The sequence below is a fragment of the Arthrobacter cupressi genome, from assembly GCF_900099975.1.
GTDB lineage: Bacteria > Actinomycetota > Actinomycetes > Actinomycetales > Micrococcaceae > Arthrobacter > Arthrobacter cupressi.
Genome location: NZ_FNEI01000010.1, coordinates 1 through 114,790, shown reverse-complemented (window position 1 = coordinate 114,790; position 114,790 = coordinate 1). Strand labels below are relative to the sequence as shown.

Annotated in this window: 105 protein-coding genes, 1 tRNA gene and 1 pseudogene (1 of these 107 cut by a window edge); 64 read left to right on the top strand and 43 right to left on the bottom strand. The window is 67.5% G+C overall.

The annotated features are described in order from the left end of the window. From BLP88_RS12705 to BLP88_RS18980, 4 genes are all read right to left on the bottom strand, one after another. Positions 1-165, bottom strand: partial view of a DNA topoisomerase IB gene (locus BLP88_RS12705; protein WP_074589693.1) — the 5' end (the start) only. The gene continues 792 nt to the left of window position 1, outside the view; only the first 165 of its 957 coding nucleotides appear in the window; the start codon lies at positions 163-165; the stop codon falls past the left edge of the window. An 8-nt stretch (positions 166-173) separates the two neighbouring features. Beyond that, complete coding sequence (locus BLP88_RS12700; RefSeq protein WP_074589691.1) at positions 174-1,001, bottom strand: DUF1206 domain-containing protein; 828 nt, start codon at positions 999-1,001, stop codon at positions 174-176. Positions 1,002-1,084: 83 nt separating this feature from the next. Further along, positions 1,085-1,342, bottom strand: coding sequence for a DUF6458 family protein (locus BLP88_RS12695; RefSeq protein ID WP_074589689.1), 258 nt, complete (start codon positions 1,340-1,342; stop codon positions 1,085-1,087). 82 nt (positions 1,343-1,424) lie between these two features. Beyond that, a complete protein-coding gene (locus tag BLP88_RS18980) occupies positions 1,425-1,595 on the bottom strand; it encodes a hypothetical protein (protein ID WP_175453549.1) in 171 nt (56 codons plus the stop codon). 275 nt (positions 1,596-1,870) lie between these two features. Between BLP88_RS18980 and hrpB the strand changes: the two genes are divergently transcribed. Continuing rightward, positions 1,871-4,513 carry an ATP-dependent helicase HrpB gene (gene hrpB / locus BLP88_RS12690; RefSeq protein WP_074589687.1) on the top strand — a complete coding sequence of 881 codons (2,643 nt, stop codon included), beginning with the start codon at positions 1,871-1,873 and terminating at the stop codon, positions 4,511-4,513. A gap of 15 nt (positions 4,514-4,528) precedes the next feature. On the opposite strand, the gene BLP88_RS12685 is transcribed toward hrpB, so the two are convergent. From BLP88_RS12685 to BLP88_RS12655, 7 genes are read right to left on the bottom strand one after another with little or no spacing between them, the layout of a single operon-like run. Next, positions 4,529-5,194: an alpha/beta hydrolase family protein gene (locus tag BLP88_RS12685; protein ID WP_074589685.1), complete on the bottom strand. Its 666-nt coding sequence runs from the start codon at positions 5,192-5,194 to the stop codon at positions 4,529-4,531. Beyond that, on the bottom strand, positions 5,191-5,811 hold the full coding sequence (locus BLP88_RS12680) for an L-threonylcarbamoyladenylate synthase (protein WP_074589683.1): 621 nt from the start codon (positions 5,809-5,811) through the stop codon (positions 5,191-5,193). The genes BLP88_RS12685 and BLP88_RS12680 overlap by 4 nt, the downstream gene beginning before the upstream one ends. A gap of 26 nt (positions 5,812-5,837) precedes the next feature. After that, positions 5,838-6,638, bottom strand: a complete 801-nt coding sequence (locus BLP88_RS12675; protein ID WP_074589681.1) for an ABC transporter permease — start codon at positions 6,636-6,638, stop codon at positions 5,838-5,840. 40 nt (positions 6,639-6,678) lie between these two features. Beyond that, a complete protein-coding gene (locus tag BLP88_RS12670; RefSeq protein ID WP_074589680.1) occupies positions 6,679-7,656 on the bottom strand; it encodes an ABC transporter ATP-binding protein in 978 nt (325 codons plus the stop codon). Continuing rightward, the gene (locus BLP88_RS12665; protein WP_175453548.1) at positions 7,653-8,813 is read right to left on the bottom strand and encodes a LolA family protein; all 1,161 of its coding nucleotides are present in this window, start codon (positions 8,811-8,813) and stop codon (positions 7,653-7,655) included. The genes BLP88_RS12670 and BLP88_RS12665 overlap by 4 nt, the downstream gene beginning before the upstream one ends. A 48-nt stretch (positions 8,814-8,861) precedes the next feature. Next, entirely contained in the window at positions 8,862-9,743 is an 882-nt protein-coding gene (locus BLP88_RS12660; RefSeq protein WP_074589678.1) for a PaaX family transcriptional regulator, read from the bottom strand. After that, complete coding sequence (locus tag BLP88_RS12655) at positions 9,740-10,993, bottom strand: kynureninase (protein ID WP_074589785.1); 1,254 nt, start codon at positions 10,991-10,993, stop codon at positions 9,740-9,742. Before BLP88_RS12655 ends, BLP88_RS12660 begins: the two co-directional genes overlap by 4 nt. Before the next feature lie 253 nt (positions 10,994-11,246). On the opposite strand from BLP88_RS12655, the gene BLP88_RS12650 reads away from it, so the two are divergent. From BLP88_RS12650 to BLP88_RS12625, 6 genes are all read left to right on the top strand, one after another. Further along, positions 11,247-11,741 carry an HAD domain-containing protein gene (locus BLP88_RS12650; RefSeq protein WP_074589676.1) on the top strand — a complete coding sequence of 165 codons (495 nt, stop codon included), beginning with the start codon at positions 11,247-11,249 and terminating at the stop codon, positions 11,739-11,741. A gap of 182 nt (positions 11,742-11,923) precedes the next feature. Further along, on the top strand, positions 11,924-13,138 hold the full coding sequence (locus BLP88_RS12645) for an inorganic phosphate transporter (RefSeq protein WP_074589784.1): 1,215 nt from the start codon (positions 11,924-11,926) through the stop codon (positions 13,136-13,138). After that, positions 13,135-13,356, top strand: coding sequence for a hypothetical protein (locus BLP88_RS12640; protein ID WP_074589675.1), 222 nt, complete (start codon positions 13,135-13,137; stop codon positions 13,354-13,356). The genes BLP88_RS12645 and BLP88_RS12640 overlap by 4 nt, the downstream gene beginning before the upstream one ends. 125 nt (positions 13,357-13,481) lie before the next feature. Then, positions 13,482-14,510, top strand: a complete 1,029-nt coding sequence (locus BLP88_RS12635) for a hypothetical protein (RefSeq protein WP_139163383.1) — start codon at positions 13,482-13,484, stop codon at positions 14,508-14,510. Beyond that, positions 14,507-15,418, top strand: coding sequence for a hypothetical protein (locus BLP88_RS12630; RefSeq protein ID WP_245679857.1), 912 nt, complete (start codon positions 14,507-14,509; stop codon positions 15,416-15,418). The genes BLP88_RS12635 and BLP88_RS12630 overlap by 4 nt, the downstream gene beginning before the upstream one ends. A gap of 13 nt (positions 15,419-15,431) precedes the next feature. Then, complete coding sequence (locus BLP88_RS12625) at positions 15,432-15,986, top strand: dihydrofolate reductase family protein (RefSeq protein WP_074589672.1); 555 nt, start codon at positions 15,432-15,434, stop codon at positions 15,984-15,986. Between the two features lie 32 nt (positions 15,987-16,018). On the opposite strand, the gene BLP88_RS12620 is transcribed toward BLP88_RS12625, so the two are convergent. Next, a complete protein-coding gene (locus tag BLP88_RS12620; RefSeq protein WP_074589670.1) occupies positions 16,019-16,486 on the bottom strand; it encodes a hotdog fold thioesterase in 468 nt (155 codons plus the stop codon). Between the two features lie 202 nt (positions 16,487-16,688). Here BLP88_RS12620 and polA point away from each other — a divergent pair, with 202 nt between their 5' ends. The 3 genes from polA (at position 16,689) to rpsA (ending at position 22,388) form a co-directional block, all read left to right on the top strand. Then, the gene (polA, locus tag BLP88_RS12615) at positions 16,689-19,331 is read left to right on the top strand and encodes a DNA polymerase I (RefSeq protein ID WP_245679863.1); all 2,643 of its coding nucleotides are present in this window, start codon (positions 16,689-16,691) and stop codon (positions 19,329-19,331) included. An 82-nt stretch (positions 19,332-19,413) separates the two neighbouring features. Beyond that, complete coding sequence (locus tag BLP88_RS12610) at positions 19,414-20,712, top strand: GNAT family N-acetyltransferase (protein ID WP_074589667.1); 1,299 nt, start codon at positions 19,414-19,416, stop codon at positions 20,710-20,712. A gap of 200 nt (positions 20,713-20,912) precedes the next feature. Continuing rightward, entirely contained in the window at positions 20,913-22,388 is a 1,476-nt protein-coding gene (rpsA, locus tag BLP88_RS12605) for a 30S ribosomal protein S1 (RefSeq protein ID WP_074589665.1), read from the top strand. A gap of 88 nt (positions 22,389-22,476) precedes the next feature. Here the strand turns inward: rpsA and BLP88_RS12600 are convergent, their stop codons facing one another. Further along, entirely contained in the window at positions 22,477-23,163 is a 687-nt protein-coding gene (locus BLP88_RS12600; protein WP_074589664.1) for an IMPACT family protein, read from the bottom strand. Positions 23,164-23,185: 22 nt separating this feature from the next. Here BLP88_RS12600 and coaE point away from each other — a divergent pair, with 22 nt between their 5' ends. Beyond that, positions 23,186-24,394 (top strand): dephospho-CoA kinase, encoded by a 1,209-nt coding sequence (coaE, locus tag BLP88_RS12595; protein ID WP_074589662.1) that lies wholly within the window; start codon positions 23,186-23,188, stop codon positions 24,392-24,394. Positions 24,395-24,413: 19 nt separating this feature from the next. Here coaE and BLP88_RS12590 read toward each other — a convergent pair whose 3' ends face one another. After that, on the bottom strand, positions 24,414-24,812 hold the full coding sequence (locus BLP88_RS12590; protein ID WP_074589660.1) for a RidA family protein: 399 nt from the start codon (positions 24,810-24,812) through the stop codon (positions 24,414-24,416). Positions 24,813-24,895: 83 nt separating this feature from the next. On the opposite strand from BLP88_RS12590, the gene uvrB reads away from it, so the two are divergent. The 3 genes from uvrB to BLP88_RS12575 all read left to right on the top strand — a co-directional run bounded on the left by uvrB (position 24,896) and on the right by BLP88_RS12575 (position 29,650). Then, positions 24,896-27,019, top strand: coding sequence for an excinuclease ABC subunit UvrB (gene uvrB / locus BLP88_RS12585; RefSeq protein WP_074589659.1), 2,124 nt, complete (start codon positions 24,896-24,898; stop codon positions 27,017-27,019). A 166-nt stretch (positions 27,020-27,185) separates the two neighbouring features. Beyond that, entirely contained in the window at positions 27,186-28,214 is a 1,029-nt protein-coding gene (locus BLP88_RS12580; protein ID WP_074589657.1) for a TerC family protein, read from the top strand. Between the two features lie 116 nt (positions 28,215-28,330). Beyond that, entirely contained in the window at positions 28,331-29,650 is a 1,320-nt protein-coding gene (locus BLP88_RS12575) for an MFS transporter (RefSeq protein ID WP_074589655.1), read from the top strand. A 30-nt stretch (positions 29,651-29,680) separates the two neighbouring features. Here BLP88_RS12575 and BLP88_RS12570 read toward each other — a convergent pair whose 3' ends face one another. From BLP88_RS12570 to BLP88_RS12560, 3 genes are all read right to left on the bottom strand, one after another. After that, positions 29,681-31,030, bottom strand: a complete 1,350-nt coding sequence (locus BLP88_RS12570; protein ID WP_074589654.1) for an alpha/beta fold hydrolase — start codon at positions 31,028-31,030, stop codon at positions 29,681-29,683. Further along, positions 31,023-31,517 (bottom strand): GNAT family N-acetyltransferase, encoded by a 495-nt coding sequence (locus BLP88_RS12565; RefSeq protein WP_074589653.1) that lies wholly within the window; start codon positions 31,515-31,517, stop codon positions 31,023-31,025. Before BLP88_RS12565 ends, BLP88_RS12570 begins: the two co-directional genes overlap by 8 nt. 93 nt (positions 31,518-31,610) lie before the next feature. Beyond that, a complete protein-coding gene (locus BLP88_RS12560) occupies positions 31,611-34,157 on the bottom strand; it encodes a DEAD/DEAH box helicase (RefSeq protein WP_074589652.1) in 2,547 nt (848 codons plus the stop codon). Positions 34,158-34,215: 58 nt separating this feature from the next. On the opposite strand from BLP88_RS12560, the gene BLP88_RS12555 reads away from it, so the two are divergent. The 17 genes from BLP88_RS12555 (at position 34,216) to BLP88_RS12475 (ending at position 53,775) form a co-directional block, all read left to right on the top strand. Continuing rightward, positions 34,216-35,001, top strand: a complete 786-nt coding sequence (locus BLP88_RS12555) for a trans-aconitate 2-methyltransferase (protein WP_074589780.1) — start codon at positions 34,216-34,218, stop codon at positions 34,999-35,001. A gap of 138 nt (positions 35,002-35,139) precedes the next feature. Then, positions 35,140-36,921 carry an ABC transporter ATP-binding protein gene (locus tag BLP88_RS12550; protein ID WP_074589650.1) on the top strand — a complete coding sequence of 594 codons (1,782 nt, stop codon included), beginning with the start codon at positions 35,140-35,142 and terminating at the stop codon, positions 36,919-36,921. Further along, on the top strand, positions 36,918-38,765 hold the full coding sequence (locus tag BLP88_RS12545; protein WP_084111157.1) for an ABC transporter ATP-binding protein: 1,848 nt from the start codon (positions 36,918-36,920) through the stop codon (positions 38,763-38,765). The genes BLP88_RS12550 and BLP88_RS12545 overlap by 4 nt, the downstream gene beginning before the upstream one ends. Beyond that, positions 38,762-39,142 (top strand): GntR family transcriptional regulator, encoded by a 381-nt coding sequence (locus BLP88_RS12540; RefSeq protein WP_074589649.1) that lies wholly within the window; start codon positions 38,762-38,764, stop codon positions 39,140-39,142. Before BLP88_RS12545 ends, BLP88_RS12540 begins: the two co-directional genes overlap by 4 nt. Positions 39,143-39,252: 110 nt before the next feature. Beyond that, entirely contained in the window at positions 39,253-42,180 is a 2,928-nt protein-coding gene (gene uvrA, locus BLP88_RS12535) for an excinuclease ABC subunit UvrA (RefSeq protein WP_074589648.1), read from the top strand. A 108-nt stretch (positions 42,181-42,288) separates the two neighbouring features. Continuing rightward, entirely contained in the window at positions 42,289-43,023 is a 735-nt protein-coding gene (locus tag BLP88_RS12530; RefSeq protein ID WP_074589646.1) for an HAD hydrolase-like protein, read from the top strand. Continuing rightward, positions 43,010-43,678: a lysophospholipid acyltransferase family protein gene (locus tag BLP88_RS12525; RefSeq protein WP_074589645.1), complete on the top strand. Its 669-nt coding sequence runs from the start codon at positions 43,010-43,012 to the stop codon at positions 43,676-43,678. Before BLP88_RS12530 ends, BLP88_RS12525 begins: the two co-directional genes overlap by 14 nt. Positions 43,679-43,719: 41 nt before the next feature. Next, positions 43,720-45,732 (top strand): excinuclease ABC subunit UvrC, encoded by a 2,013-nt coding sequence (uvrC, locus tag BLP88_RS12520; protein WP_074589644.1) that lies wholly within the window; start codon positions 43,720-43,722, stop codon positions 45,730-45,732. An 88-nt stretch (positions 45,733-45,820) separates the two neighbouring features. Beyond that, complete coding sequence (gene rapZ, locus BLP88_RS12515; RefSeq protein ID WP_074589643.1) at positions 45,821-46,744, top strand: RNase adapter RapZ; 924 nt, start codon at positions 45,821-45,823, stop codon at positions 46,742-46,744. After that, positions 46,744-47,760: a gluconeogenesis factor YvcK family protein gene (locus BLP88_RS12510; RefSeq protein WP_074589641.1), complete on the top strand. Its 1,017-nt coding sequence runs from the start codon at positions 46,744-46,746 to the stop codon at positions 47,758-47,760. Before rapZ ends, BLP88_RS12510 begins: the two co-directional genes overlap by 1 nt. A 10-nt stretch (positions 47,761-47,770) precedes the next feature. After that, on the top strand, positions 47,771-48,751 hold the full coding sequence (gene whiA, locus BLP88_RS12505) for a DNA-binding protein WhiA (RefSeq protein WP_074589640.1): 981 nt from the start codon (positions 47,771-47,773) through the stop codon (positions 48,749-48,751). Positions 48,752-48,924: 173 nt separating this feature from the next. After that, the gene (locus tag BLP88_RS12500) at positions 48,925-49,548 is read left to right on the top strand and encodes a superoxide dismutase (RefSeq protein ID WP_074589639.1); all 624 of its coding nucleotides are present in this window, start codon (positions 48,925-48,927) and stop codon (positions 49,546-49,548) included. A gap of 281 nt (positions 49,549-49,829) precedes the next feature. Continuing rightward, positions 49,830-50,837: a type I glyceraldehyde-3-phosphate dehydrogenase gene (gap, locus tag BLP88_RS12495; RefSeq protein ID WP_074589637.1), complete on the top strand. Its 1,008-nt coding sequence runs from the start codon at positions 49,830-49,832 to the stop codon at positions 50,835-50,837. A gap of 9 nt (positions 50,838-50,846) precedes the next feature. After that, on the top strand, positions 50,847-52,073 hold the full coding sequence (locus tag BLP88_RS12490; RefSeq protein WP_074589636.1) for a phosphoglycerate kinase: 1,227 nt from the start codon (positions 50,847-50,849) through the stop codon (positions 52,071-52,073). 100 nt (positions 52,074-52,173) lie between these two features. Beyond that, the gene (gene tpiA, locus BLP88_RS12485) at positions 52,174-52,989 is read left to right on the top strand and encodes a triose-phosphate isomerase (RefSeq protein ID WP_074589635.1); all 816 of its coding nucleotides are present in this window, start codon (positions 52,174-52,176) and stop codon (positions 52,987-52,989) included. Positions 52,990-53,031: 42 nt separating this feature from the next. Next, on the top strand, positions 53,032-53,289 hold the full coding sequence (gene secG, locus BLP88_RS12480; RefSeq protein ID WP_074589634.1) for a preprotein translocase subunit SecG: 258 nt from the start codon (positions 53,032-53,034) through the stop codon (positions 53,287-53,289). A 108-nt stretch (positions 53,290-53,397) separates the two neighbouring features. Continuing rightward, positions 53,398-53,775: an RNA polymerase-binding protein RbpA gene (locus BLP88_RS12475; protein WP_074589632.1), complete on the top strand. Its 378-nt coding sequence runs from the start codon at positions 53,398-53,400 to the stop codon at positions 53,773-53,775. Here the strand turns inward: BLP88_RS12475 and pgl are convergent. Genes pgl through tkt form a run of 6 tightly spaced genes read right to left on the bottom strand, consistent with a single transcriptional unit; the run spans position 53,746 to position 61,952 of the window. Then, positions 53,746-54,564, bottom strand: coding sequence for a 6-phosphogluconolactonase (gene pgl / locus BLP88_RS12470; RefSeq protein ID WP_074589631.1), 819 nt, complete (start codon positions 54,562-54,564; stop codon positions 53,746-53,748). The genes BLP88_RS12475 and pgl overlap by 30 nt on opposite strands. 7 nt (positions 54,565-54,571) lie before the next feature. After that, positions 54,572-55,495, bottom strand: coding sequence for a glucose-6-phosphate dehydrogenase assembly protein OpcA (locus tag BLP88_RS12465; RefSeq protein WP_074589630.1), 924 nt, complete (start codon positions 55,493-55,495; stop codon positions 54,572-54,574). Beyond that, on the bottom strand, positions 55,492-57,045 hold the full coding sequence (zwf, locus tag BLP88_RS12460; RefSeq protein ID WP_074589628.1) for a glucose-6-phosphate dehydrogenase: 1,554 nt from the start codon (positions 57,043-57,045) through the stop codon (positions 55,492-55,494). Before zwf ends, BLP88_RS12465 begins: the two co-directional genes overlap by 4 nt. Before the next feature lie 15 nt (positions 57,046-57,060). Further along, the gene (locus BLP88_RS12455; RefSeq protein ID WP_074589627.1) at positions 57,061-58,692 is read right to left on the bottom strand and encodes a glucose-6-phosphate isomerase; all 1,632 of its coding nucleotides are present in this window, start codon (positions 58,690-58,692) and stop codon (positions 57,061-57,063) included. Between the two features lie 6 nt (positions 58,693-58,698). Beyond that, positions 58,699-59,814: a transaldolase gene (gene tal / locus BLP88_RS12450; RefSeq protein WP_074589626.1), complete on the bottom strand. Its 1,116-nt coding sequence runs from the start codon at positions 59,812-59,814 to the stop codon at positions 58,699-58,701. A gap of 20 nt (positions 59,815-59,834) precedes the next feature. Continuing rightward, positions 59,835-61,952 (bottom strand): transketolase, encoded by a 2,118-nt coding sequence (tkt, locus tag BLP88_RS12445; RefSeq protein ID WP_074589624.1) that lies wholly within the window; start codon positions 61,950-61,952, stop codon positions 59,835-59,837. Positions 61,953-62,398: 446 nt separating this feature from the next. Here tkt and BLP88_RS12440 point away from each other — a divergent pair, with 446 nt between their 5' ends. After that, complete coding sequence (locus BLP88_RS12440) at positions 62,399-63,361, top strand: heme o synthase (protein ID WP_074589622.1); 963 nt, start codon at positions 62,399-62,401, stop codon at positions 63,359-63,361. A 118-nt stretch (positions 63,362-63,479) separates the two neighbouring features. Here BLP88_RS12440 and BLP88_RS12435 read toward each other — a convergent pair whose 3' ends face one another. The 3 genes from BLP88_RS12435 to BLP88_RS12425 are packed head-to-tail and all read right to left on the bottom strand — an operon-like array spanning position 63,480 to position 66,191. Continuing rightward, positions 63,480-64,424, bottom strand: coding sequence for a COX15/CtaA family protein (locus tag BLP88_RS12435; RefSeq protein ID WP_074589621.1), 945 nt, complete (start codon positions 64,422-64,424; stop codon positions 63,480-63,482). A gap of 7 nt (positions 64,425-64,431) precedes the next feature. After that, the gene (locus tag BLP88_RS12430; RefSeq protein ID WP_074589620.1) at positions 64,432-65,220 is read right to left on the bottom strand and encodes an ABC transporter permease; all 789 of its coding nucleotides are present in this window, start codon (positions 65,218-65,220) and stop codon (positions 64,432-64,434) included. After that, positions 65,217-66,191: an ABC transporter ATP-binding protein gene (locus BLP88_RS12425; protein ID WP_074589618.1), complete on the bottom strand. Its 975-nt coding sequence runs from the start codon at positions 66,189-66,191 to the stop codon at positions 65,217-65,219. Before BLP88_RS12425 ends, BLP88_RS12430 begins: the two co-directional genes overlap by 4 nt. Positions 66,192-66,313: 122 nt before the next feature. Here BLP88_RS12425 and BLP88_RS12420 point away from each other — a divergent pair, with 122 nt between their 5' ends. Genes BLP88_RS12420 through BLP88_RS12395 form a run of 6 tightly spaced genes read left to right on the top strand, consistent with a single transcriptional unit; the run spans position 66,314 to position 71,471 of the window. Beyond that, positions 66,314-67,147, top strand: a complete 834-nt coding sequence (locus tag BLP88_RS12420) for a helix-turn-helix transcriptional regulator (protein ID WP_373366900.1) — start codon at positions 66,314-66,316, stop codon at positions 67,145-67,147. Further along, complete coding sequence (gene sufB, locus BLP88_RS12415; RefSeq protein ID WP_074589616.1) at positions 67,147-68,610, top strand: Fe-S cluster assembly protein SufB; 1,464 nt, start codon at positions 67,147-67,149, stop codon at positions 68,608-68,610. The genes BLP88_RS12420 and sufB overlap by 1 nt, the downstream gene beginning before the upstream one ends. Before the next feature lie 2 nt (positions 68,611-68,612). After that, positions 68,613-69,914, top strand: coding sequence for a Fe-S cluster assembly protein SufD (sufD, locus tag BLP88_RS12410; RefSeq protein ID WP_074589614.1), 1,302 nt, complete (start codon positions 68,613-68,615; stop codon positions 69,912-69,914). 25 nt (positions 69,915-69,939) lie between these two features. Further along, a complete protein-coding gene (locus BLP88_RS12405) occupies positions 69,940-70,296 on the top strand; it encodes a non-heme iron oxygenase ferredoxin subunit (RefSeq protein WP_074589612.1) in 357 nt (118 codons plus the stop codon). A 43-nt stretch (positions 70,297-70,339) separates the two neighbouring features. After that, positions 70,340-71,125 (top strand): Fe-S cluster assembly ATPase SufC, encoded by a 786-nt coding sequence (gene sufC / locus BLP88_RS12400; RefSeq protein WP_074589610.1) that lies wholly within the window; start codon positions 70,340-70,342, stop codon positions 71,123-71,125. 13 nt (positions 71,126-71,138) lie between these two features. Further along, complete coding sequence (locus BLP88_RS12395) at positions 71,139-71,471, top strand: metal-sulfur cluster assembly factor (protein WP_013600914.1); 333 nt, start codon at positions 71,139-71,141, stop codon at positions 71,469-71,471. A 98-nt stretch (positions 71,472-71,569) separates the two neighbouring features. On the opposite strand, the gene ypfJ is transcribed toward BLP88_RS12395, so the two are convergent. Further along, on the bottom strand, positions 71,570-72,475 hold the full coding sequence (gene ypfJ, locus BLP88_RS12390) for a KPN_02809 family neutral zinc metallopeptidase (RefSeq protein WP_074589608.1): 906 nt from the start codon (positions 72,473-72,475) through the stop codon (positions 71,570-71,572). A gap of 61 nt (positions 72,476-72,536) precedes the next feature. On the opposite strand from ypfJ, the gene BLP88_RS12385 reads away from it, so the two are divergent. Together BLP88_RS12385 and BLP88_RS12380 are read left to right on the top strand one after the other, a co-directional pair. Further along, positions 72,537-73,964, top strand: coding sequence for a class I adenylate-forming enzyme family protein (locus tag BLP88_RS12385; protein ID WP_074589607.1), 1,428 nt, complete (start codon positions 72,537-72,539; stop codon positions 73,962-73,964). Beyond that, a complete protein-coding gene (locus BLP88_RS12380) occupies positions 73,936-75,171 on the top strand; it encodes a thiolase family protein (RefSeq protein WP_084111154.1) in 1,236 nt (411 codons plus the stop codon). Before BLP88_RS12385 ends, BLP88_RS12380 begins: the two co-directional genes overlap by 29 nt. 10 nt (positions 75,172-75,181) lie before the next feature. On the opposite strand, the gene BLP88_RS12375 is transcribed toward BLP88_RS12380, so the two are convergent. From BLP88_RS12375 to BLP88_RS12365, 3 genes are read right to left on the bottom strand one after another with little or no spacing between them, the layout of a single operon-like run. Further along, on the bottom strand, positions 75,182-75,805 hold the full coding sequence (locus tag BLP88_RS12375) for an energy-coupling factor transporter transmembrane component T family protein (protein WP_074589605.1): 624 nt from the start codon (positions 75,803-75,805) through the stop codon (positions 75,182-75,184). Then, on the bottom strand, positions 75,802-76,515 hold the full coding sequence (locus tag BLP88_RS12370) for an energy-coupling factor ABC transporter ATP-binding protein (RefSeq protein WP_074589603.1): 714 nt from the start codon (positions 76,513-76,515) through the stop codon (positions 75,802-75,804). Before BLP88_RS12370 ends, BLP88_RS12375 begins: the two co-directional genes overlap by 4 nt. Positions 76,516-76,534: 19 nt before the next feature. Continuing rightward, positions 76,535-77,143 (bottom strand): biotin transporter BioY, encoded by a 609-nt coding sequence (locus tag BLP88_RS12365; RefSeq protein WP_074589602.1) that lies wholly within the window; start codon positions 77,141-77,143, stop codon positions 76,535-76,537. A 270-nt stretch (positions 77,144-77,413) separates the two neighbouring features. Between BLP88_RS12365 and BLP88_RS12360 the strand changes: the two genes are divergently transcribed. Then, entirely contained in the window at positions 77,414-79,012 is a 1,599-nt protein-coding gene (locus BLP88_RS12360; RefSeq protein ID WP_074589600.1) for an ABC-F family ATP-binding cassette domain-containing protein, read from the top strand. A gap of 70 nt (positions 79,013-79,082) precedes the next feature. Here BLP88_RS12360 and BLP88_RS12355 read toward each other — a convergent pair whose 3' ends face one another. From BLP88_RS12355 to BLP88_RS12340, 4 genes are read right to left on the bottom strand one after another with little or no spacing between them, the layout of a single operon-like run. Beyond that, the gene (locus BLP88_RS12355) at positions 79,083-79,571 is read right to left on the bottom strand and encodes a YbaK/EbsC family protein (RefSeq protein ID WP_074589598.1); all 489 of its coding nucleotides are present in this window, start codon (positions 79,569-79,571) and stop codon (positions 79,083-79,085) included. Then, a complete protein-coding gene (locus tag BLP88_RS12350; protein WP_074589597.1) occupies positions 79,555-80,409 on the bottom strand; it encodes an SURF1 family cytochrome oxidase biogenesis protein in 855 nt (284 codons plus the stop codon). Before BLP88_RS12350 ends, BLP88_RS12355 begins: the two co-directional genes overlap by 17 nt. Continuing rightward, a complete protein-coding gene (locus BLP88_RS12345; RefSeq protein ID WP_074589595.1) occupies positions 80,410-80,667 on the bottom strand; it encodes a hypothetical protein in 258 nt (85 codons plus the stop codon). Continuing rightward, positions 80,664-81,131, bottom strand: coding sequence for a DUF3099 domain-containing protein (locus BLP88_RS12340; protein WP_373366901.1), 468 nt, complete (start codon positions 81,129-81,131; stop codon positions 80,664-80,666). The genes BLP88_RS12345 and BLP88_RS12340 overlap by 4 nt, the downstream gene beginning before the upstream one ends. A 212-nt stretch (positions 81,132-81,343) precedes the next feature. Between BLP88_RS12340 and BLP88_RS12335 the strand changes: the two genes are divergently transcribed. The 4 genes from BLP88_RS12335 (at position 81,344) to BLP88_RS12320 (ending at position 84,187) form a co-directional block, all read left to right on the top strand. Beyond that, on the top strand, positions 81,344-82,066 hold the full coding sequence (locus BLP88_RS12335) for a beta-ketoacyl-ACP reductase (RefSeq protein WP_074589591.1): 723 nt from the start codon (positions 81,344-81,346) through the stop codon (positions 82,064-82,066). Positions 82,067-82,208: 142 nt separating this feature from the next. After that, positions 82,209-82,958, top strand: coding sequence for an SDR family oxidoreductase (locus BLP88_RS12330; protein WP_074589589.1), 750 nt, complete (start codon positions 82,209-82,211; stop codon positions 82,956-82,958). 122 nt (positions 82,959-83,080) lie between these two features. Beyond that, a complete protein-coding gene (locus BLP88_RS12325; protein WP_074589588.1) occupies positions 83,081-83,464 on the top strand; it encodes a DUF6153 family protein in 384 nt (127 codons plus the stop codon). 75 nt (positions 83,465-83,539) lie between these two features. Beyond that, complete coding sequence (locus BLP88_RS12320) at positions 83,540-84,187, top strand: DUF305 domain-containing protein (protein WP_074589586.1); 648 nt, start codon at positions 83,540-83,542, stop codon at positions 84,185-84,187. Positions 84,188-84,267: 80 nt separating this feature from the next. Here the strand turns inward: BLP88_RS12320 and serB are convergent, their stop codons facing one another. Further along, positions 84,268-85,161, bottom strand: coding sequence for a phosphoserine phosphatase SerB (serB, locus tag BLP88_RS12315; RefSeq protein ID WP_074589585.1), 894 nt, complete (start codon positions 85,159-85,161; stop codon positions 84,268-84,270). Positions 85,162-85,273: 112 nt separating this feature from the next. Here serB and BLP88_RS12310 point away from each other — a divergent pair, with 112 nt between their 5' ends. Genes BLP88_RS12310 through BLP88_RS12300 form a run of 3 tightly spaced genes read left to right on the top strand, consistent with a single transcriptional unit; the run spans position 85,274 to position 87,807 of the window. Further along, complete coding sequence (locus tag BLP88_RS12310; RefSeq protein ID WP_074589583.1) at positions 85,274-86,059, top strand: ABC transporter ATP-binding protein; 786 nt, start codon at positions 85,274-85,276, stop codon at positions 86,057-86,059. 50 nt (positions 86,060-86,109) lie between these two features. Then, the gene (locus BLP88_RS12305) at positions 86,110-86,895 is read left to right on the top strand and encodes a sulfite exporter TauE/SafE family protein (protein WP_074589582.1); all 786 of its coding nucleotides are present in this window, start codon (positions 86,110-86,112) and stop codon (positions 86,893-86,895) included. A gap of 24 nt (positions 86,896-86,919) precedes the next feature. Then, positions 86,920-87,807, top strand: coding sequence for a TrmH family RNA methyltransferase (locus BLP88_RS12300; protein ID WP_074589580.1), 888 nt, complete (start codon positions 86,920-86,922; stop codon positions 87,805-87,807). A 187-nt stretch (positions 87,808-87,994) separates the two neighbouring features. On the opposite strand, the gene BLP88_RS12295 is transcribed toward BLP88_RS12300, so the two are convergent. Next, positions 87,995-89,380 (bottom strand): NAD(P)-binding protein, encoded by a 1,386-nt coding sequence (locus tag BLP88_RS12295; RefSeq protein ID WP_175453547.1) that lies wholly within the window; start codon positions 89,378-89,380, stop codon positions 87,995-87,997. A gap of 56 nt (positions 89,381-89,436) precedes the next feature. Here BLP88_RS12295 and BLP88_RS19170 point away from each other — a divergent pair. Next, positions 89,437-89,544 (top strand): annotated as a pseudogene (locus tag BLP88_RS19170) (TrmH family RNA methyltransferase); the annotation flags it as partial. A 24-nt stretch (positions 89,545-89,568) separates the two neighbouring features. On the opposite strand, the gene BLP88_RS12285 reads toward BLP88_RS19170, so the two are convergent. Continuing rightward, positions 89,569-90,234 carry an ArsR/SmtB family transcription factor gene (locus tag BLP88_RS12285; protein ID WP_074589576.1) on the bottom strand — a complete coding sequence of 222 codons (666 nt, stop codon included), beginning with the start codon at positions 90,232-90,234 and terminating at the stop codon, positions 89,569-89,571. 162 nt (positions 90,235-90,396) lie between these two features. Here BLP88_RS12285 and BLP88_RS12280 point away from each other — a divergent pair, with 162 nt between their 5' ends. From BLP88_RS12280 to lplAB, 4 genes are all read left to right on the top strand, one after another. After that, positions 90,397-90,825, top strand: a complete 429-nt coding sequence (locus BLP88_RS12280) for a hypothetical protein (RefSeq protein WP_245679856.1) — start codon at positions 90,397-90,399, stop codon at positions 90,823-90,825. A gap of 58 nt (positions 90,826-90,883) precedes the next feature. Beyond that, on the top strand, positions 90,884-92,158 hold the full coding sequence (locus BLP88_RS12275; protein WP_074589573.1) for an MFS transporter: 1,275 nt from the start codon (positions 90,884-90,886) through the stop codon (positions 92,156-92,158). A gap of 175 nt (positions 92,159-92,333) precedes the next feature. Continuing rightward, positions 92,334-92,591, top strand: a complete 258-nt coding sequence (locus tag BLP88_RS12270) for a type B 50S ribosomal protein L31 (protein WP_074589571.1) — start codon at positions 92,334-92,336, stop codon at positions 92,589-92,591. Positions 92,592-92,689: 98 nt separating this feature from the next. After that, entirely contained in the window at positions 92,690-93,781 is a 1,092-nt protein-coding gene (gene lplAB, locus BLP88_RS12265) for a lipoate-protein ligase LplAB (protein WP_074589773.1), read from the top strand. A 14-nt stretch (positions 93,782-93,795) separates the two neighbouring features. Here lplAB and BLP88_RS12260 read toward each other — a convergent pair whose 3' ends face one another. Together BLP88_RS12260 and pepN are read right to left on the bottom strand one after the other, a co-directional pair. Continuing rightward, positions 93,796-94,086, bottom strand: a complete 291-nt coding sequence (locus BLP88_RS12260; protein WP_074589569.1) for a hypothetical protein — start codon at positions 94,084-94,086, stop codon at positions 93,796-93,798. 131 nt (positions 94,087-94,217) lie between these two features. After that, on the bottom strand, positions 94,218-96,839 hold the full coding sequence (gene pepN, locus BLP88_RS12255; protein ID WP_074589567.1) for an aminopeptidase N: 2,622 nt from the start codon (positions 96,837-96,839) through the stop codon (positions 94,218-94,220). A 213-nt stretch (positions 96,840-97,052) separates the two neighbouring features. Between pepN and BLP88_RS12250 the strand changes: the two genes are divergently transcribed. The 3 genes from BLP88_RS12250 to BLP88_RS12240 are packed head-to-tail and all read left to right on the top strand — an operon-like array spanning position 97,053 to position 100,445. Beyond that, a complete protein-coding gene (locus BLP88_RS12250) occupies positions 97,053-98,612 on the top strand; it encodes a circularly permuted type 2 ATP-grasp protein (protein ID WP_074589566.1) in 1,560 nt (519 codons plus the stop codon). Positions 98,613-98,670: 58 nt separating this feature from the next. Continuing rightward, positions 98,671-99,597 (top strand): alpha-E domain-containing protein, encoded by a 927-nt coding sequence (locus tag BLP88_RS12245; protein WP_074589564.1) that lies wholly within the window; start codon positions 98,671-98,673, stop codon positions 99,595-99,597. Further along, on the top strand, positions 99,594-100,445 hold the full coding sequence (locus BLP88_RS12240; protein ID WP_074589562.1) for a transglutaminase family protein: 852 nt from the start codon (positions 99,594-99,596) through the stop codon (positions 100,443-100,445). Before BLP88_RS12245 ends, BLP88_RS12240 begins: the two co-directional genes overlap by 4 nt. An 87-nt stretch (positions 100,446-100,532) precedes the next feature. Here BLP88_RS12240 and BLP88_RS12235 read toward each other — a convergent pair whose 3' ends face one another. After that, complete coding sequence (locus tag BLP88_RS12235) at positions 100,533-101,981, bottom strand: SDR family NAD(P)-dependent oxidoreductase (RefSeq protein WP_074589560.1); 1,449 nt, start codon at positions 101,979-101,981, stop codon at positions 100,533-100,535. Between the two features lie 89 nt (positions 101,982-102,070). Continuing rightward, positions 102,071-103,453 (bottom strand): glucose-1-phosphate adenylyltransferase, encoded by a 1,383-nt coding sequence (gene glgC, locus BLP88_RS12230; protein ID WP_074589558.1) that lies wholly within the window; start codon positions 103,451-103,453, stop codon positions 102,071-102,073. A gap of 101 nt (positions 103,454-103,554) precedes the next feature. Here glgC and glgA point away from each other — a divergent pair, with 101 nt between their 5' ends. Continuing rightward, positions 103,555-104,751, top strand: coding sequence for a glycogen synthase (gene glgA, locus BLP88_RS12225; protein WP_074589557.1), 1,197 nt, complete (start codon positions 103,555-103,557; stop codon positions 104,749-104,751). Between the two features lie 118 nt (positions 104,752-104,869). Here glgA and BLP88_RS12220 read toward each other — a convergent pair whose 3' ends face one another. Beyond that, a complete protein-coding gene (locus BLP88_RS12220) occupies positions 104,870-106,948 on the bottom strand; it encodes an acyl-CoA dehydrogenase family protein (protein ID WP_074589555.1) in 2,079 nt (692 codons plus the stop codon). A 30-nt stretch (positions 106,949-106,978) separates the two neighbouring features. Next, positions 106,979-107,635, bottom strand: coding sequence for a TetR/AcrR family transcriptional regulator (locus BLP88_RS12215; protein WP_074589771.1), 657 nt, complete (start codon positions 107,633-107,635; stop codon positions 106,979-106,981). Positions 107,636-107,785: 150 nt separating this feature from the next. On the opposite strand from BLP88_RS12215, the gene BLP88_RS12210 reads away from it, so the two are divergent. From BLP88_RS12210 to BLP88_RS12180, 7 genes are all read left to right on the top strand, one after another. Continuing rightward, the gene (locus BLP88_RS12210) at positions 107,786-109,129 is read left to right on the top strand and encodes an acetyl-CoA C-acetyltransferase (protein WP_074589553.1); all 1,344 of its coding nucleotides are present in this window, start codon (positions 107,786-107,788) and stop codon (positions 109,127-109,129) included. Further along, positions 109,126-110,481 (top strand): 3-oxoacyl-ACP reductase, encoded by a 1,356-nt coding sequence (locus BLP88_RS12205; protein WP_074589551.1) that lies wholly within the window; start codon positions 109,126-109,128, stop codon positions 110,479-110,481. Before BLP88_RS12210 ends, BLP88_RS12205 begins: the two co-directional genes overlap by 4 nt. Positions 110,482-110,483: 2 nt before the next feature. After that, positions 110,484-111,407, top strand: coding sequence for a MaoC family dehydratase (locus BLP88_RS12200; RefSeq protein WP_074589550.1), 924 nt, complete (start codon positions 110,484-110,486; stop codon positions 111,405-111,407). Positions 111,408-111,568: 161 nt separating this feature from the next. After that, positions 111,569-111,651 (top strand) — tRNA-Leu (locus BLP88_RS12195). A gap of 303 nt (positions 111,652-111,954) precedes the next feature. Further along, entirely contained in the window at positions 111,955-113,259 is a 1,305-nt protein-coding gene (locus BLP88_RS12190; protein WP_074589549.1) for a M20/M25/M40 family metallo-hydrolase, read from the top strand. Between the two features lie 9 nt (positions 113,260-113,268). After that, a complete protein-coding gene (locus BLP88_RS12185; RefSeq protein ID WP_074589547.1) occupies positions 113,269-114,429 on the top strand; it encodes an acyl-CoA dehydrogenase family protein in 1,161 nt (386 codons plus the stop codon). A 150-nt stretch (positions 114,430-114,579) separates the two neighbouring features. Further along, the coding region (locus tag BLP88_RS12180) for a helix-turn-helix domain-containing protein (protein ID WP_139163381.1) at positions 114,580-114,790 on the top strand (211 nt) is incomplete at its 3' end.

Here is a 114,790-nt window from a genome sequence, read left to right as displayed (position 1 = left end):
GATCCACACTTGGCGCCAGGCCGGCGGTATGACAAGGGCCCGGATCCGCTCAAGGTCGGCGTCGGACACCGGTGAGCCCCCTGCGTCCCTGTAGCTGAATCCGCGGCCGGCCCGCCGCCGTCGGATGCCCGGGAGCGAGGGGTCGCTGCGCCTAAGCCGCGACATGGCTGCAGCTACATCCGGGCATACTTGGCCTTCAGTATGAGGAAGCAGCCATAACAGACCAGGCCCAGCGCCAGCACCGCCAGGAGATACGGCCCGAAAGGCTGCTCCCGCAGCCCCTTGAGGCTGCCGTCGAGGCCGGTGGATTGCTCGGGTTGCTGCCTCAGCGTGGCGAGGATGACCAGCAGTCCCACCAGGAGCAGGGCGAAGCCCTTGGAGAGGTAGCCGAGGACTCCCGCCGTCAGCAGGGTCCGCCGAGGTGCCGGTGCGCCGGGAAGGAACAGGTCTTTGCGGAAGGAGGCGCGCGCACCGCGCACGGCGAAGAAGATGCCCGCCCCGATGATTCCCGCACCCGCGAGCAGCAGGATCACGGGGCCGAAGGGTGCCCGCATGAGTGTGACGGTGAGGTCACTGGTGGATTCCCTGCTGTTTTTCCCGGCGCCGAGGGCGAAGGACAGTACGGTGGCGGCCAGGAGCGCGAAGGCCACCGCCTGCCCGGCGGCGCCGAAACGGGCGGTGAGGCGCCTTCCGTGATTGCCGGAGGTGCCGAACACCGCGTTTCCGGCCTGCCACAAGGCCAGGGCGGCGCAGGCCCCGAAGCACGCCCACAGCAGGAAGGGGCCGCCGGGCCGTGCTGCCAACTGTGCGACCGCGCCGCCGAGGTCGGCCTCTCCGTTCAGCCCCCGCGCCAATTGCAGGGCGATGGCCCCGACGAGGACGTGTAGAACGCCGCTCGCGCCGAAGCCTGCCCGGGCAGCGGTTTCAAGCCCTTTGGAGTTGCTTGCCGCCTCCGCGGACTTGGCAGCCGCCCGTGCCGTCTTGTTTGCGCTCTTGTTCACAGTGCGCTCCTGTTCATGGCGCGGCCCCCGCCAGTTGTTTGGCGGGAGCCGCGGTATTGCCTTGCCCGATTCAGGGGCCGGTATCAGACGCCGGTGTCACGGGTCTCCCGGCGGGTGACCGCTTCCCCCGTTCCCGGGTCCACGGTCTGCCGGCTCTCAGTAGACCGGTACCGGCGGCGTGGAGCCGCCCAGACCAGCGAAGCGATCAGTCCGATGACGCCGACGGCCATCAGGATGTAGCCGGTCATTTGCTGGTCGAGGAAGGGGATGAGCCCCGGGGTGAGCGCGAAGGCGAGAATGGCGCCAAGCGCGATGAGGAAGATCGATGAACCTATGTACATGTTCGTTCCTTTCCTGTGTCGGCTCCTTCATGCGATTGCCCCTCGGGGCGTATTGTCCGGGTGATTCCCCGGACGTGGTGCGTCATACTCCGTGCGAGCGGTGTCCGTTGGTGTAGCTGAGGAGCCAGCCGATGGCTGCGATGGCCAGGAGGATGATTCCGACCCACAGCAGGAAGTTCAGTGCCGGTGTGAAGCCGCCGACGAGCAGAAGAACAATAGCGATGACGCCTGCAACGATGAGAAGGGTATTCATGGTTGACGTTTCCTTTCGTGGCGTGGAAACCGAATTGCTAGTGCCTCCACGCGCAATATTCAGCAGTTGCGCATTGCTGCGCTGCGATCCTCGCAGAGCGCCCCCGGCTCCGTTCCAAGGATGGTCAGTGACGCCTGTGCCGCTTTCCTCGTTCCGTTCGTGATCCGCTTGTTCCGTTCATGCGGCAAAAGCTGTGTCACAATTCACATCATGTCATTGCTAAGCATGCTTATCAAGTTTGCCCGGGTCCGGGCCGGTCCATTCACAATGGATGGGTGACTTCTCCGTTCCCCCGCACCCAGGCCGCCGCGTGCCCCGTTTTCGACCTCCGAAGCATCAGCGCAGGCCTCGTGTTTGGCCATTCCCTGCCGGAGCTTGCCGAGGTGCTCCGGGACCCCGGATCCGCCGCCGTGGTCCAGGCGCCGCCGGGAACAGGCAAGACCACCCTGGTTCCGCCGCTGGTGGCCGGCCTGTGCGCCGCCGGGAGTAAAGCGCCCAGGGTGGTCGTTACCCAGCCCCGCCGCGTCGCGGCACGTGCGGCTGCCAGGCGGCTGAGCGCGCTCCACGGAAGCAGGCTGGGGGAGGCCGTGGGCTACACCGTCCGCGGTGAACGGCAGGCGGGTCCGCGGACCGCCGTCGAATTCGTCACCCCCGGAATCCTGCTGCGCCGTCTGTTGGCCGATCCCGGGCTGGAGGGCATCGGCGCGGTGGTCCTGGATGAAGTCCACGAGCGGGGCCTGGAGAGCGATCTGCTGCTCGGCATGCTCGCCGAAGTGCGCGAACTCCGCGGCGATCTTCGCCTGGTGGCGATGTCCGCCACGGTAGACGCCCCGCGCTTTGCAGCCCTGCTTGCAGGACCCGACGGCGGCGGGCCGCTTCCCGTGGTCGACTGTCCCTCCGCGTTGTACCCCCTGGAAACCGTGTGGGCGCCCGCGCCCGGTCCCCGCCTCGACGGACGCGGCGTTACGCCGGCCTTCCTGGACCATGTGGCCGACACCGCCATGGCCGCGCACTCCGTCTCGTTGGCCACGGAGCCGGGAACGGACGCCCTCGTGTTCCTTCCCGGAACCCGCGAGGTGGCACACGTGGCGAACCGCCTCCGGCAACGCGCCTCGGGCACGGAAATCCTCGAACTCCACGGACAGATCGGCCCGGCGGCGCAGGACAGGGCTGTCTCCGGCCGCGAGCCGGGCGGACCCGCCCGGATCATCGTGTCCACGGCGCTCGCCGAATCCTCCCTGACCGTCCCCGGTGTGCGCCTCGTGGTCGACGCCGGCCTGTCCCGCGAGCCGCGCCGGGACTCCGGCCGCGGCATGTCCGGCCTGGTCACGGTCTCCTGCTCCCGGGCCTCCGCGGAACAGCGCGCAGGCCGCGCCGCGCGCCAGGGTCCGGGAACGGTGGTTCGCTGCTATGAACAGAAGGCCTTCGCGGCGGCACCAGCCCACCGGACCCCGGAAATCGCCGTCGCGGAGCTGAGCGGGGCGGCCCTGACACTGGCGTGCTGGGGTGCGCCCGGGGGAGCGGGCCTCGCCCTCCCGGACGCCCCGCCGCGCGCCGCGATGGACGAGGCCATGGAGGTGCTGCGGGAAATCGGCGCCGTGGACGCCGCCGGGCACGCCACGCCGCTGGGCCGGGTCCTGGCCGCCGTGCCCGCCGAACCCCGGCTCGCGCGGGCCCTGCTGGACGGGGCCGCCGTCGTCGGAGCACGCCTGGCCTCCGAAACCGTGGCACTGGTCTCCGGGGATCAGCGTGCCCCGGGCGCCGATCTGTCCGCGCTCCTGGCGGTGCTGCGGCAAGGCAAGGACCCGGCGTCGAAGCGCTGGGCCGACGACGCCCGGCGGCTTGAGGCCATCGTGCGGGAGGAGGCGGCCGCCGTCGCCGCTTCATCCTTGCGGGGTGCGCTGGAAGCGGCGCCGGACGGCAAGGAAGCGGTGGCGTTGGTCGTCGCCCTCGCGTTTCCGGACCGGGTGGCCCGGCGCGTCCCGGGCGACGGACCACCGCAGTACCTCCTCGCCTCCGGAACCCGCGCCGGCCTGCCCGCCGGCAGCCCGCTGTCCGGGCATGACTGGCTCGCTGTTGCGGAGGTTTCCCGCGCGGCAGGGCGGGACGCGGCCGGCACCGGCGCGGTGATCCGCTCCGCCGCGCCCCTTCCCGCCGATGCTGCAGAAGCCGCCGCCGCCCACCTGTTGGCGGACATGGTTGATGCGCGCTTCGTCAAGGGCAAAGTGTCCGCCCGCCGGGAGCGCCGGCTTGGCGCAATCGTGCTGTCCTCCACGCCCGTCCGGCCCGGCCGGGCGGAAGGACGCGCCGCCGTAGCTGCGGATCTGGCGAACAACGGCCTGGCGTCCATCGGCTGGTCACCTGCTGCGGATGCTTTGCGGCGCAGGATGGCGCTGCTGCACCGTGAGCTCGGTGCGCCGTGGCCGGATGTTTCCGAACGGGCTCTTTTGGCCCGGCTGGAAGACTGGCTGGCCCCGGAATTGGGGGCATTGGCCGATGGCGCCCCGGCGGCCGGGATCGACCTCACGGAACCGCTGCGCCGGCTCCTGCCCTGGCCCGAGGCCGCCCGCTTCGCCGACCTCGCGCCGGAACGGCTGGAGGTGCCGAGCGGCTCTCGAATCGCGATCGATTACCCGGACGCGGAGGCCGACGGCGGCCGGCCGGTGGTGGCGGTGAAACTTCAGGAATGCTTCGGCTGGGCAGGGACGCCGCGGATTGCCGGCGGCCGGGTCCCGGTGCTCTTCCACCTGCTATCTCCCGCACGACGGCCCCTGGCGGTGACCGATGACCTCGAATCCTTCTGGGCCGGTCCCTATGCCCAGGTCAGGGCCGAGATGCGCGGGCGCTACCCGAAGCATCCCTGGCCTGAGGACCCGTGGACGGCCCCGGCCACGGCCCGGGCGAAGCCGCGGACCTAGCAGCCAGGAAGCGGTCTAGCTGTTCGAACGGATGAATGCGCTGACCGAGGGCGCCAGCGAGGCACCCAGCTCGGCGGGGCTGCGCTTCATCCCGGCCACCTCGAAGGTGTGTCCGCCGCCTTCCCGCCACTCCAGGGCGGCGTTCGGGCCGATCCTGGAGACCACGCCTTCCAGCACGTCCGGTGTCATGAAGGGGTCCTTGGTGCCCTGCAGGAACAGCATGGGCACGGTGACCCCGTACAGGTGCTCGTCGCGGAGCTTGTCGGGCTTGCCCGGCGGGTGCAGCGGGTAGCCGAGATAGATGAGGCCCGCCGCGGGCATGCCCTCGGCCACGGCCATTGACGCCATGCGCCCCCCGAAGGACTTCCCGGCGGCCCACAGCGGTTCACCGGCCGAGCGTGCCTGCGCTTCGGCCAGGGCGGCCCGCCAGGTGGCGATGGCCAGGGGCGGGCGGTCCGGGAACTTCCTGCCGGCTTCCCGGTAGGGGAAGTTGAAGCGCAAGGTGGCGGCGCCGTCGTCGTTCAGGGCCCGCACGAAGCCGCCCATGAACGGGTGTTCCATGCCCGCACCGGCGCCGTGGGCGACGAGCACCGTGGCGAAGGGGTTTTCCGGCCGGGCGTACAGGCCGGAAACGGCCGTGCCGTCAACATCAATGGTGACGGCCTCTTCGGGGGTGCTCATTCGAACCTCGAGGGGTCGCCGGTGCCGCGGCGCACCACGTCGGCGCCGCCGCCGGAGAAATCGACCACCGTGGTCGGCTCGGCGCCGACCTCTCCGGCCTCGACGACGGCGTCCACCACGTGGTCCAGGCGTTCCTTGATCTCCCAGCCCTGCGTCAGCGGTTCGTCCTCGCCGGGCAGCAGCAGGGTGCTCGAGAGCAGGGGCTCGCCCAGGTCGGCGAGGAGGGCGTGGACGAAGTTGTGCCGGGGGATGCGCACGCCCACGGTCTTCTTCTTCGGGTGCAGCAGCCGGCGGGGCACTTCCTTGGTGGCCGGGAGGATGAACGTGTAGCTTCCGGGGGTGACGGCTTTGATGCTGCGGAAGACGTCGTTGTCGATCATCACGAACTGGCCCAGTTGCGCGAAGTCCTTGCAGACCAGCGTGAAGTGGTGTTTGTCGTCGAGCTGGCGGATGCTGCGGATACGGTCCAGGGCTTCCTTGTTGCCCAGCTGGGCGCCGAGGGCGTAGCAGGAGTCCGTGGGGTAGGCGATCAAACCGCCCGAACGCACGATCTCTGCGATCTGGGAAACCAAACGCGGCTGGGGGTCCTGGGGGTGGACGTCGAAGAATCTGGCCATTCCCCGAGCTTACGTCAGGCGGCCTGTCAGGACAGGACATCCTTGCTGGTGAACCGGCCGTACGCGATTGCGCCGGCAGCCAGGATGTAGCCCGCCTGAAGCAGCGCATTGTCACCGAACGTCGTCCAGGAGATGGGTTGGCGGAGCAGATCGGCGAAGCCCAGCCAGTACTGGCTGAACAGCCAAGGGTGCAGCCATTCCAGTTGCGGGAGGTTGTCCGCCACCTGGGACATGACTGAAAGCACGACTGTTGCCGCCATGGCACCGACCGGGATGTCCGTGAACGTCGAGATTGCCAGCCCGATCGCAGCGAGCCCAAGGAGTGACACGGAAATGTATGCGGCGATCAGCAGGGACCGCAGCAGGGACTCACCGACGCCGATGGTGTCCCCGGAAAGGAGTGTCACCGGTCCCACCGGGAAGAGCGCGACGCCGGCCAGCACGCCGACGGCGGCGACGGTCACCGTCGCGGCCAGGCAGAAAACCGCCGCGGCGGAGTACTTGATGAGCAGGAGCCGGACGCGGCCGGCAGGTGCCACCAGCAGGTACCTGAGGGTGCCGAGGTTCGCTTCTCCGGCGATGGTGTCGCCGGCAACGACTCCTACCGTGATCGGCAGGAACAGCGGCACGGACACCAGGAGTGCGGTCATACCCACGAAGAGCCCGTTCTGCGAGACCCGGTCCAGGAAGGCCGGGCCACGGCCCGGCGGCACAGGATGCGAGCTGAGCCGGACCGCCGTGGCAATGAGGATGGGAATCGCCGCCAGGGCGAGCAGCATGGCCCAAGTACGGAGCCGCCGGAAAAGTACGGTGAGCTCGGAGGCCATGAGCGCCCACGAACCAGGGCGGGCGCCCGTCGCCGGGGCTTCATCCTGCAACGTCGAACCCCTCTCCGGTCAGGGAAACGAAGCGCTCTTCGAGGCTGGCGTCTTCCACGCTGAAGCCTTGGACCCGCACTCCGGCCGCCACGAGGGCGGCCACGATGTCTTCGGGTGCCACCGTGTGGCCCGGGGGACTGGTGCTGAGCAGCCCGCCATGGTCCGCGCCCGGCAGGACACCCGCCGGCTCGGGGTGCAGGCCAAGGCCCGAAAGGACACGGGCCGCTGCGGCAACATCCGGGGTACGGAGCATGATCCTGGCCGTCCCTGCTGCGCGCAGTTCGCGGAGCGTGCCCTGGGCCACGAGCTTGCCTACGCTCATGACGCCCACATGGGTGCACATTTGTTCGACTTCCGCGAGCAGGTGGCTGGAGACGAACACCGTGGTGCCGCCGGCCGCCAGCGACCGCACCAGGCTGCGGACCTCCCGTGTGCCTTGGGGATCCAGGCCGTTGGTGGGCTCGTCCAGGACCAGCAGTTCGCGGGGCCGCAGCAAGGCATTGGCGATTCCGAGGCGCTGTTTCATCCCCAGCGAATACGCGCGCACTTTCTTGCCGGCGGCGTGGGACAGCCCCACCAATTCCAGGGCCTCGTCGATACGTGCGGCCCGTGTGCTGCGCGGGGCGTGCCGGTCCGCGGCGTCCAGCCTGCGCAGGTTCGCCGCTCCCGAGAGGAAAGGGTAGAAGGCCGGCCCCTCCACCAGGGCGCCGACCTCCGGCAGGACGGCGGACAGGCCGGCCGGGATGGGCCTGCCCAGGACCCGGATCCCGCCGCTCGTAGGAGCGGCGAGGCCGAGCAGCAAACGGATGGTGGTGGTCTTTCCGGAGCCGTTGGGGCCAAGGAAGCCGTAAACGGAACCCCGTGGAACGGCGAGGTTGACGGAGTCGACGGCGGAGCGGTGGCCGAAGCGCTTGCTCAAACCCTCGCTCTCAATTGCCAGCCCCGCCGGCCCGGAAGCGTCGTTCATTGCGGCGAGGCCGCAGCCTGCAGCCGCTCAAGCGGCACCATTCCCGCGAACACCCGTCCGTCGTCGAGCATCAGGACGGTCACCAGGCTGGTCGTGATGGCCCTTCCGCCGGGCACCGCCTGGGCGAGCTGGGCGAAGGCGGGATCGGAGCGGACGTCCGCAGGAAGCACCCCTGCGGGGAAGCCCACCACCGCGTCCCAGCCCTTGCCGGTCACGGTCGGTCGGTCGGCAGCGGGGTGGGTCCCGGGAACGGCGTGCTTGGTGCCCGGCATTGGCGCCGCGGACGGAACGGTCATCTCCTTAACGGAGGCTCCGTGCGGCGGCGTGAAAGTGAACACGGACGATTCGGGGGCCGAGAGGCTGATGTCGCTGAACGCGAGAGAAAACGCGGGGGCGGCCTGTCCGCGCGACCGCAGCTGAATTCCTAGCGGGAGGCCGGAGGCGGCGTCGACGGCGAGAGTCACCGAATCGACAAGCGTCACCGTACTGCGGGGCCTCAGGACCAATTGGTAGGCCGTACGGCCGGCCACGATGGTTGCGTCCCCGACGGTTACTTCGGTGCTGGGGTCTGCGGCGGCGAGGAATCGCTGGGCGATGGCCTCAGGCGTCGCAATGCCCGGTGTCGCCGGTGTCTTTGGCCCGTTGTTCGCCGGGCCCCGGTCCGCCGGGCTCCGGTCCGCCGGGCCGTGGCCGGGAGGCCTGCGGGTTGCCGTGGCGTCCGGCAAGGTTGCATGGGCCGCGCTGTTGTCGGCCGAGTTGTAGAGCCAGAGGTCCCTGCCGTTGCGGACCACGTCACGCTCGGCGAGGGTGTCCATGATTTGGAGCCGGGCTTTGGACGGTCCATCCAGGTAGATCCGGGCGGTATGCGCGGTGCCCGTTAGTTCGATTACGGCGGCAAGGCCTTGGCCGGCACCCTGCCGGACGGAGGGTATGGGTCCTGCCGCGGGGAGTTGCGGGATCCCCAGCTCGGAGGTCTGGCGGAGTGTTCCGGACAGGGCGCGGACCTCCGAATGGCCGATCATGGCAATGATCTCCGCGGACGACTTCTCCGGGAGATTGACTGCCGCCCCGGCCTGGTAGGAACCGGTCAAAGCCGCAGCCGCCACGACTGCAGGTACCACTGCGGCCGGCAACCAGCGCAACCATTTACGGGCCATGGCAACCTCCCGGACCACCCGCGACCTGACCGCGCGACATCGGCGGGGTCATGCTTCCAGAGTACTCCCGGCGCCCTGCGCGGCGACTGTCCTCACGAACTCCGCGCTCGGACCGGAATGGATGCCCCTGATGTGCTCAAACACGGCAAACCCCTCCTTCCCCGGCCAGTCCCTTGGTAGGAATTCCGGTGGCAGTCCGGGATCCAGGTACGGAATGACCCGCCAACTGTCGATGCACCGGACGTACGCGGCAAAGGCCCCGGCAGACGGCGGCGAAACGTCTCCGGCAGAAGCTTCCCTGAAGGGATCCCATTCCCGGATGAAATCGTGGTGCAGGGCCGCGACCGAATCCAGGTCCCACCACCGCGCGGCGGCGTCCCGAAGTCCGCCGCCGTCCGGGTATCCGCCGGGCATCGGGGTGTCCGTGATGAACAGGGTGGCCTGCTCCCGCAGCCCCAGGCCTTCCAGCACCTCCTCGATCTCGGCCCGGCGGAAGGCCGGGGCAATCCACAGGCCTGCCGCGACTGTCCCGCAGCCGGTCCAGTGCAGCCGGCGCCGGAGCTGGTGCCTCTTCTCCCGTTCCGCCTCGGGGATCGAGAAGGACACCAGGCACCAGGGATCGCCGTCGGCCATGGCCTGCGGCGCGAAAATCCGGCTGTCCCCGCGGAACAGCATGGTCCCGGCGCCGGGGGTCAGTGCATAGCCCGCGACGCCGTCGCGCGGCAGGGCGTCCAGTACCGCCTTCTTCTTCAGCCGGCTGAGCGCGGTCCGCGTCACGGCGGCGGGCACGTCGAGCGCCTCCATGAGCCGAAGGAACGCCGACGCCGGCAGCCAGCCGCCTGCGTCGCGCAGGTAAAGCCCGATCACCGTCCGCAGCAGCGAGGTGGTGCTCCCCGGGCGGGAGTCCACATCGTCGAGGAAGGTGCTCATGAAAGCTCCAGCAGCACATCCCGGATGGCACGCATGCCGTGTTCGAGTTCGGCGAAGCCTGTGCTGAGCGGAGAGAGGCCGATCCTCAGGCCGTGCGGCGGCCGGAAATCCGGGATGACACCGCGTTCCCACAGCAACTGCGTGGCCTCGGCGAAGCGGGGGTGGTCCACGGTGATGTGCGAACCGCGCTCGGCGGCGTCGCGCGGACTCACCACCTCGGCGCCGAGCGGTACCAGCCATGCGTCGGCCAGGTTCAGTGCGTGTTCGGTCAGCTTGATGGATTTCTCCCGGACGGCGTCCATACCCACCGACGCGATGAGTTCCACCATGTCCTTCAGCGGCTGCATCGCGAGGATAGGCGGGGTGCCGGTGATGAAGCGGCGGAGGCTGTCCGCAGGCCGGTAGCTGTCGGTCATGCCGAAGGGGTCGTGCGCCCCCATCCAGCCCCAGATGGGCTGCTGGAGCTGGCCTTGGAGTGCTGCGTTCACATACGCGAAGGCGGGGGAGCCCGGCCCGCCGTTGAGGTATTTGTAGGTGCACCCGACGGCGAGGTCCACGCCCCAGGCGTCCAGTTCCAGCGGCACCGATCCGACCGAGTGGCACAGGTCCCACAGCATCAGGGCACCGGCGTGGTGCACCTGGGCGGTGATGGCGGGAGCGTCGGCCAGGTAGCCGGAACGGTAGGCGACGTGGCTGAGGACGACGACGGCGGTCCGCTCGGTGAGCAGTTCCGCCAGGTCCGCCGGGCGGACGCCGCCGGCCGGGCGGGACTCCACCCAGCGGATCGTGGCGTTCCGCTCGGCCGCGATTCCCTCGATGATGAAGCGGTCGGTGGGGAAGTTGTCCCGGTCCACGATGATCTCGTCCCGCCCCGGACGGGCGTCGACGGCCGCGCGGATCAATTTGTACAGCAGCACGGAGGTGGAGTCCCCGATGAAGGCCTGGCCGGGCGCGGCACCCAGAGCAACCTCGCCCAGGCGGTCGCCGACGGCCAGGGGCTCGTCCATCCACTGCTCGTCCCAGCCCCGGATGAGCCGGCTGCCCCAGGCTTCCTCCACGAAGCGGGGCAGGTTCGCCGCCGTGGCCTTCAGCGGCCGGCCCAGCGAATTGCCGTCGAGGTAGGCGGACAGCTGGGCGGTGCCGGGGTCGTGGAACAGCTCCCGGTGCCCGGCCAGCGGGTCGGCGGCGTCCAGCGTGGCGGAGACTGCGGCGAAATCCCGGGCAGCTGCGCCGACGGGTCCTGCGTCCAAGGTGGTGCTCAGCTTTGTTTCCTTATTCACGGGATGATCCTCACGGGGGTTCTGGGCGGGTCCAGCCGGCCGCGGACCGGCCGCCTGCCCCAGAAGGATAACACTTATGTGACGGTCGTTAGAAGAATGAAATATTCTCCGGTTGTCCGGGATCCCGGAAAGTGTCCCCAGGCCTGTTCCCGGTTGAATAGCGGAGTTAGTGTGGAACGGCCGGCGGGTGCGGCGGGCGCGGCCCCCGGCTGCAGGAGCGGTTATGTCCCGGGTGTCGTTGTATCTGGACGTCGATGGCGTCGTGAGTCCCTTCGCCGTGCAGGGCCGGACCGGATGGGGGAGTGAATGGGCGCTGGCCGACGCCGGTGTCCTGGAAGTTGCCTTCGCGCCCGAATTGGTGGCCAAGCTGAATGCCCTGTCCCGGCGGCCCGGGGCCCGGTTTGTGTGGTTGACCACATGGGAACGGCTTGCCCCGGAGTTTCTGTGCCCGGCGATCAAGCTTGACGGGCGGGACTGGCCGGTGCTGAGCAGCGCCGGGCACGAGCTGTCGCCGGACTGGTGGAAGCTGGATGCCATTCGGAGGGATGTGGCCCGCCATCCCGCGGATCGGCTGGTATGGATGGACGACCAGTTGGACCATGAGCCGCGGGCATTGGCCTGGGCCGAGGCCTGGGGCGGACGGATGCTCCATATTTCGCCCGATCCGCGCAAGGGCCTGACGCCGGACCACCTGGACGCCGTCGAGGCTTTCCTTTGATGCCGGATCGGCCCCCGGACTGTTTTGCACTGCCCCCGATGCAACGTAGGATTCTTAAGGTTTCATGCTGGCCACGGATGGCCTCCGCAAGGGCAAGCAGGTGAATGTCTGCTGAACATGTGGTGTGGCAGGCGCGGGGAAGTGGAACTGCTGAACGTCGACTCTGCAGATTGGGCAACCAGGTGGAAATCACCTTCATGGTCGCGCTTGTCATAGCGCTGGCCTTATTTTTTGACTTCACCAACGGCTTCCACGACACCGCCAATGCGATGGCCACGCCCATCGCCACCGGCGCCATCAAGCCCAAGACCGCTGTGGCCCTGGCCGCCGTGCTGAACCTCGTGGGCGCCTTCCTGTCCACCGAGGTCGCGAAGACCATTTCGGGCGGCCTCATCCGGGAAGGCACGGACGGCATCCACATCACTCCGGAGATTATCTTCGCGGGCCTCATGGGCGCCATCCTCTGGAACATGTTCACCTGGCTCAAGGGCCTGCCCTCCAGCTCCTCGCATGCGCTGTTCGGCGGACTCATTGGTGCTGCGCTCGTCGGTATCGGCTTCCATTCGGTGAACTTTGAAACCGTGCTGCAGAAGGTGATCCTGCCGGCCGTCTTCGCACCGGTGATCGCCGGCGCGGTGGCCTACGTCTGTACCCGCCTGGCCTACGCTTTGACTTCCCGGCACGACCCGGAGACCGGCGACAAGCTCACCCAGAAACGCGGCGGTTTCCGCACCGGACAGATCTTCACCTCCAGCCTCGTCGCCCTGGCCCACGGCACCAACGACGCGCAGAAGACCATGGGCATCATCACCCTGGTGCTCATCGCCGGCGGCACCCAGGCGACCGGCAGCGGCCCGCAGTTCTGGGTGATCGCGGCCTGTGCCTTCGCCATCGCCATCGGCACCTACGCAGGCGGCTGGCGGATCATCCGCACTATGGGGTCCGGCCTCACCGAGGTCAAGCCCGCACAGGGCTTCTCCGCCGAGTCCAGTACCGCGTCCGCCATCCTGGCCTCCTCCCACCTGGGCTTCGCCCTCTCCACCACGCAGGTAGCTTCCGGCTCGGTCATCGGCTCCGGCCTCGGACGCCGGGGCACCACCGTCCGCTGGGGCATGGTGGGCCGCATCGCCATCGGCTGGCTGCTGACCCTGCCGGCCGCCGCCGTCGTGGGTGCCTTGACCGCTCTGTTGGTGGGTACCGGCACCGTGGGCGTGGTGATCGCCGCCGTCGTGGGCACCGCCGTCGTGATCTTCATGTTCCTCTACTCCAGGAAGTCGCACGTGGGCCACCACAATGCCGTGGAGGTCGAAGAGGCCGGAACGGCCGTCAGGTTCCAGAAGAAGAAGTCCGCCCGCAAGAAGGCGGCCGAAAACAAGAGCAAGGACGCCAAGCGATGAAGTGGTTGGAACTGCTCCAGGTAGCCGGAGCCACCTTGGTTTCCGCAGTCGTCCTGGTGGTCCTGTATTCCCTCGGCGTGCGCCTGACCGCCGTGGCCGCCGACGCCGGAAACCGGGCGCCCGTGGTGCTGCGCTCCCTGGCCTACCTGTGCTTCGCGGCGTGCGGCGCTGCCGTGCTCTTCGGGATCTACCTGATCGTCCCGTACTTCAGCAAGTAGCCTCCGGTTCCGCCCTGACTCTGGCTGTTCAGTCCATTCGGGAGAATAATCTGCTGTGTAGCTGCGCAAGCTGACCGGCCCCCTGTCCGGGGGCCATTGCGCCGCCCTGGGGCAGGTGTGGGGCCATGTTCGGACGGCCGAGGCGGACCGGCGCTGCCGGAACCTTCCTACCGGTGATCGTGGCTGCCGTGGCAGCCCTCGCCTTGGTGTCGTGCGGTCCGCCTGCTGCAAGCGAAAGCGCCGGAACGCAGCAGACTCCCGGCCTCACCACGTCCGGGACGGGCGGCAGCGAACCGTCCCCGCTGGAGCCCACCGTCCGGCCCGTGCCGGGACCACCCGCCCCTGACGTTCCGCCTCCTTCCGCGGCGCCGGTGCTCCGATGGATCCCGATCGGTCCGATCGGCCCCAACGATCCCCAGGAAGGGCGGATGTACCTGTTCGCGCAGGGCCGTGATTGCGACCAGCTCCGCGACGGCGTCGACGGCACCACCTTCAAGGACGTCTGGCGGGCCGCCGGCGCCGTCTGCTACGCCCTGCGGGACGGGACCGCGGCGCACTGGCAGGACGCGTCGTCCGCGTTGGCCGCTGTCCAGCCGCTCCCGGAAGGCCGTTGCCTGGAACTGGCCGTCCTCGCCGTCGCCCGGAGCGCCGTCGAGTACCACAACAGCAACCCGGCCGCTCCGGTGGCGCTGGAACCGGGCAGCGGGGAAGCCTGCCCGCGGCGGCTCAGCGGCCTGACAGTGGTTGACGAAAACTTCGTCCCGGTGCCAGGCCTGGACCGGCCTTCCGGTCCGCGGGCCGGAGGCACGTGGGTTCGGCTCGACGGCTACTACGTGCGTGTCTCCGGGGTCCGGATCGACGGCCAGGAATCCGGTGTGGAGATCCGCAGCGTGGACGGCGATTATGGCCCCTTCTACTTCAAGACCCCGCCGGCCGGGGACAAGGACTCGATCGCCATTTCGATTGAGGACACCCTGGAGGCGCCCGGCGAGGTGCAGTTCTTCTACGACGACGGCGCGCCCACCGGCGGTGGGACCGGCACCACTGGACCAGGCGGGACAGAGTCCCCGGGACCGGAGAGCCCCGCGCCGTCCGGTGACACGGGAAAAGACAGCACCGGAACTGACGGCAGCACCGGAACGGACGGTCCGTGAGCGGGGAGGAACCAGCGCAGGACGCCGGCAGGGGACTGCCTGACACCCGCTGGCAGCGCACCTTGGAAGTCCTCTCGGTCATCGGCCCGCCGCTCACCGTGGCCACGGCGCTGCTCGTCTACTTCGGCTGGGCCCGCAGCGATGCGCAGGCGAAATCGATGGGCCTGGACGTGAGCCTCTTCGGCTATTCCGTGCAGGACTTCATCCTGCGAAGCATCCAGTCCCTCTTCCGTCCGCTGGCCTGGCTGGCGCTGATCGGCCTCGCCTGGCTGATGGCGGACCGCGCGCTCAACAAGGTCATTGCCGGTGGCCGCTACCCCCGCACGGTGCGGCACGGAGCCATGGTGATGGCCGCTGCGGGCTACCTGTTTGCCGCGGCGATGTGGATCGTCACCGTGTCCCAGCCGGACCGCACCCTCCTCTACGTTCCTTATCTCATTGCCGGCGGGCTGCTCATCGGCAGCTGGGGTGTGGCCCTGCGCCGGCGCACCGTGCAGCGCACCGGCCGCAGCCCCGTCCTGACGCCGCGCGGACTTGAGCGTGCCTTCATGTTCGTCCTGGTGACCCTGCTCCTGTTCTGGGGCACAGCCGACTACGCCCAGGCGCTCGGACGCGGTGCCGCCGTCGACTACCAGGAGCGGTCCGCGCTGCTGCCCACCGCCGTCGTCTACAGCAAGGAGCGCCTCGCGGTGTCGGCGCCGAACGTGCTGGAATCGGCCGCCGGCACCACGGCCGCGCCGCTCTACCGCTACAGCGGGCTGCGCCTTCTGGTGGTCAGCGGCGGCCGGATCTTCCTGCTCAACGACGGCTGGACGCTGAAGGACGGCCGCGTGGTGGTGCTTCCGGACAACGGCAGCGTCCGGGTCGAGTACGGCAATCCGGCCTCTGGGAACCCCGCGCCCGGGTGAGTACGCTGGGGCCATGTCTGCTTTCCAGTACTACGTGGCATCGTCCCTTGACGGCTTCATCGCCACCGCCGACGACGACCTTGGCTGGCTCCTGCAGTTCGACAGTACCGAGGGGGTCGGCGAGGGCTACAAAGAGTTCATGTCCGGCGTCGGCTGCGTTGTCATGGGCGGCCAGACCTACCGCTGGCTGCTGAGGCACGAACCCGGCAAATGGCCCTACCCGGACCTGCCCTGCTGGATCTTCACCCACCGCGAATACTCGGCCCCCGAAGGGGCGGACGTCACCTTCGTCCGCGGCGACGTCGCCGAATTCGGCCAGGACCTCATCGACAGCGCGGCCGGCCGCAACGTGTGGCTGGTGGGCGGCGGAGACCTCGTCGCCCAGTTCGCGCGGGCCCGGCTCCTGGACGAGATCATCGTCACCCTGATTCCGGTGGCCCTCGGCTCGGGCAAGCAACTGCTCCCCGTGGACGGCCCGACGGCGCCGCTCGAGTTGCTGTCCTCGCGCACCATCGGCGGGGCGGCCGTGGAGTTGCGGTACCGCGTGCCCGGCGGCGCCGAACGATAGGGACGGCAGCCGCCGTCGGGTGGCTGTTTTGCTTAGTGGCCCCGGTTGTCCCGGATCATGTTCGTGATGCGGGCTGTGGACAGCCGCCGGCCGGCCTCGTCCGTCATGACCACCTCGTGCGTGGCCAGGGTGCCGCCGAGGTGGATGGCCGTGCACGTACCGGTCACCAGGCCGGCGGCCACCGAACGGTGGTGGGTGGCGCCCACTTCGATCCCGACCGCGTGGCGTCCGGACCCGGCATGCAAGGACGCGGCGAAGGATCCCAGGGTTTCGGCCAGCACCACATGGGCGCCGCCATGCAGGATCCCGGCGACCTGGGTGTTTCCTTCCACCGGCATCGTGGCGACTGAGCGCTCCGGTCCCAGCTCCAGGAATTTGATGCCCATCTTCACCACCAGCGCGCCCACGCCGTAGCGCTCCAGCCAGCCGTGGTATTCCTGCGGCACCCCGGCGGCGATGAGCTCTTCGGTGAACCTGCCCGGCGTGAAATTGTCCATCATGGCAACTAGGCTGGCACCTGTGAGCGAAACAACCAAACCGGCCGGTACCGTCGAAAACCAGGCCATCGAAGACCCATCCATCGAAATCCCCGTCGCCGGAACAGCGGACGTTGTGCCGGCCCCCACCGCCACCCGCCCGGACGCCGTTCCGGGAACCAGCGCCGGCGGGCGGTCCCGGCTGCTGGTGCTCGACGGGCACTCGATGGCATTCCGCGCCTTCTACGCATTGCCGGCCGAAAATTTCGCCACCTCCGCGGGCCAGCACACCAACGCCGTCCACGGCTTCACCTCGATGCTGATCAACCTCATCCGCGACCAAAAGCCGACCCACGTGGCCGTGGCCTTCGATGTCTCGGACGACACCACCTTCCGCAAAGCCGAGTACAGCGAATACAAGGGCGGCCGCAACGAGACCCCGGCGGAGTTCGGCGGCCAGATCGGCCTGATCGAACGCGTCATGCACGCCTGGGGCATCACGACCATCAAGATGCCCGGCTACGAAGCGGACGACATCCTTGCCACGCTCGCGGCCCAGGGCGAGGCGGCCGGCTTCGAGGTGCTTCTCGTTTCAGGCGACCGCGACTCCTTCCAGCTCATCACGGACAACGTCTTCGTGCTGTACCCCCGGAAGGGCGTCTCCGACATCCCGCGCATGGACGCCGCCGCCATCGAGGAAAAGTACTTTGTCGCCCCGTCACGCTACTCGGACCTCGCCGCCCTGGTGGGGGAGTCCGCGGACAACCTCGCCGGCGTCCCCGGCGTCGGGCCCAAGACCGCAGCCAAATGGATCAACCTCTACGGCGGCCTCGAAGGCATCCTGGAAAACCTGGACGCCATCGGCGGCAAGGTGGGCGGGGCCCTTCGCGAAAACATCGACGCCGTCAAGCGGAACCGGCGCCTCAACCACCTCCTGAAAGACCTGGACCTCCCGGTCGGCCTGGGGGACCTCGAAGAACCGCGGCCCATCCGCAAGGAGATCGAAGAACTCTTCGACGAACTCGAATTCAAGACACTCCGCACGCGCTTGTTCGACCTCTACGGCTCCGACACCGCCGGCGAAGCCCCGGACACCATCGAGGCGCCGGAGTTTGCCGTCCTGGAAGACGCCGCCGGGCTGCAGGAATTCTTCGCGGCCGGCTCCGGGATGCGGTCCGCGCTGGCCGTGCAGCTGGCCCCCGGGCGCATCGGGAACGACGCCGAGGCCCTCGCGGTCGTGCGGGCCAACGGGGCAGCCTTCGTGGAACTGTCCAGGCTCGATGCCGCCGCCGAGTCCGTGCTCGCCGCCTGGCTGCAGGACCCCGAAGAAGCCAAGGTGATGCACGAGTTCAAGGCCGCCCTGAAGGCCCTGTACTACCGGGGCCTCGGCCTGGAAGGCGTGGTGGATGACACCGCCATCTCCGGGTACCTCATCGAACCGGACCGCCGCAGCTACGAGCTGGCGGAGCTCGCCCAGCACCACCTGAAGATCGCCCTGGCTCCCGCTGTGTCCGCGTCCGGGCAGCTCGAGCTCGACCTCGGGGACGGCCCGGACGGCGCCGCCGCCACGGAGCTCGTGCGGCAGGCCGCCGTCGTGCACACCCTCAGCAAGCACTTCGAAAAGGAACTCAGCGACCGGCAGGCGGGTGCGTTGCTGACCACCCTCGAGCTGCCCGTCGCGCGGGTGCTGGCGGACATGGAACTGGCCGGCATCGGCGTGTCCCTGGACCGGATGAACGAACAGCTCGCCGATCTCTCCAAGGTGGTCCAGCACGCCCAGGAACAGGCGTTCGCCGCGATCGGGCACGAGGTGAACCTGGGTTCGCCCAAGCAGCTGCAGACCGTGCTTTTCGAAGAGCTCGGGCTGCCGAAGACCAAGAAGATCAAGTCCGGCTACACCACGGATGCGGCCTCGCTGAAGGCCCTCCTGGAAAAGACCGGGCATGAATTCCTGGTCCAGCTCATGGCCCACCGCGAATCCTCCAAGCTCGCCCAGATGGTGGAGACCCTCAAGAAGTCGGTGGCCGAGGACGGCCGCATCCACACCGACTACGCGCAGAACGTTGCCGCCACCGGTCGCATCTCCTCGAACAACCCGAACCTGCAGAACATCCCGGTCCGCAGCGAGGAAGGCCGCCGGGTCCGCGGGATCTTCGTGGTCAGCGAAGGCTATGAATGCCTGCTCTCCGCCGACTACTCGCAGATCGAAATGCGCATCATGGCCCACCTCTCCGGCGACGAAGGGCTGATCCAGGCCTACAAGGAAGGCGAAGACCTGCACCGCTACGTCGGTTCGCATATCTTCAACGTGGCACCGGAAGACGTCACCAGCGCCATGCGCTCCAAGGTCAAGGCCATGTCCTACGGCCTGGCGTACGGCCTGACGTCGTTCGGCCTGTCCAAGCAGCTGGAAATCTCGGTGGACGAGGCCCGCTCGCTGATGAAGGACTACTTCGACCGCTTCGGCGCCGTGCGCGACTACCTGCGCGGCGTCGTCGAACAGGCCCGCGTTGACGGCTACACCTCCACCATCGAGGGCCGCCGCCGGTACCTGCCGGACCTCACCAGCACCAACCGGCAGCACCGCGAACTGGCCGAGCGCATCGCCCTGAACTCGCCCATCCAGGGCTCGGCCGCGGACATCATCAAGCGCGCCATGCTCGGCGTGTCCGCAGAACTGGCCGGCCAGGGCCTGAAGTCGCGCATGCTCCTGCAGGTCCACGACGAACTCGTCCTCGAGGTCGCCCCGGGCGAGCGGGAGGCAGTTGAAAAGCTGGTGGCTGAACAGATGGGTTCGGCAGCACAGTTGAGCGTTCCGCTGGACGTCCAGATCGGCGTCGGGACCAGCTGGCACGACGCCGGCCACTGACGCACGGCCCGCAGGGAACCGCGCGCAGGGCGCGCCGCCGGAATGGTGGCGCGCCCTGCGCGCGTCTGGCAGGCTACATGGGGTGGCAGATCCCATCGAAAATTACGTCATCGAACGCTTCCATTCCGCACCCAGGGACGAACCCGGCTACCCCCGGGCGCGCGACTGGATCCGCGCCGTAGGGCACGGTTTCCATGAGGAACAGCGGGGCGATGAATTCATCGACAGAATCATCGCGATGCATCTGGCCGACGGCCGGGAGCTCACCGGCGCCTACCTGGCAGGCATCACCCCGCCCCACGCCCTGGACGCCGCGCATCCGGTGGCAACGTTCGGCAGCTTCGAAAAGGAGCTGAACATCGGCTTCGGCCGGCAGTTGCGCACCCACCTGATCACCTCCGTCACGGTGCGCGGTACGCACCGACGCAAGGGCCTCCTGCGGCGGATGATGGAAGAGGATCTCGCCACGGCGAAGGCCGCCGGAACCGCCATGGCCGCCCTTACCGCTTCCGAAGCCTCCATCTACGGCCGCTTCGGTTTCGGCGTCGCCACCTTCGAACGGAGCATCAAGGTGGACACCGGCCCGAAGTTCCGGCTGCGGCACGAGCCCGTGGGCAGCGTGGAAGTAGCGGACCCCGAGGTCTTGCTGGACCTGGCGCCGGCCGTCTTCGAGCAGGCCCACCACAGCACCCCGGGATCGATCGTGCGGCAGGAGTCCTACCGCCAGCGCGCGTCCGGCGAACTGGGCCGGGACGACCAGAAGGACGGTGCCGTCAAATGCGCCCTGCACTACGACGCCAATGGCACCGTGGACGGGTACGTTTCCTACAAGTTCGCCGGCTGGGACAGCAAGCCCTACACCGTGGACGTGCTGGACCTCGTGGCCGGAACCGACGCCGCGTACCTGGAGCTGTGGCAGTTCCTGGGCAGCATCGACCTCGTGGAACAGGTCAGCTGGCAGGATGCTCCGGTCAACGACCCGCTGGCCTGGGCGTTGTCCGACCCGCGTTGCGTCACTGATACGGACAACCGGGACATGCTGTGGCTGCGGGTCCTGGACATTGCCGGGGCGCTGTCCGCCAGGAGCTACGCGGCGAAGGACCGGCTGGTGCTCGACGTCGCCGACGGACTCGGACACGCTGACGGCCGCTGGGTGCTGGATGCCTCCGGGAGCAATGTGGTGGTACTCCCGGCCCCGGAGGGAGCGGCAGCGGAGCTGTCCCTCGACGTAGCCGACCTGGGCTCGATCTACCTCGGTGCCGTTAGCCCGCTCACGCTGCTGGCAGCCGGGCGCATCCGGGAGCACGTGCCCGGGGCGGCGTTCCGCGCCCAGCAGCTCTTCGCCGTCGAACGTCCCGCCCATTGCGCCACGCACTTCTAGCCACCTGTCCAGGCGGCGCGGGGCGATTTTGACCGGGCTTGGCGCGTACCACTAGAATAAACGGGCGTGTACTACGTGCACGCGATCAATACAATCCACAATTCAGGATGACCCGGCCTTGTGCTGCGTCCCGGAGCCCGGAAGCGGGCGGCGGGCGGTTTGCCTGACCGACATACTATCCACAACGGAGCCCCTACTACATGACCATCACCTCCACCGAGAAGCCCGGTGCCCCCGTCGTCGCGATCAACGACATCGGCACCGCCGAGGACTTCCTCGCAGCAGTCGACGCCACCATCAAGTACTTCAACGACGGTGACCTCGTCGAAGGCACCGTCGTCAAGGTCGACCGCGACGAAGTTCTGCTCGACATCGGTTACAAGACCGAAGGTGTCATCCCCTCCCGCGAGCTTTCCATCAAGCACGACGTTGACCCGGGCGAAGTTGTCGCCGTCGGCGATCAGGTCGAAGCCCTGGTGCTCACCAAGGAAGACAAAGAAGGCCGCCTGATCCTCTCCAAGAAGCGTGCTCAGTACGAGCGCGCCTGGGGCGACATCGAGAAGGTCAAGGAAGAAGACGGTGTTGTCACCGGTACCGTCATCGAGGTCGTCAAGGGTGGTCTTATCCTCGACATCGGCCTGCGCGGCTTCCTCCCCGCATCGCTCGTCGAAATGCGCCGCGTGCGCGACCTGGCTCCGTACATCGGTCAGCAGATCGAAGCCAAGATCATCGAGCTGGACAAGAACCGCAACAACGTTGTGCTGTCCCGCCGTGCATGGCTCGAGCAGACCCAGTCCGAGGTCCGCTCCACCTTCCTCAACAAGCTGGAAAAGGGCCAGGTCCGTCCCGGCGTTGTTTCCTCCATCGTCAACTTCGGTGCCTTCGTGGACCTGGGCGGCGTAGACGGCCTCGTCCACGTTTCCGAGCTGTCCTGGAAGCACATCGACCACCCGTCCGAGGTTGTCGAGGTCGGCCAGGAAGTCACCGTCGAGGTCCTCGAAGTGGACCTCGACCGCGAGCGTGTCTCCCTGTCCCTCAAGGCTACGCAGGAAGACCCGTGGCAGACCTTCGCCCGCACCCACGCCCTCGGCCAGGTTGTTCCGGGTAAGGTCACCAAGCTCGTTCCGTTCGGTGCGTTCGTTCGCGTCGAAGACGGCATCGAAGGCCTGGTCCACATCTCCGAGCTGGCTGTCCGCCACGTTGAACTGGCTGAGCAGGTTGTCTCCGTTGGCGACGAACTGTTCGTCAAGGTCATCGACATCGACCTCGAGCGCCGCCGCATCTCCCTCTCCCTCAAGCAGGCGAACGAGGGCGTTGACGCCGACAGCACCGAGTTCGACCCGGCTCTGTACGGCATGGCCGCCGAGTACGACGAAGAGGGCAACTACAAGTACCCCGAGGGCTTCGACCCCGAGTCCAACGAATGGCTCGAAGGCTACGAAGCACAGCGCGCCGCATGGGAGCAGCAGTACGCTGACGCCCAGGCACGTTGGGAAGCCCACAAGAAGCAGGTTGCCCAGCACGCTGCTGACGACGCCGCTGCCGCCGCTTCCGGCGACAACGAGTCCGCTGCCACCAGCTACTCCTCCGAGCCGGCTGCTTCCGAGGTTTCCTCGGGCACCCTGGCTTCGGACGAGGCCCTCGCCGCACTGCGCGAGAAGCTCACCGGCAACTAATTCCGTTGTCCCGCACGGGAACAGCTGAATAGCCACGAAGGCGCCCCCTCCAGTCGGAGGGGGCGCCTTCCGTTTAACGCCTACGCGGTTATGAAGCGGTATCGATCCATTCCGTTCCCTGCGGCAGCAGCCCGGCGCTGCCCGCCGTCAGGGCGGCCAGGCGGGCACCGGCGTCGGCGATATCCGCAGCGTTGTCCGGCAAGGCCAGCCGGAGCACGGTGTTTTCGGCCTCGTAGCTGCTGTCGGCCATCACGAAGCCCGCCGCCCGGAGCTCGTTCTCCAGGCGCCCGGCCCGGGCATGCGGGACCGGCACGGCGCAGATCCGCAGCCGGCTCCGCCGGACCAGGGGAGCGGCGTCCAGCGCCGAGGACACCGATTCGGAATAGGCGCGGACCAGCCCGCCGGCGCCCAGCAGGATCCCGCCGAAATAGCGCACGACGACGGCACTGATGTCGCTGAGGTCGCTCACCCCGGGCAGGGTCTCGCGTTTGACCAGGGCCTCCAGCATGGGAATGCCGGCCGTGCCGGAGGGCTCGCCGTCGTCGCTGGAACGCTGGATGTCGCGGTCGGCTCCGAGCACAAAAGCCGAGCAGTGGTGCCGGGCGTCGTGGAACTCTTTGCGCAGATCCGCGACGAGGGACCGGGCCGTGTCCTCGTCCGCGGAACGCCGCAGCACGGTGATGAAGCGGGAGCGTTTGATCTCGAGTTCATGCCGGAGGTCCCCGCCGGCCGCAAGGGTGGTGTACGCCGTGGCCCGGCTCTCTTGTTCTGGCACTGAGCCAGTTTAAGGTGGAGGAGTGTTGAAAATCGGACTGACGGGCGGGATCGCCTCCGGAAAATCCCTGGTGGCCCAGCGGTTCCGGGAACTCGGGGCGGTGCTGGTCGACGCCGACGTGATCGCCCGCGAAGTCGTGGAGCCAGGCACCGAAGGCCTCCGCCGGATCGTGGAGGCCTTCGGCCCGGACATCGTGGATCCGGACGGCCGCCTGGACCGTGCGCGGCTGGGCGGCATCGTGTTCGCCGACCCCGGCCGCCGCGAAGTCCTCAACGGGATCGTCCACCCGCTGGTCCGCGGGCGTGCCGCGGAACTGCTGGAAGAGGCGGCCGCCGGAGAGATCGTGGTCCAGGACATCCCGTTGCTCGTCGAAACCGGACAGGGCAGCAGCTTCCACCTGGTGGTCGTGGTCGACGCCCCGGAAGAGCTCCGCGTGCACCGGATGACGTCCCTGCGCGGCATGGCGGAAGCCGAGGCGCGCTCCCGGATCGCCGCGCAGGCATCACGGGCCGAACGGCTGGCGGCGGCGGACGTGGTCCTGGAAAACTCCGGTTCCCGCGACGGGATCCTCGCGCAGGTGGACCGCCTGTGGGAGGAACGACTGCTGCCTTTCGCCGAAAACCTCGCCTCGGGCCGCCGCGCGGAACGTCCCGGCGGCGCCCGGTTGCTGCCGCCCGACCCCGCCTGGCCTGCCGTGGCGGAACGCCTCGCCGCGCGGATCCGCAAGGCGGCGCCCGAACTGCTCGCCGTCGACCATATCGGCTCGACGGCGGTCCCGGAACTGCACGCCAAGAACGTCATCGACCTGCAGCTCACCGTGGACTCGCTCGCGACGGCGGATGCCCTCGCCCCCGCGCTCGGCGCAGCCGGCTTCCCCCCGGTGCCCGGTACCTGGCGGGACACCGCGAAACCCGGATCCGAGGACCCGGCGCTCTGGCAGAAGCGGCTCCATGCCAACGCGGACCCGGGGCAGCCCGCCAACATCCATGTCCGCGTGGCAGGCAGCCCGGGCTGGCGGTTTGCCCTGCTCTTCCGGGACTGGCTGCGCTCCGACGCGGAGGCCCGGGCCAGCTACGCCGTGGAGAAGGAAAGACTGGCCGCGCAGTTCGCCGATGACGCGGGCACCGCCCGATACGCCGAGGCGAAGGAACCCTGGTTCACCGAACAGGCGCAACCCCGGATGGAAGCGTGGGCCGAAAACACCGGCTGGCGGCCGCCGTCGTACTCCTGACGCCGAAGCGCGGGAAGCGTCACGGGAGAACGGCGGCGATGGCGCTCACCTCGATGAGGGCCCCGGGAACGCCCAGCCCGGCTACCCGCGCCGCCGTGACAAGGGGAGGGGCTCCTGCCCGGGCGAGCTGCGGGGCGATGGCACCGTAGGCGGCGCCGAGATCGGCGTCGACGTGCAGGAGCACCGACCACTGCACGACGTCGGCCAGCGACGCCCCGGCCGCTTCCAGGGCCAGCCGGGCATTCGCCACCGCCCTGAGGGACTGCTCGGCCACATCGTCCGAGACGACGGTGCCGCTGGCGTCCACGCCGTTCTGGCCTCCTACGTAGATGGTCGCGGCACCTGCCGGCACCACGGCCGCATGGCTGAAGGCGGGGCTGCGGACCAGGCCCTCGGGCTGTAGAAAGGTGATTTCCATGGCGACATCCTGCCACGGGGTCCGGTTAAACCGCCGCCGGAACGCGGACAGTAACTGTCCGCGGGCAGGGGTAGATTTGTTCCATGAGCCTCGCCCAGGAAATCAACCGAGTCGTCGCGCCCTTCGAGGTGGTCAGCGAGTTCCAGCCCGCCGGCGACCAGCCGGCCGCTATCGCGGAGCTGACGGAACGCATCAACAACGGTGAAAAGGACGTCGTGCTGCTCGGTGCCACCGGTACCGGCAAGAGCGCCACCACGGCCTGGCTCGTCGAGCAGGTCCAACGGCCCACCCTGGTGCTGGTCCAGAACAAGACCCTCGCGGCGCAGCTGGCCAACGAATTCCGGGAACTGCTGCCGAACAATGCGGTGGAATACTTCGTTTCCTACTACGACTACTACCAGCCCGAGGCCTACGTCCCGCAGACGGACACCTTCATCGAAAAGGATTCCTCGATCAACGAGGAGGTGGAGCGCCTCCGGCACTCGGCCACCAACGCCCTGCTGACCCGCCGCGACGTGGTGGTGGTCGCCACCGTGTCCTGCATCTACGGTTTGGGAACCCCGGAAGAGTACATCGCCGGCATGGTGACCCTGCGCAAGGGTGCCGAGATGAACCGGGACGACCTCCTGCGCAAGTTCGTTTCCATGCAGTACGCCCGCAACGACATGGACTTCCACCGCGGCACCTTCCGGGTGCGCGGCGATACGGTTGAAATCATCCCGATGTACGAGGAACTGGCGCTCCGCATCGAGTTCTTCGGGGACGAGGTGGAGAACATCTACACCCTGCACCCGGTCACCGGGGAGGTCATCCGGGAAGAAACCGAAATGTACGTGTTCCCGGCATCCCACTACGTCGCCGGCCCCGAACGGATGAGCCGGGCCATCAAGGGCATCGAGGACGAACTGGCCGAACGGCTGAAGGTGCTGGAAGGCCAGAACAAGCTGGTCGAGGCCCAGCGCCTGCGCATGCGCACCACCTACGATCTCGAAATGATGCAGCAGATGGGATTCTGCAACGGCATCGAGAACTACTCCCGGCACATCGACGGACGCGGTTCCGGCACCGCACCGCACTGCCTGCTGGACTACTTCCCAGACGACTTCCTGCTTGTCATCGACGAATCCCACGTGACCGTGCCGCAGATCGGCGCCATGTACGAGGGCGACATGTCCCGCAAGCGCACCCTGGTGGACCACGGCTTCCGGCTGCCCTCGGCCATGGACAACCGGCCCCTGAAATGGGACGAGTTCCTCGAACGCATCGGCCAGACCGTCTACCTGTCGGCGACCCCCGGCAAGTACGAGCTCGGCAAGGCGGACGGGTACGTACAGCAGATCATCCGCCCCACGGGCCTGATCGACCCCGAAGTGGTCGTCAAGCCCACCAAGGGCCAGATCGACGACCTCCTCGGCGAGATCCGCACCCGGGTGGAACGGGACGAACGGGTCCTGGTCACCACCCTCACCAAGCGGATGGCCGAGGACCTCACCGACTACCTGCTCGGCCACGGCGTCAAGGTCCAGTACCTGCACTCGGACGTGGACACCCTCCGCCGCGTGGAACTGCTGCGGGAGCTGCGCATGGGTGTGTTCGACGTCCTGGTCGGCATCAACCTGCTCCGCGAAGGCCTGGACCTGCCCGAAGTGTCACTGGTGAGCATCCTGGACGCGGACAAGGAAGGCTTCCTGCGTTCGTCCACCTCCTTGATCCAGACGATCGGCCGTGCCGCGCGAAACGTCTCCGGCCAGGTGCACATGTACGCGGACCGGATCACCGATTCGATGGCCCACGCCATCGAGGAAACCAACCGCCGCCGGGACATCCAGGTGAAGTTCAACACCGAAAACGGCATCGACCCCCAGCCGCTGCGCAAACGGATCGCGGACATCACGGACCAGTTGGCCCGCGAAGACGCCGACACCGCTGCCCTGTTGGGGAACTTCGACTACGGCAAGGGGAAGCGCGGCATCACCTCGGCCGCCAAACCGGGTGCCAAGGGGGCCAAGAAGGGCGCAGCCATCGTGCGCAGCGACGGACTCGCCGCGGCCCCGGCCGAAGACCTCGTGGGACTCATCGAACAGCTCACCGAACAGATGCATTCCGCGGCCGCGGAACTGCAGTTCGAAATCGCCGCAAGGTTGCGCGACGAGGTAGGTGAACTGAAGCGGGAGCTGCGTCAAATGCAGTCGGCCGGGCACGCCTAGGGTAAAGTGGTGGGAACGTAGGGGAGTATCCCGAGCGCTACGTCCGTCAACACGCCAGGCACAGATGCCTCGCCGGACGCAGCGGGCCGCCAAATCAGCACAAAGTGCGCCGGCAGGCCGGAGAGACTTACACCGCATCGACGTACCCTGCGAAAGGCATTTTTCCATGCAGCTTCCCGTCTGGTTCGAGGTCGGCTCGTTCGTCGTCCTCGGAATCATCCTGCTCGTTGACCTCCTGCTGGTGATTAAGCGGCCGCACGAGCCCTCCATGAAGGAGGCCGGCCTGTGGGTGGCCTTCTACGTCGCCCTCGCCCTGGCCTTCGCCGGCGCCATGTTCGCCTTTGCCGGGGTGGAGCACGGCAGCCAGTTCGTCGCCGGCTGGGTCACCGAGTACAGCCTGAGCATCGACAACCTCTTCGTCTTCATCATCATCATGGCCCGCTTCGCCGTACCCCGGAAATACCAGCAGGAAGTGCTGATGGTGGGCATCATCATCGCCCTGATCCTGCGCGGCATCTTCATCGCCCTGGGCGCCGTGGTCATTGAACAGTTCAGCTGGGTGTTCTACATCTTCGGTGCCTTCCTGCTCTGGACCGCCTGGAAGCAGGCCAAGGATGACGGCCACGACGAAGAAGAAGGCGCCGAGAACCCGCTGGTGGCCAGGCTCCGCAAGGTCCTGCCGATGTCCGAAAAGTTCGACGGCGGCAAGCTGCGCACCACGGTCGACGGCAAGAAGGTCTTCACCCCCATGCTGATCGTCTTCGTGACCATCGGCATGACCGACCTCCTGTTCGCTGTTGACTCCATCCCGGCGATCTTCGGCCTCACCCAGAGCGCCTTCATCGTGTTCACGGCCAACATCTTCGCCCTCATGGGCCTGCGCCAGCTGTACTTCCTGCTGGGCGGCCTGATGAACCGCCTCGTCTACCTGAAGCACGCGCTGTCCGTGATCCTCGCCTTCATCGGCGTGAAGCTGGTGCTGCACGCGATGCACGTCAACGAGCTGCCGTTCATCAACGGCGGCCACCACATCGAGTGGGCCCCGGAGATCCCCACCTTCGTCTCCCTGGCAGTCATCATCGGCACCATCATCATCGCGGTGGTGGCCAGCCTGCTCAGCCCGGCGGCCAAGCAGTCCAAGCTGGACGCCCGCCTCGAAGAGGACTCCCGCAAGAGCCTCAGCGACGTCGACTAACACAGCAAGGACGACTAACGCCGTCCCGCCTCTTTCGGAACCCCGGTCACCAATGTGACCGGGGTTCCGCCGTTTCCGGGGACGCCGCCGGGGCGTCGCGGGGATATGCTCGGTTGGTGGCATTGACTCGAACGGAAACCATCGACCCGGCGGCGGTCCAGCGCCGCTCCGTTGTTCTCCTGAGCGCCGCGCAGCTGCTCAGTGGGATCGGCAACGGTGCCACTCTTGCCATCGGCTCGCTGCTCGCGGTGCAACTCAGCGGCTCCGAGGCCTGGGCAGGTTCGGTGACCACCGTCCTGACGCTCGCGGCGGCGGTCGCCGCCCTGCCCCTGGCGGGACTCGCGGAGCGCCGAGGCCGGCGCATCGGTCTCGTCACGGGCCTGCTCGCGGCGATGTTCGGCGCACTCCTGGTCATCGTCGCGGCCACCGCCGGAAGTTTCGTGCTGCTCCTCCTGGGGGGCGCACTGCTGGGCCTTGGCTCCGCCGCAAACCTTCAGGCCCGCTTCGCCGCGGTCGACCTCGCCGAGCCCGAACACCGCGGACGCGACCTGTCAACTGTGGTCTGGTCCATCACGGTCGGCGCTGTCGCGGGACCGAACCTGATCCAGCCCGGGGCCGCCGTCGGGCAGGCGCTGGGGCTTCCGGCCACGGCCGGCCCGTTCATCTTCTCCGTGGCCGGCCTCCTGCTCGCGTCGGGCCTGCTCCTCGCGGGCCTGCGCCCGGACCCGCTGCTGCTCGCCCGCCGCCTGGGCGGTGCGGAGCCCGACGGCGGCGCTCCGTCCCCGCGCCGCCGTTCCCTTTCGCTGGGCCTGAAGGCCGTCCGCTCCTCGCCGATGTCCCTGCTGGCACTGGCTGCCGTGGTGGCGGCGCACGGAATCATGGTCAGCATCATGTCCATGACTCCGCTGCACCTGCAGCAACTGGTGGAGGGTTCGCTGACCGGACACCACGGAACGCACCATGTGGGTACGGACGCGCTAACCATCATCGGCTTCACCATCTCGCTCCACATCGCCGGCATGTTCGCGCTTTCGCCGCTGATGGGCTGGCTCACCGACAAGACCGGCCGTCTGCCGACCATCGCGCTGGGCTACGTGCTGCTGATCGGCGCGGCGTGCGTTGCGGGCTTCGGTCAGCATGAGCCCGTGGCCGTCACCGCGGGCCTGGTGATCCTGGGTCTGGGCTGGTCGGCCGCGACCATCGCCGGTTCCACGCTGCTGGCCGAGAGCGTGCCGCAGGAGCAGCGGGTTACCGTGCAGGGCGTTTCGGACACGCTTATGGGCGCCGCGGGTGCCGTGGGCGGCGGATTCTCCGGGGTGCTTCTGGCCTGGCTGGGCTATCCGGGACTGAACCTGGCCGCGGGCCTGCTCGCCGGCGTCGTTATCGCCGCTGTGCTGTTCCGGATGGTCCGGAAGCAACCCGCCGCGGCCGCCTGAGCAGGATCGCTGCCTTCAGGATCGCCGCCATCAGGGGCGGACCATGCCGAGCAGGCGCCGGAAGATCCCTTCGCCGTCCTCGCCGATGCCGTCGTGGTGGAAATCAGCGGTGGTCCAGGCCTGGAGGCCGCGGACAGCCGCGGCGGTCTCCATCGACAGCTCATAGTCGACGTAGATGTCGTCCTTGTAGACCGCCGCGGCAACCGGGACTGTGTTCGCGGCCAGCTGCTCCAGGTCGTACAGCGGGGCCCAGTCCTGTTTTGCGGCGAGCAATTCGGCGACCTCGCGCAGCGGCTGCAGGGCGGGGTCCTGCTCGAAGTACCAGGGGTACACCATCTCGCCGGTCAGCAACGGTTCGGCGGCGTCCGGCCGGAACTGCGGGAACTCCTCCAGCACGCGCCAAGCCGCCCAGTCGGTTGCGGCGCCCTGGCCGTAGATCGACTCATGCAGCACGGCATACAGGGGATTGGCCGCCCGCGACACCTGCGGACGGACCTGCTCCAGGAACGCATCGGAGAGACGTTCGCCCGCCGGGGTGTCCACGAACGCGTCCTCCAAGAGGTAGTGCAGGGCATCCACCCGGGTGTTGCCGCCCAGGAAGGCGCCGACCATCTGGAAGCGCTCCGGCGTGAGGCGGCTGCCGTCCGGCAGGAGTTCTTCGTGCCGTGCCAGGTGGCGGGCGATCCGTGTGACCCGTTCGCGGTCCTCCGGGTACCAGCCGAAGTACTCCGCATTGCGTGCTGCCACCCGCTGGAACGTTGCGCGGTAGACACGCTCCGCCGGGCCGTGGAGAGGCGCCAGACCTCCGGTGATGAGGACTTCCTTCAGCCCGGAGGGGGCGAAGGAAAGGTAGCTCAGGGCGCAGAAACCGCCGAAGCTCTGGCCCAGCACGGTCCACGGGTCGGCGCCAAGTGCGGCCCGGATCAGTTCGGCGTCGGCCACGATCGAGTCGGCCCGGAACAGGGCCAGGTAGGCGGCCTGCTCCGCGGCGCTGCCCTGCAACGGAAGGGTATTGCGGTCCACCGGGGCGGACAGGCCGGTGCCGCGCTGGTCCAGCATGAGGATCCGGAAATCACGGGCCGCCGCCTTCATCCACCCGGAAAAGGAGGTGGCGCGGTTGCCGCGGCCGCCGGGCCCGCCCTGCAGGAACAGCAGCCACGGCAAGGCCGCGGCTTCGGCATCAGTGTGCTCCGCGGACACATACTCCCGGGCAAACACGGTGATCTCCGCGCCGCCCGGCTGCGCATGGTCCAGGGGGACGGTGAAGAAGTGCTCCACCGTCCGGACGCCCCGGAACTCGTGGCGGCCCGCAACGGTGTGGCCAGCGGACCGGGTGACGGCCGGGCTTCCGGCCGTGAGGGCGGCGAATGCCTCAGCCACGGGCCAGGCTCTTCTCGCCGAACGCCGCGAGGGCGTCGCCCGTGAGGCGGAAGGTGCTCCATTCGGCCATCGGCACGGCACCCAGGCTCCTGTAGAAGGCGATCGAGGGTTCGTTCCAATCCAGCACGCTCCACTCCACCCGGGCATAGCCGTTCTCGACGGCGGTGGCGGCCAAATGCTGGAGCAGCGCCTTGCCGTGGCCCTCGCCGCGGGCCTCGGGGGTGACGTAGAGGTCCTCGAGGTAGATCCCGTGCACGCCTTCCCAGGTGGAGTAGTTCAGGAACCAGAGCGCAAAACCCCTGACCTCGCCGGCGTCGTTCTCCGAGATGTTCGCGTACACGCGCGGGTTGTCGCCGAACAGCACACTGTGCAGCATCTCAGGCGTGTTCTTCACGGCGTCCGGCTCTTTTTCGTACACCGCCAGTTCGTGGATCATCCGGAGGATGGCGGGAACGTCGGCGGGGGTTGCGGGGCGGATCACACTCATGAGTCCGAGCTTACTAAACCCCACCGGCTCCCAAGCCTCGCTGCGCTCGACTCAGGGCCCTCGCCAGCGTGGCCCCACCCACCCACCGGAACCTCAGAGCCTGTCGACGCCTGTCACCGTCACCACGGCGGTGCCGCTTTCGTCGGACGCGGCGAGATCTACTTCCGCGGAGATGCCCCAGTCGTGGTTGCCCGCCGGGTCGTCGAAGATCTGCCGCACCCGCCAGAGCCCGGGCTCCTCGGTGATGATCAACAGGCCGGGGCCACGGGCATCCGGACCGTCGCCGATGTCGTCGTGTTCGTCGAAGTAGTCATCCAGCGCCTCCTCCCAGCGGGCGGCGTCCCAGCCGCTGCCGGCGTCGAGCTCGCCGAGGGCGTCCGAGTCCTCCGCCGCGAACAGTTCCACGCGCCGGAACATCTCGTTGCGGACCATCACGCGGAACGCGCGGATGTTGGATGTCAGGGCCGGAGGCGGGGGCGGGGGAGCGTCGTGCGGTGTGGGTGCGGCGCCCGAGGTGAGTTCCTCCCACTCGTCCAGCAGCGAGGAATCCACCTGGCGGACGAGTTCACCCAGCCAGGCGATGAGGTCTTCCAGGTCGTCCCGGAGGGCGTCCTGTGGAACGGTCTGGCGCAGCGCGCGGAACCCGTCCGCCAGGTAGCGCAGCACGATGCCTTCGGAGCGGGCAAGGCCGTAGAACTGGACGAATTCGCCGAAATTCATGGCGCGCTCGTACATATCCCGGATCACCGATTTGGGAGCCAGTTCGAAGTCGCCCACCCAGGGAGCGGCCCGCCGGTACACCTCGAACGCGTCGCCGAGGATCCCGGCGAGCGGCTTCGGGTAGCTGACGGATTCGAGCATCGCCATGCGCTGCTCGTACTCGACCCCGTCCGCCTTCATCGCCGCCACGGCTTCGCCGCGGGCCTTCTTCTCCTGTGCGGAAAGGATCTGCCGCGGCTTTTCGAGGGTCGCCTCGATCACGGAGACAACGTCCAGGGCGTACGACGGCGACTCCGGATCGAGCAGTTCGAGCGCCGCCAGCGCGAATGGGGAAAGCGGCTGGTTGAGGGCGAAGTTCGGCTGCAGGTGGACGGTCAGCCGCAGCGAGCGGCCTTCCTGCTCCTGCTCCTCCTCCGGCACGCGTTCCACGACGCCGGCGGCAAGCAGTTCCCGACAGATCCCCAGGGCCTTTTTCATCAGTTTCAGCTGCGCCGGCCGGGTTTCGTGGTTTTCGCTCAGCAGGCGCCGGGCCGCCACGAACGGATCGCCCGGGCGTTCCATGAGGTTCAGCACCATGGCGTGCGTGATGGTGAAGCTCGAGGACAGGGGATCCGGTACCGACTCCACCAGCTTGTTAAACGTGGGCTGGCCCCACGAGACGAAACCTTCGGGCGGGCGCTTCTTGACCACCTGGCGCAGCTTCTTCTGGTCGTTGCCGAACTTCGCGGTGGCCTTGGCCATCGCCTTGGCGTTCTCCACGACGTGCTCGGGGGCCTGCACCACCACGGTGCCGGCGGTGTCGTAGCCCGCGCGGCCGGCCCGCCCGGCGATCTGGTGGAACTCGCGGGAGTTCAGCAGACGGGTGCGGACGCCGTCGTACTTGCTCAGCGCGGTGAGCAGCACCGTGCGGATCGGCACGTTGATCCCGACGCCGAGGGTATCGGTGCCGCAGATGACCTTCAGGAGTCCGGCCTGCGCCAGTTGTTCCACCAGGCGGCGGTACTTCGGCAGCATTCCGGCATGGTGGACGCCGATCCCGTGCCGCACCAGGCGGTTCAGGGTCTTGCCGAAGCCGGCCGCGAAACGGAACCCGGCGATCAGCTCCGCGATGCGGTCCTTTTCCTCGCGGGTGCACATGTTGATGCTCATAAGGTTCTGCGCGCGCTCGATCGCTTCCAGCTGGCTGAAGTGCACCACGTACACCGGGACCTGCCGGGTTTCCAGCAGTTCTTCGAGGGTCTCGTGGACCGGGGTCTCCTGGTAGTAGTAGTGCAGCGGAATAGGACGTTCCGCGGAACTGACGGTCGCCGTCGGCTGTCCCGTGAGCTCCGTCAGGCCGCTTTCGAAACGGCTCACATCGCCCAGGGTGGCGGACATCAGCAGGAACTGTGCCTGCGGCAGTTCAAGCAGCGGGACCTGCCACGCCCAGCCGCGCTGGGGATCGGCATAGAAGTGGAACTCGTCCATGATCACGGCACCCAGATCCGCGGCGGATCCCTCGCGAAGCGCGATGTTGGCCAGGATTTCGGCCGTGCAGCAGATGATCGGGGCGTCCTGGTTGACGCCCGAATCGCCGGTGATCATACCGACGTTCTCCGCGCCGAAGATGTCGCACAGGGCGAAGAACTTCTCCGACACGAGGGCCTTGATCGGGGCGGTGTAGTAGCTGCGGGCCCCCCGGGCCATCGCCGCGAAGTGCGCCGCAATGGCGACGTGCGACTTTCCGGACCCGGTGGGCGTGGCCAGGATGACGTTCCCGCCCGCGGACAGCTCCATGATGGCCTCGTCCTGCGCCGGGTACAGCCGGAGCCCCCGGCCTTCCGTCCATTCAACGAAGCGGGTATAAATATCGTCCGGCTCGGGGGAGCCGCCGTCCGGGCCGGTCAAGGACATGCCGGAGAGCTGTTCAAGAAGTTTCATTGCCTCCAGCTTAGTGTGGAGCCAGACACCCACGAGGAGGCATCGGATGGCTGCGGCGATGACCTGGGACCCAGGCAAATACGTGCAGTTTGGCGACTACCGGGACCGGCCGTTCTTCGACCTCACCGCCCGGATCGCCGCGGATTCGCCCCGGCAGGTGGTCGATCTCGGCTGCGGGCCGGGTAACCTCACCGCGACCCTCGCGGGGCGCTGGCCGCAGGCCCGGGTGCTGGGTCTGGACTCGTCGCCCGACATGCTGGCGCGCGCCGCACCCCTCGCAACGGAAACCCCGGGGCTGTCCTTTGCGGCCGCGGACATCCGGGACTGGATGCCCGGGCCTGCGTGCGACGTCGTGGTCAGCAACGCCGCCCTGCAGTGGGTTCCGGGGCACCTGGAGTTGTTGCCCGACTGGCTGGACGCACTACCGGCAGGGGCGTGGTTCGCCCTGCAGGTGCCGGGAAACTTCGGCGCCCCGTCCCACGTGCTGATGCGGGGGCTAGCGGACTCCGCCGAATGGTCGGGCCGGCTCGCCGGAGTGCTCCGGCACGATGACGCCGTCGCCGAAGCGGCGGACTACCTGACGGTGATGCTCGACGCCGGGTGGACGGCGGACGCGTGGGAAACCAGCTACCAGCAGCTGCTTCCGGGTCCGGACCCCGTCCTCGAATGGGTCCGCGGCACGGGCCTGCGTCCCGTGCTGGCAGCCTTGCCGCCGGTGGACGCGGCCCGTTTCGAACAGCAGTACGCGGCCCTGCTGCGCGAGGCGTACCCGGCAGGCAGGCATGGAACCGTGCTCCCGTTCCGGCGGATCTTCGCCGTGGGGCACAAACCTCCCGCGCACTAGCCGGGGCGGTACCTCCCCGGGAGGTCCGGCGCGCACCGGCCTCCCGCCAAGTGATCTGCATTACAATGACAAGCGCGACGGTGGGGGCTGCATAACACGCATGCGGGATGCAGCTTTCCAGACTTGAGGGGAGGCCGGATGCTCGCAGCACTTGTCCTGCGGCGTCTTGCCCCGTACCGGTGGCACGTCGCGGCGATCGCGCTCCTCCAGTTGATCCAGGTCGGCGCCACACTGCTGCTGCCGACCCTCAACGCCGGGATCGTCGACGACGGGCTGGTGGCCGGCAACGGCGCCGTTGTGCTGGAACTCGGCGGCTGGATGCTGGCAATCGCAGCCATCCAGGTCGTGGCCGCGGTGTCCGCCGCCTATCTGGGAGCCGTCCTCGCGATGCGGCTCGGCCGGCGGCTCCGGCAGGAACTCTTCGAAAAAATCCACACCCTGCCCACCCGCGAAGCAGAACGCTTCGGGCCGGCCAGCCTGGTGGTCCGGACCACCAACGACGTCCTCCAGGTACAGACCGTGGTGATCCTGGTGTGCAGCATGCTCGTCGCCGCGCCGGTGATGGGCGTCGGTGGCGTGGTGCTTGCCGTGGCGCAGGACGGAACCCTGGCGTGGCTCGTTTTCGCGATCATCCCGCTCCTGATGCTCATCATGCTGCGGATCGTCCGCAGGCTGGTTCCGCTGTACCGCGAGGGGCAGGGGCTCGTGGACCGCATCAACACGGTGATCCGGGAGCAGATCCTTGGCGCCATGATGATCCGCGCCTTCGTGCGGCGCACCCACGAGAGGGAGCGTTTTGCCGCCGCGAACGGCGCGTTAACGGCCAACAATCTGCGCTCCGCGCGGATCATCGCGGTGATGCTTCCGCTGGTGATGACGGTGGTGAACCTTTCCTCGGTGGCGGTGGTGTGGCTGGGCGGGCTCCGGATTGTCCGCGGTGAGATGGAACTGGGCGCCCTGACCGCATTCATGGCGTACATCATGCAGATCCTGCTCGCGATCATGATGGCCATGTATGTGCTGTCCGCCGCCCCCCGGGCGGAGGTCAGCGCCGAACGGATCGGCGAGGTCCTGGCCGTCCCGGATGAGCGGCAGGCGGACGGTGTGCTTGGGGAGTCCGGTGCGGCGCCGGCCGCCTGGCACGGCAGGCATTCCTCGACGCCGGCGCAGCAGCCTTACGGCGCCGCGCTGCGTTTCGAGGAGGTGTCCTTCGCTTTCCCCGGCGCCGAGGCGCGCGTGCTGGAGAACATCAGCTTCGAGGCGCTGCCGGGCACGACGACCGCCATCATCGGTTCCACCGGCAGTGGAAAATCGACCCTCCTCCGGCTGGTGCCCAGGCTGCTCGAGGCGAGCACCGGCACCATTTCGATCGGCGGACAGGACATCGCCGGCCTGTCGCTGGATGCGCTGCGGCACGGCATCGCCGCCGTCCCGCAACGCAATTGGCTGTTCGACGGAACCGTGGCCGAGAACCTCAGGATCTCGCTTCCAGCCGCAAGTGACGCGCAACTGTGGGATGCGCTGGAAGCGGCCCAGGCGGCGTCGTTCGTTTCGGCCCTCCCGGATGGCCTCGACACTGTCCTCGCCCAGGGCGGCGGGCTCTCCGGCGGGCAGAAGCAAAGGCTGTGCATCGCGCGGGCCCTGCTTCGGCCGGCGTCGATCCATCTTTTCGACGACAGCTTCTCCGCCTTGGACACCGTCACCGAATCCAGGATCTTCGACGCCCTGCGGCCGCGCCTCTCCGGCTCCGTGGTGCTCATGGTCGCCCAACGGGTGCGGAGCATAGAAACCGCGGACCGCATCCTTGTGGTGGACAACGGCAGGATCGTCGGCAACGGCACCCATACCGGGTTGCTGGCCGGATCGCGGCACTACCGGGAAATCGTCGCTTCCCAGCTCGACACGGCAGACGAAGCATGACGCGGCTCCCGGCAGCGGGAAGCGGACCCCCGGAACGGCGGCGCCGCGGGCGGCACCTGCTCCGCCTGCTCAAAATGCTGGACCCCTCAGGCGCGGCGATGACCGGGGCGCTGATGTGCATCGCAGTCTTCGTGGTCCTCAACGTCTCCGCACCCAAGATCCTCGGCGACGCCACCGACGTCGTGGCCGAAGCGGTACTGGGCGGAAGCTTCAACGCCGTGCGCTTTACGTCGCTCCTCGTTCCGGTCACCGCGATGTACCTCGTCGCCTCCCTGCTGAGCTGGGCCCAGGGCAGACTGACCGCCGCAGCCGTCCAGGGGCTTGCGTACAGGCTCCGGGAGGCTGTCGAAGACAAGCTGCACCGCGTCCCGGTGGCCTACTACGACGGGCGCAGCCGCGGTGACGTGCTGAGCAGGGCGAGCAACGACCTCGACAATGTGGCCCAGTTGCTCAACCAGCTGCTGGGCCAATTGATCACCTCCTTGCTGATGGTCTTCGCTTCGCTGTGCATGATGCTGCTGATTTCCCCGCTGCTCGCACTGGTGGCGCTCCTGTCCGTCCCCGTCTCCGCGCTGTTGTCCTATGCCGTGAGCGGACGGGCCCAGGGCTACTTTGCCCGGCAATGGGCGGCCACCGGCGACGTCAACTCGCTCGTGGAGGAAACGGCCTCCGGCCACGAGACCATCAAGCTTTTCGGCGCCCGGGCGCTCATGGCGGATCGCTTCGCGACGCACAACAGAAGCCTCTACACCGCCAGCGCCCAGGCGCAGTTCCTTTCCGGCCTGGTACCGCCGCTCATGGCCTTCGTCGCGAACATCAGCTATGTGCTCGTCGCATTGGTGGGCGGGCTGCAGTTCCTCGCCGGTGCGATGACCATAGGCGGGATCCAGGCCTTCATTCAGTTCAACCGACTGTTCAGCCAGCCGCTCGGACAAATCGGCGGCATGGTCCAGGCCCTGCAGTCCTGCTCCGCATCGGCGGCCAGGATCTTCGAACTGCTCGACGCCGCCGAACTGTCCGCGGAGCCCGCCTCCGTGCCCGACGCCGCCTCGGTGAACGGCCGCCGCGGCGCGGTCGCCTTCGAGCACGTGTCCTTCCGCTACCGCCCCGATACCCCGGTGCTGGAAGACCTTTCCTTCAGGGTGGACCCGGGCCAGACTGTCGCGATCGTTGGCCATACCGGCGCCGGGAAGACCACCGTGGTGAACCTGCTGATGCGCTTCCACGAGCCCGACGCCGGGCTGATCACCGTGGACGGCGTGGACATTGCCCAACTGCCGCGGGACACCCTGCGCCAGCATTTCGGCGTCGTGCTGCAGGAACCCTGGATCTTCACCGGAACCATCCGGGAAAACATCGCCTACGGTGATCCGTCCGCCAGCGACGCCGACATCGTTTCCGCGGCCGAGGCCAGCCATGTGGACCATTTCGTGCGTTCCCTTCCGGACGGCTACGCCACCATGCTCAGCAATGGGGGCGAACCGCTCAGCCAGGGCCAGCGGCAGTTGCTCAGCATTGCCCGGGCCCGGCTTTCGGGCAGGCCGGTCCTGGTCCTCGACGAGGCCACCAGCTGGGTGGACACGCGCACCGAAGTGCTGATCCGGCATGCCATGCACCGGCTCCGGAGCAACCGGACATCCTTCGTGATCGCCCATCGCTTGTCCACGATCAGGGACGCTGATCTAATTCTCGTCATGGACCACGGACGGATTGTCGAGCACGGAACGCACCAGACCCTGCTGGCCCTGGGCGGTCACTACGCCCGGCTGCACGAGGCACAGTTCGCCGGGAGCGATGAACCGGAGGTCCCGCACGACGACGCCGGCACCGGGGTTGCGCAATGAACGCCCAGGCCGTGTTCCCCGGGGAGTGGCGGCCCAGCCAGTCGAGTTCGGTCCCGCTTTTCGAACAACTGCGCCTGCGGATCATCGACCTCGCGGACAGCGGCGCCCTCCCGGTCGGCAGCAGGCTGCCCGCCGTGCGCAAACTGGCTGAGCAACTTGAGGTGGCCCCGCACACCGTGGCCCGTTCGTACAAGGAACTCGAAGCCGCCGGCGTGGTGGCCACCCGCGGACGGAACGGCACGGTGGTCTGTGCCCGCGACGAACGGAACAGTGTGCTCGCGGCCGTCGCCGCCGAATACGCCGCCGCGGCCAGGGCCCAGGGCGCCAGTTTCGCCGAGGCTGTCCAGCTTCTTGCGGCTGCCTACGACGAAGCGTGACGCGTCGCGCACCGGCGGTGCGGACCGCCGTCGGGCCTTGTTCCGGCCGCCCTTCCGGGGTGTGCAACGGCACATGGAAATTCGAAGAAGTTTTCGATTAGCATTAGTGGGTGCCCAAAGCCGTAGCTGAAGACTCCCACGTCGAAACCCTCAAGAGCGTTCCCGGTACCCTTGCGCCCGCCGGACATGATCTGTCCCGGCTCGTCGTCAAGGGAGCACGGGAGCACAACCTCCGCAACGTCGACCTCGACCTGCCGCGTGACGCCATGATTGTGTTCACGGGCCTGTCAGGGTCCGGCAAGTCGTCCCTCGCGTTCGACACCATCTTCGCGGAGGGCCAGCGCCGCTACGTGGAATCACTGTCGGCCTACGCCCGCCAGTTCCTCGGCCAGGTGGACAAGCCGGACGTCGACTTCATCGAGGGCCTGTCCCCGGCCGTGTCGATCGACCAGAAGTCCACCAGCAAGAACCCGCGCTCCACGGTGGGCACCATCACCGAGATCTACGACTACATGCGCCTGCTGTGGGCCCGCGTCGGCCGTCCGCACTGCCCGGTCTGCCACGAGCCCATCACCCGCCAGACCCCGCAGCAGATCGTGGACCAGCTCCTGGAACTGGACGCCGGAACCCGCTTCCAGGTCCTGGCGCCGGTGGTCCGCGGGCGCAAGGGCGAGTTCGTCGAACTGTTCAAGGAACTTACCGCCAAGGGGTACGCCCGCGCGCGGGTCGACGGCGAACTCATCCAGCTGAGCGATCCGCCCAAGCTCGGGAAGCAGTTCAAACACACCATCGAAGTGGTGGTCGACCGCCTGGTGGTCAAGGAAGGCATCAGCCAGCGCCTCACCGACTCCATCGAAACGGCGCTGTCCCTGGCAGAAGGCCGCGTGCTCGCCGAGTTCGTGGACCTCGACCCGGAGGACCCCCACCGGCTCCGGGCTTTCTCGGAGAACCTGGCGTGCCCCAACGAGCACCCGCTGGCCATCGACGAGATCGAGCCGCGCTCCTTCTCCTTCAACAACCCCTTCGGCGCCTGCCCGGCCTGCACCGGCATCGGCACCAAGCTCGAGGTCGACGAGGAACTGGTGGTTCCCAACCCCGAGCTATCGCTCAACCAGGGCGCCATCGCTCCGTGGTCCCTCGGCACCGCCACCACCGAATACTGGAACCGGCTGCTCGAAGGCCTGGCCCTGGAGCTCGGCTTCTCCATGGACACCGCCTGGGAAAAGCTGCCCGCCGACGTCCGCCGCACCGTGCTGCACGGCAAGGACCACAAAGTGGTGGTGCAGTACCGCAACCGTTTCGGCCGGGAACGCAAGTACAGCACCGGATTCGAAGGCGCCATCCAGTACGTGCACCGCAAGCACGGCGAAACCGACTCGGACTGGGCCCGCGACCGCTACGAAGAGTACATGCGGCAGATTCCGTGCCCGGAATGCAACGGCGCGCGCCTGAACCCCGCGTCCCTGTCCGTGCTGATCAACGGCCGCTCCATCGCCGAAGTATCGGCCCTGCCCATGCGCGAATGTGCTGCGTTCCTGGGCAACCTGACCCTCACCGGCCGTGAAGCCCAGATCGCCCACCAGGTCCTCAAGGAAATCCAGGCGCGCCTGACCTTCCTCCTGGACGTCGGCCTCGAATACCTGAACCTCGAGCGGCCCTCCGGCACCCTGTCCGGCGGCGAAGCCCAGCGCATCCGCCTGGCCACCCAGATCGGCTCCGGCCTCGTGGGCGTGCTATACGTGCTGGACGAGCCCTCCATCGGCCTGCACCAGAAGGACAACCGCCGGCTCATCGAGACCCTCACCCGGCTGCGAGACCTCGGCAACACCCTGATCGTGGTCGAACACGACGAAGACACCATCCACGAAGCCGACTGGGTGGTGGACATCGGACCCGGCGCCGGCGAGCACGGCGGCCAGGTGGTGCACTCCGGCCCGTACCGTGAGCTGCTGGAGAACCGGAATTCCCTCACCGGCGATTACCTCTCGGGCCGGCGCAGCATCGAGGTTCCGGCCAAGCGGCGCAAGTACGACAAGAAGCGTGAGCTGAAGGTCATCGGCGCCCGCGAGAACAACCTGAACAACGTGGACGCCACCTTCCCGCTCGGTCTCCTCACCGCGGTCACGGGCGTCAGCGGTTCGGGCAAGTCCACCCTGGTCAACGAGATCCTGTACAAAGTGCTGGCCAACAAGCTCAACGGCGCCAAGCAGGTGGCCGGCCGCCACCGCTCCGTGCAGGGCCTCGAGCACCTGGACAAAGTGGTGCACGTGGACCAGAGCCCCATCGGCCGCACGCCGCGCTCCAACCCGGCCACGTACACGGGCGTGTTCGACAACATCCGCAAGCTCTTCGCCGAGACCACTGAGGCGAAGGTCCGCGGCTACCAGCCCGGCCGCTTCTCCTTCAACGTCAAGGGCGGCCGCTGCGAGGCCTGCTCCGGTGACGGCACGCTGAAGATCGAGATGAACTTCCTCCCGGACGTCTACGTGCCCTGCGAGGTCTGCCACGGTGCGCGTTACAACCGCGAAACCCTGGAAGTCCACTACAAGGGCAAGACCATCGCCGATGTGCTGAACATGCCCATCGATGAAGCGGCGGAGTTTTTCGCGGCGTTCACGCCGATCGCCCGGCACCTGAACACCCTGGTGGACGTCGGCCTGGGCTACGTCCGCCTCGGCCAGCCGGCCACTACTCTGTCCGGCGGCGAGGCACAGCGCGTGAAGCTCGCCTCGGAACTGCAGAAGCGCTCGAATGGGCGCAGCGTCTATGTCCTGGACGAACCCACCACCGGCCTGCACTTCGAAGACATCCGCAAGCTCCTCCTGGTGCTCCAGGGCCTGGTGGAGAAGGGGAACACGGTAATCACCATCGAACACAACCTGGACGTCATCAAGTCCGCAGACTGGATCGTGGATCTTGGCCCCAACGGCGGTTCCGGTGGCGGGCGCATTGTGGCCACCGGCACCCCGGAACAGGTTGCCAAGTCGCCGGACAGCCACACGGGAACCTTCCTCGCGGAGGTCCTGGGCCAGGCCTAGCCGCCCCGGCCGGGGGAGTCCGGGCGGCGTGCCCCGCCGCTGCCCCGACGTATTCCCCGGCCGGAATGTGAATTTCAGGCATGCCTGAACTCGTGAGAAACTAACCCGGTGACTCAAACATCGGTGCCCGTAATTTTCGATCTGGACGGCACCCTTGTCGATCCTGCAGGCGGAATCACCGGCGGAATTGCCGCCGCCCTGACAGAAATGGGATTGCCCGTTCCGGACCAGGAAACCCTGGATTCCATGGTCGGCCCCAAGCTGAGCCACTCGCTCGGCAGCATCGCGCAGGTTCCCGAGGATCTCGTCGACGAAGCGATCACCCGCTACCGGACCCACTACGTGGCCACCGGAATCGCCGCGAGCCGGCTCTACCCCGGCATTCACGGCCTGCTGGAGCATTTCACCGCCACGGGCCGGCCCGTCGCCGTCGCCACCCAGAAGCCGCAGCGGCTGGCGAGGGTGGTGCTGGAGCATCACGGCATCGCCGGATTCTTCGAGACGATCTGCGGATCACCCGACGACGAATCCACGGACGCCCTGCTGCCCTCGGGCCGGAGTGTTCCGGTCGGGAAGGTGGAGATCGTGGGCGCCGCCCTCGCCGGGCTGGGCGCCGAGTGCGCGGTGATGGTGGGGGACCGGCACCAGGATGTCGCCGGGGCCCTGGCCAACGGACTGGACTGCGTCGGCGTCGGCTGGGGTTTCGCCCCCGACGGCGAACTGGAGCAGGCCGGAGCAGTCGCGGTGGTGCACAGCCCGGATGAGTTGCTGAAGAAGATTGAAGAACTGGACGTTGTCCGTGCGGCGGCGCTGAGCGAGGTGCAGAACGATGGAAGCCTTTGATGTCATTCGCTGGACAACCCGCGGACTGATCTCCGGCACCTGCCGGCCGACGGTCATTGGCCTGGAGAACGTGCCCAAGGACGGACCGTTCATCGTCGCCCCGAACCACCTCTCCTTTCTCGACAGCGTGATCGTCCAGGCGCTCATGCCGCGTCCGGTGGCGTTCTTCGCCAAGGCCGAATACTTCACCGGCAAAGGCTTCAAGGGCCGCACCATGAAGGCGTTTTTCCAGGCCGTGGGTTCCATCCCGGTGGAGCGCGGCGAGCAAGCCGCGAGCGTGCAGGCCCTCAAGACCCTGCTGGACATCCTTGAAGCGGGACGCGGCATCGGCATCTACCCGGAGGGCACGCGCTCCCGCGACGGGCTGCTGTACCGCGGCCGGACCGGTGTCGGCTGGCTTGCCCTCACCACCGGTGCCCCCGTCATCCCGGTGGGCCTGATTGGCACGGACAAGCTGCAGTCGATCGAAACCAACGCCGTCCGTCCGCAGCACTTCACCATGAAGGTGGGCGAGCCGCTCTATTTCGACAAGACCGGCCCGGACCACTCCCTTCCGGCCCGCCGTGAGGTCACGGACCGGATCATGGACGCCATCGCGGAACTGACCGGGCAGGAACGCTCCGCCGGCTACAACCAGAGCAAGGCCGCCGAGTAGCGTTGGCCGCGGCTCCGCGTTTCCCTTACTAGACTGGATTCGTGGCAGATCCAGCGAGTTACCGGCCCCGGACGGGCGAAATTCCGACGACGCCGGGCGTGTACCGCTTCCGGGACCCGCACGGCCGGGTCATCTATGTCGGCAAGGCCAAGAACCTCCGCTCGCGGCTGAACTCGTATTTCGCCAACCCTGCCGGGCTCCTGCCGAAGACGCACGCTATGGTGCATGCCGCGAGCAGCGTCGAATGGACAGTGGTCGCCAGCGAACTGGAGTCGCTGCAGCTCGAATACACCTGGATCAAGGAATTCAAGCCGCGCTTCAATGTCGTCTTCCGGGACGACAAGAGCTACCCCTACCTCGCCGTCACCATGGGGGAGAAGCTGCCCCGTGTGCAGGTGCTGCGCGGCGAACGGCGCAAGGGCACCCGCTACTTCGGCCCGTACACCGCCGGCGCGATCCGCGAGACCATGGACACCCTGCTCCGGGTCTTCCCGGTCCGCAGTTGCAGTCCCGGTGTCCTGAAGCGCGCCCAGGCGAGCGGCCGGCCGTGCCTGCTCGGCTACATCGACAAGTGCTCGGCCCCGTGCGTCGGCCGCGTCACCCCTGAGGAGCACCGGCAGCTGGCGGAAGATTTCTGCGCCTTCATGGGCGGTGAAGCGGGCAGGTTCATCCGCCGCCTGGAGAAGGAGATGGCCGACGCCGTCGCCGGACTCGACTACGAACGCGCCGCCAGGGTGCGCGATGACATCGCGGCGCTGCGGAAGGTGTTCGAGCGGAACGCCGTGGTGCTATCGGAGGACACGGAAGCGGACGTCTTCGCCCTGCACGAGGACGACCTGGAAGCGTCAGTTCAGGTATTCCACGTGCGCGGCGGCCGCATCCGGGGCCAGCGCGGCTGGGTGGTTGAGAAGGTCGAGGACATGACCACCCCCGAGCTGATCGAACACCTCCTGCAGCAGGTCTACGGCGAGGACGGCGAGTACCAGGAACGGATTCCCCGCGAAGTCCTCGTCCCGGAATCCCCGGCGAACCATGCCGAGCTCATCGAATGGCTGGGCGGACTGCGCGGCGCGAAGGTCGACGTCAGGGTGCCGCAGCGCGGCGACAAAGCCGCCCTGATGTCCACGGTCCGGGAGAACGCCGAACAGGCCCTGAAGCTGCACAAGGTGCGCCGCGCCGGGGACATCACCGTGCGGTCGCAGGCACTGCAGGAACTCCAGGAAGCCCTGGAGCTTCCGGTGCCGCTGCTGCGGATCGAATGCTTCGACATCTCCCACGTCCAGGGCACGAATGTGGTGGCGTCCATGGTGGTGGTCGAGGACGGGCTGCCCAAGAAGGCCGACTACCGCAAGTTCTCCATCACCGGCGATGCCGCCCGCGATGACACCGCCGCAATGCACGACGTCCTGACCCGCCGCTTCCGGCACTACCTCCAGGACAAGGCGGCCCAGCCGCCCAAATCGGGTGAGATACAGTCCGGGGAAATTCCCTCCGGGGCGGGCGAAGAGCCGTCGGACGAGCCCAAGCCCACCGCACCCGCGGCGAAGGCGAAGTTCGCGTACCCGCCCAACCTCGTCGTCGTCGACGGCGGCCAGCCCCAGGTGAATGCCGCGGCGCGGGCCCTCGCCGGGCTGGGCATCGACGACGTCTATGTGGTGGGACTGGCCAAGCGGCTCGAAGAAGTCTGGCTGCCGGACAGCGATTTCCCCGTGATCCTGCCGCGCACCTCGCAGGGGCTGTACCTGCTCCAGCGCATCCGCGACGAGGCCCACCGCTTCGCCATCACGTTCCACCGGCAGAAGCGTGGAAAAGCGATGACGGTCTCGGCCCTGGACGGTGTGCCGGGCCTCGGCGAAGCCAAGCGGAAGGCGCTCCTGTCCCACTTCGGCTCGCTCAAGAAGATCAAGGCCGCGTCCGTGGCAGAGCTCACCGGGGCCAAGGGCATCGGCCCGGCCCTGGCGGAGGCGGTCAGCAGGCACCTGGGTGAGGCGGCCGAGCGGGACGGGGCCGCCGTCGCGGTCAACATGACTACCGGCGAAATCCTTGAATCTTAGCTAGGGTAGGAACGCTAGCCAACGCAGCAACCGGCCGCTGCCGCAGCGGCTCCGGTAACGGACCATCTCGACAAACGGGGGAGATTTGATGTCAGAACCAACGGCAGAATCCGGAGCGGAGCAGGACGGACTGGTTCCCGTCAAGCCTGCCGAAGCGGAACTGCTGGTGGTGACAGGCATGTCCGGGGCGGGCCGGAGCACCGCATCCGACGCCCTTGAAGACCACGGCTGGTACGTCGTGGAAGGCCTCCCGCCGCAGATGCTCGGCACCCTGGCGGAGATTGTCTCGCACGCACCGGGTTCCATCCCGAAGCTCGCGATCGTCGTCGACGTCCGCAGCAAGGGCTTGTTCGCCGACATCCGCACCGCCCTCGGCGCCCTGAGCGCCAGCGGCATCACCTTCCGCGTCCTGTTCCTGGACGCCAGCGACGACGTCCTGGTGCGGCGCTTCGAGCAGGGCCGGCGCCCCCACCCGCTGCAGGGCGGCGGCCGCATCCTGGACGGCATCGCGGCCGAACGCGAAGTGCTGCGGGAACTGCGCGAATCCGCGGACATCGTCCTGGACACCAGCGCGTTCAACGTGCACGGACTCGCCACCGCCATCACCGAACTCTTCAGCGAAACCGGCCCGGTGACGCTCCGCCTGAACGTGATGAGCTTCGGCTTCAAGTACGGCCTCCCCGTGGACGCCAACTTCGTGGCCGACGCCCGGTTCATCCCCAACCCGCACTGGGTCCCGCTGCTGCGCCCGCACACCGGGCTCGACGCCGACGTCCGCGACTACGTGCTCGAAGGCGCGGGCGTGCAGGAATTCGTGGACCGCTACGTGCAGGCCCTCGAACCCGTGCTGGACGGCTACCGCACCGAGAACAAGCACTACGCCACCATTGCCGTGGGCTGCACCGGCGGCAAACACCGCTCGGTCGCGGTCGCCGTCGAGCTTTCCAAACGCCTGGCGCAGTATCCCCGCGTCACCGTCACCACCACGCACCGCGACCTGGGCCGGGAGTAATGGGAGTCCTGACAGGTCCGTTGCCGCTTATCCCGCCGAAGGGGACGCCCGGCAGCCAGAAGGACAAGACCCCCTCCGTGGTGGCGCTCGGCGGCGGCCACGGCCTCGCGGCCTCCCTGTCCGCCCTGCGCCTGCTCACCTCGGAGCTCACCGCGATCGTCACGGTGGCCGACGACGGCGGCTCCTCCGGGCGGCTCCGCGAACAGTACGGCGTCCTCCCGCCCGGAGACCTCCGCATGGCGCTGAGCGCCCTCTGCGACGACACCGACTGGGGACGCACCTGGCGCGACGTCATGCAGCACCGCTTCAAGGCCCCGGAAGGCCGCGAAAGCCCGCTCGACAACCACGCCATGGGCAACCTGCTCATCATGACGCTCTGGGAACTCCTCGGGGACACCGTGGCCGGGCTGAAGTGGGCCGGGGCGCTGCTCGGTGCCCGCGGCCAGGTCCTGCCGATGTCCAGCGTGCCGCTCACCATCGAAGGCGACGTCCGGGTGCCGCTGGCCGACGGCAGCTACGGCGTGCAGACCATCAGCGGCCAGGCGAAATGCGCGGTGGCCGGGTCCTTGGAAGACGTCCGTCTCATCCCGCAGGACGCACCGGCCTGCACCGATGCGCTGACCGCCATCGAGCTGGCGGACTGGATCATCCTCGGCCCGGGTTCCTGGTACACCTCCGTGCTGCCGCACCTGCTGCTTCCCGAGATGCGCCAGGCCCTCGTGGGCACCGCCGCCAAACGCTGCCTCACCATGAACCTCGCCATGGACACGAAGGAAACCTCGGGGATGAGCGCCGCGGACCACCTGGATGCGCTGCGGAAGTACGCACCGGAGTTCAGCGTGGACGTTGTCCTCGCCGATCCGGAGTCCGTCTCCGACACCGCGACCTTCGAAAAGGCCGCCGGCCGCATCGGCGCGGAGGTGGTCTTCGGTAGAGTAGGTGCGTCCCGGCGCCGCCCGGTCCACGACCCCCTCCTGCTGGCGGCGGCGTACCACGATATTTTCGGGAACAGTTAGGAACATCGCCATGGCACTGACCGCATCGGTCAAGGAAGAACTTTCCCGGCTGGATATCAAGAAGTCCTCCGTGCGGAAGGCCGAAGTGTCGGCCATGCTGCGCTTCGCAGGCGGACTGCACATCATCTCGGGCCGCATCGTCATCGAGGCCGAAGTGGACCTCGCATCCACCGCCCGGCGCCTGCGCGCGGCCATCGCCGAGGTGTACGGACACCAGAGCGAAATCATCGTCGTCTCCGGCGGGGGACTGCGGCGCGGAAGCCGCTACGTCGTCCGCGTGGTGCGCGACGGCGAGGCCCTCGCCCGTCAAACCGGCCTGCTCGACGGCCGGGGACGGCCCGTGCGGGGGCTGCCCTCCGCCGTCGTCAACGGCTCAGCCGCCGATGCCGAAGCCGTCTGGCGCGGCGCATTCCTGGCGCACGGCTCCCTCACCGAGCCCGGGCGTTCCTCCTCCCTGGAGGTCACCTGCCCGGGGCCGGAGTCCGCCCTCGCACTGGTGGGCGCGGCCCGCCGGCTCGGCATCCAGGCCAAGGCCCGAGAAGTGCGCGGCGTCGACCGGGTGGTCATCCGCGACGGCGATACGATCGCCGAGCTGCTGACCCGGATGGGCGCCCATGACGCGCTGATGGTGTGGGAGGAGCGGCGCATGCGCAAGGAAGTGCGTGCCACCGCCAACCGGCTGGCCAACTTCGACGACGCCAACCTGCGCCGCTCGGCCCAGGCGGCCGTTGCCGCCGGCGCCCGGGTGGACCGTGCCCTCGAGATCCTGGGCGACGACGTCCCGGACCACCTCAAGTACGCGGGCGAACTGCGGGTGGCGCACAAGCAGGCAAGCCTGGACGAACTTGGCCGCCTCGCCGAGCCGCCCATGACCAAGGACGCCATCGCCGGCCGGATCCGTCGCCTGCTCGCCATGGCCGACAAACGCGCCGCGGAGCTCGACATCCCGGGCACCGAGGCAAATGTGACTCCGGAAATGATGGACGAATAGCCTCCGTGCCTAGAATCGACACGGCGGGGGGAAATACCCGTGCGGTGCCACCGGTTATGCGGATGGTCCGCCGGGAAACGCAGTGCTCCCCAGGGATTTCCGGCCGGTTCTCCGGCCGGATGAACAGAACGAGTTAGCAACAGGACCGAAGGTCCATAACATTGGAGGGTTTCGTGACAGAGTACGTACTGCCCGAGCTTGGCTACGACTACGCGGCGCTTGAGCCGCACATTTCGGCGAAGATCATGGAGCTGCACCACAGCAAGCACCACGCTGCCTATGTCACCGGCGCCAACAACGCCCTGGCCCAGCTGGCCGAAGCCCGCGAAAAGGGCGACTTCGCCAACATCAACCGCCTTTCGAAGGACCTCGCGTTCCACACCGGCGGCCACATCAACCACTCGGTGTTCTGGAACAACATCTCCCCGGACGGCGGCGACAAGCCCGAAGGCGAGCTCGCGGCAGCCATCGAGGACGCCTTCGGCTCCTTCGACGCTTTCCGCGCCCAGTTCACCGCGGCCGCCCTCGGCCTCCAGGGCTCCGGCTGGGCCTTCCTGGCCTACGAGCCCATCGCCGGCAACCTGCTCATCGAGCAGCTTTACGACCAGCAGGGCAATGTCGCCGTGGGCACCACCCCGCTGCTGATGCTGGACATGTGGGAGCACGCCTTCTACCTGGACTACGTCAATGTGAAGGCCGACTACGTCAAGGCGTTCTGGAACATCGTGAACTGGGAAGACGTCGCCAAGCGCTTCGACGCCGCCCGCGCCAACGCCACGGGGCTCATCGTTCTCTAAGGCGTGCCGTTCTCCGGGGCGTGACCCGGAGTACACACGGGTGTAACAAACTTCACATTCACGTGAATTTGGCCCAAATGGTGGAAAGCCCGCCCCTTGCAGTTGCAGGGGCGGGCTTTCTTGAACGTAAGATAGGTCACGGAAGGCGTCAGCCTTCAGCAACGTGGCTGGTCGCCCTCCGATCTGATAATCACTTCTGCCCAAAGACGTGCGGGATTTGTTAGTTGGAATCAAGATCCGACTCACTAGATGTGCTTGAGAGAGCACCAAGGAGACAAAAAGTGACCACCCGTATTGGTATCAACGGCTTCGGCCGCATCGGACGCAACTACTTCCGCGCAGCGCTGGCCCAGGGCGCCGATCTCGAGATCGTCGCGGTCAACGACCTCACCAGCCCCGAGGCGCTGGCCCACCTGCTGAAGTACGACTCCGTCGGTGGTCGCCTGACCCAGTCCGTCGCGGTTTCGGACGGCCAGCTCGTGGTGGACGGCAAGGCCATCAAGGTCCTCGCCGAACGCGATCCCGCCAACCTCCCCTGGGGCGAACTCGGCGTCGACATCGTCATCGAGTCCACGGGCTTCTTCACCAAGGCCGCCGCTGCACAGAAGCACATCGACGCCGGTGCCAAGAAGGTCCTGATCTCCGCTCCCGCCACGGACGAAGACATCACCATCGTGATGGGCGTGAACGACGGGCTCTACGACCCCGCAGCGCACAACATCATCTCCAACGCTTCCTGCACCACCAACTGCCTCGGCCCGCTGGCCAAGGTCATCAACGACTCCTTCGGCATCGAACGCGGCCTGATGACCACCGTCCACGCCTACACCGCCGACCAGAACCTGCAGGACGGCCCGCACGGCGACCTCCGCCGCGCCCGCGCCGCCGCCATCAACATGGTCCCCACCTCCACCGGTGCCGCCAAGGCCATCGGCCTGGTCCTGCCGGAACTGAAGGGGAAGCTCGACGGCTACGCCATCCGCGTCCCGGTCCCCACCGGTTCCGCCACCGACCTCACCGTCACCGTCTCCCGCGAAGTCACGGTCGACGAGGTCAACGCGGCAGTCAAGGCCGCCGCCGAGTCCAGCCTCAAGGGCATCCTCAGCTACACCGACGCCCCGATCGTCTCCTCCGACATCGTCGGCGACCCCACCTCCTCGATCTTCGACTCGGGCCTGACCAAGGTCATCGGCAACCAGGTCAAGGTTGTTTCCTGGTATGACAACGAGTGGGGCTACTCCAACCGCCTGGTCGACCTCACGGAGCTCGTCGCATCCAAGCTGGGCTAGGGTAGACACATGACATCTCACACCCTCAACGAACTCATCGCTGAAGGTGTCCGCGGGCGGTACGTTCTCGTCAGAAGTGACCTGAACGTGCCGCTCGACGGCTCTACAGTGACCGACGACGGCCGCGTCAAGGCCTCCCTCCCGGTCCTAAAGAAGCTCTCGGACGCCGGTGCCCGTGTGCTCGTAACCGCCCACCTCGGACGCCCCAAGGGCACCCCCGAGGACAAGTACTCCCTCAAGCCCGCGGTGGCCCGCCTGGCCGAACTCGCTGACTTCCCGGTCACCCTGGCCGCCGACACTGTCGGCACCGCCGCCAAGGAAGCCGCGGCCGGCCTGCAGGACGGCGAAGTGCTGGTCCTGGAGAACGTCCGCTTCGACGCCCGCGAAACCAGCAAGGACGACGCCGAGCGCGCCGCCTTCGCCGACGAACTGGTCTCCCTGACCGGAGACAACGGCGCCTTCGTGGACGACGCCTTCGGCGCGGTGCACCGCAAGCACGCGAGCGTGTACGATGTCGCCACCCGCCTGCCGTCCTACCAGGGCGACCTCGTGCACACCGAAGTGGAGGTGCTGCGGAAGCTCACGGCCGACACGCAGCGTCCCTACGTCGTGGTGCTCGGAGGGTCCAAGGTCTCGGACAAGCTCGCCGTAATCGACAACCTGCTGGGCAAGGCCGACACCATCCTGGTCGGCGGCGGCATGCTCTTCACCTTCCTGGCCGCAGCCGGACACAAGGTGGCAGGCAGCCTCCTCGAGGAAGACCAGATCCCCGTGGTTCAGGACTACCTCAAGCGCGCTTCCGACGCCGGCACCACCTTCGTCATCCCGGTCGACGTTGTTGTCGCCAGCCGCTTCGCCGCTGACGCAGAAAACGAGACCGTTGCCGCAGACGCCATCGAAGCAAGCTCCTTCGGCGCTTCAGGCATTGGCCTGGACATCGGACCTGAGTCTGCGGCCCTGTTTGCCGAACAGATCAAGGGTGCCCGCACCGTGTTCTGGAACGGTCCCATGGGCGTCTTCGAGTTCGAGGCCTTCGCCGCCGGCACCCGCGCGATCGCGCAGGCGCTGACGGAAACCGAAGCCTTCACCGTGGTCGGCGGGGGCGACTCCGCCGCTGCAGTGCGCACGCTCGGTTTCGACGACGCACAGTTCGGCCACATCTCCACCGGCGGCGGCGCCAGCCTGGAATACCTTGAAGGCAAGGAACTCCCGGGCCTGAGCGTGCTCGACCGCTAAGCAGTTACACCCCGCCAGCAGGCACCAGGCCGGCAAGGTGCCACTCCTTTCGGAGCAGCACCTTGCCGGCCTCCCTTTTCAACACTTCTTTGGAGCACACGTGACAAGCACCGCCAACGGAAACTTCGTCCGCACGCCGTTCATCGCCGGCAACTGGAAGATGAACATGGACCACGTCCAGGGCATCACCCTGCTGCAGAAGCTTGCCTGGACCCTGTCCGACGCCAAGCACGACTACAGCCGTGTCGAGGTTGCGGTCTTCCCGCCGTTCACCGACCTCCGCGGCGTGCAGACCCTCGTCCAGGGCGATGAACTGAAGGTTGTCTACGGCGGACAGGACCTGTCCCAGTTCGACTCCGGCGCCTACACCGGCGACATCTCGGGCCAGTTCCTCCGCAAGCTCGGCTGCTCCTACGTGCTGGTCGGCCACAGCGAACGCCGCACCATCCACAACGAATCCGACGAGGTCCTCAACGCCAAGGTCAAGGCCGCCTTCCGCCACGAGGTCACCCCGGTGCTCTGCGTCGGCGAAGGCCTCGAAATCCGCCAGGCCGGGACGCACGTCGAGCACACCCTGGCCCAGCTGCGCGCCGGCGTCGAAGGCCTCACGGCCGAGCAGGCGAAGGAACTCGTCGTCGCGTACGAACCCGTCTGGGCCATCGGCACCGGCGAAGTCGCGGGCCCCGAAGACGCCCAGGAAATGTGCGCCGCCATCCGCGCCGAACTAGCTTCCCTGTTCGATGACTCCGTGGCGGCCGGGACCCGCCTCCTCTACGGCGGCTCGGTCAAGGCCAACAACGCGGCGGCGATCATGGCGGAAGCGGATGTTGACGGGCTCCTCGTCGGCGGCGCCAGCCTCGACCCGTCCGAGTTTGCTAACATTGTCAGGTTCGAGAGCCACATCACCGCGGCGTAGCCCGGCTGACGCTCCCGCTTTCCGCACTCCTGAAAGGCCGTCGTGGACGTTCTTCAAGTCATCCTGCAGATCCTGCTGGGCATCACCAGCCTCCTGCTGACCCTGCTAATCCTGCTGCACAAGGGCCGTGGTGGCGGCCTGTCCGACATGTTCGGCGGCGGCATGAGTTCCGGGCTCAGCTCGTCGGGCGTCGCGGAGCGCAACCTCAACCGCTTCACCATCGTGCTTGGCTGCACCTGGGGCGTGGTGATCATCGGCCTTGGCCTGATCATGCGCTTCACCTCCGGCGGGGATTCCTGACCCGCCGCATCCCCGAGACGGAAACCGGCACTGCCGCCGTCGGGCTCCCCGCATTAGAATTGGCTGCGTGGCTCACGCCACGCAGCCGACTCTCAAGGGAGCTTGACGATGGTTCATGGCACTCAAGGTTTCCGTGGCACGAGGGCCGGCGTGACCGCCGGAACCGGGCCGAAGAATGAGTCCGACAGTACTGTCGGCGAAAACCTGCCGCGTATTCGTGTCCCGTATTGGTGTGCCAACGGACACGAAACGCGGCTTGTTTTCCTTAAGCTGCCTGAAGACCAGATCCCGCCGAGCTGGGACTGCCCCAAGTGCGGCCTGGTGGCGACCAGGGAGCCCGGTGCGGCGCCCTGCGAACGGCAGGATGACGAGGTCTTCAAGAGCCACCTTGACTACGTTAAAGAAAGGCGCTCCAGCCAGGACGCTGAGCGTGTCCTGGCTGGAGCGCTGAAAAGGCTACGCTCCCGCGGGATCCTTTCGGACTAGCTGCTGCGGAACGCGCGACGCTGCGTTCTCATCGATCAGCCACAGGGTGCGCGACCGGCCGTGCGGGCCGGCCGCTGGAACCTGCACCGGGTTGGCCCCGGCGAGTGCCAGGCCGACGGCGCCGGCCTTGTCCTCGCCCGCCACGACCATCCAGATCTCCTGTGCCGAGTTGATCGCCGGCAGGGTCAGGGAGATCCTCGACGGCGGCGGCTTGGGGGAGTTCTCAACGCCCACCACCGTGCGGTCCTGGATCCGGATGCCCGCCTGCTCCGGGAAGAGGGAGGCGACGTGCGCGTCCGGACCGACGCCGAGCAGCAGCACGTCGAAACGCGGCAAGTCCCCGGCTTCCTCGGGACGGCTGTCCGAAGTGTCCGCGGCGTGTTCGGCTTCGGCGGCCGCCTTCAGCCGCGCCGCATAGTCCGCGGCGGCGTCGTCGGCCGAGGCGAACTCGTCCGAGGAACCGGGCTCGTGGACACGGGCCGGGTCCAGCGGCAGGCCCGACAGCAGGGCCTCGCGTGCCTGGCGGGTGTTGCGGTCCGGGCTGTCCTTGGCTACGAAACGCTCATCCCCCCACCAGAGATTGACCCGGGACCAGTCAACGGCCGGAGCCGCGGGAGAGTCCGCCACCGCCTTGAGGGTTCCGATGCCCACGGTGCCGCCGGTCAGGACCACGGTGGCTTCCCCGTGCTTGTCCTGCACGTCAACCAGTTTGGTGATCAGCCGGGCCGCGATTGCGGCCATCAGGACGGTGGAGTCGGGATGGATGCTTACTCTGGGTTCAGCGGTCACGGAAACGCTACTCCTTGCTGTCGGTGCGGGGCAGTCCCATAGTAATCACTTCACCGAAGACATCGTCCGGATCGAGCCGGCGCAACTCTTCGGCGAGGCAATCCCGCAGGCTGCGGCGGGGCAGCGAGATCCGCTGCGCCGGCTGCCCCGGCTGGGTCAACTCGGCCACCGTCAGTCCCGGACGGTGCAGCTGCACGTCACCGGTGGCGCGGCTCAGCAGCACCCGGCGGATGCCCGTGCCCGCCGGGTCCTCCACGATCTCCACCGGAGCCTCGAGGAAGAGCGTCAGCCAGGCCGCCAGCAGCAGGGTGCTGGGTGAATCTGAAGCGCCCTCCACGGTGATGGCCGTGACGGGGGAGTCGTCCACCTGGTCCAGGGCCGCTGCAAGCTGCAGGCGCCAATTGGTCAGGCGGGTCCAGGCCAGGTCGGTGTCGCCGGCCCGGTACGTGTTGCGGATCCGCTCCAGCGCCGCAGCCGGATCGGGCTCATTGGCCGAATCCGTGATGCGGCGGTGCGAGATCCGTCCGATGGAGGTTTCGCAGGCGTTGTCCGGGGCACCGTGCGGCCACCAGGCCACGATAGGCGCGTCCGGCAGCAGCAGCCCGGCCACGAGCGATTCGCTTTCCTTGGCCAGCGAACCGAAACCGCGCAGCACGATCACCTCGGAGGCGCCGGCGTCGCCGCCCACCCGGATCTGGGCGTCCAGCCGGTCCGGGGCTTCGGCGCCGGCGTCGGCCAGGACGATGATCCGGCAGGGGTGTTCGCGGCTGGCCTCGTTGGCCGCCTCGATGGCTTCTTCCTCCAAGCCGGATTTGGTGACAACCACCAGGGTCAGCACCCGGCCCAGGGCGATCACGCCGCCCTGCTCGCGCAGCGAGGTGATCTTCTTGGAGATCTTGGAAGTGGTGGTATCGGGAAGATCTACGATCATGGCCTTCTCCAGCTTCGTCCGTCGCGGGCCAGCAGTTCATCGGCCGAAGCCGGTCCCCAGCTGCCCGGAGCATAGGGTTCGGGCTGCTCGTCCAGGCCGGCCCAGTATTCCTCGAAGGGGTCCAGGATCTTCCAGGACTCTTCGACTTCCTGGTGGCGGGGGAACAGCGGCGGTTCGCCCAGCAGCACGTCCAGGATCAGCCGCTCATACGCTTCGGGGCTGGACTCCGTGAAGGAGTGCCCGTAGCCGAAGTCCATGGTGACATCCCGGACTTCCATCTGGGTGCCCGGGACCTTCGAACCGAAGCGGATGGTGGCGCCCTCGTCCGGCTGGACGCGGATGACCACGGCGTTCTGGCCGAAGTCATCCTCGCTGTGGTCACGGAACAGCAGGTTGGGAGCCCGCTTGAACACGACGGCGATCTCGGTCACGCGGCGGCCAAGGCGCTTGCCGGCACGCAGGTAGAACGGCGCTCCGCTCCAGCGGCGGGTGTTGATGTCCAGCCGGATGGCGGCGTAGGTTTCCGTCTTGGAATCGGCGGGGATGCCGTCTTCCTCGAGGTAGCCCTGCACCAGCTCCCCGCCCTGCCAACCGCCGGTGAACTGGCCGCGGGCAGAATGCGTGGACAGGTCCTCGGGCAGCTTGACGGCGGCCAGCACCTTTTCCTTCTCGGCGCGCAGGTCGTCCGCGTTGAAGGAGATGGGCTCCTCCATGGCCGTCAGGGCCAGCAGCTGCAGCAGGTGGTTCTGGATGACGTCGCGGGCCGCGCCCACGCCGTCGTAGTAGCCCGCACGGCCCCCGGTGCCGATGTCCTCGGCCATGGTGATCTGTACGTGGTCCACGTAGTTGGCGTTCCAGATCGGTTCGAACAACTGGTTCGCGAAGCGCAGCGCCAGGATGTTCTGGACCGTTTCCTTGCCGAGGTAGTGGTCGATGCGGAACACCGCGTCCTGCGGGAACACCGATTCGACAATGTCGTTCAGCTTCCGGGCGGACTCAAGGTCGTGGCCGAAAGGCTTCTCGATCACCACGCGGCGCCACTGTCCGTCCGCGGCCTGAGCCAGTCCGTGGCGGGACAGCTGCCGGCAGACCTGCTCGAACGCCTTGGGCGGGATCGAGAGGTAGAAGCCGTGGTTGCCCCGGGTACCCCGGTTCTGGTCCAGCTCGGCGAGCGTGGCGTCGAGGCGCTTGAAGGCCTCGTCGTCGTCAAACTCGCCCTGTACGAAACGGATGCCCTCGGAGAGCTGGTTCCAGACCGCCTCGTCGAACGGGGTACGGGAGTGCGCCTTGACGTTCTCCCGGACCTCGTTGGCGAAGTCCTCGTTGCTCCAGTCCCGGCGGCCGAATCCGACCAATGCGAAACTCGGGGGCAGCAGCCCCCGGTTCGCGAGGTCGTAGACGGCCGGCATGAGCTTCTTGCGGGCGAGGTCGCCGGTGACTCCGAAGAACACCAGCGACGACGGGCCGGCGATCCGGTTCAGGCGCCGGTCACGCGGATCCCGCAGGGGATTGCGGACGGCAGTCTTCCTGCCGTTTTCTGTTTCTGGCATGTTGGGATTTGTGCCTTAGCTTTCGAGCGCGGTGGCCCGGGAGGCCAGCGCGGCGACGATTTCCTGGAGCTGGGCGACACCCGCGCTCCGTTCAACAAGGTGCAGGCGGAGGACAGGACGGCCGTGGTTTTCGAGGACCTGGGCGTCACCTGCGGCCTGGGCTGCGATCAGCTCACCGAAGGTGAAGGGGCGCTCCGGGATCTCGACATCCCCGGAACCGGCCGCGGTGATCTGCAGGAACGAGCCGATGGCCGGGCCGCCCTTGTGGAACTGGCCGGTGGAGTGCAGGAAGCGCGGGCCCCAGCCGAAGGTCACCGGACGGCCGCTGACGGCGGCAAGCTGGTCGCGGACGCCTTCGAACGGAGCGTACGCGATCCGGTCGAAGTAGGCCTGGACGCTGAGGTAGCCGTCCTGGCCGAGCTGGCCCAGCAGCGCCTTCACGGCGTCCTCCACGGTGGTGGCACCGCCCAGCCAGCCCCCGCCGCGGACCTCGATGGCACCGTCGGTGAAGTTGGCCGCGGTGGGCTCGGGGCGTGCGTCAAGCAGGCCGCGGGCGGCCACCTTGGCGGCCTCGACGTCGGGCTGGTCAAAGGGGTTGATGCCCAGCAGCCGGCCGGCCACGGCGGTCGCGAACTCCCAGACGAACATCTGGGTGGCGAGACCGCCGGCGATCGTTGCTTCGTTCGCCCCGGGTTCGATGTCGGAATCGGCGCCCACCAGGCGGATCACCAGGACGTCCTCGGCACCGCTGCTGACCTCGGGAGCCGAAGGGCCTGCGACGACGGGCAGCACGCCGGTGCCCAACTTGCCGGTGGATTCGGCGATGAGCTGCTCGGCCCAGTCGGCGAAACCGACGATGCCCGAGCCGTCCTCGGCGATGACGATCTTGTTGCGCAGCGGGGAGGTCCCGCCGAGCGCTGCACCCAGGCGCAGGCCAATGTTGTCCTCGGAGTCCTCGCGGAGGATTTCCGCGGCTTCCTCGGCTTCATCCAGGAGTGCCTCGATGTCGACGCCGGCCAGGCCGCTGGGGACCAGGCCGAAGGCAGTCAGTGCCGAGAAACGGCCGCCGACATTGGGGTCGGCGTTGAAGACCGCACGGTAGCCGGCCTCGCGGGACGCCGTGTCCAGTGGCGAGCCGGGGTCGGTGACGATGATGATGCGGCTCTTGGCATCGATCCCGGCGTCGTTGAACGCTTTCTCGAAGACGCGCCGCTGGGAGTCGGTTTCCACGGTGGAGCCCGACTTGGACGAAACCACGATGGCGGTTTCGGCGAGGCGGTCCGCCAGGACAGCACCGACCTGTTCGGGGTCGGTGCTGTCCAGCACGGTCAGCTCGACGCCGGCGGTTCCGGCAATCACTTCAGGGGCCAGCGAGGAGCCGCCCATGCCGCACAGGACAATCCGGGTGACGCCTTCTGCCTTCAGGGCATCCCGGAGTTCCAGGATTCCTTCGACCAGGGGCTGGGAAACGGCAGCCGCTTCCACCCATCCCAGGCGGATGGCCGATTCGGACTCCGCGTCGGCACCCCAGAGGGTATGGTCCTTCGCGAAGATCCGGCTGGCAATCCGGTCTTCAACAAGTGCCGGGAGGTGCTGCTCGATGGCCTGCTGCGCGGCACCGCTTGCGTCGTAGCTGAGTGTGCTCATAAGAGGTCAGGAAGCCTTCCGTGCGGATGCGAGGGCGCCTTCGACGTCTCCGAGGAGTTCCTTCCAGCTGGCGACGAACTTGTCCAGGCCTTCGGATTCCAGGAGGGCGACGACGTCGTTGTAGGACACGCCGAGGTTTTCGAGGGCGTTGAGGACGCCGTTGGCTTCCTCGTAGCTGCCGGCGATGGTGTCACCGGTGACCACGCCGTGGTCGAAGGTAGCCTCGAGGGTCTTCTCCGGCATGGTGTTCACGACGCCGGCCGCAGCCAGTTCGGTGACGTAGAGGGTGTCCGGGTAGGCCGGGTCCTTCACGCCGGTGGAGGCCCACAGGGGGCGCTGCGGCAGGGCGCCGGCTTCGGCGAGCACGGCCCAGCGCTCGGTGGCGAAGAGCTCCTCGTAGACCTGGAAGGCCAGGCGGGCGTTGGCGACGCCGGCCTTGCCCTTGAGCGCCTTGGCTTCCTCGGTGCCGATCGCATCCAGGCGCTTATCGATCTCGGTGTCCACGCGGGACACGAAGAACGAAGCGACGGAGTGGATCTTGGACAGGTCGTGGCCGTTTTCCTTGGCCAGTTCGAGGCCGGACTGGAAGGCGTTGATGACCGCGCGGTAGCGCTCGAGGGAGAAGATCAGGGTCACGTTGACGCTGATGCCTTCACCCAGGACGGCGGTGATGGCTGCCAGGCCCTCCACGGTTGCCGGGATCTTGATGTGGACGTTGTCCTTGGCGACCTTCTTGTAGAGGTGCTTGGCCTCGGCAATGGTGCCCTCGGTGTCCCAGGCCAGGCGCGGGTCGACCTCGATGGACACGCGGCCGTCAACGCCCTTGGTGGCAGCGGCGACCGGGGCGAACAGGTCGCAGGCATCGGCGACGTCGGTGGTGGTGATCTCGAAGATCGTCTCCTCCACGGAGGCGCCCTTGGCGGCTTCCTCGGCGATTTTCGCGTCGTAGTCGCTGCCGGAGGTGATGGCGGCGTGGAAGATCGAGGGGTTGGTGGTGACGCCCACGACGTTCTTTTCTTCGATGAGCTTGCGCAGCGAGCCGCTGGACAGGCGCTCACGGGACAGGTCGTCGAGCCAGATCGAAACGCCGACGTCGGAAAGCTGCTGGGTGGGAGTAGTCATTTTGTGTTTCTCCTTGGGTGTCAGGCCGAGAGGCCGGCGAGGGAGTCTTTGGCGGCCGCGGTTACGGCGTCGGCGGTGATGCCGAACTCGTTGAAGAGGCGCTTGTAGTCAGCGGAGGCGCCGTAGTGCTCGAGGCTGATGGAGCGGCCGGCGTCGCCGACGAACTCGGACCAGCCCAGCGCCAGGCCGGCCTCGACCGAGACGCGGGCCTTCACGGCGGCCGGGAGGACGGATTCGCGGTAGGCCGGGTCCTGCTTCTTGAACCACTCCACGCACGGCACGGACACCACGCGGGCGGCGATGCCTTCGGCCTGCAGGTTCTCGCGGGCCTGGACGGCCAGCTGGACCTCGGAACCGGTGGCGATCAGGATGACCTGCGCCGGGACGGTCGCGCCGTCCTTGGAGGCTTCCGCCAGCACGTACGCGCCCTTGGCAACACCGGCGGTGGAAGCGAAGGTGTCGCCTTCTGCCTCGCCCGTGCCGCGTGCGTAAGTGGGAATGTTCTGGCGGGTCAGCACGATGCCGGCCGGGTTCTCGTGGTTCTCGAGCATGGCCTTCCAGGCCGCGGCGACCTCGTTGGCGTCACCGGGACGGACAACGTCCAGGCCCGGGATGGCACGCAGCGAGGCGAGCTGCTCCACCGGCTGGTGGGTGGGGCCGTCTTCGCCCAGGCCGATGGAGTCGTGCGTCCACACGTACAGGGACGGCACGCCCATCAGCGCGCCGAGGCGGATGGCCGGGCGCTGGTAGTCGGAGAAGATCAGGAAGGTGCCGGAGAAGGCACGGGTGCGGCCGTGCAGGGAGATGCCGTTCACGATCGACGCGGCGGCGTGCTCACGGATGCCGAAGTGCAGGACACGACCGTAGGGGTTGCCGGACCAGGCGTCGGTGGAGCGGGACGCCGGGATGAACGACGGGGAGCCTTCGATGGTGGTGTTGTTGGACTCGGCCAGGTCGGCCGAACCGCCCCACAGTTCCGGAAGGACCGGGCCGATGGCGTTCAGGACCTTGCCGGACGCGGCACGGGTGGAAACGTCCTTGCCGGCTTCGAAGACCGGCAGTGCGGCGTCGAGCTCTGCCGGCAGCTTCTTGGCCTCGATGCGCTCGAGCAGGGCAGCCTGCTCCGGGTTGGCCGACTGCCATGCCTCGAAGGAAGCCTGCCATTCGGTGCGGGCAGCGGCCCCGCGCTGCACCAGCTGGCGGGCGTGCGCCAGCACGTCCTCGTCCACCTGGAAGGACTTGGCCGGGTCGAAGCCGAGCACGTTCTTCAGCGCAGCGACTTCCTCGGAACCCAGGGCCGAGCCGTGGATCTTGCCGGTGTTCTGCTTCTTCGGTGCCGGGAAGCCGATGATGGTGCGCAGCGAAATGATGGACGGCTTGGAGGTCTCGGCCTTGGCGGCGAGCAGCGCGGAGTAAAGTTCCTGGACGTCCTCGACGTACTCGCCGGTCTTGGTCCAGTCCACGCGCTGGGTGTGCCAGCCGTAGGACTCGTAGCGCTTCAGGACGTCCTCGGTGAAGGCGATGTCGGTGTCGTCTTCGATGGAGATGTGGTTCTCGTCGTAGATGACCACGAGGTTGCCCAGTTCCTGGTGGCCGGCCAGCGAGGATGCCTCGGAGGTGACGCCTTCCTGCAGGTCGCCGTCGGAGGCGATGACCCAGATGGTGTGGTCGAACGGGGACTCGCCGGCGGGAGCGTCGGCGTCGAACAGGCCGCGCTGGCGGCGCTGCGAGTAGGCGAAGCCGACCGAGGAGGCCAGGCCCTGGCCCAGCGGGCCGGTGGTGATTTCCACACCCGCGGTGTGCTTGTACTCCGGGTGGCCCGGGGTCAGGGAACCCCAGGTGCGGAGGGCCTGAAGATCCTTCAGTTCCAGGCCGTAGCCGGAGAGGAACAGCTGGATGTAGAGGGTCAGGGAGGTGTGGCCGGGGGAGAGGATGAAGCGGTCGCGGCCGATCCAGTCCGGGTTCTTCGGGTCGTGGCGCATCAGCTTCTGGAACAGCAGGTATGCTGCCGGCGCCAGGCTCATGGCCGTGCCGGGGTGGCCGTTACCAACCTTCTCGACGGCGTCGGCGGCCAGGACACGCACGGTGTCCACTGCACGCTGGTCCAGGCTGGTCCAAGTCAGTTCTTGCTCTTCCAAATGTGGCACGTAAACCGAGCCCCTCTCTGTGCTGACGGCGGCGGGGTGAACAGCAGACGCGGAGCAGGAAACGGTGCCCGCTGCGAGGTGTCCACCAGCCGTTCACCATTGAAACGTTGATCTATTATCCAGACCCGGACTTCTGAGAATGCGTTTTCTCAGGAGGCTGCACGAGCTGATCTGCTGACAGCTTAGCCCGAGAGAACGGCCCAGTTGGTGGGATTCCCGAAATTTGTCCGCAAAATTCCGATTTATGAATCACCGTGGCGCGCGGAAGGCAGTGAACCTTCCGAAACATGCGTGTTTCACAGGTGCCTTCTGTCCATCCGGGCCACGGTATGATATTCGGAGGCCGCCAGCGGCACGCGCAACCCCGCTCCCCGGAACCAATACGAGGGAACGGCGCGGTTGTTTCGCCGTGGGAACACCAAGAGCTAAAGAACAGAGTGACTGCCACCGTGAGCACAAGCGATACCAACCTCGATGCCTCCGCCGCCATTCAGAGGAGCGGATTCTCCCGGAAGTTCAAGGCGTATCTGGCACTGACCAAGCCGCGGGTCATCGAGCTCCTACTGGTGAGCACCCTGCCGACCATGATTTTCGCCCAGCGCGGCTTCCCGCCGATCGGGCTGATTCTGGCCACCCTGGTGGGCGGCGCGTTCGCTGCCGGCAGCGCCGGGGTCTTCAACTGTTACATCGACCGCGACATCGACAAGCTGATGCACCGCACCGAAAACCGGCCCCTTGTCACTGGCGAGGTCTCACCGCGTGAGGCGCTGGTGTTCGGATGGCTCCTCGGCGCCGCGGCGATCGCCATCCTCTGGTTCGGCGCCAACCCGCTTTCCGCGTGGCTCGGCCTCGCAGCGATCGTGTTTTACGTGGTCATCTACACGATGATCCTCAAGCGCCGCACCGCGCAGAACATCGTGTGGGGCGGCGCCGCCGGCTGCTTCCCGGTGCTGATCGCCTGGTCCGCCGTGACAAACACGGTGGAATGGCCCGCCGTCGTGCTGTTCATGGTCATCTTCCTGTGGACGCCGCCGCACTACTGGCCGCTGTCCATGCGGTACGGCGAGGACTACCGCAAGGCAAACGTCCCCATGCTCGGCGCGATCGCCGGGGCCAAGGTGGTTTCCGTCCAGGTGGTCCTCTACGCCTGGGCCATGGTGGCCTGCTCCCTGCTCATGGTGCCGCTGGGCGGCGCAGGCTGGGTGTACACCGTCGCGGCAGTCCTGGCCGGCGCCTGGTTCCTGTACGAATCCCACGCCCTGTACGAGCGCGCCCAGAAGGGCGAGGTGTCCAACAAGGGCGCCATGAAGGTTTTCCACGGTTCCATCAGCTACCTGACCCTGCTCTTCATCGCCCTGGCCGTGGACCCGTTCGTCGGTGGCCCGCTGATGGCCGGCTGACCCGCACGGCTTCCGCGCCGGCTTACCGGCGCCAAAGACCAGACGAAAGAAGGACCGCCTGCAGGCTTGCAGGCGGTCCTTCTTGTTGCCGGTCTCTGACGTTGCCGGCCCATTCCGTTCAGGCGCGCGGGCTGCTGCGGGCGAGGTCGGCAGCGTTGGTGGATGCTGCCATGAGCAGCGCCGCACCGAGCATGTGGGCGCCGACCAGGAGGGCCGGGATGCCGTTGTAATACTGGGTGAAGCCGATGACCGCCTGCAGCACCGTCACTCCGAGCAGCAGGAACACCGCCGTACGGAACGGCCCCGCGATGCCCCTGCGGAGGACCAGGAATACGGCGACGACGGTACCCGCGGTGACCAGGTAGGCCGGCACGGCGTGAATGTGACTGACGAGGTCCCAGTCAAGGTTGTTCCGGGGAGCGTTCGCGTCTCCGGCATGCGGACCGGCTCCGGTGACGGCCACGCCAAGCATGACGGCGGCAGCGGAGAAGAGCGCGACGGCGGTCATTAGCGGGCGGGCCACCCCGGGAAGGGCCGCGAGGGTACGGTTCATGAACCGACCCGTCCGGCCGTAGGCCCGGTTCACGAGCAGTGTCGCGAAGACCACCAGGGCCATGGAAACCAGGAAATGCAGGCCGACCACCCAAGGGTTGAGCCGGGTGAGCACAGTGATGCCGCCGATGACCGCCTGGGCCGGGATGCTGGCAAGCAGGCCCAGCGCGAGCAGGAAGAGGTCCCGGCGTTCCTTGCGCAGGTTCCACAAGTAGACCAGCATTAGCACGGCGACGGCGGCGAGGGCGAAGGTGAGCAGCCGGTTGCCGAACTCGATGAAGCCATGGATGCCCATTTCCGGAGTGTTCACCAGGGACTCATGGGTACAGCGCGGCCAGGTGGGGCAGCCCAGGCCCGAGGACGTGAGGCGGACGGCGCCGCCGGTCACCACGAGTATGGTCTGGCCCACCAGCGAGAGCATGGCGAGCCGGCGCACGGTGCTGTTCACCTCGCGCGGGAGCCGCGCGGCGAACCGCTGGATGACGTCGGGCAGGCGGGAAGCCGTGTTCACAGTTCTCTCAATTCCACTTGAACCAGCGAAGGGCCGCGGCGCCGGGCACCACGGTCCAGAGCAGCAGGACGAACAGTTGGGGCAGGGCGAAGGTGCCGTGCAGGAAGGCCTCGCGCATGGCTTCGCCGAGGGCGCCGGAGGGCAGGAAGTGGGCCAGGTTGCCGGCGACGGCCGGCAGCCGCACCGCCGGAACCACGATCCCGCCCAGGACGCCGAGCAGCATCCAGAGCAGGTTGGTGATGGCCAGGGTGGCCTCCGGGCGGACGGTTCCGGCCACCAGCAGGCCGAGCGCGGTGAACGCGGCGGCGCCCAGGACCAGCATCGTCAGGCCCGGCAACCAGCCTCCGGGCGCCGGGCGCCAGCCCAATGCCGCGGCGACCGCGCCGACGACGGCCAGTTGCAGCACGAGCACGGCCAGGACCGCGAGGATCTTGCCGGCGATGAGCCCGGCGCGGCCCAGGGGGGTGGTGGACAGGAATCGCAGCACCCCGTAGCGGCGGTCGAAGCCGGTGGCGATACCTTGTCCGGTGAAGGCGGTGGACATGGCACACAAGGCCAGGATCCCGGGTACCGCGATGTCCACCCGGGCCGCGCCGAGGCCGTCGAGCAGCGGGGTGACCGTCAGGCCGAAGAGGGCCAACAGGGGCAGGATCACGGCGAGGATCAGCTGCTCCCCGTTGCGGATCATGGCCAGGGTTTCGTACTTGCCCTGGAGCAGGATCCGCCGCAGCAGGGGAGCCGGGGCGGAGGGGGCGGCGCCGGCGGGCACCAGCCCGGCGGTGGGAGTGGTGCTCATCGGATGTCCCTTCCGGAGATGTCCAGGAAAACGTCCTCGAGGCTGCGGGCCTCCAGCCGCAGCGAGGCTGGCATGATCCCCTTCTCCGCCCACCAGGCCGTCAGCCGTGCGAGGTGTTCGGGGGCGAGTGCGCCCGTGACGGTGTAGCTCCCCGCGCGGTCTTCGGCCAGGGCGAGGCCTTCGCCCAGGCCGCCGAGCGCCGCGCGGAGGTCCAGGCCGGCCGGGGCATCGAAGGACAGAGTGCGTTCAGTGATGCCGTCGCGGCTGGCCTCGCCGTGCTGCAGGAGTTCGGCGACCGTGCCTTCGGCAACGTTGTGTCCGGCGTCGATGATGTAGACATAGTCCGCCAGGCGCTGGGCGTCGTCCATGAGGTGCGTGGTGAGGATAATCCCCATCCCGGCGTCGCGCAGTTCGGCAATGAGCTCGAACACGATCTGCCGCGACTGCGGATCCAGGCCCGCGCTTGGCTCGTCGAGGAACAGGACTTCCGGGTTGCCGATAAGCGCGGCCGCGAGGGCGAGGCGCTGCTTCTGGCCGCCGGACAGGCGCCGCACGCTGCTGCGGCTGAACGAATCGATCCCGAGCCGCTCCACGAGGTGGCCAAGTGGCAGCGGATTGGCGTACATTCCGGCGATGTGGCGCAGCAGCGGAAGCGGACGGGCCGACGGCGGCAAGCCACCGTCCTGCAGCATCACGCCGACGCGGGAACGCAGGCCGGCCCCGGCCAGGTCCGGATCTTCGCCCAGCAGGCGGATGCTGCCGCCTGACCTCTTCTGCAGGCCCTGGGCACATTCAAGGGTGGTGGTCTTGCCGGCGCCGTTTGCTCCGAGCAGCGCGGTGACCTGCCCGCGTTCGGCATGCAGGCTGACGCCGTTGACCACCCGCAGCATCTTGCCGTCAAGGGCAGCCAGCGGGCCGACGTCCTTGATGAGTCCTTCAATGGAGAGGACGGGAGATTCGGGGGAACGCACCAGAGTATTCTACGGGAAGTAGTAGCAGGCGGCTTCAAGACGATAGGCGCTGCCCCGGCCCCCGGCATCAGGTCAGCCTTGCCTTACTGGATGCGGGGATTAGATTACGACATGATTGTGTTGTGTATTCCGTGAGCAGCTCTGTTTCTGTGCCCCCGCTGCGGCACAGCACCGCCGGTGCGGTGCCGTCGGCCGCTGCCTCCGCCGTCGTCGACACCGAGGACCGGACGCGCGACCGCGTGCTGAACGCGGTGCTGGAACACGGCCCGGTCAGTGCCGCTGAGCTCGGCGAGCTCCTTGGTTTCACCCCCGCGGCGGTCCGCCGCCACCTTGACCACCTGGAACGCACGGGGGTCATCGAAGTGAAGCCGGTGGCGAAGGCCGGGGCAGGCGCAGGCCGTCCCGCACGCCGCTACGTGCTCAGCTCCCAGGGCCAGTCGAAGATCGGCGACGACTACCTGAACATTGCCGGGACCGCGCTGCGCCGCCTGCAGGAACTGGCCGGCAACGACGCGGTGCGCGACTTCGCCGTCGAGCGCTTCGCGGACATGGAGCAGCGCTACACCGCAGAGATCGACGCGGCGGGCAGCGACATCACCGCCCGCGCCATGGCACTGTCCAAGGCGCTGAGCCGCGACGGTTACGTCGCTTCGGCCGCCTCCATTGAAAGCAAGGCACCACTTCCGGCATCGTTGTCCAGTGTGCAGCTGTGCCAGGGGCATTGCCCCATCCAGCACCTTGCGGCCGATTTTCCCGAATTCTGCGACGCCGAAACCGACGTGTTTTCCCGGTTGCTCGGCGTCGATGTCCGCAGGCTCTCCACCCTTGCGCGGGGCGGACACGTCTGCACCACCCACATTCCTACCGGCAGGCCCGCCGGAAAGGAGAACAGTGTTTCTCCCGAAGGCCGGGTCGCGCCCCGTGATGGATCAACCAATCAGCAAGGAAGGCCGTGATGACGGACCAAATAGCGGAGAAAGCGGTAGCTGACGGCACTGTGATCTCGGAGATTCTGGAAAAGAATCCCGAGCTGCATGGCATCGGCAACTACGAGTACGGCTGGGCCGACAAGAACGATGTCGGTGCCAATGCACGCCGTGGGCTGGACGAAGAAGTCGTCCGCGATATTTCGGCGAAGAAGAGCGAACCCGAATGGATGCTCGACCTGCGCCTGAAAGGCCTGAAGTACTTCGACCGCAAGCCCATGCCGACCTGGGGTGCAGACCTCTCCGGCATCGACTTCGACAACATCAAGTACTTCGTGCGTTCCACCGAGAAGCAGGCTGCTTCCTGGGAAGACCTGCCCGAGGACATCCGGAACACCTACGAGAAGCTGGGCATCCCGGAAGCCGAGCGCAACCGCCTGGTGGCCGGCGTCGCAGCACAGTACGAATCCGAGGTCGTGTACCACCAGATCCGCGAGGACCTGGAGAAGCAGGGCGTCGTCTTCCTGGACACCGACACCGCACTGAAGGAACACCCGGAAATCTTCCAGGAGTACTTCGGCACCGTGATCCCGGTGGGCGACAACAAGTTCGCCTCCCTGAACACCGCCGTGTGGTCCGGTGGTTCCTTCGTGTACGTGCCCAAGGGCGTCCACGTGGAAATTCCGCTGCAGGCCTACTTCCGCATCAACACGGAAAACATGGGCCAGTTCGAGCGCACCCTGATCATCGCCGACGAGGACTCCTACGTCCACTACATCGAAGGCTGCACCGCGCCGATCTACACCTCGGACTCGCTGCACTCGGCCGTCGTCGAGATCGTCGTGAAGAAGGGCGCCCGCGTCCGTTACACCACCATCCAGAACTGGTCCAACAACGTGTACAACCTGGTCACCAAGCGCGCCATCTGCGAAGAAGGCGCCACCATGGAATGGATCGATGGCAACATCGGCTCCAAGGTCACCATGAAGTACCCGGCCGTGTACCTGGTGGGCGAGCACGCCAAGGGCGAAACCCTGTCCATCGCCTTCGCCGGCGAGGGCCAGCACCAGGACACCGGGTCCAAGATGGTGCACATCGCTCCGAACACCAAGAGCTCCATCATCTCCAAGTCCGTGGCCCGTGGCGGCGGCCGTGCGGCCTACCGCGGCCTGGTCCAGGTCCGCGAAGGCGCAAAGCACTCGGCCAACACCGTGCGCTGCGACGCCCTGCTGGTGGACACCATCTCCCGCTCGGACACCTACCCGTACATCGACATCCGCGAGGACGACGTCGTATTGGGCCACGAGGCAACCGTTTCCCGCGTCAGCGAAGAGCAGCTCTTCTATCTGATGTCCCGCGGCCTGCCCGAGGACGAGGCCATGGCCATGATCGTGCGCGGCTTCATTGAGCCGATCGCCCGTGAACTGCCCATGGAATACGCCCTTGAGCTGAACCGCCTGATTGAACTGCAGATGGAAGGATCCGTCGGTTAACGATGACTGAGACCACTACTGAAAAGGCGCGCATCGGCGCGCCCTCTGCCCAGCCGTACATCAACGGATTCACCGAGGAGGGCGAGAACCTCTCGCCGATCAACGCGGACGGCACCGTCGCGGCGCCGTCGTCCGGCCCGCTGGCCGGCGACTCCGCCAAGGGCCACTCGCACGGCGGCGGCGTCGGCGTGCCGGACAGCTCCCGCGCCGGCCGCCTGACCTCCTACAAGCTCGAGGACTTCAAGGCACTGACCGGCCTGGAAGAAGACTGGCGCTTCACCCCGCTGCGCCGCCTGCGCGGCCTGCACACCGAGGCACTCAGCGGCGCCGCTCCCTCCGTCTCCGTCAGCGCCCCTGAAGGCGTCACGGTGGAAACGGTCGGACGCGATGACAACCGCATCGGTACCGCAGGCATCCCCGAAGACCGGGTCTCCGCCAACGCGTGGGCCAACTTCAAGGAAGCCACCGTCATCACGGTGCCCGCCGAGACCAGCCTGGACAGCGAAGTTTCCGTGGTCCTGGCCGGCAACGGCTCCGAGGCCTCGGCCCAGCACGTGGTGATCGTGGCCGAGAAGTTCTCCAAGGGCCTGGTTGTCCTCGGCCACGAAGGCAGCGCCGTCGTTTCCGAGAACGTCGAAATCGTCCTTGAAGACGGTGCCGAACTGACGGTCGTGTCCCTGCAGGAATGGAACGACGATTCCGTCCACGCCTCCTCGCAGCAGGCAAAGATCGGCCGCGATGCCAAGTTCAAGCACATCACCGTCAGCCTCGGCGGCAACTTGGTGCGTGTTACGCCGACCGCCCGTTTCGCTGCCCCCGGCGGCGAGGTGGAGCTCTTCGGACTGTACTTCGCCGACGCGGGCCAGCACCTCGAGCACCGCACCTACGTGGACCACGCCCAGCCGAACTGCGTCTCCAACGTGCTCTACAAGGGTGCGCTGCAGGGCAAGGACGCACACACCGTGTGGGTCGGCGACGTCCTGATCCAGAAGCAGGCTGAGGGCACCGACAGCTACGAGAAGAACCAGAACCTGGTCCTGACCGACGGCTGCCGCGCGGACTCCGTGCCGAACCTCGAAATCGAAACCGGCCTCATCGAAGGTGCCGGCCACGCCAGCGCCACCGGCCGTTTCGACGACGAGCACCTGTTCTACCTCATGGCCCGCGGCATTCCCGAAGACGTCGCGCGGCGCCTGGTGGTGCGCGGCTTCCTCAACGAAATCATCCAGAAGATCAAGGTCCCTGCCCTCGAGGAGCGCCTGACGGAAGCCGTCGAGCGCGAACTCGCAGCGGGCGACAACTAAGACCGGCCAGGCAGGAAGCAAAAGCATGAGCGAGAAGCCACAGGGCGAACTGGTGTGCAACGCCAACGACATCAAGGTCAAGCAGGCGCTGCGCATCCTCATCGGCGACTACCCGGTAGCCGTCGTGAGGGACTCGATGGGCGATATCCACGCCATCGGGGACACCTGCTCGCACGCTGACATTTCGCTCTCCGAAGGCGAAATCGAAGGCTGCGCGATCGAATGCTGGGGCCACGGCTCCCAGTTCGACCTGCGCAGCGGCCAGCCGCTCCAGCTTCCCGCCTACGATCCCGTCCCGGTCTTCGCCGTCGCCCTCGACGGAGACGACGTCTACGTGGACGTGAGCAACGTTGTGAACGGCGCGCCGGTACACAACTACTGAGCGCACCGCATACCGAGACTTTAAGAACGAAAGAAAGAAGAGCATGTCTACTCTTGAGATCAAGGACCTGCACGTCAGCATCGAGACTGAGCAGGGCACCAAGGAGATCCTGAAGGGCGTCAGCCTGACCATCAAGACCGGCGAGACCCACGCGATCATGGGCCCCAACGGTTCGGGCAAGTCCACCCTGGCCTCCACCATCGCAGGCCACCCGCGCTACACCGTCACCAGCGGCAGCATCACCCTCGACGGCGAAGACGTCCTCGAGATGAGCGTCGACGAGCGCGCCCGCGCAGGCGTGTTCCTGGCCATGCAGTACCCCGTGGAAGTTCCCGGTGTCACCATGACCAACTTCCTGCGCACCGCCAAGACCGCGATCGACGGCGAAGCCCCCGCCCTGCGCACCTGGACCAAGGACGTCAAGGCCGCCATGCAGGAGCTGCGCATCGACGCCGACTTCGCACAGCGCAACGTCAACGAAGGCTTCTCCGGCGGCGAGAAGAAGCGCGTGGAGATCCTCCAGCTGGAACTCTTCAAGCCGAAGTTCGCCGTGCTGGACGAAACCGACTCCGGCCTGGACGTGGACGCCCTCAAGGTCGTCTCCGAGGGTGTCAACCGCGCCCACGCCACCGGCAACATGGGCACCCTGCTCATCACCCACTACACCCGCATCCTGCGCTACATCAAGCCGGACTTCGTGCACGTCTTCGTTGACGGCAAGGTTGTGGAAGAGGGCGGCCCCGAGCTCGCCGACCGCCTCGAGGAAGAGGGTTACGACCGTTACCTGAGCGGCGCCGGCGCAGCCGTTGCCCCGGCCGTCCAGGCCTAGTTAGGATCACCTTATGACCGAAATCAACGCAGCCCGTACGAGCCTGGAAGATGTCGAAGAGGCACTCAAGGACGTCATCGACCCCGAGCTGGGCGTCAACGTGGTGGACCTTGGGCTGCTCTACGGTCTGAAGTACTCCGACGACGACGGCGCGCTGCTGATCGACATGACGCTGACCACCGCGGCCTGCCCGCTGACCGACGTCCTCGAGGAACAGGTCGGCAAGGCGCTGGACGGCGTCGTGGACGACTGGCGGCTGAACTGGGTCTGGATGCCGCCGTGGGGTCCCGAGCGGATCACCGACGACGGCAAGGACCAGATGCGGGCCCTCGGCTTCAACATCTGAGTTCTCCACCGCTTCGAAGCGACGACGGCGGCGGGTCACCTTCTACGGAAGGCGGCCCGCCGCCGTCGGCCGTTAAGCCGGCCGTTCCAAGGTGTCGGTTACGGCCGGGCGACCGCGAAAGTATCGCACTTGGTGATGTCACCGGTGCTGTAGCCCTGGCTGAACCACTTCTGCCGCTGGGCGCTGGAGCCGTGCGTCCAGGCTTCCGGTGAAACCCGGCCGGTGGCGGCTTCCTGGATCCGGTCATCGCCGACGGCGGACGCGGCGGACAGCGCATCGGCCAGGTCCTGCTTGGTAAGCGGCTCCAGGAAGGGCTGTCCGGTGTCCGGATCCTTCACGGTGCTCGCGTAGCGTGCCCAGAGGCCGGCATAGCAGTCGGCCTGCAGTTCCACGCGGACAGCGCCGGACTGCGGACCCTGCGGATCCTCCTGCGCCCGGCCCAGGTCGCCGAGCATGTTCTGGATGTGGTGCCCGAACTCGTGGGCCACCACGTACTCCTGGGCGAGCGGGCCGCCGGAGGAGCCGAAGCGGTCCACCAGTTCCTCGAAGAAGCCGGGGTCGAAGTAGGCCGTGCGGTCCGAGGGGCAGTAGAAGGGGCCCACTGCGCTGGTGGCGGCACCGCACCCGGTGTCCGTCGCCTGGCTGAAAATCACAGTTTGCGGGCGGGAATACTTCACGTTGTAGTCCGCCAGGTAATCGGGCCAGAAGCTGTTGAGGCTGTTGACCGTGCCGAGGATGCGGCAGTCCAGCCGCTTATCGGCGTCCGCCCCGGTGCGGCATTCCCGGGTGCCGCCGGACTGCGTCGTGCCGGGCCCCACAGCGGGCGGCTGGCCGCTTCCGGTGAGGTCTTCGAGGATCTGCGGGTTGACTCCCAGCAGGACGAGGATGAGGGCGACAATGCCGCCGCCGATCCCCCCGCCGATCTTCATTCCGCGGCCCGGCCCCGAGCCGCGGCGGTCCTGCACTTGGCTGGGATCCAGCTCGGCTCCGTCATTGAAACTCATACTGCCAACCATAGAACGTCACGGAGGGCGGGCAAGGGGCGGCGGAGGCTAAAATGCTGGGGTGCCTTTCCTGAACAAGCTTCAGCTCTGGGCCGACGAGCGTCCCGACGACACCGCCGTCGCCGTGGGCGGCAAGCGGCTGACCTGGGCGCAGCTGCGCGACGATGCGACGCTGCGGCTCGACGAGACCCCCCACACCACCGTGCTGGCGGAAGCCAACTCGCTGCAGTTCGTGGTGTCCTATGTCGCTTCCGTCGCCGGCGCGCGCCGCTGTGCCGTGCTGGACCCGCTCTGGCCGGCGCCGATGATCGAGGAAGTGTCCAGGCGGATCGGCCCCGCCAGCGGGGTTCCCGGGGCCGGACTTGTTGACGGAGCCGGACTTGTTGACGGACCAGAGCTTCTTGATGGGCCGGGCGACGCGGACTTCCTGGTGGGCCTGACCTCCGGCACCACCTCCGTGCCGAAGGCCTTCACCCGTACGCGGAGCTCCTGGCAGCAATCCTTCGACGCGTCCGTGGAATTCTTCGCCCTGGACCAGGACGACGTCACCCTGGCGCCCGGACCGCTGGCCGCGAGCCTGAACCTGTACGCGCTGTCCGAATGCCTGTACGCCGGGGCCACCTTCCACACCTTGGAGCATTTCGACGTCGGCGACGCCCACGCGGCGATCGCCCATGACGGCATCACCCGCCTGGTCCTCACGCCCACCGTGCTGCGGCTGCTCAGCGAACGCGGGCTGGCCGGGGCCGTGGACGCCTCCGGGATCCGCAGCATCATCTGCGCCGGCTCCAAGCTGGACGCCCGCACCCTCGAGGCGGCCCGGCGCTGGGCGCCGAACGCGGCGATCTTCGAATACTACGGTGCCTCCGAACTCAGCTTCGTCTCCGGCACCTGCCTGGCCGCGGGGGAGCCGCTCGACGCCAGCGGCACCGGAATCGGCGGACCGTTCCCCGGCGTCGAACTCTCCATCCGGGACGACGCCGGCGCCGAACGGCCGCCGGGCGGGCACGGCAACATCTGCGTGCGCAGCGGCATGGTCTCCAACGGCTACCTGTGGGGCGACGACGGCCACGCGCTGCGTTCCTTCGGCGACTGGTACACGGTGGGGGACCAGGGCTACCTGGAGGACGGGGTGCTGCACATCCTGGGCCGGCGCTCGGACATGATCCTCTCTGCCGGGCGCAACGTCTATCCGCACGAGGTCGAGCTGGCCCTGGCTGCGGTGCCCGGCGTCTCCGCGGCGGTCGCCGCCGGCATGCCGGACGAACTGCGCGGCCAGCGCGTGGTCGCCGGAATCCTGCCGGCCTACGGGGCGGTCACCGCCACCCAGATCAGGACCTCACTGGACGGGCTGCTGGCCCGGGAGAAACGCCCGCTTCAGTACTACTTGCTGTCAGAACTTCCTGTCACGGACCGCGGCAAAGTCAGCCGCCGGGTGTTCCTGGAATGGATCGCGGAAAATGACCCACGGGTCCGGATCCTTGGCTGAGCACACGGTGCCGGCCCCGGTGGCCGCTCAGGACCCGGCACAGCAACCCGTCATCATCGCGGCCCTGCGCACCCCCGTCTGCCGCGCCGGCGGGCAATTGAAGTCGCTGCGCGCCGAGGAACTGCTGGCTCCCGTGCTGCGCTCACTGCTGGACACCACCGGCATCGGCGGGCCACAGGTCAGCGACGTTGTGATCGGCAACGCCGTGGGCGGAGGCGGCAACCTGGCGCGCCACGCCGCCCTGCTGGCCGGACTGCCCGTGGGCGTGCCGGGCATGGTGGTGGACCGGCAATGCGGTTCGGGGCTGGATGCGATCGTGCTGGCGTCACGCCTGCTCGCCGCCGGCGGGGACGGCATCTACCTTGCCGGCGGGGTCGAGAGCATCAGCACCGCACCGTTGCGTGCCTACCCGGGCCGCGAGCCGGGGGAGGCCCCGGAGTTCTATACCCGGGCACGCTTCGTGCCCCCGCAGTTCGGCGATCCGGACATGGGCGTCGCGGCCGAAAACGTGGCCCGCGAGTACGGGATCAGCCGCGAACGGCAGGACAGCTTCGCCCTGCGCAGCCACCGCCGCGCCATCGAGGCGCGGGAGGCCGGGCGTTTCACCGGCGAGATCGTCCCGCTGCCGGCCGCCGGGGCAACCGTGAGGTCCGACGACGGTCCCCGCCGCACCCTCAGCCCCGCCCTGCTCAAGCGGTTCCCCGCCGCTTTCGTCCCCGAGGGAACCGTCACCGCCGGGAACTCATGTTTCGACGCCGACGCCGCCTCCGCCGTCGTCATCACCTCACTGCGCCGCGCCCGCGAACTTGGGGTGCGGGACGCGCTGCTGGTGCTGGGCAGCGACACCGGCGGGGTCGATCCGGAGCTGCTGGGCATCGGTGCCGCCGGCGCGGCGGCGCGGCTGCTCGAACGGCAGGGGGTGACGGCTGCCGGGGTGGACCTCGTGGAATTCAACGAAGCGTTCGCCGCCCAGGCGGTCGCGTGCCTCGACGCACTGGGGATCGATCCGGAACGGGCCAACCTCGACGGCGGCGCCCTCGCCCTGGGCCACGGCTACGGAGCCTCGGGCGCAGTCCTCGTCACCCGGCTGCTGGCGCAGGCCCGGGCACTTCCCGCGGATGATGGGCGGGATCCGCTGGCGCTGGCGATGATCAGCATTGCCGGTGGCATGGGCACGGCCGCGCTATTCAGGTACCTGCGGTTTTAGCGGCCGCCGTTTAGTCCCCGGCGTCGCCGAGCCCCCGGGCAGCCAGTGCGTCACCCGTCTGCCGGGCGTAGGCCACCGTGGAAATGAACACCGGTAGCACCAGGGCCCGCGGGTTATGCTCCAGGCCCCGGGCCCGCGCGGCGTCGCGCACGTCGGCGAAGGTGCCCGCGATGAAGGGGATGCTGCGCAGCATCACGGCGATCGTCAGGGCGAAGCGCTCCGGATCGGCCCCGAAACGGCGGAAGGGGCGGGCGAGTCCGGCGACGCCGTCGAGCAGGTCCTGCACGGGGGTCGTCGCGGTCAGCATGGACGCGGCCACCACGCACACGAGCACGTTCAGGACGATCCGCGCGGCCGTCGGGCCGCCGAGCTGCCACCACTGGAACAGGCCGATGAACAGCAGCACCGGCGCCATCAGCCACAGCGCGCGGAGCAGGCGCCGCACGCCCGCGCCGCTGAGCAGGAACAGCCCGCACATCACGGCAAAGACCACGGCCGAAACCAGCCAGTCAACGATCAGGAAGGACGCGGCACCGCAGCCCGCCACAAGCAGGAACTTCGCCCACAGCGGGGTCCGGTGGAGCAACGAGTTCCCGGGAACATGGTTGGCCAGCAGGAAGCCGTGGCCCCTCACGGCGCGTCCTCGAACGACGCCGCGCACAGCGCGCGGTAATGCGCGACGGCGGCTGCCGGGCCGCCGTCGAACACGACCCCCGCGTTGTCCACCACGAGGACGCGGTCCATGTCGAGGGCCAGCTCGAGGTCGTGCGTGGACATGACCACCTGCTGCGGCAGGGCCGCGACGGTGCGGCGGAGTAGTTCCTTGTTCCGCAGGTCCAGCAGCGTCGAGGGTTCGTCCAGGACGAGGACGGCGGGATCGACCGCCAACACGACGGCCAGGGCGAGCAGCTGCCGCTCGCCGCCGGAGAGCTCGTAGATGCTCTGGTCCGCCAGGTGCAGCAGGCCAAAGCGGTCCAGCACGGCTTCGGCCCGGCGGGCCCGTTCGGCGGCGTTCTTCACGCTGCGGCGCAGGGAGAGCTCCACGTCCTCGCGGCCCGTGGGCATCACCAGCTGGGACAGCGGGTCGGTGAAGACGAAGCCCACCTGGCAGCGGACCTGGCGCCCGTGGTCCGCCGTGCCGGCCCCGTTGACCCGCACGGTGCCTTCGCTGGGCAGCACAAGGCCGTTGAGCAGGCGCAGCAGGGTGGACTTGCCGGAGCCGTTGGCGCCGATCACCCCGATGCGGCGTTCCGGCAGTTCCAGGTCCACGCCGCGGAGCAGGGTTTTCGGTTCGTCCCGGCCGTCCACGGTGACCCGGACGGACACGTCCTTCAGCTCAATCATGCTGTTCTTGGGTGGCTGGTTACTTGACGCGGCGGACCAGCAGGTCCGGGAATGCCTTGTGCAGCGAAACGGCGATGATCGCGGCCAGGACGTTCTTGATGGTGTCGCCGGGGTAGTAGACCAGGTCGGCGAGGAAGGCCTTGCCGAAGTCCAGCTTGCCGTTGACCATCATGCCGAGCACACCGAGACCGTGGACCAGGACGATGCTGCTCACCATGGCGGCGGCGAAGAAGAACAGCGCGCGGTACTTGACCGTCTTGCGGATCACGACGGCGGCCAGCCAGCCCGTTGCGGCCGCTGCCAGCGGAAAGGCGATGATGTAGCCGGCGGACGGACCGGCGAGGATCCCCAGGCCGCTGCGCCCGCCGCTGAAGATCGGCAGCCCGGCCAGGCCCAGGAGCACGTATAGCCCGACGGCGGCGAAGCCGCGCCCGGCGCCCAGCACCAGGCCGGTGAGCATGATGATGAGCATCTGGATGGTGATCGGCACACCGAGGGCGCCCACCGGGACGCCGGGGACGAAAGCGGACGCCGCCACGAGTGCGGCGAAGACGGCAATCAGGCCGAGGTCGGTGGCTGTCCATTGCTTGCGTGCCTGCGGGCGGGTGGCGGTGCTGTTCTGGCTCATTGCGGTCCTGTCGGTTAAAACCTGGGTGCGGGCGGGTTCCCTTTCTTTCGAGAGTAGTGGGGCGGGGCGGCGCCGTTTTTGGAGGCTTCGGACAAGCCGCCCGCCGCCGCTTTGTCAGGCAGCGCACAAAACGCCGGTCCCCGCCGGTTTGTGCCTGCGCGGCCGCCGCCGGGCGGCCCGGTAGACTTGGACGGGCCGTGTTCGCGGCCCTCCCCGCTGCCGGCACGTTTCGCTGGATCGCGGCGTCCCCGTTGAAAGGCACCCGAAGAATTGATCACCGTCCAGGAACTCGAACTCCGCGCCGGCGCCCGCCTGCTGATGGACCAGGTCAACTTCAGGGTGGACAAGGGAGACAAGATCGGGCTGGTGGGCCGTAACGGCGCCGGCAAGACCACCCTCACCCGGGTCCTCGCCGGGGAAGGGCTGCCCGCCGCGGGCAAGGTGACCCGCAGCGGTGAGATCGGCTACCTGCCGCAGGACCCCCGCACCCCGGACATGGAGCAGCTCGCCAGGGACCGGATCCTCTCCGCCCGCGGCCTGGACATCGTGGTCGGGAAGCTGAAGAAGGCCCAGGCCGAAATGTCCAGCGAAGACGCCGCCGTGCAGCGCAAGGCGATGGCCCGCTACGACCGGCTTGAGGCAGAGTTCCTGGCCGGCGGCGGCTACGCGGCAGAAGCCGAGGCCGCGGCCATCTCCTCCAACCTGGCCCTGCCGGAGCGTATCCTCAACCAGCCGCTGAAGACCCTCTCGGGTGGCCAGCGGCGCCGCGTGGAGCTGGCACGGATCCTGTATTCGGACGCTGAGACCCTGCTCCTGGACGAACCTACCAACCACCTCGACGCGGACTCGATCTCCTGGCTGCGGGACTTCCTGAAAAGCCACCAGGGCGGCCTGATCGTCATCAGCCACGACGTGGAACTCCTCGAGGCCACGGTGAACAAGGTCTACCACCTGGACGCCAACCGGGCGCAGATCGACTACTACAACATGGGCTGGAAGCGGTATTTGCAGCAGCGCGAAACCGATGAGCGCGCCCGCAAGCGCGAACGCGCCAACGCCGAGAAGAAGGCCCAGGTACTGCTAGACCAGGCCAATAAAATGCGCGCCAAGGCCACCAAGGCCGTCGCCGCACAGAACATGGCCAAGCGTGCCGAGCGGCTCCTCAGCGGCCTGGAAGCTGTCCGCGAGCAGGACCGCGTGGCGGCCCTGCGCTTCCCGGAGCCCGCACCCTGCGGCAAGACTCCTCTGACCGCCGAGGGCCTGAGCAAGTCATACGGCTCGCTGGAGATCTTCACCGACGTAGACCTCGCCATCGACCGCGGCTCGAAGGTGGTCATCCTGGGCCTCAATGGTGCCGGCAAGACCACCCTGCTGCGGATGCTGGCAGGCGTCGACAAACCCGATACCGGGGACATTGTTCCGGGACACGGGCTGAAAGTCGGCTACTACGCCCAGGAGCACGAAACCCTGGACCATGACCGGACAGTGCTGGAGAACATGCGCTCGGCCGCGCCGGACATGAAGGACGCGGAGGTGCGCGGCATCCTCGGCTCGTTCCTGTTCTCCGGTGACGACGTCGACAAGCCCGCCGGCGTGCTCTCCGGCGGTGAAAAGACCCGCCTCGCGCTGGCCACCATCGTGGCCTCCAGCGCCAACGTGCTGCTGCTGGACGAACCGACCAACAACCTCGACCCCGCCAGCCGCTCCGAAATCCTGGGCGCACTGCGCAACTACACCGGCGCCGTCGTGCTGGTCAGCCACGACGAGGGCGCCGTGGAGGCGCTGAACCCGGAGCGCGTGGTGCTGCTGCCGGACGGCGTCGAGGATCTCTGGAACTCGGACTACCTGGACCTGATCACCCTGGCTTAGTCACCCAACTGACTCGCAGTTGTTGTCGTTTTGAGCGCTCAAAACGACAACAACTGCGAGCTACTTGGGCTCAGCGCACGCGCAGCGGCTCGGCCGAGGTAATCCGGGCGAGGTCGCGGTAACTGATCGAGAACATCGACGAATGGTCTCCCGCCCCGGCCCACAGCAGCGGATGCCGCTCGAGGGACTCATCCAGGAGGGTGCGGATCCGTTCCGGGTGGCCCACGGGGGCGACGCCGCCCACTTCCTGGCCCGTGTGCTGCAGGACGAAGTCCGGGGTGGCCCGGCGGATCCTTCCGCCACCCAACTGGGCGGACACGAGCGCCGTGTCCACCCGCGCGGCGCCGCTGGCGAGGATCAGGAGGGGGCCGCCGTCGAGCTCGAAGACCAGGCTGTTGGCGATCGCGGCGACGTCGCACCCCAGCTGTTCCGCCGCGGCCGCCGCCGTGGGAACGCCCGCGCCAAAGAAGCGCACGGTGTCCGGAAGACCTGCGGCCAGGAGGGCGCTGCGGACCCGGTCCACGGGCGGAGCGGCAGGGGTGTCAGTAGCCTTGGGCATCAAGGATCGCGTCTTCCTCTTCCTCGGACGTGCGGCGCTTGGACTTCCGCGCGGGCTTTCCGGCGGCCTTCACCCGTGCGGCCGCGCCGAAGTCGTCGTCCTCGGCATCGATCCGCGCATTGCGGGCTTGCTGGCGGGCGGCATAGCCGAAGCCCACGAACATGAGCACGCCGAACGCGAACCACTGCAGGGAGTAGGACAGATGCGTGCCTTCTTCCGTGGCCGGCTTGGGGAACCCGACGGGCATCGACGCCGGTGCCGGGGTCTCGCCGGCCAGCTGGCCGTAGGCCCCGGTCATCAGGGGGTAGGGGAGTTCAGCGGCGAAGCCGGCCAGGTCAATGGAGGCGAGCTGGCCTTCGACGGCGCCGCGGTCCAGTTTCGCTTCGCCCGGCTTGAGGCGTACGACGACGGTCACGTCGCCGGAGGGCGGGGCCGGGATGCTGTCCGGCCGGCCGGGGGTCTTGTTGCCGATCGGCAGCCAGCCGCGGTCGACGACGACAGCGTCTCCGCTTTCCAGGCGGAGGGGGACCACCACTTCGTACCCGGGCTGGCCGTTGAGCGGACGGTTCCGCACGATCCGCTGGCCGGCGACGTCATAACGGCCGCGGAGTTCCACCTGCGTCCATTCCTTCTCCGGGTCCAGGGACTGGAACTGGGCCTTGGCCTCGCTGAAGGGGATGGGTGTGGCGGAGTAGTTGCTGACCACCCGGTTGATTTCGGCGAGGGTTTCGGCGCGCCGGTCCATCTGCCAGCGCCCCAGGAAGACGCAGGCGGTGGCGAAAATCAGGGCCAGGACGAAGTAGCCCAGCCATTTGCTGGAGAAAAGGAAGCGGTACATTCAGTGGTTTCCGTCCTGGTCCGGGCCGCCGGTGAAGGGGACGGTTTCCTTCCAGAGCCCGCGGGTCTGCAGGTAGTCCTCAAGCCAGCCGCGGTGTTCGGTGCAGGAGAGCCACACTTTGCGCCGTTCCGGGGTGTGGATCCGGGGGTTGTTCCACAGCAGCTGCCAGCTTGCCTCACTGCGGCAGGCTTTGCGGGAACAGATGGCGGGGGCGTTTTCGGGGCCGGCGGCAGGTGAACCCGGGAAGAGGAGGTTCACGAGGCGGCCTGCCCGCGGTTGTCCTCGGGCGTGCCGGGCTCGTCGACGATTTCGCCTTCCAGGATGGTCATCGGCTGTTCGGACTCCGCTTCCTCTTGTGTGGCGGACTGTGTGCCGCTTTCCTGCATCCGGTCCGTACTTTCGATTTCGGCCGCGGGGACGTAATCCAGCAGCGCATCGCTGTGGATTTCTGCCTTGTCACTGCCATTGGCGATGACCACCGCAATCCACGGCAGGAAGACCGCGCCTGCCACCGCGACGAGCTTGAACCAGCCGTCCACCACGAAGATGAGGATGATGCACACCATACGGATGCCCATGGCCACGGCGTACTTGATCATCCGCTCGCGCATGTCTTCCGAGTGCGCCGCGGCGGCGTCCGTAATGCTGTGCACTTCCGGGGACTCGGATTCCGGCGCCGGGCTTCCGGCCCCCCGGTCCACGGGGCGGTCATGTCTTGTCACAGCTTGTTCACCACGCTCCAAATGCTCCCTTCAATTCTCTCACCATGGCACGGGGCGCCCAAACCGCGCCAAGCCGCCCCAGCGCCGTCACGTCCGCCGCCGCCCGGTATGCCTTTCCGCGGGGGCGCGGGCCCGCGGCTAAGATCGATCGGGGAAAACATCCTTCTTCACAGTGCGGCATCTTCCTGCCGCGGGATCACGGAGCACAGAGCATGTCTGAAACAGCAAACGGCCGGAGCGTACTCATCACCGGTGGCAACCGCGGAATCGGCCTGGCCATCGCCGAGGCTTTCCTTGCCAACGGTGACAAGGTCGCCGTGACATACCGCAGCGAGTCCCCGCTTCCCGAAGGCATCCTCGGCGTCCGTGCCGACGTGACGGACGAAGCTTCCCTCGACGCCGCGTTCAAGGAAGTCGAAGCCGCTCACGGCCCGGTGGAGGTGCTCGTCGCCAATGCCGGCATCACCAAGGACACCCTGCTGCTCCGGATGAGCGAAGACGACTTCACCTCCGTGCTGGACACCAACCTCACCGGCGCGTTCCGCGTGATCAAGCGCGCCTCCAAGGGCATGATCCGCCTGCGCAAGGGCCGCGTGGTGCTCATCTCCTCCGTGTCCGGCCTGTACGGCGCCCCCGGCCAGATCAACTACTCGGCCTCCAAGGCCGGCCTGGTGGGCATCGCCCGCTCCCTGACCCGCGAACTCGGCAGCCGCGGCATCACCGCGAACGTCGTGGCGCCGGGCTTCATCAACACGGACATGACGGCCGAGCTTCCCGAGGACACCCAGAAGGGCTACCTGGCGAGCATCCCGGCCGGCCGCTTCGCCGAGGCCACCGAGGTCGCCAACGTGGTGCGCTGGATCGCCAGCGACGAAGCCGCGTACATCTCCGGCGCCGTCATCCCGGTGGACGGCGGCCTGGGCATGGGCCACTAGGAGCCCACCTTTGCGCTGCCGGTCCTGCCGCCTGAGCGCCGCCTCTTTCTGTGGAATACCCACAAAGGGAAAACGGCCCTGCGCTGGCATGATGGATACCGGACCCACACTGTTTTGGACGTCATGAACAAAAGGAGCCCGAATGGGAACGCTCGACAACAAGACCGCAATCGTCACAGGATCCTCGCGGGGCATCGGCGCTGAAGTTGCCAAGATCCTCGCCGGCGAGGGTGCCGCCGTCGTGGTCAACTACCGCCAGAAGGCCCCGCGGGCCAACAAGGTCGTCGCCGGGATCCAGGAGGCCGGCGGCCGCGCCGTGGCCGTGGGCGCCGACCTGACCTCGGTGGAGGGCGTGCACGCACTGGCCAGCGCGGCGATGGAAGAGTTCGGCTCCCTCGACGTCCTGGTGCTGAACGCCTCTGGTGGCATGGAGTCGGGCATGGGCGAGGATTACGCGCTCAAGCTCAACCGCGACGCCCAGCTGAACATGCTGAACGCGGCCATTCCGCTGATGGCGGAGGGCTCCCGCGTGGTGTTCGTGACCAGCCACCAGGCGCACTTCATCGACACCGTCCCCACCATGCCCGAGTACGAGCCGGTGGCACGCAGCAAGCGCGCCGGTGAGCTGGCGCTGCGGGAACTGCTGCCGAACCTTGCGGAGAAGGGCATCACCCTCGTGGTTGTGTCCGGCGACATGATCGAAGGCACCGTCACCGCGACCCTCCTCGACCGCTCCAACCCGGGCGCCATCGAGGCCCGCCGCGCCGAAGCCGGCAAGCTGTACTCCGTCGAGGAATTCGCGGCCGAGGTCGCGAAGATGGTGACCGCCGACGTCGAAAGCGGCCACACGGAGTACGTTGGCGGCGCCGACTACTTCGGCAAGGGCGCCTAGCGTTCCCCTCATCCCGCGAAAGGAGCCCCGGATGGCCAGTGCCGCCCGGGGCTCCTTTCATTGCGCTTCATACCCCCTGGGGGTATCGTAAAGGGTGTTTGGAACCACAGGAGGAGGCATGCATGCGGGCACTGGCAGCCAGGCTGGCGCTCCTGCTTGCCGTGGCCTCGGTGCTCACCGGGTTCCTGGGCATGCATGCGTTCAGCGGCCATGCCGCCGGGCACGCAGCCCACGCCGTGAGTGCCGACTCCCTGGACGTGCATCGGGGCGACGTTGTGGAGTCCCCGGACGCCGCCGGTTGCGGCTGCGGGACCCCGTGTTCGGGGGCCCCGGAGACACATCCGTCCTGCGTGCCGTTGCCCGGCACTATGACGCTGGACGCTCCGGCCGGGTCATCGTTGGTGCTTCCGGCAGCCCCGCCGGTCATGCACGTGCGGGCAGTCGGAAACGTGGCCGGGCATGCCCGCAGCCCTTCCCTGCATGAGTTGTGCATCAGCCGGTGCTGAGCGGCTCCGTCGCGGCCGCCCGCGGGTAGCCGCCAACAGCACCGACCTGTACCTCAGCAGACAAGGATCACCGTAATGACAAATCCCGCAATCACCACTTTCCGGAATGCATTCACCAAACCCCGCACCGCAGCCGCGGCCGTGCTTTTTGCCGCCGGACTCACCCTCACCGCCTGCGCGGGCGGCACGGGAGGCAGCACCCCGACGGGCAGCGGGCACGACGCCGGTACGCACCAGCAGGGACAGTCGCCTGCCGCCGGGCACAACGCAGCGGACACCGGCTTCGCGCAGGCCATGATCGTTCATCACCAGCAGGCCCTCACCATGAGCGAAAGCATGCTCGCCAAGAAGGGCATCCCGCAGTCCGTCACCGCGCTGGCACAGCGGATCAAGGATGCCCAAGGTCCGGAGATCACCAGCATGACAGCATGGCTCACGTCCTGGAACGAGCCTGTGGAAATGCCCAGCGGACACACCGGCCACTCCATGGAGGGCATGCTCAGCGAAGAGGAACTGGCCAAGCTGGACGCTGCACAGGGCAGGGAAGCGGCAAGGATGTTCCTCACTCAGATGATCGCCCATCACGAAGGCGCGGTCAGCATGGCCGAGGACGAAGTGGCGAACGGCAAGGACAGCGCCGCGGTGGCGCTGGCCAAGCAGATCATTACCGCCCAGCAGGCCGAGATCAAGGAAATGCAGGACATGCTCGCCACCCTTGGCTGAGGGCCCTTCACAAAGAGAAGGCCGCGGTCCCTCCCGCAGGGGAGTGGCCGCGGCCTTCTGCCGTGCTCGGGAAACCAGGCTCAGACGCCGGCGATGTGCCGGACCGCGTCCAGGTAGGGCATGTTGATGGCGGCGTCGGCCACGGCGCGGACCGCCGGCTTGGCGTTGAACGCGACGCCAATCCCCGCGGCGCCGAGCATGTCCAGGTCGTTGGCGCCGTCCCCCACGGCGATGGTGTGTTCCAGGCCGATGCCCTCGGCGGCCGACCACTGGCGCAGGTACTTCTCCTTGGCCGCGCGGTCGATCACCTCGCCGAGCACCCGGCCGGTCAGCGCGCCGTCCACGATTTCCAGCTCGTTCGCAATCCAGTAGTCCAGACCCAGCTCCTCGGCGATCGGGCGCAGGATCTGGTTGAAGCCGCCGGAAACCACGGCCACCGCATGGCCCGCGGCCTTGAACGCCGCCACGAGCTCCGCCGCCCCCTCGCTGAGGCGCACCTCCGCGCGGACGGAATCGACGACGTCGGCCGGCAGCCCGGCGAGCACGGCCACCCGGGCATGCAGGCTCTGGGCGAAGTCCAGTTCACCGCGCATGGCCGCCTCGGTGACGGCCGCGACTTCCTCGCGCTTGCCCGCGTACGCGGCCAGGAGCTCGATGACTTCCTGCTGGATGAGCGTGGAATCGACGTCCATGATCAGCAGTTTGCGGGGCGCCTGGCGCAGGCTTTCCGGAACAAGGGCCGTGTCCATGCCGGCGCCCGCGGCGTCGGCCAGCAGGCGGCGCAGTGGCGTCAGGTCATCGGAGAGGCCGTTCTCCACCGCGAGGCCCACCGTGTACACGCTGAAGCGGTCGTCCCCGGAGCGGGCCTCGGAGGTCAGGGAAGCGCCGGCGGAGGACAGCACCTTCCGCAGGTTTTCCAGCTCCACGGGGGACAGATTCACGCCATAGCTGACGGCGGTCACGTTCGAACTCATGGCTGCAATCTTAGCCAGCGCGGCAGGGCACCCCGAATTCCGTATGACGTCCCGTCGTATGACTGCCGGCCGGTTATCAATCGGCCCGGATTTTGTCCTAGTGTCTATTCCTATGAGTGATGTTCTTGAACTGACTTCTGTCAGCGTCGTCCGGGGTTCCAAGACACTGCTGGACAAGGTGGACTGGCAGGTCAACGACGGCGAACGCTGGGTTGTCCTCGGCCCCAACGGCGCAGGCAAGACCACTCTCCTCCAGATCGCCGCCGCCCGCCTGCACCCCAGCAGCGGAACGGCCGGGATCCTCGACGAAACCCTCGGCCGGGTGGATGTCTTCGAGCTGCGCCCGCGCATCGGCTTCTCCTCCGCTGCCCTGGCCAGCCACATTCCCGAACACGAGAATGTCCTGAACGTCGTGGTCACCGCCGCGTACGGTGTGACCGGCCGCTGGCAGGAAGGCTACGAGCGCGACGACGAACGCCGCGCCTTCGCCCTGCTCAACGACTGGGGCATGGGCCCGCTCCTGAACCGCACCTTCGCCTCCCTGTCCGAGGGGGAGCGCAAGCGCGTGCAAATCGCCCGCGCCCTCATGACCGATCCCGAGCTCCTGCTCCTGGACGAGCCGGGCGCCGGCCTGGACCTCGGTGGACGCGAGGAACTGGTGCATCGGCTCGCCGAACTTGCCGGCGACGAGGATGCCCCCGTGATGGTCCTGGTCACCCACCACCTTGAGGAGGTCCCGCCGGGCTTTACCCACGCCATGCTGCTGCGCGACGGCGGTGTGGTCGCCGCAGGGCCTATCGAGGAAGTCCTCACCGCGGAACACCTCAGCACCACCTTCGGCGTGGACCTGGATGTCACCGAGAACGCGGGGCGCTATACGGCCACCGCGCGCCGCTGACCCGGCAGCCTCCTGCACAGCGGACATAGAAATAAGCGGATACCGAAATAGTGGAACTTCTCAGCGGCCTCATTACCTTTATCGCCGGTCTGTGGGCCGGCACCATCAACGCAGTGGTCGGTTCCGGCACGCTCGTGACCTTCCCGGTGCTCATCGCCCTCGGCATCACCCCCGTGGTGGCCTCGATGAGCAACGCCATGGGCCTCGTGGCCGGTGCCGCGGCCGGCGCATGGGGCTACCGGCGCGAACTCGCCGGCCGCGGACGGCAGCTGCTTCAACTGCTCCCGGCCTCCCTGCTCGGCGGTATCACCGGCGCTTGGCTGCTGCTGCACCTGCCGGAGAAGGTCTTCCATTACGTCGCACCTGTGCTGCTGGTGCTGGCGCTGCTCATGGTGATTTTCCAACCCCGGCTGCAGGCCTGGGTGCGGCGCCGCGAGGAAAACCCCGAGCACGCCATCAAGGACAAGAACCATGGCGTGCTGCTGGTGGTGCTCGTGTACTTGGCAGGCGTCTACGGCGGGTACTTCGTGGCGGCCCAGGGCATCCTGCTGGTGGGCATCCTCGGCGTGTTCATGACCGGCACCATCCAGAACGCCAACGCCATGAAGAACTTCCTGGTGTTGGGCGTGAACATGGTGGCCGCCGTGTCTTACATGCTGTTCGCCTTTGACCGGATCAACTGGATTGTCGTGGCCCTGATTGCCGTCAGCTCGACCATCGGCGGCCTGGTGGGTTCCAAAGTGGGCCGCCGGCTGCCACCGACGGTGCTGCGCGGAGTCATCTTCATCCTCGGCCTGGTGGCGCTCGGCTTCATGGTCGCCAACCTGCTGAAATAGCCTCCTGCTGAAAGACCCTGGCCGGTGACCTTCCATTACCTTGAATCCGCGGACGACCCGCGGGTGTCCGACTACACCCAGCTCACCGACGTGCACCTGCGCAAACTCCGCGAACCGGAGGAAGGCATGTACATCGCCGAATCCTCCCGCGTGCTGCGCCGGGCCCTGGCCGCGGGCCACCAACCGCGTTCATTCTTCCTCGCGGAGAAGTGGCTTGAAGACCTCGACGACATCTTCCGGCAGTTCCCGGACGTCCCGGTCTACATTGGGCAGGCAAATCTGCTGGAAGAAATCACCGGCTTCCACCTGCACCGCGGGGCCATGGCAGCCATGCACCGGCCCGCGCCGGTTCCGCTGGAAACGCTGCTGGCCGATTCCAGGCGCGTGGCCGTGCTGGACGCGGACCACACGAATGTGAGTGGTTCCAAAAGACGAGGGCAGGAAACCGCTGAACTACGGGGACGATCGAGAATCGCGGTCCTTGAGAACCTTACCGATCACACAAATGTAGGTGCGATTTTCCGCAGCGCCGCAGCCATCGGTGTCGACACTGTCCTGGTCTCGCCCCAGTGTGCCGACCCGCTCTACCGGCGCTCCATCCGGGTGTCGATGGGCACTGTGTTCCAGGTGCCGTGGACCAGGATCGAATCATGGCCTGGAGACCTCGAGGTCCTCAAGGAAGCAGGCTACTTCGTGGCCGGCATGTCGCTCGGCGAAGGTGCCATCACGCTTGATGAGCTGGTCGCCCAGGACCATCAGAACCTCGCGCTGGTCTTCGGCACCGAGGGCGAGGGATTGCGACCTGAGACCGATCAGGCGCTCGACGCGCGGGTGACAATTCCGATGATGAACGGCGTTGATTCGCTGAATGTCGCGGCGTCTTCGGCTGTGGCGTTCTACGCGACCAGGTAGCAGCTGAGCGTGACTGCAACCATCTGACCGCGGCGAGCATCACCTGCTCTTCGTCTGCCGTCCCGGAGCCGGGAAGACCATGCCGGCCCAAAAGGCCTGACTACAGCCCTCTGCAAAGGCACATCCCACCCAGGGGCACCCTTGTCATACCGCGGTCCCTCAACATCGCCGGCTGACGGTGGCCGGGTCACGCCGAGGCGATGAGGCGGGGGAGGTTGGAGAGCGCACCGGCGGCATGGGCTCGGCTGCGCTCCCGAGCCTCGGGGATGCGTGGGTCGTCGGCGTATCGCTCCAGCTCGGCGAAGGGATACAGCCGGCTTGTGCGCGACCAGGCGGACACCGCCGGATGCTGGCCGCGTGCCCGGGCGTTCGCCATCAGCGCGGCGTAGGCGATGAGGAAGTCGACATTCCGATCCCAGAGGTGCAGCGGGCGGCACAGCTTGTTCTTCTGGTCGTCGTCGTGGAGTTCGGCTTCGACGACGCCAAGCATCGCGTACTGGAACGAGACGGTGCCCCAGAACATCGGCTGAAGCGTGATGCGGCCCGGTTCGAAGATCGGACGAAGTGGCGGCCGGACGAGCCCCGACGCGGCGCAGTGGAGGTGCAGCGTGTCGCGTGTCGTCGGGATGACACCCTCGTCGAGGATGATGCGGTCGCGCTCGACAGCACGCACGTGGCCGAGGCGGACGACATCCTCGATTTGCCGGAGGAGAGCGATCTCGGCTTCTCCGACGATCGCGCCGTGGAACATCGTGGGTGGCACCGAGGGATCGACCCGCAGCAGGATTCCCTGTTCGTCGAGCCGTGCGAAGAGATCGTCAATCGTCGTCGCTTGGGCCATGGCCTCGATCTGTGCGGCGTTCGCGACGTACTGCTCGACGACTTGGTCGTGCGGCTGCAGGTAGCGTCTATTCGGCCACCAGCCCTCGCGCGGTTTGATCCACGTGAGGTCGGCGGGATCCACACCCCGCTCGAGAAGCCACACACACGTGTCGAGCGCGGTCTTTCCCGCGCCGATCACGGTGAAGCGTCCGGCCGGGTGGGCGAGTCGGGCGAGCCCACCGGTGGGGATGCAGCGGACTCCCTCGGCCACGGCGAACGGCGGGGCGGAGGTGGCGGGGATGCGGCCCTCAAGATACCTGGCATCCACCACGCGGCGGCGCACGGTGACGGGCACGGTGCGGCCGTCCAGGCGGGAGACGATCCGACCCTCGTCAACGAACTCGCACTCGGGCAGGTAGACTACACGACCGGTCGGCAGGAAGACCCGCGTCATCGCCTCTTCGAAATGCGCGCAGATCTCGCTCGGGCCGGCCAGCTCGTACATGCCTGCGTTCGTGCCGTTGACGTCGCGCCTGTCGGCTCCGAATGGCACGGATTCGACGCCGTAGAGGTTCGCGGGCTGGTGCAGCCGGACGAACGGATATGCGTCCTGCCAGTGTCCCCCGGGCGCGTGCCGACGATCGACGATCGCCACCGTGGCATCCGAATGGGCGAGGATCCGGTCGGTGAAGACCATCCCCGCTGTCCCAGCGCCGACCACCAGATAGTCGGCTTCGATGCGCCCGCGCACGCACTTACAGTAAACCCGGCCGTCTGTGCAGGGGAATCCTCCGGTGCGCAGGTACATCCGCCGTCGACCTCGCGGTCAAGATCCCGATGCGCGCGGGAGTGGATTCCCTCAACGTCGCCGCCGCGTCCGCAGTCGCGTTCTGGGAACTCCGTCCGCGCGACTGAAAAGCCGTGGAACCGGTGAGCCGGTCACGTGGCCGACTCCACGGGCAGCCCGGCAGCTTTCCACTCCGGGAAACCTTCTTCGAGTCGCATCGCCCGGCGCCCGTCGTCGCTAAGCTCACGCACGGCGTCGTCCGCGTAGACGCAGTAAGAACCGCGGCAGTAGGCAACGATGTCGCGACCTTCGGGAATCTGGCTCAACCGGGCCTTCAGGTGGTCAACAGGGACTGAAAGGGCGCCCGGGATATGTGCTGCGTCGTACTCGGGGCGCGGCCTGACGTCGAGAACGACAACATCGCCCTGCTTCAGCCGCCGCTGCAGCTCGTCTCGGTTGATGGTGCCGAGGCTGGTTCGGTCACCCAGATAGGAGAGGGCAAGCGCCCCCAGCTCGCCCGCGTGCGCCTCGGCCGTTTCCCGCAGCGCCCGCCATAGCCGCTCGACCGCGGGCCCCGCCAGGGAATAGTAGATGCGGGTACCCGATCTCCTGGAACTGATCACGCCTGCACGCAGCAAGCGCTGGAGATGCTGGGAGGTGTTGGCGACGCTCTGGCTGATTTCCACGGCCAGCTCCTCCACGGACCGCTCGCCCTGGGCAAGGACGTCCACCAGCTCCGCCCTCCGACCGTTCCCCAGCGCCCGCGCGGCTTCAACAAGGACGTCGAAGAGCGCTTCCTTGGCCCGATGGTCTCCCATGTCCACTCCTTCCGTTAGGCTATTCAAGAACTCTCTTGACAAAAGTATGTCATCGGGAGTGTTATTCAAGAACCTACTTGAATAAGAAAGGGGGCGGTGGCAATGGCCACCATCCACAGTCCACAAAAACAGCAGTCCCGCCTACGCGCAGGTGCCGCCCTCATGGCAATCGCAGGACTCGGATTCGTTGGATACGCCGCGATCTTCTTCGTGCTCAATTTCACGGACACCTTCCTCGAGCTCGGGATCGGCCCCGACCAGGTCGACAAGGGCAAAGACGAGATCGAGGCCTTCAGCCCGCAGCTGTACCACTACATCAGCCACCTGCACATCGCAGTCAGCGGCTTCATCGCGGCCGCGGGACTAGCCGTCGCGGCCCTGTCCTGGTACGGGGTACGTCGCGGTGAGCGGTGGGCCTTCGCCACGGCCGTCGTGGTGCCGGTCGTCGGCCTCGGCGTTGCCCTGCCTGCCCACTACCCCTGGGGCCTGGCGACCATCGGGCACCTTGGCCTGATTTACCTCGCCGTCCTCATCTTTTTCGCAGGAGTCGTACTGGTATTCACAGCAATGAGGGCCCCCGCGAAGGCGTAATGCTGCGCCGGCTGCCATCGGCGGTTGCTATCGGCGCGAACACGCCGGACTGGAGGAGATCACGGACCCCAGATCGCATAAGCACTCCTCGAAACAAAGGCCGGTCCTGGGGCTGCGTCAGAACCTGGGCCAGTTCACCCTGCTCATCGCCGTCAACGCTTTAGTTGGCGGCACCCTCGGCCAGGAAAGGACTATCCTGCCACTCCTGGCCAGCGACATCTTCCATCTCGACCGCTACACCAGTGCCCTGACCTACATACTCGCCTTCGGGCTGTCCAAGGCAGCGATGAACTACTTCGCCGGGACCCTTTCAGACCGGTACGGCCGCAAGCCGGTCCTCCTGGCGGGATGGCTGGCAGCAGTCCCCGTTCCATTCATGCTCATCTACGGACAGGACTGGGCGTGGATCGTCGGGGCGAACGTGCTGCTGGGCATCAGCCAGGGACTGACATGGTCCACGACCGTGATGATGAAGTTGGACCTCGTCGGCCCGTCCCTAAGGGGGCTCGCCATGGGCCTAAACGAGGCGGCGGGCTACCTGGGCGTCGCGGCCACCGCCCTGGCCACCGGCTACCTCGCCTCGGCATACGGCCTCCGACCAGTCCCGTTCCTGCTCGGTGCGGTCTTCATTGCGCTCGGCCTGGGGCTGTCCGTCGTCACTCTACGCGAGACCCGTGGCCATTCCCTCGTCGAGGCCCGCGCCCATGTCGATGCCCACGTGCACGCCCATGGCGGGCTTACCGACCTGCAGGTCTTCACCCTAACCAGCTTCCGTGACCGGTCCCTCTCCGCGGTCAGCCAGGCCGGCATGGTGAACAACCTCAACGACGGCCTCGCTTGGGGCCTCTTTCCAGTCCTGTTTGCGGGCGCCGGGCTGAGTCTTGGCCACATTGGTCTCCTGGCGGCGGCCTATCCCGCCATGTGGGGCGTCGGGCAGCTCTTCACCGGGGCGGCCTCGGACCGGTGGGGGCGGAAATGGCTCATCGTGGCCGGCATGTTTACCCAAGCGGTGGGATTGGGAATTACTGCCGCCTCACACGGATTCGGGCCGTGGCTGGCCGCAGCGGTGCTCCTCGGGCTGGGGACGGCGATGGTGTACCCGGCGTTGCTCGCCGCGATCGGCGACGTCTCACACCCGGCCTGGCGGGCCCGGTCCGTCGGCGTCTACCGGCTCTGGCGCGACGGCGGTTTCGCGGTCGGGGCGCTCCTCTCCGGGCTCCTCGCGGACGTGTACGGGATCCCCGCCGCCATCGCTGCCGTCGCCGCGGTGACTGCCGCATCCGGACTCTTGGTCGCCCTCCGCATGCGCGGCAACGACCACGCACCAAGATAGGGGAGTTACGGCTGGCCTGAATTCGGCCGCTCCGGTTCGCTAGTTCCCGCCGCTTCCGCTAGGATTGTTTGTTGGCCCGGAAGCCGCGGAACGTTCACCGTCCGCCGGTGCACGGACCACCTCCATTCATACCTGGCAGCTGGCAAAATCCAGCTGCGCGAACAAAGGTCCAATTATGAAGTCTGATATCCACCCGAAGTACGAAGCTGTTGTTTTCAACGACCTGGCTTCCGGCGTCAAGTTCCTGACCAAGTCCACCGTGTCTTCTTCCAAGACCATCGAGTGGGAAGACGGCAACACCTACCCGGTCATCGACGTCGAAATCTCCTCCGAGTCCCACCCGTTCTACACGGGCAAGCAGCGCATCATGGACTCCGCAGGCCGCGTCGAGCGCTTCAACGCTCGCTTCAAGGGCTTCGGCGCCAAGAAGTAATCGACTTCATCCAAGTCGCCTGGCAAAGCCCGCGTCCCGCCAAGGGATGCGGGCTTTGTTGTTAATAGGCGCAGGCATTTTCAGGCAGGATGGTGGACATGACTTCCCGCCTTGCTTCCCCCGATTCCGACGCCGGCCGCCTCCACGGCGAGTTCAAGGTTCCCGGCGGCAAGCTGGTCGTCGTGGACTGCCACGTGGCGGACGGCAAGCTCGCGGAGGTCTCCGTCAGCGGCGACTTCTTCCTGGAACCCGACGAAGCGCTCCAGGACATCAACCGCGCGCTGACCGGACTGCCGGCAGAGTCGACGCCGGGCGACCTGGCCGCCGCCGTGACCGCGGCCCTGCCGGCCGACGCCATCCTCTTCGGTTTCTCGGCAGAAGCGGTGGCCATCGCCGTCCGCCGGGCTCTGTCCAAGGCCACTGGCTGGCTGGACCATCAGTGGGAGGTGATCCCGCCGTCGGTCCTTCCCACGCACCTGAACGTCGCCCTCGACGAAGTCCTCACCGAGGAAGTCGGTGCCGGCCGCCGCAACCCCACCCTGCGCTTCTGGGACTGGGAAGAGCCGTCCGTGGTGATCGGCAGCTTCCAGTCGATGCGCAACGAGGTGGACCCTGCTGGCGTGGAGAAGCACGGCATAACGGTGGTGCGCCGCATCAGCGGCGGCGGAGCGATGTTCATGGAGGCAGGCAACTGCATCACCTACTCCCTCTACCTCCCGCAGACCCTGGTGGACGGCATCAGCTTTGCCGACTCCTACGCCTTCCTGGATGCATGGGTGATGGCGGCACTGGAGAAGCTGGGGATCACGGCCTTCTATGTGCCTTTGAACGACATCGCCACGGAGCAGGGGAAGATCGGCGGGGCCGCGCAGAAGCGCCTGGCCAACGGCGGCATGCTCCACCACGTCACCATGAGCTACGACATCGACGCCGACAAAATGGTGGAGGTGCTGCGGATCGGCAAGGAGAAGCTCTCCGACAAGGGCACGAGGAGCGCGAAGAAGCGGGTGGACCCGCTGCGCCGGCAAAGCGGCCTGCCCAGGGACGCCATCATCAAGGCGATGCAGGACGTCTTCACCGAACGGTATGGCGCGCTTGAGTCGCGCATCACCGACGCCGAACTCGCCGCCGCGCAGGAGCGTGTGCGGAGCAAATTCGGCACCGATGACTGGCTGTTCAGGATTCCTTAGCTACCTTCGGGACGCTACTCCTCCTCGGGGAAGGCCTCCGGGTACGGGAAGAGGTGGCCGTTGCAAAGCAGGCTCGGGCTGGGCACCTCGGCCTTGAATCCCGCCTTCACGATCTGGCCGTAGGACTGCACGCGGCCGCCCTCCACGGGATCGTCCGGAACATCGTTCAGGCCGGAGAACGAACAGATGGAGTTGGCATGCTCGGGGCCGCGTTCAACCTGGCCCTGGGCCGACGCCGGTGCTGCCGTAAGGCCCACAAAGGCCAGGGTGCACACGGCTGCCGTGAATAGGGATTTCCTGCGCATGGCTGTTCCTCATTCCTTCGCTGGATGGCTGGTGCACGCGATCCTACTGAGGGGCGCCGGGCCCGAACACCGTGGTTGGTACTCGATTAACCCGGCAATTGAGCCCGCGCTACTCGCTTTTCCCGGGCAGGCTACTTGGCCGGGACAGCGGACGGCACCGCCTGGGCCCGCAGCGCCCGCAGCAGGTTGTCGCGCTGCTCCAGGACAATCCGCCGCAAGGCCCGCGGCGCCTCCGCGTGCGCTGCCAGCCACGTGTCGGTGCGGAGCAGGACCGGGTGTTCCTCCGGATCAGTTCCCTCGGTCAGGTCCTGCCCGGCCGGGAACAGCCCGCGTACGATCCGTCCGGCGATCTCGATGCTGCGCTCCCGCCACACCCGCTCCAGGCAGTCGAAGTACGGTTCGATATAGCCGTCCAGCGCGCCGGCGGGGGCGGTCATGAATCCGGCGATCGTGGCGCCCAGGAGCTCGTTGGACAGTTCCGTGGACTCCACGGCGGCCTTCCAGGCAGCGGCCTTCACCTCGGCATCGGGGCGGGCGGCCGAGGCCAGGGCGTGGCCCTCGCGTCCCGACGCCGTGTTGTCCTTGGCCAGCTCGGCGTCGAGTTCCTCTGCGCTTGCCTCACCCTGCGCGGCCAGGGCCTGCCACAGGCTCCAACGCAGCTCGGCATCCACTGCCAGCCCCTCGAGCTGTTCGGCGCCGGACAGCAGGCCGCGGAGCAGGCCAAGCTGGCTTCCGTCGTGCCGGGACAACCCGGCGAGTGTGCGGGCCCAGGCGAGCTGCTGGTCGGACCCCGGCACCGAATCCCGGAGCCTGGCCGCGGCCGTGCCGAGCAGCCCGCTGCGCACCGCGTGGCGTTCCGTTGCAGGCACGTAGCGTTCCACCGCGGTGGCGGCGTTGCCCAGAACGGTCAGCAGCACGCCAATGCCGCTTTCCGCCGGGGCGAAGCGTTCGACGGCGGCCACGTACAGGGCCGCGGGCGTCGCAGCGTCCCGCGCGGAGTCCCACAGCACGGTCCAGCACAGTGCCCGTGCCATGGGGTCCTCGATGCGGTCCAAGGCTTCTCGGACGGTGGCCTCGGAGCCGGCATCGAGGCGCACCTTGACGTAGCTGAAGTCGTCGTCATTGACCAGCAGGAGGGCGGGGCGGGGCTTGCCGGCGAGGCCCGGCACCGGGGTGAGCGGTCCGTCGGCGTCGAGCTCCACGCTGTCCGTCCGGCGCAGCGCACCGGAGCCGCCGTCGAAATCGTAAAGACCAAGCCGGAGCCGGTGCGGCCGGTGCTCCTGCCGGCCCGTCACGGGATCCACCGAGGTCTGACGCAGCAGCACCGGGCCGATGGTGCCGCCGGGCCCCTCGGCGATCTCCGCGCTGAGGGTGGAGATGCCAGAGGTTTGCAGCCATTGCCGGCTCCAGCCGCCAAGGTCCCGCCCTGAAGCCGTCCCGAGCGCCGCGAGCAGGTCCGCCAGGGAGGTGTTGCCGAAGGCATGCCTGCGGAAGTATTGCCGCGAACCGGCGATGAAGGCGTCGAAGCCGACGTACGCCACGAGCTGCTTGAGCACCGAGGCGCCCTTGGCGTAGGTGATGCCGTCGAAGTTCTGCTTCGCCGCTTCCAGGTCCGGGATGTCCGCGACGATCGGGTGGGTGGTGGGCAGCTGGTCCTGCAGGTAGGCCCAGGCTTTTCGCTTGTTGGCGAAGTTCACCCACGCCGACTCCCACCGGGTGGCGCGGTCCACCCCCAGGGTCCCCATGAAGTCGGCGAAGGATTCCTTGAGCCACAGGTCGTCCCACCAGCGCATGGTCACCAGGTCGCCGAACCACATGTGCGCCATCTCGTGCATCAGGGTGTTCGCGCGGGCCTCGTACTGCGCGTCGGTGGCACGGGAGGTGAAGACGTACTTTTCGGTGAAGGTCACCAGGCCCGGGTTTTCCATGGCCCCGAGGTTGTATTCGGGCACGAAGGCCTGATCGTACTTGCCCCAGGGGTAGGGGTAGTCGAAGAGCCTGTTGAAGAAGTCCAGGCCGGCCTTCGTCAGCGTGAACAGTTCCGCCGCGTCGAAGGATTCCGCCAGCGACGCGCGGCAGTAAAGGGCTAGCGGCACCTCAAGGCGCGTGCCGTCGTCGAGCACCGTGCTCCAGTGGTCCTCCGCGCGGAAGTACGGCCCCGCCAGCACCGAGGTGATGTAGGTGGACATCCGCTTGGTGGCGGCGAAGTCCCAGGTGCTGGTGCCGGCGTCGCCGGGCAGCTCCCTGCGGTTGGATTCCGCGCTGTTGGACACCACATGCCAGTCGGACGGCGCCGTGACGTGGAAGGTGAACTCCGCCTTCAGGTCGGGCTGCTCGAAATTCGCGAACACGCGCCTCGCGTCCGCCGGTTCGTACTGGGTATAGAGGTAGCACTTGCCGTCCGCGGGGTCGAAGAAGCGGTGCAGGCCTTCGCCGGAGCGACTGTAGAGCGCGGTGCCGGTGACCACCACCTCGTTCTCGGCGGCCAAATCCCTCAACAGTATCCGGTTGCCGTCGACGACGGCGGCCAGGTCCAGTTCGGTGCCGTTCAGCAGGACGCTGTGCACTCCGCCGTGGATGAAGTCCAGGAACGTGTCCGCGCCGGGCGCCGCCGAGAAGGCGATGGAGGTGCGGCTGGTGTAGCCCTCGACGGCGGCATCGGCCGCGTGCCGGACATCGAGTGAAACGTCGTACCGGTGGGCGGTCACCAGGGCGGAACGGGCGGCTGCTTCAGCGCGGGTGAGGTTCGACACTCAATTATCTAACCACGCAACGGCGCGCCTGATGCTGCGGCGGGGGCGCCCGTGGCAAGGCGGCACGCAGGTATATATTGGCAGCTACGGGGCCGGGGAATTCCGGACGAAGCGCTCATTCCGGAAGCCGGCTCCGCAGCGGTGAGGACGTGAAGTACGTCACACAACCGGCGCGAAATGCGCCCGAAATGAATAGGTGATTACCTGAGTCCCATGTCAGAGCTATTCCAGGATTATTCCGAGGCCGTGGCGCGTTCCGGTGCCTACGACGAGATGTTCGCACCGGGGTTGATCGCCAGGAGATCGTACGGCCAGGTCGAGGGAGCACTGAAGGAGTTGTCACTGGCCGACGTCAGCGCCCGTGCCGACTCGATGGCACGGACCTTCCTGGACCGCGGTGTCACCTTCGACTATGCGGGGGAGGAGCGTCCCTTCCCGCTGGACATCGTGCCCCGGGTGATTCCTGCAGATGAATGGGAAACCCTCGAACGCGGCGTCGCCCAGCGCGTGCGCGCCCTCGAAGCCTTCCTCGACGACGTCTACGGGCGGATGTCGGTGGTGACCGACGGCGTCATTCCGCGCCAGCTCATCACCACCAGCGCCCACTTCCACCGTGCCGTCCACGGTTTCGAACCGGCCGGTGGTGTCCGCGTCCACGTCTCCGGCATCGACGTGGTCCGCGACGCCGCGGGCACGTTCCGTGTCCTCGAAGACAACGTGCGTGTCCCGTCCGGCGTCAGCTACGTGCTCGAAAACCGCCGCGCCATGGCCAAGGGCCTGCCCGAAGCGTTCGGCCAGCAGCACATCCGTCCCGTCGAGGAGTACCCGCGCCGGTTGCTGTCCGCCCTGCGCAAGACCGCACCGTCCGGCGTCGACGATCCCACCGTCGTCGTTCTGACCCCCGGCGTCTTCAACAGCGCCTACTTCGAACACACCCTCCTGGCCGGCCTCATGGGCGTGGAACTCGTGGAGGGCCGTGACCTCATCTGCCGCGGCAACCGCGTCTACATGCGGACCACCGCCGGCGAGCAGCGCGTGGACGTCATCTACAAGCGCATCGACGACGACTTCCTGGATCCGTTGCAGTTCCGCTCCGACTCCATGCTCGGCTGCCCCGGACTGGTCAACGCGGCCCGCGCCGGCGGTGTCACCATTGCCAACGCGGTGGGCAACGGCGTCGCCGACGACAAGCTGGTTTACAGCTACGTTCCGGACCTCATCCGCTATTACCTGCACGAAGAGCCGGTCATCGCGAACGTGGACACCTTCCGACTGGAAGAGAAGGAAGCCCGCGAGCACGTGCTGGACCGCCTGGACGAACTGGTCGTCAAGCCGGTGGACGGCTCCGGCGGCAAGGGCCTCGTGATCGGTCCGGCCGCGTCAAAGGAGGAACTCGACGCCCTCCGCAGCCGGATCCTCACGGACCCGCGCGGCTGGATCGCGCAGCCGGTGCTGCAGCTCTCCACCGTGCCCACCCTCTCCGGGGACAAGTTCGGCCCGCGCCACGTGGACCTGCGTCCGTTTGCAGTGAACGACGGCGACGACGTCTGGGTGCTGCCCGGCGGCCTGACCCGGGTGGCGCTGAAGGAGGGATCGCTGATCGTGAACTCCAGCCAGGGCGGCGGCTCGAAGGACACCTGGGTGCTCTCCGATTCCCCGCAGCTGCCCGGACCCGACTTCCCGCGGCCAAGCATCAGCGTCCGCGAGCAGGTGTCCGTCTGGCCCGTCGAAAGCAACTGGCGGGACCGCCAGTCGGAGCAGGAGCAGCAATGAGCGCGGCCCTGCCCGTCCCTTCTTCTGACAAGACCCCGAACACCAAGGAGGCAGGCCCGTGCTGAGCCGTATTGCCGAGTCACTCTTCTGGATCGGACGCTACGTGGAACGTGCCGACGGCACCGCCAGGATCCTGGATGTCCACTTGGAGCGCTTGAACCATCTGCCGCTCGAGGAGCAGCGCAGCGTGGCCCGCGAACTCCTGGCTGTCATGGGCGCGCGGCCGCAAAGCGAGGAGTTCGGGCTGCCGGAGCTCCTCCACGCCCTGGCCTACGACAAATCCAACGCATCCTCGATCGCCGGCTCCCTGGGTGCCGCACGCGAGAATGCACGCCGGGCCCGCGAAACGGTGTCATCGTCCCTCTGGGAGTGCCTCAACACGACGTACTACGGACTGAACCAGCACCGCAAGGACGTGGTGGGCACCTACCGCTTCTGCAACTGGGTCCTTGAACGCACCGCCATGGTCCGCGGCCTGGCCGACACCACGGTCAGCCACGACGAAAGCTGGCTGTTCCTGGTGCTGGGCCGTTCCCTGGAGCGCGCCGACATGACCGCCCGCATGCTCTCCACCCGGGACGTGCTCTCCGCGGGCATGTCCTGGGTGAACATGCTGCGCTGCGCCGGCGCGTACGAGTCGTTCCTGAGGACCCGGCGGGCCGCCTTCGGCGACCAGCACGCGGCGGAGTTCCTCCTGCTGGACCGGCTGTTCCCGCGCTCGATCGTGTACGCGCTGCGCGACGCCGACGAATGCCTGGCCAAGCTTGACCCTTCGGCCCAGCGGGTGGGCTTCATCAACGACGCCCGCAGGATCGTGGGCCAGGCCAGGACGTTCCTGGAGTTCCACCGCACGGACGATCTGATGGCCGAACTTCCCGAGCACATGGACCGTGTGCAGAAGGCGGTCACCCAGGCCTCCGACGCGATTTCCCGTAAGTACTTCAATCAGGCGGATGAGCTGGCCTGGGTGGGAGAAGTTTCATGACCCGGCTGAGCATCGTCCACAAGACCGCGTACAAGTACAACAAGCGCGTCACCCTGTCCTACAACGAGGCCAGGATGACCCCGCTGACCGACCCGCAGCAGGTGGTCCTGGAAACCTCGCTGAAGGTCACGCCGTCGCAGGCCGCGGTCAGCAGCTACCGCGACTACTGGGGCACCCGCGTCACCGCCTTCGACATGCAGATGCCGCACGAACGGCTCGAAGTGCTGGCCACCAGCACCGTCGAGGTGCACCGGTCCGAGAAGATCGCGCTGCCGGAACAGATCGTCGACTGGGAGACGCTCGATTCCGAGGCCGTCCGCGACCAGTTCAGCGACTGGCTTCCGCAGTCCCGCCTGAGCGGCCCCGGCGACGAAGTACTGGCGATCATCCCCGGGATCGTGGCGGGCCGGAACCCGCACGACGCCGCCATGTCCGTCTTCGAATGGATGCGCGGCGAGATGACCTACATGAAGGGCAGCACCGGGGTGACCACGAACGCCGAGCAGGCGTGGACCCAGCGCCAGGGGGTTTGCCAGGACCTGGCGCACCTGGCGATCGGCTCGCTGCGCAGTTGCGGCATCCCGGCGCGGTACGTGTCCGGTTACATCCACCCGCGTTCGACGGCGGAAATCGGCGAGACCGTGGCCGGCCAGTCCCACGCGTGGCTGGAGTGGTGGGACGGCGAGTGGCGCAGTTGGGACCCCACCAACCACAAACCGGCCGGGGACCACCACGTGACCGTGGCCCGCGGCCGGGACTACCGCGACGTTCCGCCGCTAAAGGGCATCCTGTCCGGCGGTGGAGGATCGGCGCTGACCGTGACAGTGGAAATCACCCGCCTGGCCTGAAGGCAGGTGCATTAAGAAGCGCGCATCAACAAAGATGGCCGGCACTGGATGTTCCAGTACCGGCCATTCTTGTTGTGTAAGTCCGGTTTACCAGGGGCTGGGCTTGTAGTCCTTAAGGAAGACGCCGAACTGGTCCTCGCCCTGTTCGCCCATGACGATGGGATCGTAGACCCGGGCGGCGCCGTCCACCAGGTCCAGCGGGGCGTGGAAGCCCTCCTCCATGAGTCGGACCTTCGTGTAGTGCGGGCGTTCATCGGTGATCCAGCCAGTGTCCACGGCGGTCATCAGGATGCCGTCAGTATCCAGCATTTCCTGGGCGCTGGTGCGGGTCATCATGTTCAGCGCCGCCTTGGCCATGTTGGTGTGCGGGTGCCCCGGGCCCTTGTAGACCCGGGAGAACTGACCCTCCATGGCGGAGACGTTCACGATGTACTTCCGGCGGGCGGTGGAGCGCTTCATCGCTCCACGCAGGCGGCTCACCAGCAGGAACGGAGCGGTGACGTTGCACAGCTGGACTTCGAGCATCTCAAGCGGGTCCACTTCGTCCACCACCTGGGTCCAGCTGTTTACCGCGGCCAGGTCCGGGACCAGGCCGCCGGCGTCGATGGCGGTGCCGCTGGCGATGCGTTCCAACGACGCGGAACCGGTGGACAGGGCCAGTGAGGTGATGGCATCCCCGGCCAGGACCGGGTGTTCGCTGACGCTGTGTGCAATGGCCAGGGGATGCTTGTCGTGGGCGTGGCCGAAGGTGACGAGTTCCGGGCCGCCGTTACCTGCCTGCAGTGCCGCGGGCAGCGGCTCGTCCTCGGCGTCGACCAGCGGCTTGTAGGCATTGCCGGAACGCCGGACAGTCTGGGCCGCGTTGTTGATGATGATATCCAGCGGGCCGGCGGCGTCCAGCGAATCCGTCAGGGCCATCACCTGTGAGGGATCACGGAGGTCGATGCCTACGATCTTCAACCGGTGCAGCCACTCGGCGCTGTCCTCCATCGCCGCGAAGCGGCGCGCGGCGTCCTTGGGGAAGCGCGTGGTGATGGTGGTGTGGGCGCCGTCGCGCAGCAGCCGCAGGGCGATGTACATCCCGATCTTTGCGCGCCCGCCGGTGAGGAGGGCCCGGCGGCCGGTCAGGTCCGTCCGGGCGTCCCGCTTGCTGTGGCTGAAGGCAGCGCAATCGGGGCACAACTGGTGGTAGAAGGCGTCCACCTGCGTGTAGTGCTGCTTGCAGATGTAGCAGGGCCGCGAACGGAGCAGGTGCCCGGCGATCTCGCCGGTGGCCGAACTGGCGAGCTTGTTGCCGCGGGTTTCGTCGTCGATCCGGTCCGGCGCCGCCGTCGCGGTCAGGGCCATCACGGCGCGGTCGGCCTCGGCGATGGCATCCCGCTTGGTGACCCGGCGGTGCCGCTTGACGGCCTTGAACATCTTCCCGGTGGCACGCCGGACGGCGATGTAGTCCGGGTGCTCCTCGTCATAGGCGTGGATCGTATTCAGGACCTTGAGGCAGGCCTGGATCTCATCAGGCGTCAACTCGGAGCTCATTGCTCCAATTTTACAGGCCCGCGGAAGGGGCTGAAACGAAGGCAGCCTCCCCGTACGGGACGGGGAGGCTGCCTGCTTCGGGGCCGGGGTCAGACCTCGACGGCGGATGCCTGGGCTTCGGCGGTTTTCTCCAGGGATTCGCGGGCGTCCGGGAGTCCCGCAGTCGCCGCCTCGACCGCCTTCGGCAGGCTGCGCCGGTACTCCGCGGAGAGCGCCAGCTCGGCCTCCTCGGGTTCCGGGACCAGCTGCCCCTTGGCCAGGACGGTGATGCCGGATTGGGTGACCTTGTAGCCGCGGGCGCGGTCCAGGTCCGGGTCCAGGCCGATGGCGGCGCCGGCCGGGATCCGGACGTTCTTGTCGATGATCGCGCGGTTGATCACGGCGCCTTCGCCGACCCGCACCTTGTCCATCAGCACGGAGTCCTGGACCCGGCTGGCGGTGCCCACGTAGACGTCGTTGGCCAGCACCGAGCCCTCCACGATGCCGCCGGAGACCACCACGCCGCTGGCCACGATGGAGTCCAGCGCCGTACCCACGGTCTGGTTCTCCCCGCGGACGAACTTGGCCGGCGGGGAAATGCTCTGGCGCGTGTAGATGGGCCACTCGGAGTTGTAGAGGTTGAAGACCGGGACCGGGGAAATGAGGTCCATGTGGGCGTCATAGAAGGAGTCGATGGTGCCCACGTCGCGCCAGTAGGTGCGGTCGCGTTCGGTCGATCCGGGGATGTTGTTGAGCGTGAAGTCGTACACTCCCGCTTCGCCCTTGCCCACGAAGTAGGGAATGATGTCCCCGCCCATGTCGTGCTTGGTGTCCAGCCGTTCGGCGTCGAGGCGGAGCGCGTCGACCAGGGCGTCGGCGTCGAAGACGTAGTTGCCCATGGAGGCCAGGAACTGGCTGGGATCCGCCGCGAGACCGGCGGTTTCGGCCGGCTTCTCGACGAAGGCGGAGATCTTCTGGGGATCGTTCTGGTCAACTTCGATCACGCCGAACTGGTTGGCCATGGACAGGGGCTGGCGCACGGCGGCAACGGTCGCCTTGGCCCCGCTGGCGATGTGCTGCTCCACCATCTGCGAGAAGTCCATCCGGTACACGTGGTCAGCGCCGACCACCACCACAATGTCCGGGTTGGCGTCGTGGATCAGGTTCAGGGACTGGTAGATCGCGTTCGCGCTGCCCAGGAACCAGCTCTTGCCGACGCGCTGCTGGGCCGGGACGGAGGCCACGTACCTGCCGAGCTGGGTGGACATGCGCCAGGTTTCCGAGATGTGCCGGTCAAGGCTGTGCGACTTGTACTGCGTGAGCACAACGATCTGCAGGTACCCCGAATTGACCAGATTCGAGAGCGCGAAATCTATCAACCGATACCCGCCGGCGAACGGCACGGCCGGTTTGGCCCGGTCCGCTGTCAGTGGCATCAGGCGGTTCCCTTCGCCGCCTGCCAACACGATCGCCAATACTTTCTTCAACGCCATTGGTGTATTTCTCCCTGTACGTCTTGAAGCCCCCGAAGAGCCCGGGATGCCGGACTCCTTCACACTAGAACAGATACCCGGGAACGACTACGTTAGGCACCATGCGCGTAGACATTGTGACTAAAGAATTTCCTCCCGAGATCTATGGCGGGGCCGGAGTGCATGTTGCCGAGCTCAGCCGGGTCCTTGCCCAGCACGTGGACCTGCAGGTGCGCGCCTTCGGTGCGCCCCGCGACGCCGACTACCACGGGGCAACTGTGACGTCCTATACGACGCCGGAAGACCTCGCCTCCGCCAACGCCGCGGTGCAGACCCTGGGCGTCGACCTGCGGATCGTGCCCGACGTCGCCGGCGCCGACCTGGTGCATTCCCACACCTGGTACGCGAACATGGCCGGGCACCTCGCCTCACTGCTGCACGGGATTCCGCACGTCCTGAGCGCGCACAGCCTCGAGCCGCTGCGCCCGTGGAAGGCCGAGCAGCTCGGCGGCGGCTACGCGCTGTCCTCCTGGGTGGAGAAGACCGCCTATGAAGCGGCTGCCGCAATCATCGCCGTGTCAGAAGGCATGCGTCAGGACATCCTGCGCAGCTACCCGGAGGTCGATCCCGCCAAGGTGCGGGTGGTCCACAACGGCATCGACGTGGAGCTGTGGCAGCCGGATGCCGGCGAGGAGCACGTCCGCGCCCTCGGCATCGATCCGGCGAAGCCCAGCGTGGTGTTCGTCGGCCGGAACACCCGCCAGAAGGGTGTGCCTTATCTGCTCCGGGCCGCAGCGAAGTTGCCGGACAACGTCCAGCTGGTGCTGTGCCTCGGCGCCGCGGACACCCCGGAACTCGCTGCGGAAACCGCAGCCCTGATCGAAGAGTTGCAGAGCAAGCGCGAGGGCGTCATCCTGATCGAGCGCATGCTGCCGCGCAAGGAGCTCATCCAGGTGCTCAGCCACGCCACCGCTTTTGCCTGCCCGTCCATCTACGAACCGCTGGGCATCGTGAACCTGGAGGCCATGGCCTGCGGCGCGGCTGTCGTGGCCAGCGCCACGGGCGGGATCCCGGAGGTTGTCGACCACGGTGCAACCGGGCTGCTGGTGGAACTGGAACAGGTCACCGACGGCACCGGCACCCCGCTGGACCCGGAGAAGTTCGTGGCGGATTTCGCCGCGGCCCTCACCGAGGTGGTCTCCGACCCCGAGCGTGCGAAGGCCATGGGCGCCGCCGGCCGCGCACGGGCCGAAGCGCATTTCTCCTGGGAATCGATCACCCAGACCACCCTCGAGGTCTACCGTTCGGTGCTCGCCTAAGCGCCATTGCCGCGCCCGGCTCACCACGGGTTAAACCACGACGGCGGCGCCGCACCTTCCGCAAACAAACTTGCGAAGGCGCGGCGCCGCCGTCGTCGTTAGTGGACCCCTGACGGGCTCAGCGCTTGAGCGCGGGCAGGCTCTTTTCCTCCACCGGAGCGGAACCGTCGGCCCGCTGCGCCTGGAAGTAATCGCGCGCCTCGTCTTGGCGCTGCTGCTCGGCACCAGACGCGATGGCCGCGCGCAGGTGCTCCGGTCCGTAGCCGAAGGCGTCCACGAGATCGAGGGCGTGCGGGCGGATCTTCGCCAGGAGCCGGTTGATGTAGGCGCCGACCGTCCGGCCGCGCTGCATGGAGAGCCGGCCGTTCATGAGGTACCAGGACAAGTGCGTCTCGATAAGGGACAGGCCGAAGAGGTCACGCAGCCAGGTGAGCACCTGCCGGGTGCCCGGGTCCTTGACCAAAGCCAGGGCCTCGGTGAAGGCCTCCCACTGCAGGAGTTCGGCGTGGGCGCGGGCGGCGTCGATGAGGTCGTCCTGGTGCTGGTTGAACAGCGCCGCTGCCTGGTGCTGGGGGAGCTTGTTCGCTCCCTTCAATGCTGCGGCAACCTCGGCGACCATCGACTGCACCCGGTCCGTCAGGAGGGTGCGCTGGCCTTCTTCGTCCCTCAGCGCCAGCGCTGCCTTCTGCACGGAGCCGGTATCGGCGACGAACTGGGCCACCTGGCGCAGGCCCGTGCGATGCAGCGCGACGCCGGCCGCCTGCGATGCCACGAAGCGGGCCAGCACGCCGAAGTCCACGGAGCTGAATTCCTTGGCGTAGTCCGCCAGCAGCCGCTTGGCGACGAGTTGCAGAAGCACGGTGTTGTCGCCTTCGAAGGTGGCATAGACGTCCAGGTCGGCGCGCAGCGAGGCGAAGCGGTTCTCGATCAGGAATCCGGCGCCGCCGCAGGCTTCGCGGCATTCCTGCAGGGTGTCCAGCGCGTGCCATGTGCTCAGTGGCTTGAGCGCGGCGGCGAGGGTTTCGAGGTCCTGCCGGTCTGCGTCCGTATCCCGGGTTCCGGAAAAGACCTCATCGAATTTCTCCAGCAGCTGCTCATGGGCGAAGCCAGCCGCGTAGGTGGTGGCGAGGCGGGTGAACAGGCGCCGCTGGTGGCGCTGGTAGTCGAGCAGCACCTCTTCCTCCACCGGTGAGGAGGAATTGAACTGGCGCCGTTCGCTGGCGTATTGGATGGCCGTCTTCAGCGCGACCTTGCTCGCGGCCACCGCGGCTCCGTCCAGCGAAACGCGGCCCTGGACCAGGGTGCCGAGCATGGTGAAGAAGCGACGGCCGGGGCTGGTGATGGGCGAGCTGTATTCCCCGTCGGGGGAGACGTTGCCGTAACGGTTGAGCAGGTTCGTCCGAGGGACGCGCACGTTGCTGAAGTGCAGCCTGCCGTTGTCGATGCCGTTCAGCCCGCCCTTGACGCCGTCATCCTCGCCGCCGATTCCTGGCAGGAATTCCTTGCTCTGCGGATCGCGTAGCGGCACGTAGAAGGCGTGGACGCCGTGGTTGACGTTGCGGGTCACCAGCTGGGCGAAGACGACGGCGGCCAGGCCGTCGTTTGCCGCATTGCCGATGTAGTCCTTCCACGCGGCCCGGAACGGGGTGTCGATGACGAATTCCTGCGTGGCATCGTCGTAGCTCGCGGTGGTGGCGATGCTCGCAACGTCCGAGCCGTGGCCGGTTTCGGTCATGGCGAAGCAGCCCGGGATCTCCAGGCTCATGATGCCCGGCAGCCACTTGTCATGGTGCTCGGCGGTGCCGAGGTGAAGCACAGCCGATCCGAACAGGCCCCACTGGACCCCGGCCTTGATCTGCAGGGACGGGTCCGCGGTGACCAGTTCCTCGAAGCCGGCAATGTTGCCGCCGTGGTCGTCCGAACCGCCCAGCCGCACGGGAAAGGCCCGGTGCACGGCGTTGTGCTCCACCAGGTAGCCCAGTTGCCCGAACACGCGCTTCCGGTGTTCCGTATGGGTCAGTCCCTCGATCTTGTGGACTTCGGGACGGCCAGCCAGCTCACGGGCTTGGCGCCGGACGTCCGCCCAACGGCCGAGCAACAGTTCGCCGAGTGCGGCGACATCAACGGCCGTGGTGCCGGCACTTCCGGATCCGGCCGTCGTGGTGCCGGAGATGGTGCGATCCACTACTTCAGTCATGTGATTCCTTCGTGGTTTCCAAACGGTGGGTCATTGCTTGTTCCTGGCGACTGCGCCGCCCGTGGCGATTCCGGTGCACAGCCAGTCGGTGATGTGCGCGGCCATGGCCTGCTGGTCAGGTTTCCCGGGCGAGTCCGGGGAACTGAGCCAGAGCTCACCGGCGCTGCGGACCATGCCGATGGCCGCCGTCGGCCAGTAGTCGATGAGCGTTGCGGCGTCCGCTCCCAGGTGTTCCCGCATGGGTGCCGCCATCATGGCGCTGATCGATTCGAAAAAGTGCCCCAAGGCCCCTGACGCGGCGAGCGCATCCTGCTGGCCGGCTTCACTGTGCGGCAAGCGGGTAACAAACGCGTAGACGTTCGGGCTGGACTCGGCCATCTGCAGATAGGCCGACACCATCGCGAACAGCCCCTCCCGGGCGGTGACAGCGATGGCCACCGCTTCCTTCATCCTGCGCTGCATCTGCGCCAGGACCATTTCGCCCATGGCCTGCTGGAGTCCTGCTTTGTCGCCGAAGTAGCGGTAGAAGACCGGCTTCGAGGTACCCGCGGCGGCGGCGATGTCCTCCATGGAGGCGTCGCCGCCCAGGGCGTGCACGGCTTTGCGTGCGGCCTTGATCAGTTCGCGGCGGCGCTCTTCCCGGTGGTTCTGCCAGCGGGCGGCACGGCCGTCGACGGCGGGAGCGATGAAGTCCGCCGGTCCCGTGGGGAGTGCGCCGGTGGGGTCTTTGGCCGCTTCTTTGGATGCCGCGCGCTTAGCGGCTGTGACGCTGTTCACGATACCCAGCGTATCAGGTACGCTGGGTATCAGTAACCCGAATGAGCGAAGGAGCAAGGCATGCCCTCAGCAGCACAGTCACCCGGTGTCCGCAAAGCGGTTGTGATCGGCGGGAACAGGATTCCCTTTGCCCGCAGCGGCGGCGCCTACACAAAGTCCTCCAACCAGGACATGCTCACAGCTGCGCTGGACGGGCTGATCGCCCGCTTCGGGCTGCAGGGCGAACGGATCGGCGAGGTTGCCGCCGGGGCCGTGCTGAAGCATTCGAGGGACTTCAACCTGACCCGCGAGGCCGTCCTCGGTTCGGCCTTGTCCGCGGAGACTCCGAGCTACGATCTCCAGCAGGCCTGCGCCACCGGCCTCGAAACCGTGCTCGGGCTGGCGAACAAGATCAAGCTGGGACAGATTGATTCCGCGGTAGCCGGGGGAGTGGACTCAGCCTCCGATGCACCGATTGCGGTCAGCGAAGGCCTGCGCGAGGTCCTGCTGGACCTCAACCGCGCCAAGACCCTTCCCGCGCGCCTGAAGATATTGGCCAGGCTGCGCCCCAAGGACATCGCCCCGGACGCACCCGGCACCGGCGAACCCCGCACGGGCCTCTCAATGGGCGAACACCAGGCACTCACCACGGCGCAGTGGAAAATCACCCGGGAAGCCCAGGACGAGCTCGCGTACGCCAGCCACCGCAACCTCGCCGCGGCGTACGAGCGCGGCTTCTTCGACGACCTACTCACTCCGTACCGCGGGCTGAGCAGGGACTCAAACCTGCGCGCCGACACCTCCCTCGAGAAGCTCGCCTCCCTCAAGCCGGTATTCGGCAAGAGCCTCGGCGCCGCGGCAACCATGACCGCCGGCAACTCGACGCCCCTCACTGACGGTGCCGCCACCGTGCTGCTGGGCAGCGAGGAATGGGCTGACGAACGCGGCCTGCCCAAGCTGGCCACCGTCGTGGACGGGGAGGCCGCGGCCGTCGACTTCGTCCATGGAAAGGACGGGCTCCTGATGGCGCCGGCGTTCGCGGTGCCGCGGCTCCTTGCCCGCAACGGACTCACCCTCGGGGACATCGACTTCTTTGAAATTCACGAGGCCTTCGCCGGCACGGTGCTCAGCACGCTGGCGGCCTGGGAAGACGAGGACTTCGGCCGTGACCGCCTCGGACTGTCCGGCGCGTTCGGCGCCGTCGACCGCGGCAAACTCAATGTCAACGGGTCCTCGCTTGCCGCCGGCCATCCCTTCGCCGCGACCGGTGGCCGCATTGTGGCCTCGCTGGCGAAAATGCTTCATGAGCGCGGCACGGTGGACGGACGGCCGGCCCGCGGCCTGGTCTCCATCTGCGCGGCCGGTGGACAAGGGGTCGTGGCAATCCTCGAGGCATACCCGTCCGCGGAAGGGGAGCAGGTATGAGTGACAAGTACACGCAGTTCGTCAGCCAGGGCTTTGGGCGTGAACTCGCGCGGAGGCTCGGCCTGCCCCGGCCGGTTGAGCTGCGCAGGTACGAGGCCGGCAAGCCGCTGGTGCCGGGCCCCGTCCTCGTCCTCGGAAACGGTGATGAAGGCAGGAGCCAGAGCGCGGAGGGGATAGCAGTTGAGCTGCTCTCCTGGGGCTTGGATGTGCGCCGCAATGCCCTGCCCAAGGAGAAGCTCGGGGCGATTGTCCTGATGCTGGACCAGGTCCGGCGGCCCGAGGACCTCGAGGTGCCCATGCTGACGGCGGCCCGCTCCATTCGTGACCTCGCCCCAGGCGGACGTGTCGTCACAGTTTCCCGGACGGCGGACTCGGCAGAGGATCCGGCCGCCGCGGCCGCCCGGCAGGGCATCGACGGAATCGTCCGCTCCCTTGCCAAGGAGCTTCGCGACGGCGCCACGGCCAACGGTATCTTGCTCGGCCGGGACGCGACGCCGCAGAGCCCGGGAGCCCTCGGTGCGCTGCGCTTCTTCCTCTCCGGCCGATCCGCCTTCGTCGACGGCCAGTTGCTCACGGTTTCCTCCGAGGCCGGGCGGGCGCCCGGCGACCCGGACAAGCCCCTGGCGGGAAAGGTTGCGGTGGTCACCGGTGCCGCGAGGGGAATCGGCGCTGCCATCGCGCGGACCCTTCACCGCGACGGCGCCGTCATCGTCGCCGTCGACGTCCCGGCAGCGGGGGACCACCTGGCCGAGGTGGCGAACGAGGTCAGGGGCACCGCGCTGCAACTAGACATCACCGTTCCCGACGCGGGGGAGCGGATCATCCATCACGCGTTGGAACGCCACGGCCGCCTGGACATCCTGGTCCACAACGCGGGGATCACCCGGGACAAGCTGCTCGCTAACATGGACGACGGCCGCTGGCGCTCCGTCATTGCCGTCAACATCGCCTCGCAGTTGCGGATCAACGACGCCATCCTGGGATCGGGCCGCCTCCCCGTGGCCCCGCGCATTGTCTCCGTCGCCTCCACCAGCGGCATCGCCGGCAACCGCGGACAAAGCAACTACGCCGCCTCCAAGGGCGGCGTGATCGGGATGGTGCGCGCCGCCGCGCCGCTGCTGGAGGCCCGCGGCGGCGCAATTAACGCCGTCGCCCCGGGTTTCATCGAAACCGAAATGACTGCCCGGATCCCGTTCCTGACGAGGGAGGTGGCGCGCCGGTTGAACTCCCTGCAGCAAGGGGGCACCCCGGCTGATGTCGCAGAAGCCATCGCCTTCCTCGCTTCGGACGCCGCCAGCGGAGTCTCCGGTGAGGTGCTGCGGGTCTGCGGACAAAACCTGGTGGGGGCGTGAGCATGAACGGAACCGCCGGGCAGACGGTGCTCCTTCCCGAAGCGCCCTCGCTCTCCAAGCTCTACCTGAACGCAGCGGCGACGGCGGCCCGGCGGCGGATCTCCGGAACCCGGCCTGCCGCCGCCCTTCCGGGCGCAAGGCACGAGCTCCGCGACGTCACCGCGGATGTCGAAAAGCTGACTGCCTTCCAGCACCTGCTCGGCGAAAGCGCCGGGGACTTCCTGCCTGCCGGGTTCATCCATGCGCTGGCGTTCCCGGTGGCGATGAGCGTGCTGAACCGGGACGACTTCCCGCTGCCGCTCCTGGGCATGATCCACTTGGAAAACCGCGTGGAGCAGCACCGTCCTGTGCACTTTTCCGAAGCCCTGGACATCGCGGCGTGGGTCGAGAATCTTCGCGGCCACAGGGCGGGGACCCTGGTGGACCTGGTGGCCGACGTCCGCAGCAAGGATGGCGGTCTCCTGTGGACCGGGGTGTCCTCATATCTGGCCAAAGGCTTCTTCCTGCCGGGTACGGACACGAACAGTGTCCAGACGAACAGGGCAGACGCGCCCTTCAGTCCTCCCGACCCCACGGCGCTCTGGACCCTCGGCGTCGATACCGGCCGGAACTATGCGGGCGTTTCGGGCGACTTCAACCCGATCCACCTGAGCGTGCTTTCGGCGAAGGCCCTGGGCCTGAAGCGTTCGATCGCCCACGGCATGTACCTCGCATCGCGGGCCCTCGCCGAGGTGGGGCCGGTCCGGAGTGACGCCTTCAGCTGGGAGGTCGCGTTCGAGGCACCGGTTTTCCTCCCGGCCCGCGTTGCGGTCGAAATCAGCACCGCACGTGATGGCAGCGGAAGCTGGCTCCGCTCGGACTTCACCGGCTGGAACCCGCGCAGCGGCCGCCGGCACTTCAGGGGTGTCGTGGCGACGCTGGAGTAAAGCCGTCCCGGCGCCACCCCGGACGGAGGCAGGCCAATTTGCGGGCAGGCCTCCGCGCGCAGCCGATTTTTAAATCCCCGGCAATCGTGTTAGAGTTTTTCTCGCTGCTTCGGAGGAAAGTGAGGCGCCGCATGGCGTTGAACGGGCTCCGGACACCACCTGCGCGGGTGGCGGAATGGCAGACGCGCTAGCTTGAGGTGCTAGTCCTCGAAAGGGGGTGGGGGTTCAAGTCCCCCTCCGCGCACAGCGTGAGGCCCGAATTCATTTCGTGAATTCGGGCCTCAATTGTTTAATGACGAATTCTTGCATTTCCCCCGCTGCGTGATGTGCATCTCAGTAATCCGGAACAATTGCCGCATTTCCCCGGAACCAGGACTCCGGAATTCCGCTGGCGGCCTCCGGAGTGCGGCGGCGACCGGAATTCACCGGCCCTGTGCCACCACATCCGTCGGCGGATGGGTAGGCTGGGGAATGCCGCGCCCGCCGTGCCGCGGCCCCGAACGTACACCGGGTCCGGACGTGTACCGAGCCCAGCGAGGAGAGTTCCATGACTGAGATCCGCCCCGAAGACGAAGTTGTCCGGATCTGCCAGGAACTCATCAGGATAGATTCCTCCAATTTCGGGGACGACTCCGGCCCGGGGGAGCGGGCGGCAGCGGAGTACACGGCCGGGCTGATCAGCGAAGTGGGGCTCGACGTCGAGATTTTCGAGTCCGCCCCCGGCCGCGCGAGCGTCGTGACCCGGATGGCCGGAGAAGACCCCTCGGCTGACGCCCTGGTGGTCCACGGCCACCTTGACGTCGTTCCCGCACTCAAGGACCAGTGGTCCGTGGACCCCTTCAGCGGGGAACTGAAGGACGGCTTGATCTGGGGCCGCGGGGCGGTGGACATGAAGGACATGGACGCCATGATCCTTTCGGTCATGCGCGACTTCGCCCGCACCGGACGCAAGCCCAAACGCGACATTGTCTTCGCCTTCTTTGCCGACGAGGAAGCCGGCGGCACGTACGGCGCCCGTTACGCCGTCGAGCACCGCCGCGAACTGTTCGACGGCGCCACCGAAGCGATCTCCGAGGTCGGCGGCTTCTCCGCAACCATCGGCGGGCAACGCACCTACCTGTTGCAGACCGCCGAGAAAGGCATCTCCTGGCTCCGCCTCGTGGCGCACGGCCGGGCCGGGCACGGCTCCCAGATCAACACGGACAATGCGATCACCCGCCTCGCCGGCGCCGTCACCCGGATCGGCGGATACCAGTGGCCGATCGAACTGACCCCCACCACCCGGCAATTCCTGGACGGCGTCACCGAACTCACCGGCGTCGAATTCGACCCCGACAACCCCGAACTCCTTCTCAAGGAACTCGGCACAGTGGCCCGCTTCGTGGGCGCCACCCTCCAGAACACTTCCAACCCCACGCTGCTGCGTTCGGGCTATAAGCACAACGTGATCCCCGAATCGGCGGAGGCCCTGGTGGATTGCCGCACGCTGCCCGGCCAGCAGGAACTGGTGTTCGAGACCATCAAGCAGCTGGCCGGCGAAGGCGTCGAAGTCAGCTACGTCAACAAGGACGTCTCCCTTGAAGTCCCGTTTGCCGGAAATCTCGTCGACTCCATGATCGACGCCCTGCACGCCGAAGACCCGGGCGCCAAGGTCCTTCCCTACACGCTCTCCGGCGGAACCGACAACAAGTCACTGAGCAAGATCGGCATCACCGGCTACGGCTTCGCCCCGCTGATGCTCCCGGACGAGCTCGACTTCACCGGTATGTTCCACGGCGTGGACGAACGCGTACCGGCCGAGTCACTGAAGTTCGGCACCCGGGTGCTGAACAGGCTCCTGAGCAGCTACTAGGAGCATGCAGTGACCCCCGAGGACATCCTGCCGGACGAACTGCTGGAACGGATCCGGGGCAGGGCCGCGGGTTACGACCGGGATAACACCTTCTTCCACGAGGACCTCCGGGAACTGGCGGAGGCCGGGTACCTGAAGCTCTTCGTTCCGGAGTCCGACGGCGGCCGGGGCCTGGGACTCGCGGAAGTCGCCGCCGTGCAGCGCAGGCTTGCCGGGGCGGCACCAGCCACGGCGCTGGGTGTGAACATGCATCTGGTGTGGACCGGCGTCGCACGCGTTTTGGACAGCCTCGGGGACGACTCCCTTTCCTTCGTGCTGAAGGAGGCAGGGGAGGGCGAGGTGTTCGCGTTCGCGATCTCGGAGGCGGGCAACGATTCCATGCTCTTCGATTCCGGGACCGTCGCGGCGCCGCTGCCGGACGGCGGATACAGCTTCACCGGACGCAAGATCTTCACAAGCCTCTCTCCGGTGTGGACCCGCCTCGGAACCTTCGGCAAGGACGGTGCCGCCCGGGACGGCGCAGGCGAACTGGTTTTCGGCTTCCTCGAGCGTACGGCGCCGGGCCATGTGACGGCGGCCGACTGGGACACCCTGGGCATGCGCGCCAGCCAGTCCAACTCGACCCAGTTGGACGGTGCCGTGGTGCCGCCGGAACGGATCTTCCGGAAGCTGCCGGTCGGCCCCAACCAAGACCCCCTGATCTTCGCGATCTTCGCGTGCTTCGAAACCCTGCTGGCCGCCGTGTACACCGGTCTGGCAGAACGGGCCTTTGATTTGGCCCTGGAGGCCGTGCAGCGCCGCACCTCGGCCAAATACGGCGGGCGGAGCTTCGCTCAGGATCCGGACATCCGCTGGAAGATCGCCGACGCCGCGATGGCTCTGGATGCGGTGCGGGCCCAGTTGGCCGGCCTCGCCCGGGATGTGGACTCCGGCGCGGATCACGGCAGTTTCTGGTTTGCGAAGCTCGTGGCCTTGAAGCTGCGCGCCACCGACACCGCGCGTGCGGTGGTGGACACCGCCATCCGCGTCTCAGGAGGTGCCAGCTATTTCCGGGGCGCCGAACTCGAGCGCCTGTACCGGGACGTGCTGGCCGGGATTTTCCACCCGTCCAACGATGAATCCGCGCACAACACCGTGGCCAATGCCTGGCTGGGCCCGCTGGAGCGATGACCCGGAGTGCCGTTGCCCCAGGGCAGCGTTGCTAGATGTGATGTCCAGGGACGTTGTTTCATGAATCCCGTGTGATCTGCTGACGGGCGAAGGCCTCCTGTTATGAAGTGGAGCTGTCTAGGAACCGCTTCATCTCAACAGGAGGCCTTCGTGTCCCACGCTAACGCTGCTTTGACGCCCCGCGCACGTCTGCGCTTGGCCAAACTCATCGTCGAGAACCATTGGCCGGTGGGCCCCGCCGCCAAAATGTTCATGGTCTCGCCCGTGACCGCCCGCAAATGGGCGGCCCGATACCGCACCGAAGGGCCGGCCGGAATGACGGACCGTTCCAGCCGGCCGCAGTCGATGCCACGGAAAACTC

Excerpts from the sequence above, each read along its gene's own strand:
- BLP88_RS12310 (WP_074589583.1), top strand. The coding sequence starts at position 85,274 with ATGAGTGATGTTCTTGAACTGACTTCTGTCAGCGTCGTCCGGGGTTCC.
- BLP88_RS12200 (WP_074589550.1), top strand. The coding sequence starts at position 110,484 with ATGAACGGAACCGCCGGGCAGACGGTGCTCCTTCCCGAAGCGCCCTCG.
- BLP88_RS12250 (WP_074589566.1), top strand. The coding sequence starts at position 97,053 with ATGTCAGAGCTATTCCAGGATTATTCCGAGGCCGTGGCGCGTTCCGGT.
- BLP88_RS12395 (WP_013600914.1), top strand. The coding sequence starts at position 71,139 with ATGACCGAAATCAACGCAGCCCGTACGAGCCTGGAAGATGTCGAAGAG.
- BLP88_RS12540 (WP_074589649.1), top strand. The coding sequence starts at position 38,762 with ATGAACGCCCAGGCCGTGTTCCCCGGGGAGTGGCGGCCCAGCCAGTCG.
- BLP88_RS12380 (WP_084111154.1), top strand. The coding sequence starts at position 73,936 with ATGACCCACGGGTCCGGATCCTTGGCTGAGCACACGGTGCCGGCCCCG.
- BLP88_RS12280 (WP_245679856.1), top strand. The coding sequence starts at position 90,397 with ATGGCAATCGCAGGACTCGGATTCGTTGGATACGCCGCGATCTTCTTC.
- BLP88_RS12565 (WP_074589653.1), bottom strand. The coding sequence starts at position 31,517 with ATGAGTGTGATCCGCCCCGCAACCCCCGCCGACGTTCCCGCCATCCTC.
- uvrB (WP_074589659.1), top strand. The coding sequence starts at position 24,896 with ATGAGCCTCGCCCAGGAAATCAACCGAGTCGTCGCGCCCTTCGAGGTG.
- rapZ (WP_074589643.1), top strand. The coding sequence starts at position 45,821 with ATGTCAGAACCAACGGCAGAATCCGGAGCGGAGCAGGACGGACTGGTT.
- polA (WP_245679863.1), top strand. The coding sequence starts at position 16,689 with ATGGCATTCCGCGCCTTCTACGCATTGCCGGCCGAAAATTTCGCCACC.
- BLP88_RS12355 (WP_074589598.1), bottom strand. The coding sequence starts at position 79,571 with ATGCCCAAGGCTACTGACACCCCTGCCGCTCCGCCCGTGGACCGGGTC.
- BLP88_RS12550 (WP_074589650.1), top strand. The coding sequence starts at position 35,140 with ATGCTCGCAGCACTTGTCCTGCGGCGTCTTGCCCCGTACCGGTGGCAC.
- BLP88_RS12260 (WP_074589569.1), bottom strand. The coding sequence starts at position 94,086 with ATGCGCAGGAAATCCCTATTCACGGCAGCCGTGTGCACCCTGGCCTTT.
- zwf (WP_074589628.1), bottom strand. The coding sequence starts at position 57,045 with ATGCCAGAAACAGAAAACGGCAGGAAGACTGCCGTCCGCAATCCCCTG.
- BLP88_RS12635 (WP_139163383.1), top strand. The coding sequence starts at position 13,482 with ATGTTCGGACGGCCGAGGCGGACCGGCGCTGCCGGAACCTTCCTACCG.
- BLP88_RS12350 (WP_074589597.1), bottom strand. The coding sequence starts at position 80,409 with ATGTACCGCTTCCTTTTCTCCAGCAAATGGCTGGGCTACTTCGTCCTG.
- BLP88_RS12490 (WP_074589636.1), top strand. The coding sequence starts at position 50,847 with ATGACATCTCACACCCTCAACGAACTCATCGCTGAAGGTGTCCGCGGG.
- BLP88_RS12335 (WP_074589591.1), top strand. The coding sequence starts at position 81,344 with ATGTCTGAAACAGCAAACGGCCGGAGCGTACTCATCACCGGTGGCAAC.
- BLP88_RS12665 (WP_175453548.1), bottom strand. The coding sequence starts at position 8,813 with ATGGCCCGTAAATGGTTGCGCTGGTTGCCGGCCGCAGTGGTACCTGCA.
- BLP88_RS12475 (WP_074589632.1), top strand. The coding sequence starts at position 53,398 with ATGGTTCATGGCACTCAAGGTTTCCGTGGCACGAGGGCCGGCGTGACC.
- BLP88_RS12220 (WP_074589555.1), bottom strand. The coding sequence starts at position 106,948 with ATGACTGAAGTAGTGGATCGCACCATCTCCGGCACCACGACGGCCGGA.
- BLP88_RS12190 (WP_074589549.1), top strand. The coding sequence starts at position 111,955 with ATGACTGAGATCCGCCCCGAAGACGAAGTTGTCCGGATCTGCCAGGAA.
- BLP88_RS12620 (WP_074589670.1), bottom strand. The coding sequence starts at position 16,486 with ATGATGGACAATTTCACGCCGGGCAGGTTCACCGAAGAGCTCATCGCC.
- BLP88_RS12660 (WP_074589678.1), bottom strand. The coding sequence starts at position 9,743 with ATGAGCACCTTCCTCGACGATGTGGACTCCCGCCCGGGGAGCACCACC.
- BLP88_RS12320 (WP_074589586.1), top strand. The coding sequence starts at position 83,540 with ATGACAAATCCCGCAATCACCACTTTCCGGAATGCATTCACCAAACCC.
- BLP88_RS12235 (WP_074589560.1), bottom strand. The coding sequence starts at position 101,981 with ATGAGCTCCGAGTTGACGCCTGATGAGATCCAGGCCTGCCTCAAGGTC.
- BLP88_RS12270 (WP_074589571.1), top strand. The coding sequence starts at position 92,334 with ATGAAGTCTGATATCCACCCGAAGTACGAAGCTGTTGTTTTCAACGAC.
- tal (WP_074589626.1), bottom strand. The coding sequence starts at position 59,814 with ATGACTACTCCCACCCAGCAGCTTTCCGACGTCGGCGTTTCGATCTGG.
- BLP88_RS12455 (WP_074589627.1), bottom strand. The coding sequence starts at position 58,692 with ATGAGCACACTCAGCTACGACGCAAGCGGTGCCGCGCAGCAGGCCATC.
- whiA (WP_074589640.1), top strand. The coding sequence starts at position 47,771 with ATGGCACTGACCGCATCGGTCAAGGAAGAACTTTCCCGGCTGGATATC.
- BLP88_RS12465 (WP_074589630.1), bottom strand. The coding sequence starts at position 55,495 with ATGATCGTAGATCTTCCCGATACCACCACTTCCAAGATCTCCAAGAAG.
- BLP88_RS12675 (WP_074589681.1), bottom strand. The coding sequence starts at position 6,638 with ATGGCCTCCGAGCTCACCGTACTTTTCCGGCGGCTCCGTACTTGGGCC.
- BLP88_RS12325 (WP_074589588.1), top strand. The coding sequence starts at position 83,081 with ATGCGGGCACTGGCAGCCAGGCTGGCGCTCCTGCTTGCCGTGGCCTCG.
- glgA (WP_074589557.1), top strand. The coding sequence starts at position 103,555 with ATGCGCGTAGACATTGTGACTAAAGAATTTCCTCCCGAGATCTATGGC.
- BLP88_RS12625 (WP_074589672.1), top strand. The coding sequence starts at position 15,432 with ATGTCTGCTTTCCAGTACTACGTGGCATCGTCCCTTGACGGCTTCATC.
- sufC (WP_074589610.1), top strand. The coding sequence starts at position 70,340 with ATGTCTACTCTTGAGATCAAGGACCTGCACGTCAGCATCGAGACTGAG.
- BLP88_RS12405 (WP_074589612.1), top strand. The coding sequence starts at position 69,940 with ATGAGCGAGAAGCCACAGGGCGAACTGGTGTGCAACGCCAACGACATC.
- BLP88_RS12365 (WP_074589602.1), bottom strand. The coding sequence starts at position 77,143 with ATGAGCCAGAACAGCACCGCCACCCGCCCGCAGGCACGCAAGCAATGG.
- BLP88_RS12370 (WP_074589603.1), bottom strand. The coding sequence starts at position 76,515 with ATGATTGAGCTGAAGGACGTGTCCGTCCGGGTCACCGTGGACGGCCGG.
- BLP88_RS12650 (WP_074589676.1), top strand. The coding sequence starts at position 11,247 with ATGTCCCGGGTGTCGTTGTATCTGGACGTCGATGGCGTCGTGAGTCCC.
- BLP88_RS12205 (WP_074589551.1), top strand. The coding sequence starts at position 109,126 with ATGAGTGACAAGTACACGCAGTTCGTCAGCCAGGGCTTTGGGCGTGAA.
- rpsA (WP_074589665.1), top strand. The coding sequence starts at position 20,913 with ATGACCATCACCTCCACCGAGAAGCCCGGTGCCCCCGTCGTCGCGATC.
- BLP88_RS12430 (WP_074589620.1), bottom strand. The coding sequence starts at position 65,220 with ATGAGCACCACTCCCACCGCCGGGCTGGTGCCCGCCGGCGCCGCCCCC.
- serB (WP_074589585.1), bottom strand. The coding sequence starts at position 85,161 with ATGAGTTCGAACGTGACCGCCGTCAGCTATGGCGTGAATCTGTCCCCC.
- BLP88_RS12545 (WP_084111157.1), top strand. The coding sequence starts at position 36,918 with ATGACGCGGCTCCCGGCAGCGGGAAGCGGACCCCCGGAACGGCGGCGC.
- sufD (WP_074589614.1), top strand. The coding sequence starts at position 68,613 with ATGACTGAGACCACTACTGAAAAGGCGCGCATCGGCGCGCCCTCTGCC.
- lplAB (WP_074589773.1), top strand. The coding sequence starts at position 92,690 with ATGACTTCCCGCCTTGCTTCCCCCGATTCCGACGCCGGCCGCCTCCAC.
- ypfJ (WP_074589608.1), bottom strand. The coding sequence starts at position 72,475 with ATGAGTTTCAATGACGGAGCCGAGCTGGATCCCAGCCAAGTGCAGGAC.
- BLP88_RS12590 (WP_074589660.1), bottom strand. The coding sequence starts at position 24,812 with ATGGAAATCACCTTTCTACAGCCCGAGGGCCTGGTCCGCAGCCCCGCC.
- BLP88_RS12680 (WP_074589683.1), bottom strand. The coding sequence starts at position 5,811 with ATGGCCAGATTCTTCGACGTCCACCCCCAGGACCCCCAGCCGCGTTTG.
- BLP88_RS12640 (WP_074589675.1), top strand. The coding sequence starts at position 13,135 with ATGAAGTGGTTGGAACTGCTCCAGGTAGCCGGAGCCACCTTGGTTTCC.
- BLP88_RS12510 (WP_074589641.1), top strand. The coding sequence starts at position 46,744 with ATGGGAGTCCTGACAGGTCCGTTGCCGCTTATCCCGCCGAAGGGGACG.
- glgC (WP_074589558.1), bottom strand. The coding sequence starts at position 103,453 with ATGGCGTTGAAGAAAGTATTGGCGATCGTGTTGGCAGGCGGCGAAGGG.
- BLP88_RS12695 (WP_074589689.1), bottom strand. The coding sequence starts at position 1,342 with ATGTACATAGGTTCATCGATCTTCCTCATCGCGCTTGGCGCCATTCTC.
- BLP88_RS18980 (WP_175453549.1), bottom strand. The coding sequence starts at position 1,595 with ATGAATACCCTTCTCATCGTTGCAGGCGTCATCGCTATTGTTCTTCTG.
- BLP88_RS12525 (WP_074589645.1), top strand. The coding sequence starts at position 43,010 with ATGGAAGCCTTTGATGTCATTCGCTGGACAACCCGCGGACTGATCTCC.
- BLP88_RS12670 (WP_074589680.1), bottom strand. The coding sequence starts at position 7,656 with ATGAACGACGCTTCCGGGCCGGCGGGGCTGGCAATTGAGAGCGAGGGT.
- BLP88_RS12210 (WP_074589553.1), top strand. The coding sequence starts at position 107,786 with ATGCCCTCAGCAGCACAGTCACCCGGTGTCCGCAAAGCGGTTGTGATC.
- BLP88_RS12685 (WP_074589685.1), bottom strand. The coding sequence starts at position 5,194 with ATGAGCACCCCCGAAGAGGCCGTCACCATTGATGTTGACGGCACGGCC.
- BLP88_RS12560 (WP_074589652.1), bottom strand. The coding sequence starts at position 34,157 with ATGAAACTTCTTGAACAGCTCTCCGGCATGTCCTTGACCGGCCCGGAC.
- BLP88_RS12580 (WP_074589657.1), top strand. The coding sequence starts at position 27,186 with ATGCAGCTTCCCGTCTGGTTCGAGGTCGGCTCGTTCGTCGTCCTCGGA.
- BLP88_RS12285 (WP_074589576.1), bottom strand. The coding sequence starts at position 90,234 with ATGGGAGACCATCGGGCCAAGGAAGCGCTCTTCGACGTCCTTGTTGAA.
- BLP88_RS12240 (WP_074589562.1), top strand. The coding sequence starts at position 99,594 with ATGACCCGGCTGAGCATCGTCCACAAGACCGCGTACAAGTACAACAAG.
- BLP88_RS12330 (WP_074589589.1), top strand. The coding sequence starts at position 82,209 with ATGGGAACGCTCGACAACAAGACCGCAATCGTCACAGGATCCTCGCGG.
- BLP88_RS12555 (WP_074589780.1), top strand. The coding sequence starts at position 34,216 with ATGACCTGGGACCCAGGCAAATACGTGCAGTTTGGCGACTACCGGGAC.
- sufB (WP_074589616.1), top strand. The coding sequence starts at position 67,147 with ATGACGGACCAAATAGCGGAGAAAGCGGTAGCTGACGGCACTGTGATC.